Origin of the sequence: Heyndrickxia vini, from assembly GCF_016772275.1 — a bacterium.
In the GTDB taxonomy this organism is placed as follows: Bacteria; Bacillota; Bacilli; order Bacillales; family Bacillaceae_C; genus Heyndrickxia; species Heyndrickxia vini.
The window spans coordinates 461371-575963 of sequence record NZ_CP065425.1; the positions used below are offsets into that span (position 1 = coordinate 461371).

The window sequence follows — 114593 nt, forward strand, 5'->3', positions numbered from 1 at the left end:
TTAAAAAGAGATTTGCTGGGTGCGAACTTAAAAGGTGCTAACCTTCGGGGGGCAAACTTAAGGGGGGCCCTCCTAATAGCGGCAGATCTCAGAAACGCTGATATGAGAATGGCGGATCTAATTGGCGCCGATTTTAGAGATGCCGATTTAAGCGGTGCTGATTTAACAGGGAGTATTTTTCTAACCCAAGCGCAGGTGAATGCGGCCAAAGGTGATAAACAAACAAAATTACCTTCTTCTTTAACGATGCCAACACATTGGATGTAAAATGGAGCGTTTTCTGTATAAACAGGAGATGCTTTTTTTATTTCCATAAAGTGAGTGCGAAACAATTGTTCTTTCGTGAACTATTTGAATTCAATGGAGATGTTTCGTTCTTATCATATATGAGGAACATGAAACAGCGTTCATGCGAAAGAAGTACCACCAAGGCGGATTATGAGGAACAAGAAACAGGGTTTAAGCGAAAGAAGTACCGCCAAGGCAGATTATGAGGAACATGAAACAGTGTTCATGCGAGAGAAGTATCACCAAGACGGATTATGAGGAACAAGAAACAGGGTTTAAGCGAAAGAAGTACCGCCAAGGCAGATTATGAGGAACATGAATCAAAGTTAATGTGAAGGAAGTACCGCCAAGGCAGTTTATGAGGAACATGAATCAAAGTTTAAGCGAAAGAAGTACCGCCAAGGCGGATTATGAGGAACATGAATCAGGGTTTAAGCGAAAGAAGTACCGCCAAAGCCGATTATGAGGAACATGAATCAGTGTTTAAGCAAAAGAAGTACCGCCAAGGGAGATTATGAGGAACAAGAAACAGCGTTCATGCGAAAGAAGTACCTCCAGAGCCGATTATGAGAAACATGAAGCAACATTTTAGCGAAAGAAGTACCTCAAGCCAAGGAGGGTACCACTCCAAAAACACGCATAATATCTATATCTTTGGGGGAAATCAAACCTTTCGAAAAAATCACACAATTCAATTGCTATTGTAACAACAATAGTGTACGATACATAGTATAAGATAAATACTGTATGACATATAGTAAAACTAAATGAGGTGGGTGAATGAGTTCTTTATTAAATTCATTAATGACAGAGCTTAGGAGAGGAACATTGACACTAGCCGTGTTAAGTCAATTACGGACACCGCAATATGGATATTCACTTGTACAGTTATTGGAGGATTCGGGCATTGCCATTGATCAAAGTACATTATATCCATTGCTTCGCAGATTAGAAAAACAGGAGTTAGTGTCGAGCAGTTGGGATACATCTGAGAGTAGACCCCGTAAGTATTATGTTTTAAGTGACTATGGATTAGAGATCTTTATGCAATTAAAAAGAGAATGGATAAAGAATTCGAAAGAGCTCTATAGCTTATTAAAAGGGGAGGAAGACAATGAATCTGATTGACATTTATATTCATGAAGTGACTCGGAGGCTGCCTGAAAAAAATCGTGAGGATATTGCGCTTGAGCTACGATCGACAATTGAGGATATGTTGCCGGACGATTACAGTGAGAAAGATGTAAAGATGGTTCTAGAAAAGCTGGGAAATCCCGCAGTACTCGCAAGCAGATACCGTGATCAACCGATGCACCTCATTGGTCCACACTATTATGATGTATATATTACATTGTTAAAAATGATTTTGCCGATTGCCATGATGATTACATTAATCTCGAACATTGTCGATTATTTTATTCAATATAGCGGGGATGAAGCCCTCATTAATGTGTTCTTCCATATTTTCGGTGAAGGAGTATGGGGAATCATTGAAGCTGGTATTCAAGTCTTTTTCTGGTTAACACTTACTTTCGCAATTATTGAACGAACCGATAAAGGAAAAGAAGGTCAACCATTTACGAAAAGAAAGATGAAATGGAACCCGGATGATTTGAAAAACATTTCTTATATTCCGAAGAGAAAGGCAATCACGAAATGGGAAGTGTTTGGAAGTTTATTTTGGACCGCAATTTGGGGAACCGTTTATTTTTATGCAAATCAACTTGTAGGCGTATACCGAGGTGGCGAAGGCAGGCTGGATTTTATAAAACCTGCATTTAATCAAGATGTATTACTTCACTATGGCCCTCTTGTTTTCATTGTAATTGTGGCTGAAATCGCATTGGCTCTTTATAAATTAAATAAAGGACAGTGGACGAAAAAAACGGCGATATTCAATTTTGCTGTTCAATTGATTGGAACAATTGCCTTCATAGTCGTATTAGTACAGCCAAATTTATTAAACCAAGATTTCATTGTGTATATGTCTGATCTATTTACCATTTCATCTAATCAATTGGAAACGTGGATTGTTGGGGGAGGAAGTTTTATCTTTATTATATCTGCTGCAATTAATGTATATGATGGTTTTCGTAAGGCGAAAATTCGCTAAGTTTTTTTAAAATAAAATGCTTGGAGTCGTTGTGAACTGACTCCAAGCATTTTTGCATAAATTAAAACGCCGCAGTCCAGCCTGCATCTGCAGTAAGCACAGTGCCGTTAACAAAGCTTGATTCATCAGAAGCTTAGAAGAGGGCAACTTGCGCGATTTCTTCTGGTTTGCCTGTTCTCGGCATAACTGCTTGTACTGGCTTCGTACGACCAAAACCAAATTCATTGATGCTCTTCATTGAAGCAGCGATATTGGTTTCGACTCCACCCGGTGCGATGGCGTTACAACGAATGCCTTGGGTGGCATACATGTAGCCAGTATTTTTTGTAAGACCTACGACTGCATGTTTGGATGCACCGTATGTGGCACCTGCATGTGCACCGTTTAATCCGCCAGTAGAAGCAACGTTTACGATGACACCTTTTCCTTTTTCTAAAAAGATAGGGATCGCTTTGCGCATTGCACGCATAACACCTTTTGTATTCACATCAAATATTAAATCCCATCTTTCATCAGTAATGTCGCCGACAGGTTCAAATCCATCCATAATTCCGGCATTATTGACAAGAATATCTAACGTCCCATATTCATTAACGGCTGTATCAATCATGTTCTCGATATCTTGTAATTGTGCAACATTTGCTTTCACTGCTTTAGCGACACCATTATTGCTAGTAATGCCCTTTACAACTGCTTCTGCACCTTCTAAGTTAAGATCGGCAACAATGACTTTGGCACCTTCTTTTGCATACAATTCTGCAATGGCTTTTCCCATACCAGATGCGGCACCTGTCACAACGGCTACTTTTCCTTCAAGCTTCATCTCACTAGCCCCCTATATGGTTTTATCTTTTGTACACTTTAAGCTTAATGTTCTATAATGTGAGTATCAATATGCAAAAGGATCCCGAAATGTTGATAAACATACATAACATCATGGAATTGTTGAAAACGGGAAGAATAATAGACGTTTAGGTGGTGTTTTGTTATGAAAAATGATCGAAGAATTAGTAAATCAACGAAAGCGTTAAAGAATGCATTGATTACACTAATGGGAGAAAAGGATTTTAAAAAAATTTCAATCACCGACCTCGTTCAATCAGCGGATCTCAACAGAGGGACGTTCTATAAACACTACGAAACGAAAGAAGATCTATTAAATGAACTGATTGATGATGTAATGGAAGATCTCGTACATTCGTATAGAGAACCATACCTTCATACGGATACATTTACTATAGAAGAGCTTACAACGTCGACTGTGAAAATTTTTGAGCATGTCGAGTCATACTCAAAATTTTACACAATTATCATAAACTCAAATGTTTTACCAGGCTTTCATAATCGCATCTGTAATGTTTTAAAACAATTGGCACAATCTGATTTAGAAGTAGAAATAAGACCAAATGAAAGAATAAATGCCGAATTACTTGCTAGTTATAATGCTTATGCTATTTTTGGACTTATTGTTGAATGGGTAAATGGCGGGTTTAAATACACCCCTGCATATATGGCAGAACAACTAATCGAAATTTTGTCTAATCGTACAAATAAAATGACTATAAAGACTTCAATGATGGGGACGGGGCGTTTCCCATTGGATGGAATATTTGAAGGTAAGAATATGTAAGGGGTATCTTCATTGAGGAATCAAAATAAAGCATTACTTTTTACTTTACTAATGCTTTTTTCTTAAAAAAAACTCCAATCGCAAAAAACGGGCCGGTTTGTTGATTAATAACTTGTAAGAAAATGTTCCTTTTGTCGTCAAAGAGCGTGATTATGGAATAAGAAAGGACATTACATATTGTCATAGAAAATATGTAATGTCCTGTAAGTTATTTATATTTTAAATTATAATGTTAATCCACCATCTACAAGAACAATTGAACCAGTCATATAACTTGCTCTATCTGAAGCTAGGAAAGCTACCATTTCTGCGAGCTCTTTCGGATCAGCGTAACGGCCCATTCTCATATTGGAAACTTCGTCTGGCACGTAACCGCCTTTTGCAAATTGTGCTTCAACACCAGTTGTTAAAGCAGTTCTCACACCGCCGGGACAAAGGGCATTAATGCGGATTCCTTTTTTTGCATATTCCATTGCAGCGCCTTTTGTAAATCCTACTACTGCATGCTTACTCGCAGAATAAACAGCTACGCTATGTTCAGGACGAACCCCTGCAGTAGAAGCAGTATTAATAATAGAACCGCTTCCTTGTCCTTCCATTACTTTTAATACATATTTCATTCCAAGGAAGACTCCTTTTACATTAATAGCCATAATACGATCAAATTCGGACTCCTCTACTGAAGTGAATGGAGCGAATTTTTGAATAATACCTGCATTATTGAAAAATATATCAATGCGGCCATATGTTTCTACTGTCTTATTTACATAGTTTTGCACATCTTCGGTTTTTGAAACATCTGCTTGAACGAAGATTCCTTCGCCACCTAGTCAAGTCCTTAATATTGTGTAAAATCCTATACAATGTTTTCAACCTGTTATGATATTTGGGGTTAATCCTTCCCCTTTACATTTTTTTAGCGAAACTTCCATGGGTCTTTTACTCCATATCCAGTCAAGGGTGTCAAAGGTGGTTTTCCTTTGATAGCCTTGACTGGATATGGAATAATCCAAGAATGGAAGTTACCTTAAAAATGAAACATAGCTATCTCTTAATAGATTTTTGTTTTGAATATACGGTCTCTTGATAATGCATTAAAACAGCTCCAACTAACCGAAAAGCAGACTGTGTATTTGGAAAGATACGGATAACTCTTTCTCTTCGACGTACTTCTTGGTTTAAACGTTCAAGAGAATTTGTACTACGAATGTGGCATCGTATATCTTCCGGGTACTCCATGTATTGAATGGTATCTTCGAACCCTTCATCTAAAATAGAGAGTGCCTGTTTATACTTAGAATTTTCACCAAACTGATCCATCAGCTCCTCTTTACATTTCCGGGTGTCTTCGATAGTGACCGCTTCAAAAATACGCTTTATCATCATTCGAATATCGGCGGAGTCTTTTTTAGGTAGTCTTTCAATGATATTTCGTTTAAAATGTACGTTACACCTTTGCCAGCTAGTTCCAATGAATTCTCGTTGAATGGCTTTTTGTAGTCCTTGATGAGCATCTGAAATCACTAACTTTGGAGATTGAAGACCTCGTGATTTAAGTTGTTTAAAAAAATGGCTCCAACTCTCAAAACTTTCAGCGTGATCTACACTTAGACCAAGTATTTCACGCTTTTTGTGATCCGTAATAGCTGTGGCAATATAAACAGCTTTAGAGACTACACGGTTATGTTCTCTAACTTTTATATACATTGCATCCAAAAAAACAAATGGATAGTATGTTATATTTAAAAGTAGTTTTTACCTCAATCATTGACGATAGGATCAAGCTTCTGAGTAAGGGAAGAAACGAATGACTTCGAGATATTTTCGCCACAAAGTTGTTCTACTATGTGCGTAACCTTACGGGTAGAAACCCCATTGATAACCATCTCCAGCATAGAGAGAACTAAAGCCTGGTCGCACCGAGAATATTTTTCAAAAACGGAAGATGAAAACTCCCCATTTCGAGTTCTAGGCACTCTTAGTTTTATTTTACCGATACTCATGGTTAGTTCTCTTTCATAGTAGCCATTGCGGTAATCTAGACGTTCAGGAGAGCGTTCATAAGCGTCCGCATGTAAATAATCATCTCTTTCCTTTTCCATGTACTCATTTAAAACTAAAACAATCGCTGATTTAATAACTGCGTCAATATTGGAATTCAAAACAGATTCTTTTAAAAGATCCATATCTAGGTTAAACTGTAATTGGGTCATTTTATATTCCTCTTTTCATTGTTTATCGTCGTTGAAAACATTGTTTCCAAGAGGGATTAAAATGACTCTTTTCTTTTTACACAATTATATGGACTTAATCCGCCACCTTGTTCTTTTACTAAATTTAATGTTTCTTCCCCTGTTTCTTTATTGAAATCGACTAATGCAACAGTTGCACCCTCACTTGCAAGTTTTAAACTGCTCGCTCTTCCAATACCGCTTCCTGCTCCAGTGATAACAGCAATTTTATTTGATAATTCCATGTATATCTCCCCTTGTTTATTATTTAGTACATCAACTATTCTATCGCTTGTAATGTTAAATATATTGTATTATCTTACGATTAATAGTATTTATTTAATGGAATAAATTTGAAGGAGATAATGAAATAGATGGAGATAAACTTAGCAGACTTACAATATATATGTGAATTGTTTTATAAATCCCACCAAATATCCGTATATTTTATAAATCAATTTGGTGAATTTGAATATGAACTTTCGAAAAGTGATTTACGGGAAAACTCGTATTATGCGCCTATTAAGGAACAGATAAGTGTATACACGTATGAAGATGACCCAAATGATTTTCCTATTTTTTTTACCAATTCAAATTTGAACTTTTTCTTTATAAATCTAAAAAAATCCCAACTTTTTTTAGGTACAATTATTGTCGGACCGGTCCTTGAATCAAAAATATCTGATGAAGATATCAACAAAATTATGGACGCTTTTAAAGGGGGATTGAATAAAAGGAAACTTATTGAATACTATCAATCTGTGCCCATTATGGATAAGCAGCAACTGCTGGCGATTAGTTTATTAATGTATTATTTAATTTATCGAAAAAAATTAGATAAAACATTTGTCGTACAAAACAATCACGACTTGAACCCTGATTTGATAGAAGTAGCAGACCTAGATCTTGAGCTATCTAAAGGTAGAAGGAATTTTCTCTTTCATTCCAATCTTTCATATGAGAGGGTTGTGCTAGATTATGTCAAAAATGGACGCATCGATAAATTAAAAGATATTTTTGATTACTCCATTGTTGGTGAAGCAGAACTAGGCTTATTATCGAAGCGGAATCGATTAAGAAGTGAAAAAAATTTAATGATAACGGGAATTGCTCTAGTCTGCAGAGCAGCCATAGAAGGCGGATTAAATGATGAAACGGCATTTACATTAAGTGATTTCTATATTCAAAAACTAGAAGAACGAGGGAATCTAAAGGCAATATTAAAAGTGACCGAAGAAGCCATAAAAGATTTTACCAATCGAGTATATCAATTAAATGAAGCAAAATATTCTGCACCGATTATCGAATGTCAGCATTATATTTATAATCATCTTTATGGAAACATTACACTTGATAATCTTGCAGAACTGTGTTGTTTAAGCCCTAATTACTTATCCTCACTTTTTAAAAAGGAAGTAGGTATACCAATTAGCGAATATATACAACAGCAGCGAATAGAAGAAGCCAAAAAACTACTAGTTCTGACAAAACATCCGATATCTGATATCAGCACATGGCTAAATTTTAATGATCAAAGCTATTTTATAAAGGTATTTAAAAAATTCATTGGTATAACCCCAAGGCAGTTTAGAAGTGAGCATTCATCTGGACACAATTCTTCACGATGATAGCTTTAGAAAAATTCTACTAGGAAATAGTTCTGAGGTAATGTATTATTGACAGATATAAGGCAATATTGCTAAAATTAGAGCAAAGTATATACAACTTAAATATGGATTGTTACTGTTCGGCAGGCAAAACCTAAGTTTGTGAAGGGATATCTTTAATGGTATTCTTATTATCAAATTTAGGTTTTTTTGTTGAGGTAAGAAAGTACAAATTTTATTGTGTTAGCAGTAGTACAAAGTATCTGCAATGTCTAGCTCCAGCGCCTATCGACTAGCGTACTTCAGGACTCCTCCCTACGATAAGTCAACATCGATTCGCCCTTTTGGGCTCATCGTGTTTCCTTTATCTCAGTCGAAGTCCCTCCAGTCCGTACGTCGATGAGCAAGGCGCTTGTGCTTTTCTTATTGTTTTTGATTTAAAAATATTTTAATCAAGGGCGAGTGGGAAATGAAAATTAAAAAGATATTAAACAATAATGTCGTTATATCTGAAAACGAATGCAATCAGGAAATTGTCGTCATGGGCCGGGGACTGGCCTTTCAAAAAAAGGTCGGGGAAATCTTTGATTCTGCTAAAGTTGAGAAGACCTTTGTTTTGGAGACGCAAGGAATTTCAGAAAAGCTTGCAAGGTTATTGAGGGATACGTCTGAACTATATTTGAACATCGCTTCAAAAATTATGGACTACGCACAGTCTCATCTTCCTTACAAACTAGATGAATATTTATATGTTGCGTTGACTGATCACTTAAGCTTTGCGATTAGCAGATATAAACAAGGAATTCATTTAAAAAATCCATTGCAATGGGAAATTCGGAAATATTATAAGCAGGAGTATCAAATTGCACTAAAGGCGCTCGAGATTATTGAAAACGAGACAAACATAACATTAGGAGAGGACGAGGCTGCTTCAATTGCCCTTCATTTAGTTAATAGTCAGTTATCAGGCGAGAACATGGCGGCGGCTGTTCAAATTACTGAGATGGTAAATACAATTCTGAATATCGTAAAATATCATTTCAAAATGGAGTTAGACGAGAATTCAGTGAATTACGAACGGTTTTTAACCCATCTTCGCTTCTTTGCTGTTCGCTTTGTTCGCAAAGAAAAACTCGATGAGACCGTCGATCCGTTCTTTTTTGATCAAATTCAATTAAAGTATCCAAATGCTTTTGAATGTACGAAAAAAATCGCCGCTTATTTAAACAATCAATTTAATTGGGAATTAACAAAAGATGAAGAAGTTTATTTAACGGTGCACATCCATCGAGTTACAAACCGTCAAAAAATGAAGGAAGGATCCGATTAGGAAAAAGCCTAAAATACATTTTATGAAAGCGTTGACATCCATTGAAAGCGCTGTTACAATAAATTTAAATTAAATCATAAATTCTTTTAGGATTGTTACTGGTCATGCAGGCTAAACCTAAATTGCTCCGTCGCTGATTGACGTGTGCAATTTAGGTTTTTTATTTTTCAATGCTGTCCAGCGGCGAGCTTTTCTAATAAGGAGGCGGATCTTCATCCATACAAATTTAATAACTTCGTTTAGGAATGTAACCTCTTTGGGCATAACCTGAACTAATCTGAAAAGGCATATTTATGTGTATTCAGATTAGTTCAGGTTTTTTAGTTGAAAAATGATAACAGAAGGAAGGGTCATTTGATGAAATATGAACAACTAGCTAAAGACATTATTGAAAATGTTGGCGGCAAAGAAAATGTAAATAGTGTTGTCCATTGCATTACCCGTTTACGCTTTAAATTAAAAGATGAGGGGAAAGCAAATACAGAGGTTCTCAAAAATATGGAAGGCGTCGTTACGGTCATGAAAAGCGGTGGACAATATCAAGTGGTCATCGGCAATCATGTGCCTGATGTGTATAAAACAGTTGTAGAGATCGGCGGCTTTCAAAATCAATCACCAGTTGAAGAAGAGGGAGACAAGAAAAAGCAAGGCGTGTTTAATAGTTTCATCGACATCATTTCTGGTATCTTTACTCCGACATTAGGGGTATTAGCAGCAACAGGGATGATTAAAGGATTTAACTCCTTATTTGTCGCATTGGGCTGGATTAGTGATAAATCCGGAACGTATCAAATTCTAAATGCAGTTGGCGATGCCTTGTTCTACTTCTTCCCAATCTTCCTTGGCTATACTGCAATGAAAAAATTTGGGGGAAGTCATTTTATTGGAATGGCGATAGGGGCTGCGTTAGTCTATCCAACGCTATCGGGGTTAATGGCAGGTGATCCGTTATACACCTTATTTGCTGGAACGATGTTTGAATCACCAGTCCATATCACGTTTCTAGGTATTCCAGTCATATTAATGTCTTATTCTTCATCAGTAATTCCAATTATTATTTCAACCTTTGTTGCAGCGAAATTTGAAAAGTGGTTGAAAAAGGTTATTCCTGATGTTGTAAAAATGTTTTTAGTTCCATTTTTCACATTACTTATCATAGTTCCGCTTACATTCATTGTCATTGGACCAATTGCTACATGGGCAGGACAGCTTATCGGACAACTTACCCTTTGGTTAATTGGTTTAAGTCCAATTATTGCAGGGATTTTCCTTGGAGCATTCTGGCAAGTATTCGTTATCTTTGGTCTGCACTGGGGCCTTGTCCCGATTGCAATTAATAATATAATGGTCATGGGTCAAGATACAATCTTGTCATTAATTTTTGGAGCTACATTTGCACAAATTGGGGCAGTCCTTGCCATTATGCTTAAAACTAAAGATAAAAAATTAAAATCTTTAAGTATTCCAGCGTTTATTTCCGGTATTTTTGGTGTGACAGAGCCGGCGATATATGGTATTACGCTTCCAAGAAAAAGACCGTTTATCATTAGCTGTATCGCTTCTGCTATCGGCGGAGGAATTATCGGTGCCTTTAAGGTAAAGGGATATATTATGGGTGGTCTTGGCATATTTGCCTTCCCGAGCTTTATTCATCCAAAAGAAGGAATTACAATGGACCTTTGGGGGGCAGCCATCGGAGCTTTAGTAGCGTTCATTCTAGGTTATATTCTAACTGCCTTATTTGGCGGAAAAGAAAAAAAGCATGAAGAAGCTGTTGCACCGACGACGCCACAAAAACAAGCAACAGGTCATTTGAAAAATGAAATCATTTCAAGTCCATTTACTGGTGATGTTAAATCTTTATCTGAACTAAAAGACGCCGCATTTGCATCGGGCGCACTTGGAAAAGGTGTCGCGATTGAACCGTCAGAAGGTAAATTGGTTTCACCTGCTTCTGGTACGGTTTCAGCATTATTTCCAACCAACCATGCGATTGGGATTACAACCGATCAAGGTGCAGAAATTTTAATTCATATTGGAATGGATACTGTCCAGTTGGATGGGAAATATTTTTCCGCCCATACAACACAAGGTGCTCGCGTTGAAAAGGGGCAACTGCTTATTGAGTTTGATATAGACAAAATTAAAGAGGCGGGCTTCTTATTAACAACACCAGTAGTTGTGACAAACCATGAGCATTACCATTCAGTCTTAACGACTGAAAATCAGGTGAAAGCAGGCAACCGATTGATCGAGTTACAGGTTAAATAAGAAAATTAACACTTAGGGTTGTAATCTCTATAAGATTGCTTCCCCTTCTTAATACTATAAAAAGTAAAGGAGTTTTTATCATGACAAAAAATTCATTTCCTAAAGATTTTTTATGGGGGGGTGCCCTTGCTGCTAATCAAGTAGAAGGTGCCTATCTTGAAGGTGGTAAAGGATTGACAACAGTTGATCTTATGCCAACAGGAAAAAAACGATGGGATATTGCAATAGGGAATGTCGAATCCTTTGAACCTATGGAAGGTGAATTTTATCCTTCTCATGTAGCAATAGACTTTTATCACCGTTATAAAGAAGATATTGCTCTCTTTGCAGAAATGGGATTTAAAGCGTTGCGTGTGTCAATATCCTGGGCAAGAATTTTCCCAAATGGAGACGACCAAGAACCAAATGAAGCGGGATTGAAGTTCTATGATGACTTGTTTGATGAACTCTTAAAGCACGGAATTGAACCGGTAGTGACAATTGCCCATTTTGATGTACCTATTCACTTAGTTGAGGCGTATGGAAGCTGGAGAAATCGTAAATTGGTTGAGCTTTTTGAAACATATTCGAAAACAATTTTTAAGCGATATAAAAACAAAGTGAAATACTGGATGACGTTTAACGAGATTAATATGCTCCTTCACTTGCCGTTTATTGGAGCTGGACTTGTGTTTAATGAAGGGGATAACAAACTGCAAATTCAATATCAAGCAGCCCACCATCAACTCGTTGCCAGTGCTTTAGCGGTGAAAGCGTGCCATGAAATCATCCCGGATGCCAAAATTGGTTGTATGCTTGCTGCGGGAATGACCTATCCGTATACGTGTAACCCGGATGATGTTTATAAGGCGATGGAAAAAGATCGGGAGTCCTTTTTCTTCATTGATGTCCAGTCACGCGGTGAATATCCAGGGTATGCAAAGCGATTCTTTAAAGACAATGGATTGACCATTGAAATGGAACCTGGGGATGAAGAATTGTTGAAAAACGGTACCGTGGACTATATCGGTTTCAGCTATTATGGTAGCCGTGCCACAAGTACTGACCCGGAAATTTTAAAACAAATATCAAGTGGAAATGTGTTTGCCTCTGTTGAAAACCCTTATTTGGAAAAATCCGAATGGGGCTGGCCAATCGATGCGAAAGGATTTCGGATTACTGCTAATCAGTTGTATGACCGTTATCAAAAGCCATTGTTTGTGGTGGAAAACGGGCTTGGTGCAGCAGATGTAGTCACTGCTGAAGGAGAAGTTATTGATGACTATCGGATTGAGTACTTAAGGAAACACATTGCGGCAATGGGAGAGGCGATTCAGGACGGAGTAGAAATGATTGGCTACACTAGCTGGGGACCAATTGACATTGTCAGTGCTTCTACTGGAGAGATGAAAAAGCGCTACGGATATATTTATGTAGATCGTGATAATGAAGGAAACGGTAGCCTAAATCGAATGAAAAAGAAAAGCTTTGATTGGTATAAAAATGTCATTGCTACGAATGGTGAGAATCTTTAACCTTTGTCATTCATTTAAAGAAGGTTTATAATTAGTATAAATCGAATAATGAATTTTCAGGATTGTGACTGGTAAAGCAGGCAAAACCTAAGAAAGCATAGAATCTTGTTCAGGCAAGATAATTTCTTTCTTAGGTTTTTTGTTTTTATGTGGAACACTATATAAAAAAAATGAGGAGGAATAAAAATGGATACGAATGCTAAAAAATTTCCCGAATCTTTTTTATGGGGAGGAGCAACAGCGGCAAACCAATTGGAAGGTGGATTTCACGATGGAAATAAAGGAATGAATATTGCAGATGTGCTTCCGGGAGGAAAAGAACGTTTAACAATCCTACAGTCACCGGGATTTGACTTCCAAATCGATGAAAGTAAGTACAGTTATCCGAATCATGAGGCGATTGACTTTTACCATCGATACAAAGAAGATATCGCATTATTTGCTGAAATGGGCTTTAAAGCATATCGGATGTCCATTGCATGGACAAGAATTTTTCCAAATGGGGATGAATTAGAACCAAATGAAGAAGGATTGGCCTTCTATGATCGTGTTTTTGATGAGTTGCATAAATATGGTATTGAACCGGTTGTCACTATCTCCCATTATGAAATGCCCGTTAATTTAGTAAAAGAATATGGAGGCTGGAGAGATCGTAAGGTTGTTACATTCTTTGAAAGATACGTGAACGCTATTTTTACCCGTTATAAAAATAAAGTGAAATATTGGATGACGTTTAATGAAATCAATAGTGGTCTAATTATGCCGATTATGGGGTTGGGTTTTGCTATCCATAAGGAAGAGGACCGTTTCCAAGGGACATTCCAAGCTTATCATCATCAATTTGTTGCTAGCAGTATTGCAGTAAAAGCTTGTCATGAATTAATCCCAGATGCCAAAATTGGTTGTATGATTTTATTTGCACCTGTTTATTCTTATGACAGTAATCCGGAAAATGTGATGTATGCACTGCAAGAAGAGAACGTATTTAATTATTTTTGTGCAGATGTTCAAGTACGTGGTGAATATCCAACATTTATTAAACGTTATTTCAAGGAGCATAATATTAACTTAGATATTCGTGAAGGCGATCTTGAACTGATTAAAAAGCATACAGTAGACTATATCGGTTTTAGTTACTACATGTCCCGGACCGAGAAGAAAGACAAGGGGACACAAGAAAATATACAAGGTAATATTATGTCGGGAGTAAAAAATCCATTTTTAAAAGCGAGTGATTGGGGTTGGGAAATTGATCCAATCGGATTAAGAATATCATTAAATAAACTATATGGAAGATATCAAGTACCCTTATTCGTTGTTGAAAATGGGTTAGGAGCGTATGATAAAGTAGAGGAAGATGGCTCTATTAATGATGACTACCGAATTGATTATATCCGTGAACATATTCATGCAATGGGTGAAGCCGTTGAAGATGGTGTAGAGTTAATGGGATATACTAGCTGGGGATGTATTGATTTGGTAAGTGCTTCAACTGGAGAATTCGAAAAGCGCTATGGTTTCATCTATGTTGACAAGCATGATGATGGAAGCGGAACATTAGAGCGCAAGAAGAAAAAATCTTTCTATTGGTACAAAGATGTTATTGCATCAAATGGTGAAAAGTTATAAATTTGCCTAAACGGATGTTTTAAAAGGGGGGGATTTCAATGAAGTCCCCCTTCTTACTTCTAAAATCTTGTGAAAAGGAGAATCCAAATGAGTAAATCGAGCAGTTCTTTGACTGGTTATGTTGGTACGTATACAAAAGGTGATAGTGTTGGTATTTACAAATTTTCTTTAGATACTGAACAACCGGAGATTAAAGATGTACAGGTAGCTGCCAAACTGGGCAACCCTACATATTTGACCATTAGTGAGGATAATCGGTATCTCTATTCTGTTATCAAAGATGGAGAGTCAGGTGGTGTAGCCGCTTACTCTATTTCAGGTGAAACAGGTGAATTAACATACCTAAACAGTCAGCTAACTGAAGGGGCCTCTCCTTGCCATGTTAGTGTTGATAATGAAAATAATCATGTAGTTACAGCCAATTATCATAAAGGAACAGTTGAATTGTATGAAGTAAACAGTGAAAATGGCATGGTTGCTCCGGCATCATCAACCATTCAACATGAAGGATCCGGTCCTAATAAAGAAAGGCAAGAAAAACCACATGTCCATTATTCGGGTTTTACACCTGAAGGAAAGTACATTGCTGTAATTGATTTAGGAATCGACAAATTAATTACATATGCAAACAATGATGGTGTACTGGAAGAAGTGAGCTGTTTATCTCTAACTCCGGGAAGTGGACCGAGACATCTCGAGTTTCATCCAAATGGAAAACACGCCTATCTAATGACTGAGCTTAGTTCAGAAGTGATAACTTTATCTTATGATAGTGAAAATGGCACCTTTGAGGAGATTCAATCCTTATCTACGATTCCGGCTGACTTTACGGAAAACAATCAGGGCAGTGCAATCCATGTCACAACTGATGGCCGTTTTGTCTATGTTTCTAATAGAGGACATAATAGCATTGCCGTCTTTAGTGTCAACCAAGAATCAGGGGAACTGACATTTATTGAGCACACATCTACTGAAGGGGATTGGCCTAGGGATTTTGAGTTAGATCCATCTGAACGATTTGTAGTGGCTTCTAATCAGGAGTCAGGGAATTTGGTGTTATATACAAGAGATGAAACTACAGGAAAGTTAACGCTTATCCAATCCGATATTTCCGTTCCTTTTCCCGTGTGTGTGAAGTTTTTGAATGATTGATTGAAAGTATGTGTTGTGGCCAGAATAGCCTCGGCATTCGTATGTAAATTCCTACTAAATAGCTCAGAGTCAATAATGGCTCTGAGCTTATTTGGGGTTTAAGTTTGTGCAATTTCCTACATTATCGGAACTACTTTATGTCAGCTTTTTACTTTTTCGCTCGTAAAATCGATCGTAAAAAATTCCGAGTAATCCCGTAAATGATAATCGGCTACTTTACTTTGACCTTGAAAAATGCACGTTGAAATTCCTAATTCCTTTGCGGGCAATAAGTCTAATTCTCTGTCCCCAATAGCTAAATCGATTTTGTGCTTTGAATGTAAATGAATATATGCTGCCGCGTTAGGTTTACGGGGAAATCCATCGTCGATAGTAACCATTTCAACAAAGTATTTGCTCCATCCATAATATTCTAAAATGGCTAAAACGCCTTTCCTATGCTTATGTGTCATAATTACATTTTTATTTGCAAATTTTAAGATCTCCTCTACATGTTCAAAAGGTTTACTATCTTTAGGTAATAATTGTTTCCTTAAATGATTAATTTCTTCCTCTTGAGCAGGCGAAATATTGTAATATTCAAGTGCATGGGAATACGAAATTTTTAACTTTTCGTAGATTTCTTGTTTATCCACCGAATCACCTAAAACGTGAGAAAGGATCTTTGTATACCCAGGATATGTATCAAATAATGTTCCGTCAAAGTCCCACAAAATATTCAATTTAACCACCCTTTTTCTAATTATATTAGTATAAGTTCGCCAAACGATCCTAAACTCCTTCATTAGCAAATTCACTCGATAGAAGAACAGGGTTTATCTAAGTATCCATAATCTGTGAGTTTAGACCAAACAAACTTAAACAGGTATCTAAGATGTAGGCTAGCCTTTTGAAAAAAAGCACTTTCCCTATTGTAAAAAAGTAGGGGGGGAATGACCCTTTGTTGATATAAATGACTCAGCTGGATAATAGTCGATAATTTTTACAAGTTGTTTTGCCATATAGTCGGGGTGCGGTTCAAGTCCATTTTTTATCCAGTCTAATATCAAACCTAAAATACCATTGGCATAAAAAGTTGTATAAAGGTTGTTATCCAAATTAGGATCTTGTGGTGTTAATAGAGTAATGTCTTTTTTGATGAACTTTGCAATAGAGTGTAAAAAGGATTCCTCAAATCCAGGGATTGATTGAAATTTCCCCCATAGTTTATAGAAATCTTTATTTTCCATAATGTGATCAAATACGATGATATCTGATGAGGATAAAGAGTTTAAATGAATCATATTTTTCCTTTTGTAAGGATGTTTGAAGGTTTCTACGAGCGCTGTTGTTTTGTCAGTAATCATTTCTTCGGCCAATTCTTCTTTAAAGTTGTAGTGACGATAGAAGGTTGCACGGTTATAATCGGCACGGTTCACGATGTCTGTCACAGTAATTTGTTCATAGTTTTTTTCCTCCATTAATCTAATAAAAGCCTGTTTTAATTGCAATTTGGTTCTGCGCACCCGTTTATCCAAATTTTTATCCGTGTGTATCATGTGATTCCCTCCTAAACATTTAATTATTTTAAACATATTTATGATATCTGTTGTTTATCAATACAACATGAAGTAATTTACTGATTGAATGATTTTACTGAAGGAAACTATAGTTGTAGCAAGGGATTATATAGCAAATGCAATTTTTTTGAATTTTCCCTACCTTTAATTAATAGTGTATCATATTTTAAATATTTCAGTGAGGGGGCTTGGGCTAATGGATAAACAGTGGGATTCCAGCTTTGATGTTGTAGTCGTTGGTTCTGGAGCAGGTGGATTAACCGCAGCATTAACTGCAAAGCTACACGGTCTTTCAGCTATTGTTGTAGAAAAAACGGAGCTTTTTGGCGGCTCGACGTCTAAATCGGGTGGCACGGTGTGGGTACCAAATAACTTCTATTTAGAAGATGCCGGTGTAGGTGATTCGTATGAACAGGCAAGTGCATATCTGGATGCAACCGTGGGTGATCGGGTACCTCAATATTTAAAGGATGCGTACTTGGTAAGAGGTCCCGAGATGATAAAATACCTCCATGAAAATACGGAACATGTCAGATGGGAATATACCCCTGGGTATTCAGATTATTATCCGGAGTTGCCTGGCGGAAAACCTAGTGGGCGGGCAATCGAAGCCCAACTTTTCAACCTTCATAAACTGGGCAAGGATGAAAAAAGTATGCGTAAATCTGGGCTCCCAACGAAGGGAATGGTATTGAAGTCAAGCGAATTTCATAAAGTAAATATGATTACGCGGACATGGATTGGGAAAAAGACGTCATTGAAAGTAGGCATGCGTCTTATTCGTACGAAGCTAAGTTCTTATAATCCGGCTACACTTGGTGAGGCACTCGTTGCCCGGTTATATGCTTCACTTAAAGAGGCGGGTGGGAAGGTTTGGCTATCTACTCCATTTCACGATCTTGTATATGAAAATAATCGTGTTACTGGCATTATTGCCGAACAAAATGGAAGAAAAATAAATATAGAAGCCCGTCATGGTGTCATTTTTGCATCAGGTGGATTTTCGCACAATCAGAAGCTCAGAGAAAAGTATTTACCCCAACCATCCGAAACGGAGTGGACATTATCCTCTGAGGGACAAACGGGCGATGTTATTGGTGCTAGTCGTAAATTAGGAGCAAAATTGGACTTGATGGATAAGATGTGGGGAACACCAACATCAATCCCTCCAGGTTCCCCCGCATTTATGCCTGTGGCAGAACGGGCAACTCCGGGGTTAATTATTGTAAATAGTGAAGGGGAACGTTATTTAAATGAATCGGTTCCTTATCATGAGTTTGTAGATAAAATGTACGAAAATAATAAAGGTAGTGCAACAACAATCCCATCTTGGATGATTTTTGATCATACGGTGAAAAAGCGGTATCTCGTTTTTGGCATCATGCCCGGTCAAGCATTCCCAAAAACTTGGATTGAAACAGGTTATACGAAAGTGGCGGAAACGCCAGAAGATTTAGCAGAAAAAATCGGTGTACCACCAAAGAAACTAGCAGCAACTATTGCTCGATTTAATAAGCTCGCTAAGGATGGACACGACCAAGATTTCCAACGTGGTGTAAGTGCTTACGACCGCTATTATGGTGACCCAACGTTAAACAATCCTAATTTAGCCCCGCTGGAAAAAGCACCATTCTATGCGATTCCCATTTATCCTGGGGACATTGGGACAAAAGGTGGGCTAGTCACGGATAACCTTGCAAGAGTCCTTCATGAAAACGGACAGCATATCCAAGGCTTGTACGCTACTGGAAATTGTGCTGCAGCTGTGATGGGAGAAACTTATCCAGGACCTGGTGCAACAATAGGACCGGCGATGGTGTTCGGTTATATCGCAGCAAGTGAGATGGCTGCAGTAGCAGCAAGACTTAAAGAAGCATAGAAAGTTCACTGTAACATGTATTTTTTATTGAAGTATCTCTTTGAGGAGATACTTTTTTTGCTTAAGTAAATTTTAAAAATGTGGGTGTGAATTCTACCTTTCTAATTTGATTGAATCATATTTAGAATATTTTCCTATTGCACTTTAGGTGGAGAGGACTGGCTCAACTACATTATTTCAACATCCATTCATAATTTTTACAAGAGTGGTAAAATGATGTTAGTATTATATATATTCATGTTACCAAAGGAAGGTTTACCCATATGATATATTTAAAAAGTTTCAAACTTTCCCCCCATACAGTCAATAATCCAAATGCATATCCATACAACGTGTTCAAAAATATATCTGAAGAAGTGTTTGTTTTTAATAATATTACGGTTTTGTATGGGAATAACGGTTCCGGCAAGTCCACATTACTAAATATAATAGCAAACAAGCTGGATATTACGGGGGCTGAGGAATTTACAAATCGTGATTACCCGTTAGATTACATGTTGAATTGTTCATATAGCTTAGGGGAAAATCAGGGTGATGGGGAGTCAAGCCAATTACCTCCTAATAGTCTGTATATCAAAAGCGAAGATATTTTATATGAAATCAAGAAGATTCAGCAAGAGGCAGTTCTTAAGGAAGGTTATCTGTACCAACACGCTAAATTGGGGTACACTAAGGAACATTTGGAGAAGTTGAAAGAGTCCTCGCAAATGTACAAACAAATCGAAATTATGAAGTTTGCCAATGAGAAGTATTCTAACGGAGAGACATCCATGCAGATATTCGATGAGTATCTTGTCCCGAATGGATTATACCTACTCGATGAACCCGAAACATCTCTTTCACCAACAAATCAAATTCAGTTGGCGGAAGAAATCAATAAACTAGTAAGATTCTTTAACTGTCAGTTTATTATAGCGACTCATTCTCCATTTATGTTGGGGACACTAGATGCAAAGATTTATAATCTTGACGCTCCCTTTTTGCGAACGAGTAGATGGTCTGAACTTGAAAATGTAAGATTTTTTTACGACTTTTTCAAAGAACGTAAAAATGAATTTGAATAATTGGCTAAAAAGGAGGTAACTGGTTTGGGAGTTGCTATTCTTATTATTTTAATCCCCTTTTTAACTTTCGCTATCATTCTATCAAAAGGAAAAGGAGCATTTTTAATTGCAGGTTATAATACAAAGTCTGACAGTGAAAAGGCTCTATATGATGAAGTAGCTTTGTGCAAATTTATGGGGAAAACCATGTATGGTATTAGCTTTAGCATATTATTATTCGCATTGAGTGAGATGTGGGATAAACAAGTTTTATTTATTATAGGTCTTATTTTAATTTTAACTATTATTATTTTTGCATTGGTGTATACAAATACAGGAAATAGATTTAAAAAGAAGGTTTAAAGATCGGGACATTCATTTAATAGTAGAAAATATTGCATTAAATGGATTCAATAATTTTTAATCGTATTTCTTAATTAACTTTATGCAGTTTAATCCATTCCTTTACCAAGCGCTTTGGGGCAGCGCGCAGATAAGCTTCCTGAATAAGTTCTTTCAGTTCGGCCCAATTTTCATCACTTGGGCTTTGAATAGATACCCAGCCGTGACGGCCAATATAAGGTGTTTTGAGGAACTGCTCTTTCTGCAGCAACCATTCCTGCGTTTCCAGATCTGACTTAAATGATAATCCAGTTCTTTCACTTAATCTAACGAAGGATTTTCCATTGACTTGAAAAGTAGTGTGTCCGAATCCATCGATATGCTCCATGGCCTCAGGAAGGGCTAGACAGATATTGCGCGCATGTTCAAGGATTATCTCCATCTGTGATTTCATACTCTCATTCACCTCCAATTATCTTATGTAGAACCATTCCATTAAGAATATATGTTCGAGTTAAATATAGCAAATAACCGAACCTATTTTCAATGAAAATAATTAAAAGTTAAGAAAAACCTTAAAGAAACTAAAGAAGGATAACTTTCATGTTGTGTAGAAGTAGTAGTCTGATTGTTAATTGACCGGAGTTATTTTTTCAAATTCCGGAAATTCCACAAAAATAAATTTCATACAAATATAGATAACTAAACATTCTATTTCGTAGTAAAACGTTAAGATAGGGGAGGGAGACATCGATGTCAAACCAATGGAAACGACCAAAGTTAACGATTGCAAAGACAAAAAGTGAATGGGTATGGGATATTATTGGCTATTTATTTTATCTTGGATCGATTGCCCTGTTGATCATTGTTTGGAATAAGATTCCGTCTGAAGTTCCGGCACATTATAATGCGGTAGGCGATGTAGATCGCTGGGGGTCAAAAATGGAACTTCTCATTTTGCCGTTTGTTGGAGCCTTCATTTTACTTTTTATGCAAGTACTTGAGAAATTTCCTGAGGTTCATAATTATCCAAGCAGGTTGAACGAATCGAACGCAGAGCAATTTTATTTACATAGCCGAAAGCTTTTAAATCAAATCAAAAATATTTGTTTGATACTCTTTTCGCTAATCCTTGTGGAATCCATTTCAATTGCAAATGACTGGTGGGAAGGCGGTTTTGGGATATGGTTTCTGCCGATAACAATTTTAGGAACGGGGATTCCGATTGTATTAGGGATTATAAAGCAAAGGAAGATTGGAAGGTAGGGGAAGATTGGAAGTAAACCGAATACGATTAAACGGCGGATTTCATAACGATGTTAGTATGATAACATCGTTTTTTTTTTGCTTGTAAAATAGCACCCTACTAAAGTGGAAAAAGTTAAATGAAGTGTATGGGACGGATTCGAGAAGGAAAGAAGGCTATACGGCTCCTCAAGTGCACGAAAAAGCGATATTCGAGAAGGAGAGAAGCTCCAACCGCTCCTCAAGTGCACGAAAAAGTGATATTCGGGAAGGAGAGAAGCTCCAACCGCTCCTCAAGTGCACGAAAAGGTGATATTCGGGAAGGAGAGAAGCTCCAACCGCTCCTCAAGTGCACGAAAAGACGATATTCGGGAAGGAGAGAAGCCAAAATTGCCCATCAAGTGCATGAAAAACCATACGAATAAATAAATAGGAAAAATATTCTTGAAACCTATTGCATGATTAGTGTAAAATTACACTAATAAGTATCGAAAGTAACTATTCGAAGGAGGTATACAATGAATAAAGAGCAAGTCATTGAGCTAATTTCAAACAAAACGAGGCTCATTCGTGTAGAAAAAGGCTATTCGCAAGAAAAGATGGCTGAAATCATAGGGATTTCTAAAAAAACGCTCGTGCAGATTGAAAAAGGCAGAACGTTAGCTGGATGGACAAATATCGTGGCCATATGTGCATTATTCAGAGACAGTGAAGTACTGCAATCAGTACTAGGAGATGAGCCCTTGGAGGTCATTGAAACGATTGCTCATAATAATGTTGATAGACCAAAAAGTAAATCAATGGGCGGAAAAGTTTGGTGGAAGGAAATTGCTAAGAAAGGGGATTTTCGCTTGCAACAAAATATGATTAGTCAGCATTATCGTATTTTGGATAATCAACATGTTCGATGGTTTAGTACATTTGATCTTGAAGAAGCTACAAGTCGTTTAAATGAGTTAACTAATGGGGGAGGAAATAACATATGAAGCCAGTTTTGTATGTAGCCTTACCTCCGTTACTTTTCTCCATTATCGGATTCATCTTTAGTTTGCGTTTTGAACTTATGGCCAGTTGGGGTCAAGATACGATGTTGTGGTATTGGGTAGGTGCAACTGCATCTTATATTTTTTCAATATTGGCAATTGTATACACCCTGTTGGCAGGAATTAAACTAACAAAGATTGATACAATGAATTCTAAATTGTCATTTACTTATTTAATTAGCTCTTTAATTAGTATATTTATCGCGATGGTAGCAATTATTTTGACTACTTTTATTATTTGCGTTTGGCAATCGAAGATATGAGGGGCGGAAAATTGAAGAAAATAGGGATTAGTATTCTCATAATCTGTTTATATAGTTTTCCATTTACTTATTTTTCAATGTATCAAGATTTTATTAATCGTAGTTAGCTTTTTGAATTTAATTCCTCAGTTTATTGTTTTGAGGATAGCAAAAAGATATAAAAGGTAAATTTGAATAGGATAAGTGGGTGATGAAAATGGACAACAAAAACTTTGATACACTAAATGAACAATCCAAGTCTCAGTTACTAGTACTTTCCGAAATAAAAGAGATATTCACTTCATTACAAGAACCATTCTGGATGCGAGGAGGATGGGCAATAGACTTCCTGCTTGGGCGGATCACTCGCCAGCATAACGACATTGATTTAGTTGCATGGGCTTATCGTCGTAAAGAGATTGAACGGGCATTAGTAGAGGCGGGATATGAACTTAAACCCGTAAGTAAATTGCAAACGGACTTTTGTAGGAATGGGGTGGATGTTCAATTTTGCTTTCTAAATCGAAATGATGATGGGCAAATAATCGGAAATGGTATACCGGATTGGATTTGGAGAGAGGATGCATTACCCACTCAACTTTTTGAACTATATCGTCTTTCGGTATTTGTAATGAGCCCACACCAATTATTAGAAGAAAAAGAAGTGTATGAACAAATAGGTCGAACACCGCGTGTGAAGGATGTTGAAAGTAAAAAGCTACTTCGAAAGATCATAGATGATCTAGTAAAATAAGAAAACTACTTAACAAATGCTTGAGGTTAAAAAAGATGAAAACAATCAAACGCGGAGTGGACGTACTCCATCTATATATGATGAAAGTCCCCGACTTCCGTTTGACAAGTAAATATAGGGAATATTTATAGTAGTGTAAGGTATAAATAAAGGGAGGATATCCTGCTTATAATCAGGCACTTTGCTTTACAAGTTTAAAAAACATAAATAATGGATTTTTAAATACCTAAGAGTAGGATAATTCCATGTTGTCACTTATATGAAAGGAATCTTATGCACGAACTAGGATGAAAAAGGAGATGTGTAGAATGGCGGGACACCGATTTAAACCTGAGAAAGCCGAAAAATTACTTGATCCTAAACGTCAGGAGTTGATTCCACCGGAAAAAGTGATTGAACTATTAGATATTCAAAATGGAGATATTATTGCGGATTTAGGCGCTGGAAATGGTTATTTGACACTGCCATTGGCGAAACAAACAAATGAAACCATTTATGCGGTAGATATTGAACCTAAAATGCTTGATCTATTAAAAGGAAGAGCAGAACAGGAGGGTTACCAAAATATTCAGTATATCCAAAGTGATTTGGAAAACATTCAGCTTGAAGACCATAGTGTAAACAAGGCAGTTATTGCGTTTGTTATGCATGAAGTACCTGATATGAAAAAAGCGATAAGTGAGTGTAAGCGTATTTTGAAAGCGAATGGGCGCTTAACCATTCTCGAATGGGAAGCGGTAGAATCTGAGATTGGTCCACCTCTTTTTGAAAGAATTCCCTCCGGTGACTTAAAACAATTTTTGCTTGAGAATGGGTTTCATTCAACCGTCGTTTCCTTGAATCAATCGGTTTATGCAGCTTCGATAGATATGTACTAACTTCGAAGAAGGCAATTTGTTATAGCTAAGGATATTGAAAATCGTCTTATTAAATGTATAGATGGTTGTATTTAACTAAAAAATAACGTAGAGGCGCTAATCGCCTCTTTTTTTTTCGTGACTATGGCCGAAATCATGGATTTATTTTTAACTCCTTAACAGTAACTTAACAATTCAATTAGATAATACAATTAAAATCATGAGGAGGGAATAAAATGTTCGAGTTTGAGTTGAAAAATGGTGTTACCCACCTTCACACACAATTTGGTGAGCTAAGCATATCGTCTGATCGGTCAAAAGGATTTAAGCCGGTTGAATTATTGGTCTCTTCTATTGTTGGATGCAGTGTTGGGATTTTAAGTAACGTACTTGAAAAAAAACGTATGGACGTTCAATCTATTCGTGTGAATACAAATGTCGAAAGAAATTCAGAGGAAGCGAATAAAGTGACGAGAATAGATCTTCACTACATTATCGAAGGCACAAACATTTCAGAGGAACAAATAAGGAAATCATTAGATGTCACATTTAAAAATTGCGGAATGATTCAATCAGTTATTGGGTCTATCCAGATGAAGGAATCGTTTGAAGTCATAAACCTATGAATGGGTAAAAGATAGACAATATATAAAGGCTAATAGTGATGCTTTTTAGAGTCATATTTAGGGGGGGAAGTATGCTCATCCAAATAGGCCCATTTGCAATATTGCTTAAATGGATACTCCTTGGAGCAGCTATTGTTATCGGGCTAGTCTATATAAAATGGTGGATGCGCCATTCAGAAAGCAACAAGATGAATAAAAAGGTATATGACCTTCTATTCAATAGTTTAATTTTAGGATTTTTCATTTGGAAGGGGAGTTTGGTCGTCCTTGAACCATCCTTAATGATGAAAAATCCTTTCTCATTACTGTATTTTACGGGAGGCAGATCCGGGATCGTTTTGGCAATCATTGGATCAATTATCTTCTTCTTTTTTAAAGCAAAGAAATTAAACATTTCTCATTTGTTTGTTTTACAATCTGTTTTTCTTTTTAGTTGTGCCGTACTATGCGGGTATCATATTTTAGCCCTTCTTTTTATTCATTTGAACAACATTAGTCATATTTTTTTGAGCTTGTTTACGATTATTATTTTATGTATCTCATTAATAAAGCCAAAAGTATTATCCCAAAAGGGGATATTCACAAGCTTAATACTATTTTTCTTTTTGAATCTTATTCTATCAATCGCTTTTGGGAAAATAGGAGAAAAAATATTTATTTTTTCACTGGAGCAGTGGTTTTATTTTTGTTCCATCATTGTTTCCCTTCGTTATTGGGACAAAACATCCGTTTATTAACACATATTGAACGATTTCGACGGAAATGGAGGATTTTTACTTGGAGAATATATCAATTTTATTTGCACTATCCGCAGGCTTACTCTCATTTTTTTCACCTTGTGTATTTCCGTTGATTCCCGCATATGTAGCACACTTAACTGATGGTACTGTTTCATCAGGAAAAGTGAAGGCAGATAAGAAAGTTTTGTTCTTTCGTTCGATTAGCTTTATCTTAGGTTTTAGTATCGTTTTTGTTTTATTGGGAGCATCTGCCAGTATTGTTGGACAGCTGTTCCTGGAAAATAAAAAGCTAATTCAAATGCTTGGTGGGCTTTTAATCATCTTTTTTGGTTTGCAAATGCTTGGGATTTTTAATTTTAAATTTTTAATGTTTGAAAAAAGTTTTATGCACAAAATAGACTTTAAGGTAACTTCTATTCGATCATTTATCCTTGGAATTGCTTTTGGATCGGGATGGACTCCTTGTGTGGGACTTGCATTATCTTCGATTTTATTGCTTGCCAGCTCGTCTGAAACAATCTATTCAGGTATGTTTTTATTATGGATATATTCTCTTGGCTTAGGAATACCGTTCCTTGTCTTATCCATGGTTGTTACATACTCACTAAAAATGGTAAAAAGGATCAATAAACTACTACCAAAGCTATCTTTAATCAATGGTTGGATCCTTATTATTATGGGTGTTTTACTATTTACGGGTCAAATGCAAAGGATTAGTTCCTATTTATCAGCATTTACAATCTGAAGGAGGGATTAAGTGTATAAAAAAATAATTGTCATCATCGGATTGGTTGGATTGATTGGCTGGGGAATTCTCGATTATACTTCATCTCCAAAGAAGGCCGTAACGACCACTCAAGAAACGCACTCAGTTAATAATAAATCCATCGAAATTGGTGTGATGGAAGGACAGAAAGCACCAGATTTTCAATTGCAAAATATTAAAGGGAAAGAAATGAAGCTATCGGAGCTTGAAGGGAAGAAAGTAATCGTAAATTTTTGGGCGACATGGTGTCCGCCGTGTAAAGCGGAAATGCCCCATATGCAAAAATATTACCATACTGCTGAAAGAAACAATGTTGAGATCTTGGCTGTGAATTTAACAACCTCGGAAAAGAATGTGAATAATATTGGGGAGTTTGTAAAAAATTACGGTTTAACTTTTCCAATATTACTTGATCAACATGGTAAAATAGGAGAAAACTATCAAGCTTACACAATCCCTACAAGTTATATTATAGATACAAAAGGAGTGATACGTAAGAAAATAATAGGTCCAATGGATAAGGAAATGATGACTGAACTAATCAGTAGTATTGATTAAAAGTGGTGGTGAGATGAATAATAGGGGAAAATCGATTCTTATAGTTGATATTGATCAAAAGATTCGTAGTTTAATAAAAGAAGAACTTGAAAGTGCCGGATTTCAAGTGTTAGAGGCAAGAAATGGGGCGGAAGCAAAAGGTATTTTTATTACATATGACCCCTGTTTTGTCATTATGGAGATAATCTTGGATGATACCAATGGTTATGAACTATGCAGTTGGATTCGCACCAAGCAGAAAAGCGAGATACCGATTGTGATTGTATCAAAATTAACTAATGATGAGGATAAAATTAAAGGTTTAAAGATTGGTGCAGATGATTATATAACGAAGCCTTTTAATTTGAAAGAACTGAGCGTAAGGGTTGAAACGGTGTTAAGAAGAACCGCTCATCGTTGTAACAAAATAACATATAGAGGGATTACACTTAAACCATTAAAAGGTGAAGTGAAATATGAAGGTATTCAAATTCCGTTAACTCTTCACGAATTTAAACTATTATACTTCTTGATGCGGCACCCGAATCAAATTTTATCTCGTTTACAAATATTGGATGAATTATATCCAAATGATAATAAATTAGTATCAGAACGGACAATTGATGTTCATATATTAAAGCTTAGGGAGAAGTTTAAACATCACATGAAGGATCGCGAGTTAATCGAAACGGTTCGAGGGATTGGTTATCGCTTTATTGCATTCTGAATGTTTATAAGTAATGCTAAATAGTAGGCCTCTAAAAATGTGGCCTATTTTTTATTGCTAAAAACGTCTGAAAGAAACAGCAACATATCGCCTTTCGGTTCAAATAAGAAGGAGAATAGCAATATAAAGGGCAATGCGACGATTAAACCAATGATCCTTGCAACTTTAAAAATCAATTGAATCCCTCCCTGTTAAATAGAAATACGGTTTAAATTACAATTGGTTTGTTTATTTTAAAATTTATTTATAAAAATAAACTTTATGAACGGATGTGTCGTCTAAAAATAGAAGGGGGGTTAGGGTGTGGAAGAGATAGTAGTGGAAAATTTGGAGACGAGAAGTAAGGAATATGTACTTGATGAAATAATGAAACAATATGGACAGGAAATTTTACAGCTCACCTATTCCTATGTGAAAAATAGAACCGTTGCGGAGGATTTAACCCAGGAGATATTTGTAAAATGCTATCGCTCTCTTCATACATATAATCAAAGGGCCAAACTGAGAACTTGGTTATGGCGTATTGCCATTAATCATTGCAAAGATTATTTGCGAAGTTGGTATAACAAACATGTTGTTGTAACCGAGCATGAATCGGAAACCATTGGAACATCAAAAGAAACGGTAGAACAAGCTGTAATTAAAATGGATGAGGATGAAAAATTAGCCTATGAAGTGATGAATCTACCAGATAATTACCGAGAAATTATCTACCTATTTTATTTTGAGGAAATGCGACTTAAGGATATTGCGGAGGTGACTGGTGTAAATGAAAATACGCTGAAATCACGACTTAAGCGTGCCAAAGAGCTGTTAAAAGTACGATTGGAGGAGTAGAAATGGAAGAACAATTAAAAAGGCTTCGCAAATCGATGAAAAAGAATACATTTCATGAACTTAATTTTAATGCTCGGCTTCGAGAAAATATCCTCCATGAAATCAAAGAGGAAGAAGAAGCGGAGGAAGATATTTTTCTTGCCTTGATGCAATTACTTGTTGTAGAAAAGTCAGGGTATGAATTAATAAGTCTTTTACGTAGCAGAGGAATGAAAAAGTTCGAAAACAATGAAGGTTCCTTATATATGATGTTGCATCGACTGGAACATACAGGTTACCTGCAAGCGAGATGGAATAACTCGAACGTGAAGCTTTATTGCCTAAATAATAAAGGACATAGATGGCTTCGAAAGGCTGAAAAGAGCAAGCATACTGACGGTATGTTTATAAAAAAGGCACCGTTTTTAAATGTTGAATTTTAAAAGGATATAGAAAGGTGGGAAAACATGAATGATCACAAACATTCCTTTTTGCAAGAAGTGACAGAACAAATCAAATCGAAAGAGGCAAAAAAGTTTATTAAGCTGGAGTTGGATCATCATATCCAACATGCAAAAAATGACTGGATGCAAAAGGGATTAACAGAGGATGAGGCGGAAGAGAAAGCAGTAGTGCAAATGGGAAGTCCACAAATGCTTGGGCAGCAATTCAATAAGCTTCATCGACCAAAGATTGATTGGCTGCTGTTGATCCTGCTAGGTGTGACTTTGCTTTTAGGATTTATGCCGCTTTTATCGGTCGCGATTAAAGGATATGCTTCGAATGATCCACTTTTATTGAAGAAGGCCATTTTTATTGTGTTGGGAGGGGTGATTGCAATTGGAATTATGTTAGGTGATTATCGAAGGTTAAAAAATCTCGGTTTATATTTTTTTAGTTTTGGGATGGGAATTCTTTTTCTGCTTTTCTTTATAGGTGATGTGTTTAATGGAGTCTATGTTTATCATTTGGGACCAGTGTGGGTGGATAGTACGGTCGCAATGCCGTTTTTTATTATTGCTTGGGCTTCCTTTTTACAAAATGATCATTTCAATTATTGGAAGATTTGTATTCTGTTCATCTTTTCCGTAATACTTTTTCTTCCAGTTGGAGGCATCCCTTCTTTTTTTCTTTATGCCATCATGGTGTTCATTATGCTGCTTTGGAGTGGACGTGATATTAAGAAAACTCTCATCATGGCTGGTGCAGGAATCATTAGTGTTGGAATTGCTGGTATAGTTGTTTTTCCATCCATAAAGCCATATCAGCTTAGTCGACTAACTGGATTTTTACAACCGGAATCCTACCCTAATTCGGCAGGATATATCTACTTGCGAATGAGAGAACTACTAGCAGATGCTGGATGGACCGGTCACTCTGTTTCAAATCCTAAGCTGTTTGATTTTGAACCGCATACTGATCTGGTCTTTGTTAGCTTAACTTACCATTATGGATGGATTTTTGGTATTGGGTTAATGAGTGTTTTACTGTTATTTGTTGGAAGAATGCTTGGTGTTTTGAGAAAAATCAATGATTCATTCGGAAAATTGCTCGTGTTTGGAGCAATGATCCTGTTTACTATCCAGGTAGTATATAATATCGGCATGTCGCTCGGCTTACTTCCGATCACCTCCATGTCCTTGCCATTTATCAGTTACGGTTTTATGCCGGTTGTGCTAAATGCGATAATTATTGGAATTGTTTTAAGTGTTTATAGGAGAAAAGATTTGATTATATCTGTTATGTAATACGCTTCTTAGGGAGGCGTTTTTTTATATAAATTTTTTGTTAGTTGGTATTTTTTGTTAAAAAATCACTTCGAATCGTTTTAAAGAAGTTTTTATTCGTGGAATGTTCTTAAAAGAGCATGGTACGAGAAGATGAGTAGCGAAAAGCAGGTACCAAGTGCACGAATCCGTTCGATGCGGGAAGATAAAGAGCAGAAATCAATCCCAAGTGCACGAATCCACACGATGCGGGAAGATAAAGAACGGAAATCAATCCCCAAGTGCACGAATCCGCTCGATGCGAGAAGATAAAGAGTGAAAATCAATTCTCAAGTGCACGAATCCGCGCTCAATATGGCAAGATAAATTCCGCAATGCCAGCACAAAATACCCGACTCCGAAATATACAATCAAAGGGAGGAAATTCCCCCGTTAAAAAGGAATATATATACAATAATAAGCGAACGAGGAGAGAGGGATGGGCATGGGTTTCTATTGGGCCGGACTCTTATTTTGGGTATTATCTGGAGCTTACTTATTTCTGTTTATCGGTGGACTGCTGGCAAGATCGTGGAGGGCGTTGGTTGTTAGTGGACTTGTGGTGATTTTGCCATCGCTTTACTTTTTCGGTGCGGAAAATTGGTTAAGACTTGCAATTTTGCTGCCTTTTCTTTCTTTTATCTTGGCTTATTTAGTGAGAAAAAAGACGGCTGTATAAAATTGAGAAGTCATTTAAGTTTGTTATCTATTCCATGGTTGGATTACTAAGTTGAAATATAATCCTGATTTTTAGGCAAAAGAGGCGAACAAATATGAAAATAAATCGAACAAATGATTTCGAATTAATTGCTAAGTTGAATAAGCATGTACACGATTTGCACATAAAGTTATATCCTGAGCACTTTAAAGAATATAACTTTGAAGAGATGAAGGCTTTCTTTGAAAGTATTATTGATATAGAGGAATTCGTTTTTCTTTTATTGGAAGAAAATGAGCAGCCTTTAGGTTATGCGTGGATCGAATTAAGAGAGTATCCGGATAACCCCTTTAAAAAAGCGTATAAATCTGTATATGTGCATCAAATTAGTATTTCGGAAAATCAAGGTAAAAAAGGTTACGGGTCTAGATTGATGGATGAAATTTGTAATATTGCACGAAAAAATGGGATTAATAAAATTGAATTGGACTATTGGTTTAATAACGAGATAGCAAAAAGCTTTTATAAGAAAAAGGGATTTGTAAAATACCGTGAATTTGTTTACAAAGATATTTGAATTTAATGCTAGCTTTATATTTCGAATAATAAATAAAAGTGATGCAATTGTACTTAAGCACAAAGAACATAAGATTTCGTAGCACTGAATAACAATATAATTAGCAGACAAAAGCTTTCGTTTTTTTCTAAGCTTTTGTCTCTACGGTGTTTTTTTATTTAATTACAGGAAAAGTTGTACAAGTTTATTAGACGCTAAATCGTGTTTAATAAATAAGCGGAGAAATTCCTCTTAATTAAGAAATAGCACTGAAAATAACTTGAATAGACGGAGGAATTCCGACTATTAACTCGAAAAACGTGAAAATGGGTAATTTGGATTTGCTTAATCGGAAAACCTCCGCCTATTTACCCTTACCCGGGCTCTATTCTGCTGTTTAACCGGAAAATATCCGCTTATTTTGCTATCTTTAGTTGATGAAAAAACGTACCTAAATAAAAAAGTCAACATAGCAATTAGCATGTTGACAACAACAATTGTCAAAATGTTTTTAGGCTGCGATTTTATTTGCTAATTAAAGTAGTAATATCACATTACTTATGAAAAACTATGTTCAAATGGGGGAAGAAAATGAAGGATTTATCTGGGAAAATTGCAATCGTCACTGGGGCTAGCCGCCGTGATGGGATTGGTGCAGCGATTTGTTTAGAGTTTGCTCGTAGGGGAGCAGATGTATTTTTTACCCATCTTCGCCAATATGATCGGCAAATGGAGTATTACATCGAGGAAGACTTTCCAATGGAGCTTGAGAAGAAATTGCAGGAAATGGGTGTACGGGTCGGTTCGTTAGAGGTTGATCTTAGCCTACCAGATGGACCTGTGAATCTATTAAATGAAGTGGAAAACCAAATAGGTTTGCCTTCGATTCTAGTGAATAATGCGACATATAGTATTGATGTAGATTATAAAGCAATGACAACGGAGATTCTGGACCGTCATTACGCTGTGAATGTTCGTGGAACGTGTATGCTAACTGTGGAATTTGCGAGACGAATTGAAGGAAAGCACGGTGGCAGAGTGATTAATCTTGTTTCGGGTCAAGATAAGTCACCGGAACCGGGCAACTTAGCTTATGTGACGACCAAGGGGGCGATTTCAACATTTACGAAGACGATGGCCTTAGAGGTTGCGAAACACCATATTACTGTTAATGCAGTTGACCCAGGTCCTACCGATACGGGATGGATGAGTGATAAGTTAAAAGAGCATTTATTGCCAAAATTTCCGATGGGGAGAATTGGACAACCTGATGATGCTTCTCGTCTTATCGCCTTTTTGGTCAGTGATGAGGCGAAGTGGATCACGGGGCAGATTATTCATTCGGATGGGGGATTTTGGGACTAAACATGAAATAGGGACCGGGGAAATTAAAAGTGACAAGCAGGGCGCAGTCACTTTTAATTTCCCTCTTTTGAATGCTTACACTAAAGTGGATACTTCAAAGCAAGTTTGACCAAAATATAATACTGTGAAAAACCTTGTTCATTGACAATGAAATGAACAGGAGTATACTAAAAGTTGAACGGTTGTTCAAAACAATTGTTCAAAAATAATGAATGGGATGCATCTATTAAATAGAACGGATCATCCTTTTGTTGAATGGAGGAGTAATATTGAGTCAAATGCAAAAACAAATTCAACTTGCAAAACGCCCGATTGGAACGCCTTCGATGGAGGATTTTGCTTTTATTGAAGCACCAATTGGAACACCGTCAGATGGTGAAGTACTGATCCGTACCGTATATATTTCAGTTGATCCATACTTACGTGGAAGGATGCAGGACGTAAAATCGTATATTCCTCCATTCCGATTAAATGAGGTCATTACAAGTGGAATCATCGGTCAAGTAGTAGAATCAAAATCGGAACAGTTTGCTAAAGGTGATGTGATCATTGGCACCCTTGGCTGGCAGGAATACTCGATTGCGAATGAAAAGGAGATTCGCAAAATTGATGCGACGCTGGCTCCTGTAACCGCGAATCTAAGTATTATCGGAATGACAGGATTAACCGCCTACTTTGGTTTGCTTGATATTGGACAACCAAAGGAAGGAGAAACCGTCGTTGTTTCAGGAGCCGCTGGTGCAGTGGGATCGACCGTTGGACAAATTGCGAAGATAAAAGGGGCGCGTGTCGTAGGGATTGCCGGTACGGAAGAAAAATGTCGTTACCTTTTAGATGAACTTGGATTTGATGCAGTAATTAATTATAAACAGGAAGATGTTTCTAGTGCATTAGAAAAAGCATGTCCGAATGGAATCGATATCTATTTCGATAATGTGGGCGGCTCTATTTCTGATGCCGTATTCCCACTCCTTAACAAGTTTGCTCGTATTCCGGTTTGTGGGGCAATTTCTTCCTACAATAAAGTGGAGATGGATATGGGTCCTCGTGTGCAAACTGCGCTTATCAAAACAAGTGCTCTTATGAAAGGATTTACCCTAGGAGATTATTCAAGTCGATTTAAAGAAGGTGGCACCGCGCTTGCTACATGGTTAAACGAAGGAAAACTTAAATATGAAGAAACCATTACCGAAGGATTCGACCATATTATCGATGCCTTCCTTGACCTATTTAAAGGGGCAAATCTCGGAAAGCAACTCGTCAAAGTAGCGGATATTGAAGAATAATTGGTGAACCCCATTTTTAATACAATGTTGTGATAAAGGTTACTATCTACCTTTAAAACTCAATTTTTTGAGCGTTTCCCCAGGCGCAATTTCCCTTAACGTTCGCGGAAACAGAAGTGCCTGGAGGGAAAATCAACAATCAAGTTTAACGGGGCCTTTATAAAATAATGAAAGGGCTGAGTCAATTAATACAGAGCAAAAGTAATGCAAAAAATAAACTTGTACGTGATCAAATTCTAAAAGCAGCGAAGCAGCTATTTGCGAAAAAAGGCTATGAAGGGACAACTGTCAGACAGATTTGTAATGAAGCAAATGTTTCGTTGGCTCTCGTTTCGTATCATTTTGGAGGAAAGGAAAACGTCTTTTTCGAAGTGTTCGAACCGATTAGACAATTGTTTGCGAATATGAACTATGATTTATCTGATTCGTTAGGTGCCCTGAAAATATTTTGCAGGCAGTTTGTTATTTTTAGAAATGAAGAACATGAATTAATTAGTATTTTACAGCAAGAGTTAGTAATGAATAGTCCAAGATTAGAGAAGTTGACAGATGTATTTATCCCTTCCTGGGAGCAGCTTCGGTTAATTTTAAAAAAGTGCCAAGATGAAAACACGATCCAATTTCCCTCAATCGATCTAGCTGTGAATTTTGTGATGGGCACATTGATGTATTCGTTTAATATTTCATTTTTAAACCGGGCACAATCGGAATTGTCTTCTGAAGAGGTAGCAGATCTTGCTGTAACCTTTATTATTAATGGACTGACTATGGGAAAGAGGTAAGGAAAGATGAAAGCAGCAAAAATATATGGAGCAAAGGATATTCGAGTGGAGGAAGCGGAATTACCTGCACTTGAAAAAGGTATGGTGAAAGTAAAAGTTGAATTTGCGGGCATTTGTGGAAGTGATATGCACGAGTATTTAGCTGGAACTTATCCAATGCGTACTCAACCTGTTTTAGGTCATGAATTTTCGGGAGTCGTAGTGGAGGTAGGTGAAGGAGTAACCAATGCAAAGGTAGGAGATCGGGTAGCTGTTGAGCCACTTATTCCTTGTGGGAAATGTGATAATTGCCAAAGAGGTTTTGTGAATTTATGTACAGAGCGTCAAGGATATGGATATACGGTTTCAGGTGGATTTGCCCAATTTGCGGTAGTGAAGGAAGAGAATATTTTTCATTTACCTGAAAACATGAGTTTAGAGCTTGGCGCATTAGTTGAGCCAACTGCTGTTGCGGTTCATGCTGTTCGTCAAAGTCAATTAAAGCTTGGAGATACTGCAGCAATTTTTGGCGCGGGCCCAATTGGATTATTGTTGTTACAAGCTGTTAAAGCAGCGGGAGCAAGTGAGACGTTTATCGTGGAAGTATCTGATGAACGCCGTCAAAAAGCATTGGAACTTGGTGCTACACATGTGATCAATCCAATTGATACAGATGCAATTGCCTTTATCCGTGAACAAACAAATGGTGGTGTAAATGTAGCTTTTGACGCAGCAGGTGTACAAGCTACATTTACAAGTGGCGTAAGCTCCGTGCGCCCAGGCGGTGAATTTAAGATCGTCAGTGTATGGGAAAAACCAGTCAATTTTGATCCAAATATGATTGTAAGAACGGAAGCGAAAATCAGTGGTTCTTATGCATATGTTCGTTTATTCCCGGAAGTCATTCGCCTGCTTGCAAGTGGTGTCATCGATGGCAACGCCGTCATTACAAGTCAAATTGCATTAGATGATATCGTAGAAAAAGGCTTCGAAAAGTTAACAGAAGATCGTGCTCAATGTAAAATTTTAGTGAACATGAACCTTAATTAACCGTTCAATTTTCAATTTAACTAGGAATATTTAAAAATACTATCTCGTAAAACCAAAAGAAAACGACGAATTCATTTTTGAATTCGCCGTTTTTTTTTGAAAGGTAAGAAAGAAATTTTATAGGATTAATGTTCCTAATAAATATCTGCTATGTCTAGCTCCAGCGCCTATCGACTAGAAAACTTCAGGACTTTTCCCTACGATAAGTCAACATCGATTTGCCTTGCATCACCCGCGTTTCCTTTATCTCAGTCAAAGTCCCGTAAGTCTTTTACGTCGATGAGCAAGGCGCTTGCGCTTTTCTTAAAGAATAGTATTGATAGCTTCTATTAATATGCCTTGTTATAAATAATTCATTTTATTTCTAGTAGATTTTCGTAAACTAGTAAATAAATTCTAAAGCAACAAAGTTTACGAAAATCCCTAAAGTGAATTAATAACGATAAGAATTCAAAAAATCATCTTGTTTCTTTCCGTCTGAGAAGCTGTTTTACCCTAATAGTAAACAAGATACAACAAGTAGTCGCAGCGCAAAAATCCGCAATGGGCTCCGCGATAATAACAGCATTAGCTTTAGGACTAATAAAAGTAGGCAGTAAAAAGACTAACGGAATGAGCAAAATAATTTTACGTAAAACAGCGATGAAGATTGAAACTTTTGCCTGTCCGAGAGCGACAAATACTTGTTGCAATGCTAGTTGTATTCCGTAAATGCAGGTCCCTAGAAAGAATACTCGCATGAGTCTTCCTGTTAAGGCAGTAAGCTCGGAATCCTCGGTGAATAGTCTAATGGGAAGCTGCGGAAGAAAAATGGCTACACTCCACATCAGCAATCCGAGGGTGGCGCAGATTATAATACAGTATTTAATTGTAGCTTTAACCCGTTGAAAATCACGAGAGCCGTAATTATACCCAATAATCGGTTGTGCACCTTGAGCAAAGCTTGATAATGGAAGGGAAAATAATTGCATTAGGCTGCACATAATTCCAATTGCCCCAACGTACAAGTCTCCGCCATATTTAGCAAGAGAAGTATTGAATACAATTTGGATCAAGCTTTCTGTCGATTGCATGATAAATGGTGAAAGTCCTAGCGCAAGAATACCGCCAACTACTTTAAGATTGATGGTCATATATTTCCGCCGCAGACGTAAATAACTTTGGTTTGAGGTAAGAAAATATACTACCCAAACAGCAGAAAGTGTTTGTGAAATAATCGTCGCGAACGCTGCGCCTTTTACACCCATATCCAAAGTGAAAATAAAAATCGGATCAAGAATGGTGTTGCAAGCGGCACCTACACACACTGAGATCATTGCCGTTTTAGCAAACCCTTGTGCAGCAATAAATTGGTTCAATCCTAGTGAAATAAGGACACTAATTGTTCCAAGTAGGTAAATGCCTAAATAGGAATCAGCATAAGGAAGCGTTTGTGGACTTGCCCCGAATAAAACGAGCAGCTGGGATTTAAATGGTAATAATATAGCGGTTAATACGACTGATAGTATTAGTAACATGAAGAGACAGTTCCCCATAAGTTCTTCCGCTTTTTCCTTTTTTCCTTCCCCTAATTTAATGGAAGCGAGTGGAGCACCTCCAAACCCAATAAGCATGGCAAAGGCCGAGATTGCCATTGTAATCGGAAAGGAAATCCCAAGACCCGTTAAAGCAAGTGTTCCTATTTCAGGCATTCTCCCGATAAACATACGATCAACGATGTTATAAAGTGCATTTATGATTTGAGCAGCAATCGCCGGAACTGCAAGTGACAGCAGTAGTTTTGGAATACTTTCATTTGCAAATCGGTTATTTATATTTTTCATATCATCTTCCTTTACTGTTAAACAAATAATTACTTTATTTCAATATAATGTAAGTAAAAAGACACAGAATGATCCTTTTACATTTGATAAAATCGCGAAAAATACAGAGCTCTATACTTACTTATATTATATCATATTATTAATCTAATAAAAGGAGATTAATATGAATTTAAACAGCGATTTTAAGGCGTCTATATATCCTATTTTCAGGTGTAAAAATCATTTTAATGGTAGAGTGTGTTGTTTTGTTAAAACTCCATATATGTGAAAATGAGGCCATTTAGAAGGTGTCTAAAATTAATTTGAGAAGGGGATAGAAATATTCAAAATGAAGTCCAATCGAGTAAGGAAAAGGATTACTAAAAATTGATTTAGTAACACAAACTATTTACTGTAGAGTAACGTCTATTTTATGAAAAACGTATTTAATTAAAAGGAGTTTTATCATGAAATGAGGAAAAAAGATGCACATGCATTATTAGTAACATGCATCACTGAGCGCAAAGAGGACTTTTATCGTCTAGCGTTTAGTTATGTGAAGAATCAAGAAGATGCATTAGATATCGTGCAAGATTCCATACATAAAGCACTTATTCATATCGAATCAATTAAAGATGTTCATTCCATAAAAAGTTGGTTTTATAAAATTGTCGTTCGTACATCAATTGATTTTTTAAGAAAGAAAAAGAAATTAGTTTTTGTAGATAATCAAATGATGGACTATATGAACCATGGAAAAGAAGAGGTATATAAAGATATTGATCTTCATAATGCCTTAGATGAATTGCCTGTTCAATATAAAACGGTCATCATTCTGCGTTTTTTCGAAGACCTGAAAATTGAAGAAATTGCTGATATTGTTGATGAAAATATTAATACTGTAAAAACACGTTTATATAGGGGATTAAAGCTCTTACGTATGTCAATTTCCGAAGGGGACTTAGAGTGATGGACAAGAGATTAGAAACGTTAAAAAAGGAATATGAGGATATACCGATTCCTAAAGAGTTAGATGAAGTAATATCGAAAACGCTGCGACAAAAAAGAAACAAGAAACGCATATATTTATGGCCGATTAGTATCGCTGCCGCTGCTATATTATTTACAGCAACCGTTAATCTAAGTCCACATGCAGCAGAAGCAATGTCTAAAATTCCGGTTGTTAAAAAGATTATAGAAGTTATCACTTTTAATCGGTTTAAAGAAGAAAGAAATACTACTAGCATTGATGTCAAAACTCCAGCGATCTCGGGTTTGAAAAATAAACGATTAGAAAAAAACATAAACAAAAAGTACGTGAATGAAAGCAAGAAATTATATGAGGAGTTTACAAGGTCAGTACCTACGAAAAAAGGGGAAAAAGGACATCTTTCTATTTATAGCGATTATAAGGTCGTAACGGAAACCCCTATTATACTATCCGTTCGTCGTGATATTGAAAAGATACAAGCATCAGGATATATTCAAAAGCAATTCGTGACAATTGATAAACCAAACGAAGTCTTATTAACTCTCAAAGGTTTATTTAAGAATGATCAATATATAAAGGTAATTAGCGAAAACATTATAGAACAAATGAAACAACAGATGGAAGCTGATTCGAATAAAATCTACTGGATAACAAGTGAGGATATGGAGCCCTTTAAGCAAATTAAGCCGGATCAGGAGTTTTATATAAATAACCATCATCAACTTGTCATTTCTTTCGATGAATATGATGTAGCACCTGGCTATATGGGGGCGGTGGAATTTACCATTCCTACAAAACGTATTTCAAAAATCCTCGTCGGTAATAGGTATATATACTAAATAGTGAATTCGGGGAAAACTCCATGGAGTTTTCCTTTTATTTGTACTATAAATCTTTCTATAAAAAAATACTTTTTTTTTGAAACTAAATGATTGGGTGGTTGCGTCTATTAGCGGAACGAAAAAATAAACATTACTAAATCATTTCATCCTATTCCGCAGGGATATTTATAGAAGAAAGATGGTTGGAAGAACAGCAGCTTAGGAAATTGTGAATTTAGTTTGACAGACATCATGAAGAAATACGACAAAATGAGGAGGACTTTAAAGTGACACAGAAACACCGATATATTCCTGGGTTAGATGGGCTTCGAGCTTTCGCCGTATTATCCGTTATGGCCTACCATTTTAACTTTAGCTGGGCGAGTGGAGGTTTTCTTGGAGTTGATATTTTTTTTGTTTTATCCGGTTATTTAATTACATCTATTGCTTTACCTGCCCAAGGGAATCAACTAGATCTTAACTTGCGTGATTTTTGGGTTAAACGTATCCGACGATTATTGCCGGCGGCATTTACTATGATTATTACCACTTTTGTGTGGGTTGTGCTGTTTAATCGTGAGTTGCTAAACACTGTACGCGGAGATGCCATATCTTCTATCTTTTATACTAGTAATTGGTGGTTTATTTTTCACAAACTTTCCTATTTTGATAGTTTCGGGTCACCATCACCTTTAAAGAATTTATGGTCATTAGCGATTGAAGAACAATTTTATATCTTATGGCCAATCGTTTTAATCGCGGGATTTCATGTGTTTAAAAAGCGGAGCAGCTTCTCAATTCTTGTGTTTGTTGGCGTCATATCTTCGGCTATTTTAATGGGATTATTATATCAGCCGGGTGATGATCCTAGTCGTGTATATTACGGTACAGATACACGCTCTTTTGAATTATTTATCGGATGCTTGCTTGCCTTTCTTTGGCCAATGAAAAGACTTTCTACTAAAAATCTTCCAATTAAATTTCAAAACATATTAAATATGACGAGTTTCATAACATTAGGTATTCTTGTTCTTTCCGTCGTATTTTTAGATGAATATCAATCATTCCTTTATCGGGGAGGAATGCTGCTCATTTGTTTGAATACAGCTATTCTAATCGCATGTATTTGCCATCCAAGCTCATTTTTAGGGAAGCTGTTCTCTTGGAAACCACTTCATTGGATTGGCACAAGATCGTATGGAATCTATCTTTGGCATTACCCTGTTATCGTTTTGGGTACACCAGTTCAAGAAATTGGAAATCCGGTATATTGGCATGTCGGTTTACAAATTGTCATTACCCTTATCATTGCTGAGCTTTCTTATTGCTATATAGAAGTGCCGATTCGAAAACGAGGATTGCGACCTTTTCTCCAGCAGTACCTCTCTTTTAATATTTTTAAGTGGAAAAGCGCACCTAATGTAAAAAAGATATCAACGGTGCTCTCGGTGTTCCTGCTTCTTGTATTTACAGCCGGTATCACTGGAATGGCAGAGAGTAATAATGAAAAGAAAGAGCTGGATACTCCAACTGAAATTAAATTAAATAATGAAACGAAGGCAGACGAAAGCAGTCATTCCGAAATCATTTCTGAGGAAAACAAAGGGAGTTCTCGGAAGGATCAACACACATTAAAGAAAAATAACAAGGAAGAAGGAAAAGACGATATAAATGACAACCGTAATGATGAGCTAGAAGTAACACAAAAAGTAGAGGATAAAGTTGAGAAAAAAGAAGAAAAGATAAAAGTACAAAAAGCTGATAAAAACAAAGTAACATCTCTAAATGACAAGAAGGAAGAAAAAACATTAGCTACTACCAAGTCTTATAAGAAAGTATTGGCTATTGGAGACTCAGTGATGTTAGATATCGCAATAAACCTGCACAAAAAGTTTCCTGCCATCACCATTGATGGCAAAGTAGGAAGACAGATGTCACAAGCTATTCAACTTGTACCCACCTATGCGAATTTTAATCAGCCAGAAAATGCGATCATCATTGAATTAGGTACAAATGGTTTTTTCACTAATGATCAATTAGATTCATTACTTCATTCTTTTTCGAAAGCTCAAGTTTTTTTAGTGAACACTCGTGTACCACGTCAATGGGAAAGCAAAGTGAACACTGCATTAGCAAACAAAGCACAAGAGAATGATCATATTACATTGGTTGATTGGCATGCTGAAGCGATTAATCATCCGGAATATTTCACTCATGATGGAGTGCATTTAGAGCCTAAAGGGATAGAAGCATTAACATCTCTTATCGATAAGACGATAAAAGCTAGTATTCAATAGAACGTTATTGATTAATTGAAGAAATAGGTCGAGAAATTGTGCAAACACAACATTAATGAGGATGAAGAAAATCACTTATATGTCCATATGGGTGGTTTTCTTCTTTTTATATTAAGTGAGAGGAAGTAGTTACCAGTGGTTTATCGAATTTACCGTAAAGAGGATTTTGAAGAGGAAGGTCGAAAAGATATATATACTATTGTAAAGTGGTGGGGAAGTGTCGACAGTAATACCTAACAAAATTCATATTATAGGTTCAGTTGGTAGTGGCAAAACAACATTAGCCCAATCTTTATCCGAGAAATTAAATATACCATTCTACGAATTGGATAATATTGTATGGATTAGAAAGAAATCCGGTGATGTGAGAAGAGAGGAGAAGGAAAGAGATCGTTATCTTAGCGATATCGTAAGGTCTGACACTTGGATTATCGAAGGTGTTCATCATACATGGGTTTGTCCGAGCTGGGAAAGAGCAGACTTAATTATCTTTCTGGATACGGATTATTCAATAAGGACGTATAGAATCATTAAACGATATATACGACAAAAATTGGGTCGTGAGAAAGCGAATTATCAACCGACGTTTGACATATTTAAAAAGATGTTCGGTTGGAACGCTTATTTCGAAAAGAAAAGCAAACCTGAAATCATGGAGCTTTTAAGACCGTATGAGGAGAAATTGCTTATTTTAAAAGATAATAGAGAAATAGGGAAATATTTTAATTGATGGTCTAAAGGGGTGTTGAGATGGAGTTTATTATACATAATGACTGTTTTAATAAGGCGATTTCAGAGGTGCGGAAAGGAATTTCTTCGAAAACGCCTTTGTCCATTTTAATGGGTATTAAGATAGTCGTTAATAAGGAAAGTGTTATTTTAATAGGAAGCAATTCGGATATCATAATTGAAAAAAGAATCCCGCTAATGATTGATGGAGTAAACGTTGTGGAAATTGTCGAAACAGGAAGTATTGTTATTCCGGCTACCTACTTGAGTGAAATCGTTAAGAAATTACCTTCTAATATACATATAAAAACAAATGAAAAACAGTTGATAACAATTCAATCCGATGAAATTATTACACATATCAGTGGATTGAATGCGGATGATTATCCACGACTTCCAGATATTCAGCACAACATTTTTGTAAACATAGGAAGTAATGAATTAGTTGAACTGTTTAAGCAAACGATGTTTGCAGCCTCATCAAATGAAATGAAGCCTGTTTTGACAGGGGTTCATATGACGTTTTCAGACGATAAGCTTGTTGTTGTTGCGACAAATTCACATCGTTTATCAAAAAGAGAAATTTGCATGAAGATGGGTGTGAAGGCCTCAATTATTGTTCCGAGATCAAGCTTACAGGAGCTTGCTAAGTTATTTGCTGATTCAGATGAAATAAAACTATTCATTTCTAATAATTATATTGTCTTTCAGTCAAAGGATATTACCTTATATTCGAGGCTGATTGATGGAGTGTATCCGAATACGACCGGACTCATACCGAAGGAGTCAAAAACAAGGATTAGATTGAACACCAATCAATTTTTAAAAGGAATTGATCGTGCTTGTTTGTTTGCAAGCGAATGGAGAAATAATAATGTGAACTTAACGATAGTAGAGGGGGATAAGTTAAAGATTTCGTCGTTGGCCTCGGAAATAGGAAAGATTGAGGAAACCCAATTGATGCGATCAATTGAAGGTGAGAAAGAGCTAAGTATCTCCCTTGATGGAAGTTTTTTAATGGATGCTTTAAAAATAATTAATGAGGAAGAGGTAATGATTCACTTTGGTGGATCAATGAGTCCGATACTCATCCAACCGGTCGGCAATCCATCGTTCTTGCAACTTATTTCGCCGGTTCGGACATATTAAAAGGGGGAGAGTTATATGTTTCCAGTTTTAGAAACAGAGAGATTACTATTAAGGGAAATAATTAATGTTGATGCAGGTGACATATTTTCTTGTTTTTCTAATGAACAAGTCACGAGGTATTATGGTCAAGAATCATTTGTAAAGGTTGACCAAGCCGAGCAGTTGATCCAGCTTTTTGCAAAAAATTATAAGGAAAAACGAGGGCTTCGCTGGGGTATGGAGAGAAAGGGAACAAAAGGATTAATCGGGACGATTGGTTTGAATGCATGGTCACCAACACATAAGCGTGCGGAAATTGGCTATGAACTCCATCCGGACTTTTGGCGCAAAGGATATGCTAAAGAGGCAATTGCTGAGATTGTTACATATGGACTTGAAGAGCTAGGACTCATGAGAATTGGTGCCGTTGTTTTTCTGGAAAACACAGCTTCCAATGAACTTTTATTAAAAATGGGCTTTCAACATGAAGGCGTGTTGAAAAATTATATTCATCAAAATGGACAATCGTATGATACGAACGTATATGGGTTGTGCAAAGATGTGGAAAAGGGTTGATGGCGATTAAAGGTGTGAATCATTTCTTATTTTCGGTATCGGATTTAGAAGAATCAATGGAATTTTATCGAAATGTGTTTGATGCAAAGTTGCTTGTTAAGGGACGAAGCCTTGCTTATTTTGATATAAATGGGATGTGGTTTGCATTAAATGTAGAAAAGGATATTCCTCGTGAGGAAATTAATCAATCTTATACACATATTGCCTTCACCGTTGCTGACGAAGATTTCGACGCAATGGTGGAAAAGTTACGTTCGTTCCATGTGAATATTCTTCCTGGTCGAGAGCGTGACGAAAAGGATAAACGCTCTATTTATTTTACTGACCCAGATGGCCATAAATTTGAGTTTCATACAGGGACACTGCAAGATCGACTGGCATATTACCGAGAAGAAAAGAGTCATATGGAATTTTATTAAGTTTAAAAAGAGGAGCCTGTTTTGGACAAAAAGTGTTTCAAAACAGGCTCTGTTTGTTACGGGAAGATGAAGAGCAGGAAGCGAGTTCGATCTGTATTTTCCTTTTGTGAAAATTCCCAATCCCCTCGTGTATAACTAACTTTTATAACTTATTTCAAGTAGATAACAACAAGAAAGAATGTATTTGAAAAACTTGAGTACAGTTCCTCCAATTTTTCCATCCCATTGCTACGAAACAGTATAAAAATCCTTCTTTTGAACAAATTAAAAAAAACGAAAGGATCAATGATATGATAAAAAATTCCATTAGAGTTTTTTTGCTTTTAAGTTCAATCGTAGCAGCTTTTATTCTTCCGAAAAAATCGTTCACTAAATATTTACCTGTTACTTTATTTTCATCTAGTGTACTGCTTGCCGAAATGTTTTATTTAACCATTCACAAACTATGGAAAGCAAAAGGCAGTCCGGGTGTGATGATATGCAATACATTCGTTTTAGTTTTAGGCCCTTATTTTTTTGCGAATTTGTGGGTTTTTCATTTATCAAAAGGGAGATTTCTCTTATATTCTTTCATCAATATTATCGCAGATTTAATTTACGCATTTCCTATCATTTCATTGTTTAAAAAAGTGGGCTTTTTTAAACTGAAAATAAAATCATCAGTGTTCTTTTTGATCATCATTTCAAATGCCTTTTTAAATTATATATTCCAAACATTTTATGAAAAACTTAATGCTAAATTTAAAACTGATAATAGTCAGTATGAACTTCAAGAATAAAGTATTAGCAATAATAAGAAAAAACGATGCCTGTTTGAAAAGAAGTTTCTAAAAAACAGGCTTTTCATCTATTTTTTTTTGGTAAATTAAATTTCAATTAGAAGCATATCTCCATAACAATCGAAATTCCAACGCATGGTTGTCTATAAAGATATAAATATAGTGAGGTAAATCATCATGAAAATTCGCTTCGGTTATGTAGCAAACGCGTTGGGATTGTGGGATGCCAGTCCATCCAAGTCATTAACGTTTACGCGTTTTAAAGCTTTATCAGAGAATGAAAGGATGAACAAACTTTTGTCCGTAACCGCGCAAAATTTGGAACATGCGAGACGAATTCTGCATTATAATATCGCTCATGAGATTAAACTTTATCGATTTTCTAGCTCGCTCATCCCATTAGCTACACACCCGGAGGTGATGTGGGATTATCTCACCCCTTTTAAAGCGGAATGGGAAGAGATCGGGTATCTCGTGAATCATTTTCACATGCGACCAAGTTTTCATCCTAATCAATTTACCCTTTTTACAAGCCAAAAACAGGAAATAACACGAAATGCAGTGAAGGACATGGAATATCATTATTCAATGCTTCGCGCGATGAATGGACTCGACAATGGATTGATTAATATTCATATTGGTGGTGCATATGGGGATAAAAAAAAGGCATTGCAACGATTCCGTGAGAATCTTAAGTTATTGCCCTCCTATATCAAAAATTTGATGACCCTTGAAAATGATGATAAGACTTATACGGTTGAAGAAACGCTTAAAATATGTGAAAAAGAAGGCGTCCCAATGATTCTTGATTATCATCATTTCAAAGCGAATAGTGGTGAAGAGGAACTTTCTTATTTTTTGCCGAGAATTTTTTCTACTTGGGAGAAGCGGAATATTCATCCGAAGGTTCATCTATCTTCTCCTAAATCAGAAAATGAATTTCGATCTCATGCCAATTTCGTTTCTCTTGATTTTGTTTTGCCTTTTCTAAAAATGGCGAAGGAGCTAAACCGCGATTTTGATGATGATTGAGGCCAAGCAGAAAGATTTGGCGATGCTGAAATTAGTCGAGGAGATTTCTTCGATTCGAGGTGTTAAACGGGTGTCCTCCTCTGAGGTGGAGTGGTGAATTCATAATGTTGTTTGGCCGCTTTTGGCGGCCGCTCTACTTTTTTACGTAAAATACTCAATTTTCGCCTCTGGAAAGTACTGATGAATATATCCGCCTACTGTGTCTTTTATTTCTTCTTGTTCTTCATTTGTATATACATATTTCCCAATCCCATATTTCCCCCATTTATACTTTCGTTTTGATTCATCTAACTCAAGTTTAGTCATTGGATAATTTTCTTGAATGACCCGTTTGGCTGGTTTTGTAAAGCGATGCTGGATCATTTCGAAAGTTAAATCCTTTTTTGCGAAAGTAGGGAGTGATGCTTCAAGTTTTTCAAACATTTCTTTATATCCAGTCTTCCAACCTTCATGTAAATAGATCGGTGCTACGATAAAGCCTAACGGATACTCTGCTTCTGCCACTTTCACTGCCGCTTCAATTCGGTCATCAAGCCTGGACGTTCCTGGTTCAAAATATTTAATAATATAGTCATCGTTCACACTAAAGCGAAATCGTGTTTTCCCATTATGTTTCGCGTCAAGTAGGTGATCGACATGGGCAAATTTCGTCACAAATCGGAGTTTTCCATATTCCGATTTACCGAAAAATTCAATGGCTTTTTTTAATGAATGGGTTAAATGATCGATTCCAACTATATCCGAAGTACAGGAGGCTTCGAAACGTGTTGTCTCAGGTGCTCTTTCTTTCATATATTCTTCCGCGGCGTCAAAAATTTCATCGACGTTCACATATGTTCGAATATATGGCTTACTCCCCATTGTTGTTTGTAAATAGCAATAATGGCAATGACCCATACACCCTGTTGCTAGAGGAATAGCGTACTCAGCTGAAGGCTTTGATGTGTCAAATTTTAGCGTTTTTCTTAGCCCAACAACCAGAGTCGACTTGGCGATTCGATATTTTTGAAAATGATTTTCACCAGGTAAATTACGAATCTGATTATGGGAAGTGGTTTGGCGGATTTCGATTCCCATTGCTTCAAATTTGTTCACAAGTTCTCTTCCAAGTGCGTAGTCAAGTGCTTGTGGCTCGACATAAACGAGTTGAGGAATAAATGGTTTAACCAAAGAAATCACCTTCCTCAGAAATGCCGAATGCCTCTCTGTATGCTTGTTCCGCCTCGGCTTCTGATTGAAATACTGCAAATTCATCTGATAAAGGGTAATATGTTTCGTGTAAAAATAATGCTAATTGGCCGGGTTCTTCAGGATTATGGACAACTGCTGCCTGTTGGATATTTGCGACATCCTGTGCATGAGGATTGCGAATTATGACATAGATGATCTCACCAGCTTGAAATGATTGATTATTATCCACCAATTTCACCTTTTTCTTATTAAATTCTGTTTCATTATTCCTTACTGAGCTAAATTTTATTAAGAATTTTTTACATGTAAAAGGTGGATGATTGGAATATCGCCTGAAAATAGAGTGATTTCGAAAAATGGTAGAAAAAGAAGATGCTTAACGCCCAAAAATAAGTACTACTTGAAAAGTGGTAGATAAAGAGCTGGCTTAACGCCCAAAACCAAAGTAACGTTTAAAAAATGGTAGAAAAGAAGAAAGTTTATCTCCCAAAAATAAAGCAATCGAAAAAAATGGGCGTTAAAAAAGAAAGTTATCAATGTGCAATTACATCATCCACTTTGCATAAAAGGACGCGGGATATTTTTTTTATAAATGAACAATATATATGATGAGCGGGAGGTGATGCAAAGTGATGAAGAATAACAAACCGAAATCAACCAATACCCAAAAGGAATCAGGTAGTTTATATAATCAGAGTCATGCTGGACATTTACCTGATTATGGAGGTAATGATAGGGATCCAAATGCAAAAGGGTTTGCTACTAAGGATAAATAGAATTGATTATGAAACGCCTAGTTTTTGGCGTTTTTCTTATAAATGTTAGGAGGGTACATATGGTAAATAATCACGTAATCAACACATTGAATGATTTTTTAAAAGGTCAATATATGGGGATACATGCTTATGAAAACTATATTCAAAAAATATCGGATGAACAAATCAAACAAGAACTTCAAAAGATTCAGCAAGAGCTTAAAAAGGATGCTTCCAAAGTTGCAGAAAGAATTCAAAATCTTGGGGGAAAACCAGCTGATAGTGAGGGCATCGTAGGTTCTTTACAAGGTTATATCAATCATTTAACCATTCCGAATGATCCATCTGAAATGCTAGAAGATGCGATAAATGGTGAAAATAAAGGAATACAGATGGCAGAAGAAATCGTTAGAGGAGATCTCGATCCGGAAAGTCTTCGGTTAATTCAAGAACTTCTTAATAAAGATAGGGGTCATGTAAAATTATTACGAGAATTAATTCAGTAAGGAGATGATTTTCTGAGCATTTTGCTTGTACTTGCTAGTATCGTTCTTCCAATTACGATGTATATTCTGCAACACTATTGGAATATACTTCGTAAAATTTTTAATTGGATTGCGTTTCTTTCTTTTCTCATATTCGGAAATATTTCTTCCCTTTCTATCCTTGGTATTATTGAAAATAAAACCGTATTCATGACGACTATCCATGCTGTGTTTTTAAACCCATCATTTTTAATGACTGGAGGTTATATTGGGATTTACATACTTTATCAACTATTGATGATACGTAAACAAGGAGGGGTTATTTCAGGACCTTAGTACGCCTTGGATGTCGCCATGAGTGGGGAATTGCTGATTATGTGGATTCAATATGTTCCTTCGATTTTTGAACGAAATAAAAGGAAGGGTTTCTTTTCTTCTTGTCGAATAATGGATTAAGAATACTTTTAAAAGGAGCTCTTCATGAACAAATGGATCATAATTAGTGAACACTTCTGCTGGAATAGTAGAACCTTTTGTAAATGGGGTGAGGTGATTTCTTGAATTTTTATATAAGAGTGCTCGTCACCATAATTTTTGTATTGGTCGTGATTGGGGTTGCCTTTTTGTGGGGATTTATCGCTAAGAAATTTGAGAAAAGGTATAATACATTCATTCAAACGAAGAAAGGGAAAATGATTATCATCTTAGGAGCGTGCTTACTCCAATTGGCGCTAGTGATCATATTTTCTTTTCAATTTAGGTCCTTTTTTATAGATACGTTATTTGTATTTAGCTTCGTTTTATCCGGAATTGCCTGGTTATACTCCTATTTTCGAACCTATTCGGTGAATCAGCAAAAGGTTATTAATAAGCAATACGGCGGAGATTATAGTGTGGGTGAAATAAGAGTTTTTAAGCTGGCTCTTAATCCCCTTTTGATAGGAATCTATTCTTTCTCAATCATTGGGATTGCAGTAAGCTTTCTATATTATCTTCCTTACTTTTTTTAATAGTTTTATTTAATATCATCAATAAGGACCCCGTTTGGAGTCCTTATTATCACTACATTTGTTTTTCAATGCTATATTTTTTATCAATTTTTATTTCTATTTTTTCTATTGCCTTCCGATCTTTAATAATGTCTAATCTATTTTTATTTACTAGATCTTTTAATGTAATATTTTTTCTCATAACTTACACTTCCTTTCGTATAATATTATACCCCAAAATTAACGGGTTAAAATTAAAATAGTATGAATATTTGGTGAAGTATTCATTAAATAAGGTTATTTTTATATAAATTTGTCTGAAGCTAAGTGATCTCTGTCGACTGTTTCCGGGGGACGTTCCATCCAATTATTGTCTATCATGATATTCATTCCATCCTCTACAAAAAGACTAACGTCAATTAAAAAACGAGAGTACATCGTTGCTAGATCCTTTCTGCCGTTCACGGAAATTGAATTTGCATAAGATCGTACCTTCATAGAAAACATATCTATTTTATGGAATACCATCAATTTATCCGAAAATGGTGAATATGTCGTTGTGCTTACTAGATGATCCAACAAAGAAGGGGAAGGTAAATGATCTTTATGTAATTTTTTCGAGCAATTTTCTATATGTCTATTTGTTATGTTCCGACCTTTTATAAAAAAGTCTTTTACTTTCTCGCTTTTAGCTATTTGACTAAATCCAATAAGAAGCGCTTTACTTGTAACATCATTTTCAATGTTATCAAACAGATGTGCAATCTCTAAACAATGAAGATTTCTTACATCTCCCAAAAATCCGTTTAAATAATTGTGCTCCTTTATAAATTTAACTTTTTTCGGAGCAGGGATGGTTGGAGCTTTTATTAGCAACCCTTTCATATTAAGCACATTATTTACTTCAATTAAAAGGTTTTTAGTAGAGTTAAGACAGTACGAAAAGAATTCTCTAACATCCTGTCTAATGACGATTGGAACAGCAATAGAGTAAAGGCTGAGCCCTGCTTTTCCGGTATATTTCAAGTAGTAAAGATAGAATTCATCAGAAAATAGCCGTGGAGCACTTAAATTCACATCTTCTTTACCAAACCCTATTGGTATTGGAAATTCTTCTTGAAGAAATATTTTTTCAATTTCTTTAACCATTGACTCACTTAGATGTAATGCATCAGTCAACACCTTTTTTATATCACTATCATCCGTATGTAGAAGGTAGTAAGTTAAGACCTGTATAGACATGGAATTACCCATATATGTGGCCCATAATTTTCCCATTTCTGCGGCGGATAATTTTTCATTTAAAGATTTCTCTTTTCCCATAAATACACAACTCCTGCTATTTTTTTCTGTAAAATTACAAATTAAATAATGCGAAATGAAAGAGATAAAAGTTAATCTTGTTGGAACGGTTCTTTTTTATTAGTTTCCAATCAGTGATGATACATACGGTTTTTATTTAAAAAATGTATAAGGTTGGACCAATTCCTACATGCAGCCAATTTATTAAATCATGTATACTATTTAAAAAAGTAAAAGGAGAAAATATATGGAAAACCTACAAGAATACGATGATCCAATTTTATACGATAAAGAAAATGACCCATACACATCGGATATTCCATTTCTATTGAAATGGGCGAAAAAAACGGAAGGAACGATTATCGATGTAGCTTGTGGTACAGGAAGAGCGACGATTCCTTTAGCAAAGAACGGGCACAAACTTATCGGTGTCGATGTACATAACGGAATGCTAGCGGAAGCGAAAAGGAAAACGGCCGAGCATGATCTACCAATTGAATGGGTCGAACAAGATTGCACAACACTTAGCTTAAATGTAAAGAGTAATCTCATTTTTACTGTTGGAAATTCATTTCAACACTTCCTGACAAATGAAGCTCAAGATGCGTTATTAAATTCGGTAAATCAACACTTGAATATGAATGGAATCTTTATATTCGGCACAAGGTTTCCAAGCACAGAAGAATTATTGCAACCAAGTAATGAGGAGTATTGGAAAACGTATATTGACGAAGATAGCCAGCATAAAGTAGATGTGTACACAATTTGTCACTATGATTCTCTTAATCAAGTACAACATTACACGACGATACGAAAATTTCTAAATGATGCTGAGGAAATTGTGGATGAAAAGAAAACAAACATCAGCTTGCGATATGTCTTTCCGAAAGAAATGGAACGATTGCTGGAAGGGCATGGATTTGAAATTAAACATCTTTATAAAAATTGGAATGAGGAACCGATAACGAATGACAGTTATGAAATGGTGTATGTCTGTAAAAAAATTCAGGAAAAGTAGGAGGGATATTGTATGAGGAAAGGAATTATTCGCCCATTGGTGATCTGCATTTTTCATAATAAGGGCTCTATCCTTGTTGCCAAAGGAATGGATCCTAAGTCTGGGGGAATTTATTATCGTCCAATTGGAGGGGGAATTGAATACGGGGAAAGAAGTGTGGATGCGTTAGTAAGGGAAGTAAAAGAAGAAATTAGTGCGGAAATTAATCGAATTCGCTACTTAGGAACGGTAGAAAACATTTTTACATTTAATGGTGAACTCGGACATGAAATTGTTCAAGTTTATGATGTGGCATTCGTTGATCAATCATTCTATAGTATATCGAAGTTTACCGGGATCGAGGATAACGGGGTGGAGTTTGAAATAATGTGGAAGTCGATTGAGGATTTTCAGAGAGGGAAATTCAGACTAGTTCCGGAAGAACTTCTAGATCTTATCGAAAAAATATAAGATTATTCATTCAACTATTTACGAACAAACATTCGCTGTGGTAAAATGTTTTTATAAATAATACGGAGGATTTTTATATGAAAACAGGCTATGAAGTAGAATTGCAATTTTATAAGTCGGAATATTTTGATTTGATGAAAGACTATCATTTGCCGGAGGACCAAGCCCGTTTTACAGCATTACCAGCAGACGCATTGGAAGTTACACATGAAAAACAACCAGTAGTGATAATTAGTAATGGTATAGTAGTTGGATTTTTTGTGCTACATACTAGCTCTCGAGTGAAAGAATATACCGATAATCCACATGCTGTGCTGTTAACTGCATTTTCGGTCAATCATTCCCATCAAGGCAAAGGCTATGCAGGGAGGGGATTAGAGCAGTTAACTGCATTTGCGCGAAAAGAATTCCCCGAATGCAATGAGATTGTTCTATCTGTCAACAAACTAAATATTCCAGCACAAAAGGTGTATGAAAAAGTTGGTTATCGGGATACAGGACGAAGAAGGTCTGGAACAATGGGAGAGCAGTTTATTTATAGTTTCCTATTAGAATAATAAAGGGATGATTCATGTTGTTTTATGAAATGACGGTTCAAATTCGTGTACCTGATATGAAGGAAGGACAAAAATGGTATGAAACCCTTTTGAATAGAAAGCCGGATTTCATTCCTCATGAAGGTTTTGCGGAATGGGAACTGATCCCTGGGTGCTGGCTGCAAGTGGCTGAAGGTACACCTTCAAATGGAAGCGGTCCAATCCGGTTAGGGGTTGTGGATATAGAAGAAACGCGGGAAAGAGTTGTAAGGGAGTTAAAGGTTGAGCAATTTGAGCTTTGTTCAAGAGAAGACGTCCCTGTTAGATGGGGAACCTTTTCCGATCCCTGGGGAAATCGATTAGGTTTATTTGAGTATGTTAGCGAAGATGATAAAAATGAGCGGACCGAGTCGGTTCTTAAGAAATAAAGTAGAGTGAATAACCAAAAGAGGGTGCAAGTTCCTCTCTATGTTATTAGAAGTAGTCCCTGATGATTAAATCGGAGTTAACAGGTTTCAATCCTAGTTCTCTCGACCAAATTGATAATTGTCCAATATGGTGAATCTCATGTGAGATTAAATGCCTAATGATTTTTCCGTATGCAAAAGTAAGAACCACACCATCTTTTCTAGTAATCTCAAGAATCCTTTCGTCCTGTTCTTTTGACCATGAATGAATAAACTTTTGAGTAATTGGCCTAGTAAACTGAGAAAATTCTTTTACTGAATCCAGATTTGCCATGTTTGCAAAATCGTAATGAACAACTTGTCTGCCCTTCATTTGGTTAACCCATAATTGTTCGCAATCAATGACATGGAATAATGTTTTCAAAATACTGCCCATACCACCAACGCGATTTTTAATAAGATCATCTATAGATAGCTCTTCACACCACGTAAACCACTCATCTCGAACCTGCCAATTATAATAGAACATATCAATCATATTTTTCACACCTATCAAATAGAGTTTTTGTTTGTTTTATATTTAAAATTTTACCATAATTAAGAAACCATTTTTTTTATAGAAAGGAAACAAAAGATGAAAAACATTCTATTCCTTGCCTATCCGCAGTACGCTGATTTTGAAATTGCCCACACGCTTTTTTTCTTAAAAAAAGTGGGAAAGGCAAACGTAACAACGGTAACGATTGATGGGAAACCTGTTGAAAGTATAGCTGGGCTACTCACAATGCCTCAGCGAGGATTATCCGAAGTTAATGTTGGTGAGTACGATCTAGTTCTAATTTCCGGTGGGGATGGGGTCCACACAATTATTAATGAATCCGTTCTCCACACATTTTTGCAAAGTGCTTATTCGAAGGAAATTCCTATTGCGGCTATCTGCGCCTCCGCTACATTACTTGGAAAGTCAGGTTTACTTAAAGGAAAAAGGTTTACATGCAACCCAAATACATATGAAGTATTTAAGGATGTGTTCCAAGGTGCTAATTATACAGGTGAAAACATTGAGGTTGAAACCAATCTTATAACTGCGAAAGGAACTGCTTTTCCTGAATTCAATGTTGCAGTGGGGGACCTATTAAATATATGGAAAGATAGTACACAAGAAAATTGGGCGCTGCAGTTTTGTAGAGGCAATATTTGACTCTTTGGACAGACGCATTGCAAAAATGATTTTATTGATACGATCATGATTGGATTCGCTGCAATAGACCGCAGTCCAACTTCATGGAGTGACCGTGATTCTTCAGGAATTAAAATTATTATGGTATGTATTAGTCAGATAGAAAGCCATTCCGAGACTTTATCTCGAACAACTAAAAAAAATCGATGTTCTAAACTTGAAAAAATTTTTTTCATTTGCTTTCTTTTTATTTCAAACTAATTACGCTATTCTTATTAAGCACTACAATCTGAAGGAGGAATGGCAAAGTGAAAATTTCTAAACATGTTGAAATGGTGGAACTAGATATCGAAGGCTTTTTGCTAAATCCAACCCTACTATGGGATGATGAAAAAGCGATATTGGTGGATACAGGAATGCCTGGTCAACTTGAAGCAATCAAATCAGCAATGAATAAAATTGGCGTTCCTTTTGAGAATTTACAGGCAGTTATTTTAACACATCAGGATATCGATCATATTGGCAGCCTTCCAGAAATTCTTCAGGCACAAGACGAAAGAATTGAAGTATATGCACATGAACTAGATAAACCTTATATTGAAGGCACGAAACACATGATGAAAGCAGATCCGAATAAAATTAGTAAAGAAGTTTGGGATACACTACCTCAACCGATGCAAGCATTATACATGAATCCGCCAAAAGCAAAAGTGGATCATACACTTGAAGACGGTCAGGTACTCCCTTACTTCGGTGGCATCGAAGTGATTTTTACACCGGGCCATACACCAGGACATATTAGCTTGTATGTAAAAGAAAGCAAAACCCTTATTGTTGGTGACGCGATGGTAATAAGTAATGGTGCATTGCATGGACCCGTTCCTCGGAACACACCGGATATGGAAACCGCATTACAATCACTAGAAAAGTTTCTTCCATTCGATATTGAAAACGTGATTTGCTATCATGGTGGTTTTTTAAGTGGAAATATACATGAACAAATAAAACAACTTGTTCGGAATAACTAAAAATGTAAGTGGTGGCTTTACGGTCATCACTTTTTTTATAAAATAGAGAAGGATGGACACCAACTTTATAGAAATTTCTTAATGTAGTCATATTTAGAAGGGGGAATGTAACAGTGACAAATCAAACTTGGCAAAATAAGACGGTTAAAATCCTTGACGAGCTTTTGTTAGTAGGATTTCGAGTTTTATGTTCTGGGGATCAGTACACAAATGAAATCTCAAAAACCTCATTGCGATTAAATACACGGATGAGTGAAATTAAACATGTGATCAATCCATCGCAACAAGTAGGCGCATTTGTTGTTGAAAACAGTTCTGATGATGAAGATGGCTATTGGATATGTTTTGAAGTATCTAAGTACGAAGATATACCTAACGATATGGTCACATTAACGATTCCATCTCAAAAATATGCTGTTTTAAGACATAGAGGCTCAAATGTTGAGATTATGAATGCCTACCAGGATCTACATTTGTGGATGAAAGAAAACAACTACAGAAGACAAAAAGAAAAATGGCATATAGAAAGATTCTATAATTGGATTGATCCGAAAAATGTGGATGTAGAGTTATTTGATACGATTCATTAAAAATAACTCTGATCGACTAAGGGAGAAGGAGCAGAAAATGTCAGTCGAAAAGTTTCTGGAAAAGGTTTGTTCATTATTTAATCATCAATTAAGTCCAAATTTAGTCGGAGTTTACCTGCACGGTTCTTTAGCAATGGGCTGCTTTCAACCGGAGAAAAGCGATGTGGATGTATTGGTTATCGTGAAAGAGAAATTAAGAACATATCAAAAGATTAATCTTATTCAAGATATTTTAGCATTGGAAACATATAAACTAGAAATGAGTATTTTATTGGAAAGAGACCTAGCAGATTTTCAATTCCCCACCCCATTTGAACTGCATTATTCACAGATGCATCGAAAAAGATATTTGCAGGAAAAGGATTATCTATGTGCTAATGGGGTTGATTCAGACTTAGCAGCACATTTGGTTATAACCTATGAACGAGGAATATGTCTGTATGGAAAACCGGTTCGCGAAGTATTTCATCCGATTAACCGAAAACATTATATTCAATCGATTTTTAATGATGTGGAGGATGCAGTATCTGAAATTGTTCATCAACCAGATTACCTTACCCTCAATCTGTGCAGAGTTCTTTATTTTCTATCGGAAGGGATTGTTTCTTCTAAAAAGGAAGGCGGGGAATGGGGAAAGAAAAAGGTGCAAGATCAGTACAAACCTCTCGTATCACATGCCTTAACTAATTATTTGGGAGAAGGCTCCAAACAAGAGTGGGATCCAATCTTCCTTCAGCAATTTGCTGCGTATATGCTGAAGGAAATAAGCGGATACAAAGGTTAACATTGGATCATCTTGTTTTTATATGTGTTAAATAATATGGCAATAAGCTTCACCTAGACATCGGATAAAGAATTTGAAAATTTCCTTTGAATGGCTTTTAAAAATATATCGGCTGCAGCCGAAAAAACTTGATGCTTTTTCCATACAATATTTAAGCCTGATTCAAGCCTAGGCTCTAGCGGTCTGAAACAAAGGTTACTATCACTGGATGTATTCACTATTTTATCGATGGTTACAGCATAACCGATGCCTTCTTCTACCATAATAGCGGCATTATATGCAAGATTGTATGTAGTCACGACGTTTAGTTTATCAAAATCCTCCCCAAACCAATCCGCAAATTCATTTTTAGAAAATGTCTGCTTCATTGCCTGTCGTGAACAGATTAGTGGAACATTTAATAAATCTTTTGCTTGAATGGTGTCTTTGGAAGAAAGAGGACTGTCTTTCCTCATAACAACGCCCCAAACGTCCGTTGCCGGGATATTGATATAGTTGTATTTTGATAAATCAGCTGGTTGAATTAAAATACCAAAGTCAAGCAATCCCTTGTCTAACCGTTCGGTCACATCGTCTTCGTTCCCGCTGTATAGGTGATATCGTATATTTGGATAACGTAACTGTAAATCCTTTCCCACACGTGCAATCTGTTTCATGGCGTCTGTTTCCCCACCACCTATGTAAACATCCCCACTTATTGTTTCTTCCATGGAACTGAATTCCGCTTCTAATTTATCGACCAAATCAATGATTTCTTCTGCTCTTCTTCGCAGGAGCATTCCTTCATCTGTAAGAATGATACTGTGACTGCTGCGAATAAACAGCTTTTTTCCTAACTCTTGTTCAAGATCTTTTAATTGTCTTGACAACGTTGGGTGTGTGACATTCAAAAAATGAGCAGCACCTGTAATGCTTCCTTCTCTTGCAACAGTAAGAAAATACCGCAAAACTCTAAATTCCATGTAACACTCCTCCTTTATAATGCATTAGTATAAATATTTTAGAAATACCTATCAAGTATATCTTGTTAGGAGATATAAGTTCTTCTCGCATACAAAAGACAGAGTAAGAATAATTTTGAAAATGTAGATTGAAAATCGTGAAACTTGATTAAAATAAAAATCATTATGTTGAGTACTTTTTATAAAAATTAATGCGTATCCCTTATATAAAAACATTGGAGGGAAGGAATATGGAAACAAAAAATATGAGGGTCGTACGAGTATTTATTGCAAGCCCCTTTTTTAATGAGGAACAAATTGACAGGGTAAAAAGATTAGAAAATGCGTTAAGTAATAATCCGTATGTTATGGATATTTTTTCAGCTAGATTTCACCAATATAAAAATTTGCCATTTGGATCTGATCAATGGAGAAAGGTTGTTTTTCATAATGATTTAAAGCATCTTAGAAGATCAGACGTAGTAGTAGCAATTCATGATTACGAAGGATCATGTGTGGATAGTGGAACTGCTTTTGAAATTGGGTATGCCTATGCAATGCAAAAGCCGATTATTTTAATTAAAGAGAAGGAATCAATACCAAATCTAATGTTAGTTGAAAGTATACGTGCGTATTTCCCAAGAGTTGAGGATGTTGCAACATATGATTTTATTAATATGCCACGTATTCCATATAAGGGCCCATTGTTTTAGTTTTTTATTTTATGAAAATGAACATCTTCACTTAACGCGTAAAATAAAAAGAGCCCATTAGTTAAATTAATGGTATAGTTAGAAAGAAAATTTTAAAAGTGAGTAGGCGAACAACATGATTGAGATAAAAACATCTCCACTAAGTAATGGAGAATTTAATAGAGGAGTATTTGCTACACGTGATATCAAAAAAGGAGTACTTTTACATGAAGCTCCTGTTATTTCTTATCCCAATGATCAGCATCAATATATAGAGCAAACATTACTTGCAGATTATGCTTTTGAATATGGAATAAATCATTCTGCAATCCTTCTTGGCTATGGAATGCTGTTTAACCATTCTTATGAACCTAATGCCATTTATGAAATTAATTTTGACAACCATACATTTGATTTCTATGCTTTCACAGATATAAAAGCAGGGGATGAGATACTAATCAATTATAATGGTGATGTCGATGACAAAGAACGATTGTGGTTTCTTGAGGACTAAGGGAGATGGAGAAGTTTTCAAAACGGCATATTGGTTAAGGGTGTAGTTATACCTTCCTTCGGGAACATCCCGTAAAAACAAAACAAGTAATACACGCCACCGATGTAACGATGATAGCGAATAGTAATCCAATCGCTTCCATAAACGTATCTTCTCCCGGATAAGAAGGTTTTAATGTGATAAACCAGATAAGAAACACAAAGGTTAAAAGAAGATAAAAGCTGCTTCCGATTGCGCCCATCTTCAGTTGATTTCTTTTCGTCCCTTGCCATGCTTTATTTATTATAATCCATAAAAGGATACTACCGAATACAGCAAAGAACATCACAAGTATATGTACAATTGGGATGAATAAATATAGTAACGCGAAAAGTATAGCAATGGTTGCAAAAAATAGAACAGCATTCACTAAAAATAAAAATAGTCCAGATAACCAATGATTTTGATACCAATATGCCGCTTGTAACTTATGGACTATTTTATTATTTTCTCCGATCATATTAATGATTGGATTTTTGAAGAATAGAACAAGCAGTACGCCCAAAAGTCCGATGAATAAAATCAATGACACTAACGTATCCCCCTTAAAATTTTATTTATTAACCCTCAAACCGTCAAATCATTCTCCTCTTTAATGTCAAGTGCGTTCCTTAAGAGTTCTTGAAGAACTGCAGCAAAGAATGAAATTACAAGGGTCGCAAAGATGATGACTGCACCAGAAAGGGCTATTCCAGGATGTAAGGCATTTTGCGATACAAGTACAATGATTCCAATTACATACAAGATAAAGATGGTTATTGCACAAATTTTTATATGTCCTAAAGATGTTACAGCAATATCTGAAAAGGCATTTTTCTTTTCAATAAAATGTAAAAGCTTTAGTCCTTGATACAGCGCAAGATAAAATGGGATTGCTGTCAGATATAAACCGACAAGGATTGGAAATCTCAAAAAAGCATATTCTGGATTTTTCTTTGCTGCCACGTTTGCAAGTTCCGGTAACAGGAAAACACATAGGGAGAGTATAATAATCCCTAATATGAAAATTGCGAGTTTTAAAAAAATCGTTGTTCCTTGCCTCATAAAAGCACCTCACTTTTTGATCATACCCATATCATAATCATTTATTTATCGTATTTCAATAAAATTTTGTTAAATATCAATATTATTTAGTGAAAAATAACTTTCAGTTTTTGGTATAATTGGTATAAAAGCTTTTCAGAGCAGCAAAGTGGGGGAAAATGAAATGTTGCAATCAATTATTTTTGATATGGATGGGACTCTATTTCAAACAGATAAAATTTTAGAAGTATCACTTGATGATACGTTTAACCATTTGCGGTCACTAAACTTATGGGATACAAACACACCTATTGATAAATACCGTGAAATAATGGGCGTGCCATTACCTAAAGTGTGGGAAGCTCTATTACCTTACCACTCTATTGAAGTAAGAAAACAAACTGATGCGTTTTTTCTAAAAAGATTAATTGAAAATATAAGAAGTGGAAAAGGTGATTTATATCCAAATGTAAAGGAGACCTTCACTTTCTTAAAAGAAAATAATTATTCAATTTACATAGCAAGCAATGGACTGGTGGAATATTTACAAGCTATTGTGAGTTATTATCATTTAGATAATTGGGTAACTGAAACGTTTAGCATTCAACAAATCCAAACGCTTAATAAAAGTGATTTGGTGAAAAAAATTATAAAAAAATACAGTATTACAAATGCAGCAGTGGTCGGCGACCGGCTTTCTGATATAAAAGCAGCTAAAGAAAATGAATTGCTTGCGATTGGATGTAATTTTGATTTTGCACAAGAAAACGAGCTTGAACAGGCCGATTTTGTAATAGATGACTTAATTGAACTAAAAACAATATTACCAAGAGCAGGAAAGTGCACATCTTATTGATGTAATTTAGCGAATGGGTGAGGGGGGAATTTGCTGAATGAGTATAGTTTGGTTTCTTAATGTAATTGGTTTGGTCTTTTCTATGATTGGAGTAACGCATATTAAAAATAATGATTATCTCGTATTTTTATATATTGGATTAGTTATCCAGACTATTGCTGCAGTGATTTACTACGTAGTTAAATATAATAATAGAAAAGCTATAAAGTAAATTAATGTGTTCTGTGGTTTTAGAAATGAATTATATTATACTCGTTTAAAATAGTATGTATTAAAAAGGATTGGGTTTATATGACAAAATAAAAAAGGGGTTAAATCATGAAAGCATTGACCGGGACGATTGCATTATCCGTTTCTTTTGTGTTATTCATTTATTTATACGGCTTAAAAGAAGAATTTTCGGTGAAATATAATCCGGGTTTATATATATTTCCATCCATATTGCTACTTATTGCAATCATATGCTTTGGGATGTTAGTTATACAATATGAAAGTGAAAGTGAAAGGTCTAAAAAGAAGTGAGTGTTAGAATGGCAATGAAGGTGATTTGGTGATATTTGGGTAATCGTGAAATTATTTACTCGAAAGTAATGGATTCGAGCAGATAAGAAGAGGAACCGTGTTCTCATCTACCCGAATGAAGCAGATGCGAGCAGATAAGAGGAGGAACCGTGCTTTCATCTACCCGAAAGAGACGGATGCGAGCAGATAAGAGGAGGAATCGTGCCCTTATCTACCCGAATGAAGCAGATGCGAGCAGATAAGAGGAGGAACCGTGCTTTCATCTACCCGAAAGAAGCGGATTCGAGCAGATAAGAGAAGGAACCGCACCCTTATCTACCTGAAAGAAACAGATTCGATCAGATAAAAAGAAGAACCGCGCCCTCATCTTCTCGAATGGAGCTGTCCGAGAAGGAAAAGAGAGGGATCGCGGTTCCTGGATGTTCTTTTGCAAGTAACTAACTGAGTGTCATCCCAGCCGATAACTTCCACCTTCGTTAATGTAATGTTTTCCTATACCATCTTCGTATATAAATGCTTCAAATACCGCCAACGTGCAATGAAAAAGTATACGACTTGAGCTGCCCCAAAGACTACAAAAATGATAATAGATGACTTTAACACTGAAAAGTCAACAAGACGCTGCAGAGCGAAAAAGGCAACGGACCCGTGAATGATCGCCATGACAATCGGCAAGAAGAATAGGAGTACAAGTTGTCTGGTTACGATTTGGTTAAGTTCCTTTTTACTTAGGCCGATTTTGGAAATCATTCGGTACTGCTGTTCATCTCGATCTAAATCTGCATAGAGGCGGAAATAAATGAAGCTTGCGGCAAAGGTAAAGAATACGATTCCGACTAGTCCACTTAGAATGAGCAAAAGACCATTCTCTTGTTTAGACGTTAACCAATTTAACACGAGTGAATTAAAGTTATAGTTGTCTGGATTTAATTTCTTGGTAATGTTTTGAGCCACTTCTTTTGTTTCCTGCCAGTTTTTTACGACGAAGCGATAATCTCTAAAATTGGATTCGTCCCCTTCCAAAAATTTTTCGTACATTTTATCTGAAACGATAATAGTGGTACTACCTATTTCCGGAAAAACGATGTATGACAAGGATTTTTTTATTGTAACGTCAGCTTTTACTTTTTCTTGAACAATCTCTAAATGCTTCGTGTTTTGTCCTTCAATTCGCCAATCATTTTTTTGTTTAACGGTTGTTGGCGTGAGAATGGCTTGACTCGTTGAAACAGTTTCTGTTGGATAACCAAGTGCTTTAGCCATTGCATTATAGTCACTAAGTTTAATCATGGTCGTATTATTTGTCGTATATATGGGCTTATATGATCCCATCCTAAATGGAATCTTCGCTTTTGTGAGCTCTTGTTGAATGGTTTGGATAGCTTCTTTATCTGCTTTTTCACCAAACGATGAGTAACTAAATGCATATGGATTAATCATTTCAGATAATCCCGAGTTACCTAATGCTAAGCATGTTCCAATTCCAGTGAATGCCGAGGCTGAAATGACAGATACAAGGAAGAACATAACTGCATTGTCCTTCATTCGGTACATAAATTCCGAAATCGTCACCATATTCGTTTTCTTAAAAAAGAAACGGCTATTCTTCTTTAAACTTCGTATCGAATACACACTAAACTGCGTAAATAAAAAGTATGTCCCCAAAATCGTTAAGCCGACTCCAGATAACAGCAAGCCAAGTGAAATAATTTGAAGAATCGCAAAGCAAAGCACCATACCGTAACCGGCAGCAAGTAAAACAATCGCTAACAAAGATAACCATGGTGAAGCTTTTGGCTCGGGCTTTGGTTTTTCCTCCGCCTTCACAAGCTCAAGGACAGTCCCTGTTCTTACTAATCTAGAAGTAAATAAAGAAATCAAAAGGAAGAGCAGAAGAAATGCACCCGCAGTAAGTAATGCGGCCTTGATTGGAAAATAAAATGATAACCCTTTATCAATTCCTAAAATGTTTGCACTTATAATTAATAGAAACTTCGAAAGGAAAGTTCCTACAACAACGCCGCCTATAATCGCAGCACATCCAATGATCATATTTTCAACAAAAAGAAGTCGATAAAATTGCTTTCTGGACATTCCAAGAATCATAAGAATACCGAATTCCTTTTTTCTTAGTTTTAGAAAGGCGCTAACTGAATACAGCAAAAAGAAAAATGAAAAAATGAATATAATGATTTGAGCTACCTTCATTCCCATCGTTCCCAATGCACTAATCATGTCGCTAGTCGACTTAAGCTCCCCTTGTAATTCGGGATGAAATAATAGCAGCGCATAGATGAAAAAGATCATAACTGAAAAGGCACTGCTCAAAAAATGGGCTAAATACGTCCGTTTATTTCGAAGAACGTTATTAATCGCGAATTGGCGAAGGTTCATTTGCAGTCCCTCCAATTCGTGAAAGATTCTCGATGATCTTTTGATAAAAGTCGGATCGATTCGTTCCCATTCGAATTTCATTCACTAATTGACCATCTTTAATAAAAACAACACGCTGACAGTAACTAGCTGCAACTGCGTCATGGGTCACGAGCATCATCGTTGCTTGTTCTCCCTTATTTAGTTTTTCTAGCATTTCCATTACGTCTTGTGCTGCCTTTGAATCTAAATTTCCGGTAGGTTCATCGGCGAGAACAAGTTTTGGCCGATTAATAAGGGCACGGGCAACTGCTGTACGCTGGGCCTGTCCACCGGAGATTTCATAGGTCCGTTTATCTAAAATAGAAGTGATACCTAATTTTTCAGCAAAAAGGTTTACTCTTTTGTTCATCTCCTCAATGCTCACACCATCTAATGTTAATGGAAGAACAATATTTTCCTTCACCGTTAAGGTTGGAAGCAGGTTAAAAGATTGAAAGACAAATCCTAATTCGCGTCTGCGAAAAATCGCCAATTTCTGATGGGACAAGCGATAGGGATTCTCACCGCCGATACGAATCTCCCCGGAAGTTGGGCGGTCAATCGTCGAAATCATATTTAATAAAGTCGTTTTCCCGCTTCCTGATGGTCCCATAATCCCTACAAACTCGCCTTGATTGATCGTTAAATCGATATTTCGAAGGGCTTCATAATTCACATTCCCTTTATACACTTTCCCTAAATCCCGAACAGTTAATATTTCCATAAAAGGTTCCTCCTCATGTTCGTGTGTATGTATTAATTAGTTCATACACCTTGTATGTGTATTATATGGTTAATACATTTATAAAGTCAACTGCCATTTTTTATAAAAGGAAGGAAAAATGGAGGGGTTCGAGAATACTAATCTATATATAGATTGGACATTGTATACTGAAAAAGATCCGCGAAAATGAAGGAGTTTTAATTTTGAAAGCAAATCGAGTGATGTTTCATGAATTTGGAAAACCGGAAGATGTGTTAATCGTTATGAATCAGCGGATAAATCCGCTCGCTGATGGGGAAGTTCTTGTTCGCATGAAAATGTGCCCAATTAATCCGTCTGATCTGATTCCGATTAGAGGGTCTTATTCTCACCGCATTTCACTGCCTGCCATTCCAGGATATGAAGGGGTAGGAATTGTAGAGGAGGTTGGTCCTTCTGTTTCGCATGACCTAATTGGTAAACGTGTCCTTCCGTTAAGAGGGGAAGGGACATGGCAAGAAGTTGTTAGGGCGCCAGCTAAGTGGTTAATTCCTATTCCCGATGAAATGGATGATACAATCGCTGCCCAGCTCTATATTAATCCGGTTACAGCTTTTGTTATTTGCACTGAAATATTGTATTTAGGACCAGGTGATTATTTATTAATGAATGCAGCGGGATCGGCAATTGGCCGGTTGTTTGCCCAGCTTGCTAGAATCATAGGGTTTCAATTTATCGCAGTGACAAGAAATCCTGTTTATACTGAAGAGCTGCTCAAACTAGGGGCTTCCCATGTTATAGACACTTCAGTTAGGCCCTTACAAGAATCGGTGATGGAAATAACAAATGGAAAAGGTGTAAATGCAGCGATTGATTCAATTGGTGGTTTAGATGGGACACAGCTTGCATATTGTGTCCGTCCGGAAGGCAACTTTCTAACAATTGGCTTACTGTCTGGCACGCAAATTCAATGGAAGGAAGTTTCGATGCGGACGAAAGTAAATGTTAAACTATTTCACCTTCGTCACTGGAATAAACAAGTTTCGGTTCAAAAATGGCAAGAGACATTTCACAAATTAATGACATTAGTGACTGAGCAACGATTAACATTGGCTTCACCCGAATCATTTTTCAATCTAGTGAAAGTACGGGAAGCGGTAAGAGAATCCGAAGCTTCGAATAGAAGTGGACGGAAGGTTTTTATAGAAATATAGTGTATATGGAAATAAGAGATCGGAAGGTGTTTCTATTATTTGCATACATATGATGGAGGTGGCGATTAAATGACTTATCCTATTAGGGTACGGGCGTGTGCGCTCATTATCGAAAACGACTCGATTCTTTTAGTTGAGTTTCAAGATGAAAGGGGGTTGCATTATAATTTGCCAGCAGGTGGAGTGGAACCTAATGAATCTGTTATTGAAGCAGTTAGACGGGAAGCGAAAGAGGAAGCTTCGATTGAAGTAGATGTCGGTCCCTTGGCCATTGTTTATGAATATGCTCCCCATTTAAACTCGAGTAAATTTGGAGAAACGCACTCTTTACAGTTAATGTTTGAATGTAAGATAAAAGATGGATTTATTCCAAAGCAACCGAGTATCCCAGACCCGAATCAAACCGATGTTAAATGGATAAAATTATCTGAGCTGAATGAGATTGTTCTATTCCCGAATATTAAAGAACAAATCATTACATATGTAAAACGAAAAAATAGTATTGAGTTCATTGAGGAACATGCCTTAGAAGGGTAGGTATTGAATGGCTATAGGGCCGGTTTTTTTAACATTATCCATAAGTAAATAAGATATTTAGCCAAATGCCTCTCCTCGGTTGGAGAGGCTAGAATAGAAATGATTGGAAAACAGAAGGAATGGTTTGACAAATATCGGAAGTCTATTAAAATAATAATAGTATTATCTGAATTTTCCCTTTTATATTAGTTAATCCGCAAGTTATTTCCCTTTTACTTTTTCCCTAATTGAAACCACTTTTCCCCACTCGCTTTAACACTCATTAATTTTAAAAATCTTTCCGAAGTTCAAATGTGATTTTGCATTTAATGATGATGATTACAAAACTTGATAGGAGGAGGAATCTATGGGATTTGAAGAAGAATATCAGGCCTTTTTGAATTCTCACTTGCAAGTAAGAACCGGAGAGCGGCTGCGTCGCTTACAGGAAGGTCATGACCAAGCTGAAAGGTTATTTTTGAAGAAAGTATGGTGGCCATCATTTTATCATTTCCAGTATCTTCATCCGGAATATGAAGTCGATGATTTTAAGGATGGCAAAAGGTATTTAGATTTTGCATATATTCGTCCAGGCATCCGGATATGCCTGGAGATTGACGGGTATGGTCCTCACCTAAAAAACATAAGCAGATGGCAATTTTCCGACAGCCTGGAACGTCAAAACCAATTGGTGATTGACGGATGGACAGTGATCCGTTTTTCTTATGACCAAGTAAAAGAGAAGCCTCGTCGATGCCAACAGATTGTTCAACAGGTGATTGGCCGATGGCTGGGTGATGAATTGGACCAGACCTCTCTAACCTTTCTTGAAAAGGAAGTTCTTCGGCTAGCGATTCGAAAAGGAGAAACCATATCTCCTATAGAAGTCGAAAAGTATTTGAAACTAAGTGACAAGACGGTAAAAAAAGTACTTTCCCGACTAGTTGATAAAAAGATGCTGATGCCCGCATCTGGAATCAAGAGGGTCCGCTCATATCGATTGGGGGATCGGGTAAAGCACCCGATCAGATAAATAGGCGGAAAACTTCCGCTTAAATGGCTTAATAGCTTTGAAAATGACTTGAATAGACGGAGGAATTCCGCCTATTGCCTAGAAAAACGTGAAAATGGGGGATTTTGCTTTGCATAACCGGAAAAACTCCGTTTAAATACCCCAGAAACATGCCTCATCCTGTATCTAACCGGAAAAACTCCGTCTATTTTCAACTTAATTAAGGCCAAGACAACTTCTTTTTAAATGGAAGTGGTTTTAAACATTGCCAAAAGGGAATCAACTAATAATAGGAACATAAAGGAGTGATTTTAAATGAGTAAAGTGTTGTTTACATCTCATGCAACGGCAAAAAGTGGACGGAGTGGCCATGTGAGATCGGATGATGGGTTAATTGATTTAGATTTAGTAATGCCTACTGAAAAGTCGGACAAAAAGGGGTCAAATCCTGAACAGCTATTCGCGGCTGCTTACTCAGTCTGTTTCGATGGAGCGTTAAATTTGGTGGCTTCGCAAAAGAAAAAGGAGATCGATTCAACTACAACAGCCAGTGTAAGCTTTTTAAAGGATCCGGATGATGGAGGCTTTAAAATTGCCGCCACTTTAACGGTTGAAATTAAAGGTGTAAGCCAAGAGGAAGCTGAGGAGCTTGTTGAGGCAGCCCACCAAGTTTGTCCTTACTCTAAAGCTACTCGCGGAAACATTGATGTTGAGTTAAAACCGAAGGCAGTTTAATTCGATAGACGCATGAAAAAATACGAAAGGCTAAAACTAATCGTAACAGCTTTAGCCTTTTTGATACAGGACTACAGACAATTTCCTCAACAATGAGAGTGTATACGAGGTGGTGAAAAAATGAAGTATGTGATTATCGGCGGGGATGCAGCAGGGATGAGTGCGGCCATGGAAATATTTCGTAAAGTGAAGGATGCGGAGATTGTTACATTTGAGAAAGGAGGAATTTATTCATATGGGCAGTGTGGACTTCCATATGTGATAGGTGGAACCGTTTCTTCAACAGATGAGGTTATCGCTCGAAGTGTAGAGACCTTCCGACAAAAATATGGGATCGATGCACATTTATATTGTGAAGTGAAAAATATTGATTCAGACGAAAAAAAGGTGTATGGCGTTCATACAAAAACAGGTGAGGCATTCTGTCAATCGTATGATAAATTGTTGATTGCAACAGGAGCGAGTCCCAACTTGCCGGAGTGGGAAGGAATCGAACTAGAGCATGTTCATGTATTAAAGACTATTCCGGACACACATCGTATTTTAGATAGTCTAAAAGAAGAAATAAACGATGTAACAATTGTAGGTGGAGGATATATTGGGCTTGAGATGGCTGAAAACTTCCATAAGCTCGGGAAACATGTCCGAATTATCCAACGCGGGAAACAGCTTGCATCAATTTTTGACGAGGATATGGCAGTACATATTCTTAAAGAAGCCCAAGAAAAGGGAATTGAAGTCATTTTACAGGAAGATGTGAAGAGAATAGTCGGGGAAACAACGGTAGAAGCGATTGAAACAGACAAGCGGCGTTATGAGACAGATTTAGTGTTAATTTCAATAGGAGTGCATCCGAATACAACTTTTTTGAAAGGGGCGGATATCCGTTTAAGTACAAACGGAGCCATTGAAGTGAACCGTTATATGGAAACGAGCGTGAAAGATATCTATGCAGCAGGAGATTGTGCTGTTCAATACCATCGGGTTAAAGAGCAAGACGATTACATTCCTCTTGGCACAACGGCCAACAAACAGGGACGGATTGCCGGGTTAAATATGGCCGGTAATGGGGTTGCTTTTGGAGGAATTGTCGGTTCATCCATTATTAAGTTCATGGATCTAACGCTCGGAAAAACAGGATTGTCCGAAAAAGAAGCTAGAGTTCTTCAGTTTCCATTTCAAACAATTTCACTAGAAGTGAAAAACCACGCTGATTATTACCTAGGGGCAAGCCCGCTCTTTATCAAACTGATGTATCGAAAGGATAATGATCAACTCCTCGGTGGGCAAATTATCGGGAAAGACGGAGTTGACAAGCGTATTGATGTTTTGGCAACTGCACTGTTCAATAAAATGTCCGTAACAGAGCTTATAGATTTAGATCTCAGTTATGCCCCTCCATATAATAGTCCGTGGGATCCGATTCAACAAGTGGCGCGTAGACATTGAGAAATTTCATGTAAATAGAATGAACTATGAATGTTTAACCTTATTTTAAAAAGGGTATATGATAGATAACTACATAATGAAAGGATGACCGACTGATGGAAAAAGAAATGAAAGAACTTATTGACGGATTAAATGAAGATCTGAGTGGAGAATATTCGGCTGCCATTCAATACACTTATTATGCATCCGCGGTACAAGGTCTTTATTATCAAATTTTAAAACCTATGTTTGAAAAAGAAATTCCTGATGAGCAGGGCCATGCTCTTTACCTATCTGAAAAAATTATTAATCTTGGCGGTCAACCAACGACTAAACCGGCGGAAGTAAAACCGGTAACCGATGCTAAGGAAATGCTTGAAGAAGCGCGTAAAGCTGAGGAACAAACAATTGCCCGCTATAAAGTACGTCGTGAACAAGCTGACAAATTAGGATTAATCGAATTAGTCGTTAAACTGGAAGATATTATTTCTGATGAAACTAGACATATGGAAGAAATGCAACGATTACTAAATGATCCCCGTTTTTCCTAATCGGATACAGACAGAACTGTACATATAAGAATGAAAAAGCCTACTTCTAAAGCAGGCCTTTTTTGCTTTGTAGACATTGCATTGATGGTAAACCTTTCTAGCCTTAATTTACCTACAACAATTCCCCTCTATTAACCTACATATGGTCAGTCTCTAACAGTCTCTCCCTACTAACCATAAAACAATGGTTTTGAGAAAAAAGGAATAATGGAACAATCAAGCGAAGTAAGATAAAGAAAAGGGGGGATTTGTATGATTAAAAAATTCTTAGTTATCATTCTTTTCTTTTCTTTATTTTTAACGGCTTGTTCAAAAATAAAAGTGATAAATTTTGTTGGTAAGAGCAGTAATTGGGATATAAATTATGGAGTAACGGTGCTAGATGAAGATAGCGAATCTACCAATATAACAATAAAATATATTGGGAAAGACCCTATTCCTAAAAAAATTACATATAGTATTGAAACTGTCTCGGGGAAATCAAGCGGCAACGAGCCACTAACTGAGAGTGGTGTATTAAAAGGTAGTGGAGGAGGTTGTGATGGCTGTTCAGTTGTTCAAGAAAATGAAGAGATAAACGCCATCATCACGTGGAATGGAAAATCTGAAACTTTTAAGTTGAAGAATAAATAGTCTTTTAAAGAATATAAATTTTTAATATTTCAGTAAAGATACTCTTCCAGATAATAAATCAAATAGAGGTGAGAGCAATGGGTGATTTCAATAAGTTAAGCCCAATCGAAGCAGCACATCAGTTTATCCGTAAGCATTTTCCAAATTGTCAAGGAGCCTTATTAGCTGGGAGTGTGGTTCGAAGTGAAGCTACAGCAACATCTGACCTTGACATTGTTATTTTTGATCACAACGTTAGTTCATCTTATAGAGAATCCTTAACTGAATTTGATTGGTCGATAGAGGTCTTCGTACATAATTTAACCTCATATAAGCACTTTTTTAAAAATGATTATGAAAGAGCGAGACCTTCAATGCCAAGAATGATTTCAGAAGGAATGGTCTTAAAAGACGATGGAATCATTGATTCTGTCAAAAAAGAGGCTAAAGAAATCATTGAAAAAGGTCCAGCGGAATGGTCAGTAGAAACGATAAATGCAAAGCGTTATTTTATTTCGGACGCACTGGACGATTTTATAGGTTCTGCTAATAGAGCGGAAGATATATTTATAGCAAATACACTTGCAGAATTAGTAAGCGAATTTGTATTGAGAACGAACCGTAAATGGATAGGTGCATCCAAATGGGTAGTTCGTTCATTAAAACAATATGATGAAGAATTCGCAAAGCAATTTGTAGAGGCATTTGATATTTTTTACAGGACCGGTGACAAAAATCATGTAATACAATTAGTTGAGAATATTTTGCAGCCCTTTGGAGGAAAACTATTTCATGGCTTTTCGTTGGGAAAGAAGTAGGCAAAAAAGATGCTGATGCCCGCATCTGGAATCAAGAGGGTCCGCCCATATCGAGTGGGGGATCGAGGGAAGCATCCAATCCGATAAATAGGCGGAAGAATTCCGCTTAATTAGCTTAATAGCATTGAAAATGAATTGAATAGACGGAGGAATTCCGCCTATTGGCTTGAAAAACGTAAAAATGGGGGATTTTGCTTTGCATAATCGGAAAACTTCCGCTTATATGGCCCTGAAACATGCCCCATTCCGTATCTAACCGGAAAAACTCCGCTTATGTCATGTACTTTCACCGGTTACCTAATTAAGATAAAGCTTCTTAATTAAATGGAAGTTTCGATGAACCGTACTATAAGTAATTGTGGTTTGCAAAAAAGATGTCAAAGGTAATTTTGGGGTATTGGAAGGGGAGTCGTTTGCGAACAGTATGCAGAGATACGCGTAAAAATAAAATAAAAAACTGCCCATCAATAGTCATCATCTGGGCAGTTTTTTATTTAGAAAGTAGCCAGTTAGAAAAGTACCATTAAATTTTCGTTGTTCCAGAGTTTTTCCGCGTGAATAGGATACCGATTATAATGGCTAAAACCGTTAAAATAATGGTTAATAGTAATGTTTTTAAATAGTATATATTCTCAGTTTCGGCAATTAACTGAACACTGTAATCAGCTAGTTTCCATGGTGAGATGCTCCAGTATTTACCGATCAAAGATCCTATCATAGTGGCAATTGGCAGGGTTATAATTGTGAAGGTTGTTGCAAGTGCTGATTTAAACATTGCACTAAACATAATAGCAACAGATGTTGCAAATAAAATCCATACGCAATAAGACATGACCATTTGAATAAATGCCATAGTACTTACTGAACCATATAAAATTGATGTGTAATACATACTGCCTGCATAGCCTACAATAGTACTGATAATTCCTAGTAAACTAGCAACAGTCCATTTACTCATAAATAGTGCTATAAAGGAAATGGGTCTCACATATATAAGGGTTGCTGTGCCGCTTTGTCTTTCGCGATTAATCATCCCAGCAGCTGTAATGACGAACACAATAAGGCCAATTGATTGGAATTGTCCAGTGGAAGCTTTGAGAATATCTATTGGTGCAAATTCTGGTAAAGTAACAGCGACCCCATCCGGTAAATTACCGACAGCGTTTAAAATGTCTTCCATATAATAATTTATTAACGGATCTGAAATACCTAGGAAAATAAATAGTAGTGGCATCCACAAAAATTTAAAACTTCGCCAGCTTTCACGAAATTCCTTTTGAAGTAGTACGGTGAAAGTTTTCATTGTCCAACCACCTTCATAAAAATTTCTTCAAGTGTCATCGTTACTCTTTCCACTTTTAATATAGAATATGGCAAAACAACGAGCTGGGACATTAGTTGCTGCATTGTAGGAAAGTTATCTTTTATTTCGATAAAGACATAACTTTCTTCCATTGTGGTTGGTAATTGTGTTTGTTTAGCAAAGTGCAAAGCTTCATCCTTACTTGAAAATTTTATCCTATAGCGGTATGAATCGAATTTTGCACGTATGTCCTTTAAAGATCCTTGCTCAACCAATCTACCATTTTGTAAAAAGAGCAGCTGGTCTGTCATTTCTTCGGCATCATTCAAAATATGTGTTGAATACAAAATCGTTGATTGCTGCTGTAATTGTTTTAATAGATTCATCATTTCCCGTCTTCCAACAGGGTCAAGGGCGGATACAGGTTCGTCTAATAGAAGAAGCCTTGGTTTGTGGACAATGGCTTGAGCAATGCCAAGTCGTTGCTTCATCCCACCTGAAAATGTTGCGGTTTTTTTTAGCATATCGTTCTTTAATCCAACAAAATTCAACACTCGTTCTGATTGTTTTTTTGCATCCCTACTTGATACACCGTTTAGCTTTGCAGTCATTTCGGTAAATTCTAATGCAGTTAACCAAGGAAAAAAATTAGGGAATTGAGGTAAAAATCCGATTTCCTTCCTAATATCTTGTTCATTTTGCATTCTTACAGATCCATTTGTAGGTTTTAATAAACCGGTTAGCATGGATAAAGTGGTTGTTTTTCCAGCACCATTTGGACCTATTAATGCTGTGGATGTACCCTCTTCAAGTGTGAATGACAAATCTGATACTGCCTTTTTTACACCAAAAATCTTCGTCAGATGTTGTACTGTAATCATGAGGTTTTTCTCCCAAAAATAAAGTATATGATTGGTCCGATGATATTGCCTAATATAATCACAATAGTCCATACCCATTTTGGACCGTTTGTTGCATGAATGCGTACTAAATCGATTAGTGCAACAATAAGTAATATAACTTGAATAGCAATTAATGGAGCTATTAACGCCCAATTGATATCTGCCATTATAAAATCACCTCTACTTTTAAATAATCAGCCAAATTACGAACCATCGCTTTATAGCTTGATTGTTCTTTTAAAGAATCAAATGCAGGATTTTGTACAATCGTATGAACTAAATCCTTTTTTACAGATTGTTCATCCCTAGGTGCTTCGCTGCTTAGTGGTGATGTATTTTCAATCCATTGCGACAATAAATAGAAGTAGGAATTTCCCCTTAACTTAATAGGAAATTGAATATTTTTACAAAGTTTTACGTAACACTGCAACATTTCTAGTCCCCGTTCAAATTGACCCTTCATGGTATAAACAGTTGCTGCCTTATAATAAAAAATAAGTACAGCGTTAAAGTTTAGATTTTCTAAATCAAACATTCGGATGAGTTCTTGAATTTTATTAATCGTTTCATCTATATAATCTGTGTTTGCCACTTCAAGCATAATTGCTTCTGTTGCACTTATTAAGAGCTGCATTAAATTTTGGTAATAGCTAATTTGAATAATTTCTTTTGCTTTTTCTGTATTACCGAGCATTGTATGTGCTGTAGAAATAAGATGATCTGTACCAAATTGTATTTGAACATCCTTTCCTAGCAATGCTAATACCTCTTCCGGTTTTCCTAGTTGCAAATATGCGAAGGCTTCCATCATAGTTGCTTCATTTGCTAATCCGAGATCTCCACTTAAAGTTTTCACTCGTGAACAAAGCTGCAGGACACGTTCTAGAATGGATTGTTGGTCAGCTGATTTTGGAAAGTAATTTAAATATAGTTGTGCCATTTTTAGAACAAATGGAAAACAAGAATAATATTCACTTAAATACTCTTCTATTGACTTTTCCACTTGGTCAAATTCCTTTTGCGAAAATTGCTGTGCCAGTTGTGAATATATTTTTACGATTTGTTCCTTTGTCAATTGCGGTTTGTAACCTAATAATGTATCGATGGAAATGTTGAAGTACGTTGCTAATTTCGGTAATAACGTAATATCGGGATAGCTTTGCCCCTTCTCCCATTTGGAAACAGCCGCCCTCGATACGCCTACATATTCAGCAATTTGTTCTTGGGTGACCTTTAGTTCTTTTCGACGATTCGCAAACATGGTTGAAAATTGAAAGTGTTCCATCTTAGGTCATCTCCTTTTACTGTAACTATAATGTAAATAAAGCTAATTTAGTAGCGAATACAAGTTACATTTCAGTGCAATTGTCAACCATGAGTTGACTTTGGTTAAAAAGCTTAAATTGTCAGCCGAGAAATATACAGTATCTTAAGTCTTAAACATGATAGAGATCCTATTGGCAACCATTAGCCGGTTTGGTAAATACTTAGTGGCACGATGGTATTAGTTTTAAAGGTTGCAGTTATAATGAATTACTAATCTGATATAGAGGAACTAAACTTAGATGATGAAAATTTAAGAAGGAAAAAATGAAAAGAGGTAAAGAGGGGGGAGAGAAGGGAAATATTGTATTCAAGAACGGCTCGTATTTTCCGATTGTTATAGTACTCCCGCAATTGCGATTGAGGGAGTCGTTTACCAAAATGAGAATTTTTTTTGGAAAGTTTTAAAGAAACTTTTCTCTTTGGAAAATCAAAAGGCAGATTTACCCTGAAAAACATTTCTTGTTGGGGCTGAACAAGGTCCCCGCGCTTTCTCTTGCGGTTAGATCGCTGCTAGCTTTTTTAGTACACAATCAACCATTTCATTGATATCCTCATTTTCTGTGCTTTGCAAGTATTCAGGCTTAAGGACTTGGGTTTTCTTCGCCACATAATAATCAATTAGAGATTGTTTCAATGGCAATCCCTCTTCCATTAAAAATGGAGTATTAACAAATCTCTCTAGAACAATTTCATCCTGAATAATTAGGATTGAGGCATTCAACTCATTAAAAACTTCTTCTTTCATACCATTTTGATAAAAGGTGTGAATAATAGAAGTTTGTTCTTTTCTTGATTGCATCTTTTTTTCATAAAGATGGGGACAGCTTCTTTTTAAATCTTTCAGATAAATATCTGACGTATATGCAGCTGAAAAAACAGCTTGTTCAAACACTTTTCGCAAACGAAGCGAATATGACAATTCTTCGTTGGAAATGGTTTGACCAAATTCATTTATATAATTAATACAGAGGTTAGTTAGCTCCATAATGATGTCTTCTTTTGAAGAAAAATAGTTATACAAGGAAGCTCGGCTCAAATTCATTAAATCGGCGATATCTTGAATGGTAAGTGTAAGGAATCCTTGCGTACGAATGACATGGATTAACTTTTTTACATAGGCTTTTCTCAACCTTTGTCTTTCATCAGGTGCAATTTTTCTCAAAAATACCACTCCTTTTATCCTGAAATTATACCATATCGAGCAAGGTTAATTAATTTAATGGTATTCCCAATTCTTTTCAGTTTACAACGAAAGGAAAGAGGAGTATGGTATACAAAGTAAACATTTTAGACACTTTAAATGAATTTAGTATAAAGTGTATAATTGTTGGTTTTCCAAACATTTAAATAAGAATTTAAGATAATAAGGGGAGAATATAAGAATGGCTACCAAGACTATTGCACCAGTAACAAATGACTTTTATAAAATTGTGACAGAACGCCGTTCAATAAAAAAATACGATAAAACAGTAAAAATTAGCCGTGAAGAGATGGAAGAAATCCTTACATTAGCAACACGTGCTCCTTCTTCCATTAATATGCAGCCATGGCGTTTTCTTGTGATTGAAAGCCCTGAGGCAAAAGTGAAACTTGCTCCACTGGCCCGTTTCAATCAGACCCAGGTTGAAACATCATCAGCCGTTATTGCTGTTTTTGGTGATTTGAATAATTTTGAGAAATTCGAAGAAATCTACGGTGCAGCTGTAGATAGAGGATATATGCCATTAGAAGTAAAAGAACAAATTCATGCATCTTTTTCAGGCTATTATGAAACTATTTCACGCGAACAAATGAAAGATGTTGTTTTGGTTGATGGCGGTCTTGTCTCTATGGAATTAATGCTTGCTGCCCGTGCTTATGGATATGATACAAATCCAATGGGTGGATATGAAAAAGATCAAATAGCCGAAGCTTTTGGACTGGATAAAGAACGTTATATTCCAGTTATGTTGATCTCAATTGGTAAAGCGGCAGACAACGGACATACATCTGTACGCCTCCCAATTGACCAAATCGCACAGTGGAAGTAATAAAATATAAACAAGAGAGGACCTGAGGTTCAATGATTATTGTACATGCTACATTCCAAATAAACCCAGACAAGGAAAACTTATTTCTAGAGGAAATCCAGCCGCTTATTGCCGCTTCAAGAGAAGAGAACGGAAATATTTCTTACAGCCTTCAAAAAGATGTAGAAAATGAACATGTATTTTTGATGATAGAAATTTGGCAGGATATGCAGGCGGTTGCTAGTCACAATTCAAGCGATCACTTCACTAAGTTCGTAGCAAAGGCAAAAGATTTCTTGACTGCACCGTTAGAAATTAAGGCATATGAGGGGCAGCAACTAAAACTATAGAAATGCATTCATAAATATAAGGAAAAACAGATAGAGAGTATCCCGAAGTTTTTAGGGATCTCTCTTTTTTGTTGTTTATAAAATATATTCTTTTCGACTATAAGAGCAAGAATGAGGACGAATTGGAGATCGGTTACTTGTTAAAATGAATTCAACAAACATAGGAGGAAATGAAAATGAACAAGATTAAGGAATTCAATGAATTACATACTTCGAAGGGATTATTATTTCTAGGAAACGCGTGGGACTTACTTTCAGCTTTAACGCTTGAAAAAGCGGGGTTCAAAGCAATTGGGACGACCAGTTGGGGAATCGCCAATGCACATGGATTATCAGATGGAGAATTGATTGATTTTGATAAACATTTAGGTGTTATCAAAACGATAGTAGAAAATGTGAAGATCCCTGTTTCTGCTGATATAGAGGCAGGATATAGCGAAGATACGAATAAGATTATTGAGAATGTTTTAAGGACAGCGGATGTCGGGGCAGCGGGTATCAATATTGAAGATTCATTGAAAAAGTCAAATGGTTTAAGAGAGATTTCAGAACACTGTAATCTACTGGAAAAAATAAGAATTGCATTAGACCATAATGGATATAAAGATTTTTATGTTAATGCCAGAACTGATACTTATTTTCAAATGCAAAACCCTTTTACGGAAACAATAGAACGAGCAAAGGCGTATATTGAGAGTGGCGCTAGCGGGATATTTGTTCCTGGAATAAAAGAGTCTAATGAAATTAAAGAAATTTCCATGAGTGTAAATGCTCCGCTAAATATATTGTCATTACCCGGCCTAACAAATTGTAATAAGCTTGAAGAATTAGGAGTAAGACGATTTAGTTTTGGAAATGCCCTATCTGATAATATAATTGCTTATTTAGAAAGGAAGGTTGATGAATTATTAGAAAGGAAGGATACGTCCCTTTTGTATGAACCTGAGCACTAATATTGTGGATTTACTAGTGATAATGTAAGCCTGCAATTTGACAAGAAGCTCTAGTCACGGTGACCCTATCATAAATGGTGGAATGAAGCTTTTTATCGTAGAAAATGTTAAACAAGTTTTCATCAACTCATTCTCCATCTATTTTACTCTTCATTATTTAGGATATAATAGGTCTTAAAGCGAGGGTAAGGAGGAGTAAAATGGAAAGTATAAACCAAGTAGTTTGTGAGAAAAGGTCGTATTCCAGAGAGTTTCATTCTCATCAACATGAGTTTGGGCAATTCCTTTTTCCATTGCAAGGCTCCTTAGATATCCAAACGAAGTGGCAGGAGATAAAGCTTAACTCGGATTCTTGTTTTTATCTTCCTCCAAGGTTAGTTCATAACTATCGATCCGTTGATAGAAATGAATTTTTAATCCTAGATATTCCGACACACTATTTACCGAAGGATACAAGCAGCACGTATATGCAGTTGGATAAACAATGGGCTGCAATCCGTTATTTATTATTGGAAGAGACGAAGAACCGGGAGAATCTATCCTCCATAGTGGATTTGACTAGATATGTAACCAACAAACTTCAAATCTCTAATCCTCCTTCTATTGACTATATTCATAAACATTTTAAGGAGTCAATTAGATTAGAAACACTGGCAAAAATAGAGCACTACCATCCAGTTTACTACTCAGCATGGTTTAAGAATAAAACCGGGAAAAGTCCAAAAGCTTATATATCTGAACTTCGTTTAAAAGAGGCTAAACTTCTTTTACTTTCAACAGGATTCTCAATGTCGGAAATTAGTCAGGAATTAGGTTTTGGGAATTCGTCCTCATTTACTAGATGGTTTGTTAGTTATGAAGGAATATCACCACAAAAATATAGAAATCTTAATAATGGATAAATAAGATATTAAACTTGGTAAAGAAAATTTTTAAGAAATTTTCTATGATAAGCTTAATATCTTTTTTTAGGATTCATTGCGTCAATCCTATGAACACATGAAAAAATTTAAAGGGTGGTAAGAACAATGGCAACAATCGAAGACTTTTCGAAATTAGATATGCGTGTTGGTACGGTCATAAGTGCAGCACCTTTTCCTGAAGCAAGAAAACCGGCGATAAAGCTGGAAATCGACTTCGGGGAAGAGATTGGAATAAAATATTCTTCTGCTCAAATTACACGTAGATATAGTCCTGAGCAGCTTTGCGGACGCCAAGTCGTAGGTGTAGTAAATTTTCCGCCAATGCGTGTTGCGGGCTTTAAATCCGAGGTATTGGTAGTAGGCGGGATTCCTGAAGAAGGGGATGTCGTTCTGTTAAAGCCTGATGAACCCGTTAGAAATGGAACGCGTATTTCATAACGGAATAAGTGATGATTTACTAGGAGCGTTATTCCAAGATGAAGGATTAACGCTCTTTTTATTGAATTATTTATTATTAGATCGCTCATTGGGTCTTATATGAGGAACGAAAAGTAAGTATAGGGGGAACTAGCGTTGACTTTAAAAGTAGGCGATATTATCACATTTGAGCGGACATTCACTGTAGAAGATGTTGAATTGTTTACTAAGATTTCAGGGGATGAAGGCAGTCACCATACTACTCCTGATGAACAGGGGAGACTGGTTATTCAAGGGCTGTTAACAGCTACATTACCAACAAAAATTGGCGGAGATAATAATGTACTTGCCCGCACGATGAATTTTGAGTTTTTGAGACCAGTTTTTACTGGAGATACAATAACATGTGAAGTAACAATCGAAAGGTATGAAATGCAAGATAATCATCGAATAGCTATTGAGGCATCCTTTCTTTGCACAAATCAAAATGAGAAACAAGTATTAAATGGCCATTTTGCGGGAGTAATATTATAAATTTTTTATATGTTCATCATTCCTACATAGCACTGCAGCAATGTCTAGTGCATACCGACTAATAAACTTCAGTGCTTTCTCTACGATAAGTCAACATTGTTTCACCTTGAGGGCCCATCAAGTGCACGAATCGGCCAGATGCGGGAAGGAAAAGCGGAGAAACTGCCCACCAAGTGCACGAATCGGCCAGATACGGGAAGGAAAAGCGGAGAAACTGCCCACCAAGTGCACGAATCGGCCAGATGCGGGAAGGAAAAACGGAGAAACTGCCCACCAAGTGCACGAATCGGCCAGATACGGGAAGGAAAAGCGGAGAAACTGCCCACCAAGTGCACGAATCGGCCAGATGCGGGAAGGAAAAGCGGAGAAACTGCCCACCAAGTGCACGAATCGGCCAGATGCGGGAAGGAAAAGCTAAGAAACTGCCCGCCAAGTGCACGAATCGACCAGATGCGGGAAGGAAAAGCGGAGAAACTGCCCACCAAGTGCACGAATCGGCCAGATACGGGAAGGAAAAGCGGAGAAACTGCCCACCAAGTGCACGAATCGGCCAGATACGGGAAGGAAAAGCTAAGAAACCGTCCGCCAAGTGCACGAATCCGCCAGATACGGGAAGGAAAACAAGACAAAGCAAACACAAAATGCACGAACGCTCTCCATTTTAACCAAATTTTCATTTCTTAACAATAATTTTCCTTAGTAGCAATATCCTTCACAACATCTTCTAAAGTTAGACTTCTTAAAACTTTTTCCATTGCCAATTGGGCTGCTGCAAATAACGGTTCGATTGTTTGTTGGATGTTCCTTCCTACAGGACATTCAGGATTTGGATGATCATGGACAGTAAATAATTCTTTTTCTTGGACAACATTCACTGCCTTATACACATCAAACAGTGTGATATCAGATAATTCCTTTGCTAGTTCCGCTCCTGCGACACCAGGTCGAATGTTTACCAATCCTGCCTTTTTAAGCATGCCCATAATTTTTCTGATGACTGCAGGATTTGTATTTACGCTTCCTGCTAAAAATTCTGAAGTACTTACACCATTTTTATTTATCTCAATGAGAGCTAATATATGAATGCCTACAGAAAATCGACTACTAATTGACATTATTCTCACCTTTCATAAATAGACGTATCATAATAATATACCTGTAATTAATTTTATTACAAGTGTTGACAAACACTTCAGATGTAACTATTATTATTACATGTAATCAAAGTAGTTACAACTTAATTTTTGGGAGGAATATAAAATGAAAATCGCAATTATTGGAGCAAGTGGTAAAGCGGGAAATCTTATTTTAAACGAAGCAGTTAGTCGTGGTCATGAAGTGACAGCCATTGTAAGAGATAGATCAAAACTTGAAGATCAAAACATTGCTGTTATCGAGAAAAATATATTTGATCTCACATCGGATGACGTGAAGAAATTCGAAGTAGTTGTTAATGCTTTCGGTGCTCCTCTTGGTGAAGAGCAAGCCCATGTTGATGCGGGACATGCATTAATTGAGGCACTAAAAGGAACAGATACAAGAGCCATTATTGTAGGTGGAGCTGGGAGCCTTTATGCTGACGAAAACAAAACAATTACGGTAATGGAAACTTCTGATTTTCCGGATCTATTTATCCCGACTGCGAAAGGGCAAGGGCGCAACTTACAAGAATTAAGGGAAACGTCTACTATTACATGGACATTTATTAGTCCTTCTGCAGTGTTTGATGCTGAAGGAAAACGAACTGGTTCATATCAATCTGGAAAAGACACTCTTATGGTTAATTCAAAAGGTGAAAGCTATATTAGTTATGCAGACTATGCTATTGCAGTATTGGATGAGATTGAACATCCCCAACATCTAAATGAACGTTTTACAGTTGTTGGTGAATAATTGTAAAAGAAAATAAATTAAAGATGCCATTAGTGACTATGCTAATGGCATTTTTGTTTGCTTAGTTTTAAGTAACGCAATGTTTTTATTGCAAATGCAACAATTTTGAGTTAAATTTATTTTAACCATTTTTATTGCATTTGCAACAAAAAATATAAAGGAGTTAATTATGAAGGATGTTCTTCGAGAAATTGGAATGATAGCCAGGGCACTCGATTCGATAAGTAATATTGAATTTAAGGAATATAACCTAACTAAGGGTCAGTATTTGTACCTTGTACGAATTTATGAAAACCCGGGAATCATTCAGGAAAAGTTAGCTGAGATGATCAAAGTTGACCGAACAACAGCGGCACGTGCTATAAAGAAACTTGAAATGAATGGCTTTATTGAAAAACAAGAAGATGACCATAACAAAAAAATAAAAAAACTATTCCCGACAGAAAAAGGGGAAAAAATCTATCCTTTTATTAAAAGTGAAAATGATTATTCCAAAACCATCGCTTTAGAGGGATTTTCCGACAGAGAAGAAGATACCATTTTCAATCTTCTTCAAAGAGTAAGAAGGAATATTGAAAAAGACTGGGAATTTGTAAAAAAGGGAAACAAGAGAAAGTATTGAACATATAAAGGAGCGATCGATTAAATGAGTATAAAGATACAAACGTGCACCCTTGAAGATTCACGCACACTTCAAGAAATTAGTTATGAAACATTTAATGATACATTTAAGCATGAAAATTCACCCGAAAATATGAATGCTTATTTGAAAAGGGCATATAACTTAACACAATTAGAAAAAGAATTATCCAATCTTTCTTCACAATTCTTTTTTGTTTATTTTAACACTGAACTTGCTGGATATTTAAAGGTCAATACGAACGATGCACAATCGGAAGAAATGGGTGAAGATGCACTTGAAATTGAAAGGATTTATATAAAGAGGAATTTTCAAAAGCATGGGTTAGGTAAAGTTCTGTTAAATAAAGCGTTGGAAATGGCGCTGGAAAGTAATAAAAAGAAAGTTTGGCTAGGCGTATGGGAAAAAAATGAAAATGCAATTGCCTTTTATAAGAAAATGGGATTTGTTCAAACGGGAGCCCACTCTTTTTATATGGGTGATGAAGAACAAACAGACTTTATAATGACTAAAACTCTTGTATAAGGGGGATTATGATGTACATTCCAAAATATTTTATGGTCACAGATGTTGATGAAATTTGGGACTTTGTTCAAAAGAACTCTTTTGGCACGATTGTCACAACAAAACAAGGGAAACCGATTGCGACGCATTTGCCATTGCAGTTAATGAAAGAGGGAGATACTTACTATATAACTGGGCACTTAGCCTATGGGAACCCGCAATGGAGAACATTTGAAACCTGTGAAGATGTTTTGGTTATATTTCAAGGACCACAAGCTTATATCTCTTCCTCCTGGTATGAAGAGGAAAATGTCCCGACATGGAACTATCAATCTGTACATATATACGGCTCACCCACAATTATGGACGAAGAAGAGCTAAAGCGGGACCTTGCAATACTACTGGAAAAATACGAAAAGCATCGTGAAAATCCTGTTTTATGGGATAAACTTACTCCTGAAGTTTTAGAAAATCAACTGAAAGGTATTGTTGGTTTTAAGATAAAAGTGAAAGAAATTCAGGCTGCATATAAATTGAGTCAGAACCGAAATGAAACGGATTATCGTAATATCGTTGATAAATTACAAAATGAAGGAAATCCAAATTCGAAGCAAATGGCAGAACTAATGGGAAAGAGAGTAAAAAATCGCAAATAAGCCCAAAATGCTTTCGAGGAGATGAACTGGGGCATTTGTTTTTGTACTCCTCCTATCTTAATTATAGCATATAAAAAATGGAGAATATAGACTGTATCTTCTCATGTTCTACTGCTACAATCAATAGAACACTAATGGTCAGGAGAGATGCAGAATGGGTTCCTTAGTTCTTGATTTTCAGGATATAGAAAAAACACAGCTTTTGCTCGTCGGTGGAAAAGGGTTGAATTTAGGGGAATTATCAAAAATTCAAGGAATAAATGTACCCGAAGGATTTTGTGTTACAACAGTGGGATATCAAAATGCTATCGAACAAAACGAAACATACCATTCTTTGTTGGAACGATTATCGATGCTAAAAGTAGAAGATCGAGATCAAATTGCTGAAATCAGCAGGGAGATTCGAGAACTCATTATGGAAGCTGAAATTCCTACCGATGTTGTGAAAGAAGTTACTCACTATCTCGTCCAGTTTGGCGAGGAACATGCTTATGCAGTGCGCTCGAGTGCGACTGCTGAAGATTTGCCACATGCCTCTTTTGCCGGACAACAAGACACCTATTTAAATATCATCGGAAAAGAAGCCATTTTGCAGCATATCAAAAAATGCTGGGCTTCCTTATTTACGGATCGCGCGGTTATCTACCGTATGCAAAATGGATTTGATCACAGACAAGTGTATTTATCGGTTATCATTCAAAGGATGGTTTTTCCACAGGCATCGGGGATATTATTTACCGCTGACCCGATTACTTCTAATCGAAAATTGCTATCAATCGATGCCGGTTTCGGACTTGGAGAAGCATTGGTCTCTGGCTTGGTATCTGCTGATTGCTATAAGGTTAAAGAGAAGAAAATTGTCGATAAGATGATAGCAACTAAAAAATTGGCTATCTATGGACGAAAAGAAGGCGGGACTGAGACACGCGAGATCGCTTCTGATCAGCAAAAGGCGCAAACACTTACTGATCAACAGATTTTACAACTAGCACACATCGGAAGACAGATCGAAGCTTATTTTGGTTGCCCACAAGATATCGAATGGTGTTTAGTTGATGATACAGTTTATATTGTCCAGAGTCGCCCAATCACGACCCTTTTCCCCATCCCGGAAGCCGATGACCAAGAAAACCGCGTCTATATATCTGTCGGTCATCAACAAATGATGACTGACCCTATGAAACCATTGGGATTATCTTTTTGGCTGTTAACGACTCCTGCTCCCATGCGCAAAGCTGGTGGAAGGTTGTTTGTTGATGTTACACAAAATCTGGCTTCACCTGCCATTAGAGAAGTTTTTTTAAATAACATGGAAAAACACGATCAACTCTTAAAAGATGCATTACTGACCATAATAGAGCGAAAGGATTTCATAAAACCGTTACCAAATGATAAGAAAGAACAAACTCCCGGTGTAAGTAATAAAGGTATGTCGACAGTGGATTTTCAAGTACAAATCGAAAACAATCCGACAATTGTTTCTGATTTGATCAAGAGTAGCGAAACATCGATAGAAGTGTTGAAACAAACCATCCAAATGAAATCAGGATCAGATTTGATTAATTTTATTCTAGAAGATATCCAGGAACTAAGGAAGATTTTATTTAACCCACAAAGTTCAGCGATGATTAGGGCGACACAAGATGCATCAACATGGATCAATGAAAAAATGTATGAGTGGTTAGGTGAAAAAAACGCAGCGGATACACTTTCTCAATCTGTACCGAACAATATTACTTCTGAAATGGGTTTGGCACTATTGGATGTTGCAGATGTGATTCGTCCTTATCCAGAAATAATTGATTATTTACAACAGGTAAAAGATGATAAATTTTTGGATGAACTCGTTAAGTTTGATGGTGGGAAGGAAGTTAGAGATGCAATAATAGCTTATCTCAATAAATACGGAATGCGATGTGCCGGAGAAATTGATATTACTAGAACTCGATGGAGCGAAAAACCAACTACACTTGTCCCTTTGATCCTGGGTAACATCAATATTTTTGAGCCGAATGAAAGCAAACGAAAATTTGAGCATGGGTTGCGTGTTGCTTTGCAAAAAGAACAAGAGCTAGTAGATCGGTTGAAGCAATTACCAGATGGTGAACAAAAAGCGAAGGAAACCAAACGAATGATTGATCTAATCAGGAATTTCAGTGGGTATCGGGAGTATCCAAAATACGGCATGATCCATCGCTACTTCATTTATAAGCAGGCTATACTGAAAGAAGCCGAACAACTCGTGCAAGCGGGCGTTTTTCATGAAAAAGAAGATATATACTATCTCACTTTTGAGGAGCTGGGCGAAGTCGTACGCACAAATAAATTGGATTATAAGACCATCAGCGAACGGGTACACGAGTACAAATTATATGAAAAATTGACTCCCCCACGTGTAATTACCTCGGATGGTGAAATCATTGCAGGTGAGTACAAACGAGAAAACCTCCCAGCCGAGGCAATTGTAGGTTTGCCTGTTTCTTCCGGAGTGATAGAGGGGCGCGCCCGTGTTATTTTAAATATGGAAGATGCTGATTTTGAAGATGGAGATATCTTAGTCACCTCCTTTACTGACCCTAGCTGGACACCATTGTTTGTGTCCATAAAAGGTCTAATCACCGAAGTAGGCGGACTGATGACCCATGGAGCAGTTATTGCACGTGAATATGGTTTACCAGCGGTTGTCGGGGTGGAAAATGCCACTAAATTGATAAAAGACGGACAACTAATTCGCGTACATGGAACAGAAGGATATATCGAAATTTTGTAATTGCTGAATACGTTCAGATTTAAGAAGGAAATAGCCTTTGACTTGATTGATTACAGGTTATACGTGGAGGTAACGAATGTGACAAAGAGAATGAAGGAATTATCATTAGAACAACGTGAAGACTTACTTAAAGTATTGCAAGCACGTTTTGAGAAAAATATGAACCGTCATAGTGGTCTCGAATGGGCCAACGTTGAAGCAAAGTTGGAAGCTAATCCTGAAAAAATGTGGTCGCTTAATGAAATGGAAAGCACTGGCGGTGAACCGGATGTTGTTGGGCATGATAAAAGGACGGACGAATACATTTTTTATGACTGTTCACCGGAAAGTCCTAATGGCCGCAGAAGTATTTGCTACGACCTTGAAGCACTTGAGTCAAGGAAAAAACATAAACCAGAAAATAATGCGATTGATATGGCTGCAGACATGGGCATTGAGCTTTTAACGGAAGAACAGTATCGGGAATTGCAGACACTTGGAAATTTTGATACGAAAACATCAAGCTGGGTGCAAACACCTCTCAATATTCGAAAACTCGGAGGAGCTATCTTTTGTGATCGTCGCTACGACACGGTCTTTGTGTACCATAACGGGGCAGATTCCTACTATGCCGCCAGGGGTTTCCGTGGCTCGCTGCGTGTCTAGATTTTGTATTGACTGCTAAATTTGAAATATGAGTGGCGTTTATCCAATAAGGATAAACGCTTTTTTGTTAAATTGAAGTAACCATGCAAGGAGGAAATATCCTTTTTATTATGGAATTTATAGGGACAAAGACTATTTAGCTATTTTATTAAAAAGGGAGATTGTACCTCTATGAAAATTGAAACGGATATTTCTTTAGAAGGAACTTCAATTACACTTATTCCACTTGAGATGAAGTATAAGGAGCTACTTTTTGAAGCGATAAAAAGTCCTGACGTATGGCAATATACTTGGCGGAAAGTTCATACGATGGAGGATTTAGAACACATATTAATGATAGCTGTAAACAATAAAAAGGAAGGGAAACAAATACCATTTATTATTAAAGATAAACAGACAGATCAAGTAATAGGGACGACTCGAATTGGCGATATTGATCAAGTGAATCGTAATGTGGAGATAGGGTGGACGTGGCTTTCACCAAAGGTTTGGAAAACAAAGGTGAACACAGAATGTAAATATTTACTACTTAAGTATTGTTTTGAAGAATTAAAAGTACTGCGTGTTCAATTTTCTGTTAGTGGACAAAATTTTCGTTCCCAAAAAGCTGTTGAACGAATAGGCGCATTAAAAGAGGGAACTTTCCGTAAACATAGGATAAAGGCAGACGGTACCATTCACGATAATGTATTTTACAGCATTATTGACAGTGAATGGGAGTCGGTAGAAGAAAGATTGATTCAGTTATTAGAGAAAAAGTACTGATAGTTTTAATAATAACAGGGCAGTTAAACAAGGAGTAGATTGGTAACGGAGGGATGGGTTTGCCAAAAGCTATATTTATTGATAGAGATGGTACTATTGGGGGTACAGATAAAGTTGTTCTTCCAGGGGAATTTCAACTGTTTCCTAATGTTGAGGAATCATTATCCAAATTAAGGAATTTGAATACTCTTATTTTCTCTTTTACAAATCAACCTAGCATTTCTAGGGGAGAAGCAATTAGTGAAGATTTTGAGAATGAACTTATAGGGTTTGGGTTTGATAAGATGTATCTTTGTCCGCACCAACATAATGAAGGGTGTCAATGTAGAAAACCATCAACAGGAATGTTGACCCAAGCCGCAAAGGATAATAATTTGAATTTGAAAGAATGTGTCGTCATTGGAGACAGATGGACAGATATGCTCGCGGCTCAAGAAGTAGGATGCATTAAGATACTAGTAAAGACAGGTGCAGGCGAGGAAGCATTCAATAAATATAAAAATCAGGAGTATTATGGCAAGTATGCAGAGGTATTTCCTGAATTTTTTGCGGAAGATTTTCAGGAAGCAGTCGATTGGATTATTGCTGAACTATTGTTTTCATCTAATGACGAATCAAAAAGAGATTCCAATAGGGATTTGTAGGAGTCCGATTGGAAATATATAATTGGAAAGAGCATTGTTTTCTTCAATTAGTGTGTTTATTAAAGGATAAAGGTATTTAATGACTAAAACTAATTCGTTAGATAAATTAACTTAGAATAATATTGGAGTGATTTTATGAGTAAAGCTAAAGGAAAAGGCGGTACAGGGAGAGGAACGGACAAGAAAGGGTGGAATCGTTGGCAAGCCAGTGCAAACAAAAAAAAGAGTGCAAAACCATATATAAGTAAAGGTACAAAAAAAGATTTAAAAAATGAACCCGCGCGCGATATTTAAAGTCACTAATCCAACATTTAGATGAATGTGGAACATATTCAGCATACGAGCACCCTTTGAGTGGACTATCCGGCTGCCAGTATTGGTGGCTTTTTTCTTTCAATAAAAGGTGAATTGTAGGTATTTTGGTGTCATACACTTGAATAGGATGAACTTTAATTCGGGAGGGATTAGGTTGGATTTCCATGCAGTTAGATTATTAGTAAACGATTTTCAGCGGAGCCTTACATTTTACCAGGAAGTACTGGGCTTTTCGGGTTGGTATGATGAAAAACAAGAGTATGCGTATTTTGAAGAAAAGCAGATTGCTTTATTTTCAAGAACGAGGATGAATAAGGTGTTCAATCAAGACTGTAAGGATTTAGAAAATGATTCAACATATAAACACTTGATACAATTTGAAGTAGAAAATGTAGATCAAATGTTTCTTGATTTAAGAGCTAAAGGGGTAGTTTTTTTAAACGATCCTCACAATCAAACGGATTGGGGCTCACGAGTTGTACATTTTACCGATCCCGATGGAAATTTAATCGAATTGTACCAATCGATACGGGAATAGCCAATAAATAATCCGAAAAATTAAGTGTCAATTGGAGGGTTCAGATGGATAAAAGGGTTCAATTCGACTACGAGAACCACTGAAAGTCATAGCCATCTTAAGGTAATAAGTGTAGAAGTCAGCATAAATTTTGCTGCCTTTTTTGTGTAGCTGAGATAAAAAGTACTCAACACTATACAATAATTTTATTGTATGGTGTTTTTATTCGTGTTAAGATGTTTGAAAATTGTGATATAAACACAGGTTAGCATTTTAGAAGGGCGGGTGAGAATGTGTTACAAAATAACCTAAAAAAATCAGATGTTCAATCACCATGGTTACAAGAATACATTAACTCTACACAAAAGCAAAAACAATTATATAAGAGAACATTAATGGTTGTCGTCTTATCCCAAATTTTTGGTGGAGCGGGACTTGCAGCAGGAATAACAGTTGGGGCACTTCTTGCTCAGGACATGTTAGGGTCAGATAGTATAACAGGACTTCCTTCAGCGTTATTTACCTTAGGGTCAGCAGGGGCCGCATTACTTGTGGGGCGACTTTCTCAAGCGTTTGGACGTCGCTTGGGACTTGCGGCAGGATTTTTGGCTGGGGGTATTGGTGCTGTTGGTGTAGTCGTTTCCGCATTATCACATAGCATTTTTCTTTTGTTTATTTCACTGCTTATTTATGGGGCTGGATCAGCTACAAATTTACAAGCGCGGTATGCGGGAACGGACTTAGCAAGCGCAAGACAAAGGGCAAAGGCTATTAGCATGGCCATGGTTTCCACCACATTCGGGGCTGTGGCGGGTCCCAACCTTGTAGACGTAATGGGTGAGTTTGCACTATCTATAGGAATCCCAGCTTTAGCGGGTCCATTTCTATTAGCTGCTGCAGCATATATTCTTGCTGGATTGGTTCTCTTAATTTTGCTCCGCCCGGATCCTTTTATTGTGGCAAAAGCAATTTCGGATGCCAGGCAATCAACTAGTAAATCACATGTAGACGAAAAAAATCCGTTATTATCGAAAAACAAGCGAGGTATTTTGGCAGGGGCTTCAATAATGGTTATAACTCAATTTGTTATGACTGCTATTATGACGATGACACCTATCCATATGGGGCATCATGGACATGAACTGAAAGACGTGGGGCTTGTCATTGGATTTCACATAGGGGCAATGTATTTTCCTTCTTTAATAACGGGTAGTCTGGTTGATAAAATTGGCCGTGCGACAATGGCTATTGCTTCTGCCATTACGCTTCTTGCTGCAGGCATTTTAGCTGCCTTTGGATCTTCTGATTCGACGGTAGTAATCATTACGGCACTTGCTTTACTAGGACTTGGCTGGAATTTCGGTCTAATTAGTGGCACGGCCATCCTGATAGATGCAACTGCGCCATCTACTCGGGCTAAGACGCAAGGATCCGTAGATGTTTCGGTTGCCTTGTCCGGAGCATTAGCGGGAGGTTTGTCCGGAATAATTGTTGCACATTCTAGTTACACAATCCTTTCACTTGCCGGTGCTACACTTTCATTACTGCTTATTCCAATCGTTATTTGGGCTGGCATCGACAAACAGAGAAAGTTAAACAAAATAACAATCACTGAAAATCCGGGGGTTAAGGGATGAAACGACTGATACTCCCGGTGTCAAATCCTTCAAAACAAATAAAAGGATAAATATGTGTATCATAATTTGTTGGTTGCTACATATGCAACCGTATAGTTACGTATTATTGACAGCAACCCTAAAGTTGCATATAATTTTAGTATGAGTTTGAACAAAGACGCAATTTTCAAAGCACTTGCCGACTCGACTCGGCGACTTATTTTAGACGAATTATCAGAACGTAATGAAATGACATTGTATGAACTTACTGCTCGTCTCATTATGAAGCATAACCTTTCCATTTCACGACAGGCGATTGCTAAACATCTTACTACATTGGAAAATGCAGAGCTTATAAAATCAAAAAAAAAGGGGAAATATCGAGTTATTGTATTTAATAACCAACCTCTTAAAAATCTATTGAAAGGATGGATAGAGTAATTTTCCAATGGGTGGAGATGTCGGGCGAATATCGAAGAATTTTACAAAGCAAATATATTCCACTTAACAAAGGAGCAATCAACAAAATGAAAATTATCGTAACCAGTATATTTGTACAAGATCAAGAAAAGGCACTGAAGTTTTATTCAGAAAAACTAGGATTTGTAAAAAAAGAGGATGTTCCTACTGGTGAATATAGGTGGTTAACACTTGTTTCTCCTGATGAACAAGATGGCACTGAGTTATTACTCGAACCAAATGCTCATCCTGCTGCTAAAGAATATCAAAAGAAGCTATTTGCTGAAGGTATCCCTGTGACAATGTTTGGCGTAGAAGATATTCATGAAGAGTACAAGCAATTAATGGAGAAAGGCGTAAAATTTACGATGGAACCGACACGAATGGGTGAACTAACAATAGCTGTCTTGGACGATACATGCGGCAATCTTATTCAGTTAATAGAAAAATAAATTCATGATACGTTGCGGATTTTTAAATTTCAGAGCGTTAATCGAAAGAGATTAACGCTTTTTTTGCTGTAGTAGAAATTTTTTTCTTACGGGGGGTTAATATGTCATTTGAACGATGCCAGAGTATTACTTCACTGATGGCGGGATTTAATAAAACATGGTTCATTGCTGGAGGGTGTGCGATTGACCTTTTTATTGGTAAGGAAACAAGGGAACATAAAGATATAGAGTTTGCTGTTTTTCGAAAGGACCAACTATATCTAAAAGAATATCTCAAAGAATGGGAGTTCAAAAAGGTCATTAAAGGTGAATTCTATACTTGGGGAAACGAGTTTTTAGAATTACCAATTCATGAAATATACGCTTCGTTAAACGAAGAAAAAATTGAAATTCTTCTTAATGAAACGAAAGAAAATGATTGGTTATTTAGAAGGGATGTAAGGATTTCCTATCCACTTAATTCGGTTTGGAGCATTACTAAAACAGGTATTCCGTATCTAAATCCAGAAATTGTACTTTTATATAAAGCGAAATATACAAGAGAAATAGACCATCAAGATTTTATTGCCATACGGGATTATCTCGATAATGATAAGAAAAAATGGCTTCGACATGCATTAGAATTACACGAACCAGAACATATATGGCTACAATTTTTGTATTAATGTTTGTGCATTTCTGTAATGGGAAGTTATTCAACCAAAAACAATAACTGTCTTGGATTTGCTATACATGCTATCAAATGAAGGATCTATTTAATTGTATCTCAGCTCATGTTATAATAAAAAACTCAAATAATAATTGAACGGATGCCAAAAATGCCTCCGCCTAGCTGAGAAAATGGAGGTGTGGAAGAATGAATAAACGATGGACAATCGGCGAAATAAAAAAATTTGTTGAGAACAATTCAGAAAGTAAATTATTATCGACTGAATATCACGGTTTTTCTCAAAAGTTACTGTTTAAATGTTCATGTGGCAGCAATTTCGAGAGAACATTTACAAAGTTTAAGAAAAATAATCAACGTAAATGTGATGTGTGCCAACCGCCAAAAGCGTCACGTTAAGCAAAGTGCCAATTTCTTTTAAATAGAAATTGGTTTTTTAATTGACGATAAAACTAAACATAAAAATCTTTAGGGCGATTCTTTAAAGGTAGATCGCTCTATTTTTGTGTGAAAATAATAAAGGAATTGATTGGTGAAATGGAGAAAACGTAAATAAAAGTTATATGTACGTAATGTAAAATTATTCGATTCCTAATTGTTCGAGAAAAAACAAAGGGGGAGAAAAGAGTGAAAAAATATATAATATTTATATTCAGTTTTGTTTTGCTGTATATAGTATATCAATTTGTAACAGGTTGGGTTCTAACAGCTCTTTATACACCTGATATATTTTCAACTAATAAAAATTTAAGTCAAGACGTATCGTTTGGGCAGACAACTAGTATGCCGTTATTAGTGACTTTATTAATCGCAACTTTAGCGTATCTTATGTCTCAAAAATTATTTAAATCTAGTAAAAAGTAATAGATTAAACTGGTGCTGTACTTCCTTATGGAGTACAGCACTTTTCCGTTTGTGGATCATAAAAAATAATTGGTGCCGCATAGAAAACGATTTGCGAATCATAGAATGTCATTTGTGGATCATAGGGTTCTTTTCAGACGATGGATTCACGGTTTGTGGATCATGGAAAAAAGTTAGTGGCGCATAGAAAACGATTTGTGGATCATAGAATGTTATTTGTGACTCATAGGTTACTTTTCAATCGAGAGATTTACGATTTGTGGATCATAAAAAATAATTGGTGCCGCATAGAAAACGATTTGCGGATCATAGAATGTCATTTGTGGATCATAGGGTTCTTTTCAAACAAGAGATTTACGATTTGTGGATCATAAAAAATAATTGGTGCCGCATAGAAAACGATTTGTGGATCATAGAATGTCATTTGCGGCGCATAGTCTTCTTTTCAAACGATAGATTCACACGAATTTCTAAACTAAAAAAGATAATTGTTAATTAAGAACAATTGACTTTTTTACTTTCAGAAAGAAGAGGGAAATCACCTAATTATATAGAATTGTAATAATTTAGGATGAATATCAATTATTAAAGGAGAACCCGAATGGAAATTGAGGTACGATTAACCGATAAAACGGAATCCTATATTATTAAAAATTTATATCCTTTGTATCTATACGATTTGTCAGGTCATTATAGCAGACTACCAAACATCCATGGAATTTACGAAGAGACGGACGATTTTCAAACTTTAGGTGACCAGTATGAGGTTCAAAATATTTGGTGGGAAAAGCCGGGGATTTTATTTCCCTATTTAATTTTAGTAGATGGGATACCGGCGGGATTCATTTTAATAGCGACTCCTCCGCATTGTAATAAAGGAATCGACTATTTTGTCAATGAATTCTTTTTAATTCAATCGTTAAGAGGGCAAGGGATTGCTGAATATGCGGCCAATCAGGTATTTGAACAATTCAAAGGAAATTGGGAACTGTTTACGAATCCATTAGAAAAAAACATTGCTGGGCAAAAATTTTGGAGCAAGACGATTTCTAATTATACGAACGGTGTTTACGTGGAGGAATATGGTAACATGTTTGATGGGGACAAGCTTGTTTTCCGATTTTCTAATATAGAAAAATAGGAATTTGTTAGGGGTGTGGGATATGGAGTCATTAAAGCCGATACATAGGAGTCCGCTTCGAATTTATTTTGGGAAAAAGTACTATCGATTCAGGAGGTATGTGGATTGGTACTTCGGAAGCAAGAAATTTTCGTTAAAAAAAGGGGATACTCTATTACAACATGTTATTTTTACCCATCAAACTGTCCTTATGAGAGAATTAAAAGATGTGGAGATGTGGTTGCAGCATAATAAGGTGAAAAACCTTGGACTTGCCACGGCGAAACTAAATAAGGTGGTTATTAAACCTGGTGAAACTTTTTCTTATTGGCGATTGCTTGGCAACACTTCAAGAAAAAAAGGATATGTAGACGGAATGATTTTACATTATGGAAAGGTTCAAACGGGCGTAGGCGGCGGGTTATGCCAGTTATCGAATTTGATTTATTGGATGACGTTGCATTCTCCTTTAACGGTTACCGAACGATACCGCCATAGTTATGATGTCTTTCCGGATTCAAAGCGTAGCCAGCCGTTTGGGAGTGGGGCGACTTGTGCATACAACTATCTTGATCTGCAAATAAAAAATGAAACGAATCACACGTATCAATTAATAGTTTACTTGACGGATACCCATTTAGTCGGGGAATGGAGATCAAGCGCTCCATCCATTCATTCCTATGAAGTATATGAGCAAGACCATATGATTAGACAGGAATATTGGGGAGGGTATGTTCGGCATAACCGGATTCATCGGAGAAAATTTAATCTAGATAACCAGCTAATCGATGATGAGTTCGTTACGGAGAACCATGCAATCATGATGTATGAACCGTTGCTGGCGGATCCTGCATTAAACGCAATGGAGATCTAAAGGTGTTACAGGCATAATCAATATACGAAATGAGGGATTTTTCATGAATAATCTTACAAAAATGAAAATAAATAAATCTGTAAATGAAGTGTTTGAAGCGTTCGTTAATCCTGCGAAAATCGGGAAGTTTTGGTTTTCATCAAGTTCTGAAAGATGGGAACAGGGCAAAACGATTACATTGCGATATGACGAATACGGTGCAGAAGGTGATATTCATATCTTAGAACTAGTGAAAAATAAAAAAATCGTTTTTCAATGGGGAGAAGAGGGAAATATTGTAACAATTACTCTTCAAGAGGTGGATCAGGACGGTTCAATTATTGAAATAGTAGAAGAAGGTTTTGATGAAAAAGATGATCAATTAATAAATCATATGATCGATAACAAAGAAGGTTGGGTGTACGTTTTAACTTGTTTAAAAGGGTATTTAGAGTTTGGGATTGATCAATTGCGAGCGGGATTGGTGAAGGATTGAGGGAATGATTTTGCCCATCATTAGGATAGAAAATGGATGAATAAAAAAAGAATCAGTCAAAAAAACTCTGGCTGATTCTTGTATTTCTCTATGCAATTTGTTCGCTTTGCCCGGCCAAAAGTTTGTTATAAAGAGTTAAATCTCTTTGATATAAATGATGATAAGTGGCTAGTCCTTGGGCTTTAACTTGATCGAAGCTTTGCCAATCCACAATCGAAAACTTTTTGTTCATGTTTTCTGCATTTGCCCAGGCCGTCTCTTCAAAATCAATATTCATTAAATGCTCTTCAAGCAGCATGCCGAGTAGTTTGAGGTCACTATATTGTTCTTTTAGTGAATAACTTTTTTTCATCTCAAAGATCTCAATTGTTCTTTCGAGTGAATTCATTAAAGCTTTTCGATCTACTGCATGACCTAATTCATGTATAGTCAGCGCTTTTATATATGCTTCAGGTGAAATAGGTGTTTTCGTTTCCGTTAAGGCTTCCCCGACACGTTTAACATCATAACCTACATTGTTAAAAATAAAATTATAACTCATATTAATCCCGTTATGCATTTGCTTTAATTCGATATCCATTCCAACAGTATCTATCGTTGCCTGTATCCATTGATGGATTTGCTTTTCGTTAGTTCTTTCTTTCACACATTTCCCTATCTTTCTTTGTTTTTATTTCTATTATAGTTAGGATTTTTCCAAACGAGACCAGTATATATTAAAAAAGATTGTATTTCTACAAAATGCATTTTTTAATATCTAAAATTGTTTGCAAATGCATACCTTCATGAAAAATAGTTCGAATTAATGCTTGTTCAATCGTGTGCATTCCCATATCCGTTGGAGGAAATTCCTCTTCAAGTCGATCACCATAAGCTTCTTTTATCGCCGTTGGTTGCTTTTTTAGTAAATTCTTCAGCTCTTCAATTGTTGGTGTCTCGGAGCTGAAGTCAGCAGGAGAGGTTCCATAGCCAAACCAGGCTTGAAACGAGTCGGGAACATTTACTTTTTCCTTTGTTACCGCTCGAATCCATAAATATTGGTCGAGATAGATATGTCCAAGGTTCCAACGTATATTGTTGTGAAAAGCCTTTGGGATTATTTCCGCTTCTTCCTTCGAAACATTTTCCAGCACGTTAAGTATTTCATTTCGATAGCTTTCTAATTGGTTAAATAACACTTCATGACGTTTTTTCATCCACTTCATCCCCCTTTTTGTTCAAGTTTAGTATTCTTCGAAAGTCTTATTTTACCTGCAAAAAAGAGGGACAAGATATAAATGTATTTTCCGATAAATATGATTTAGAAAGATGCATTTTTAAGGAGAATAAACGAATGTCACATGATGATCTCGAAGCGATATACACGGTTTTAGAAAAAGGAATGGCGGCCAAAGAGGTGGTTTGTTCTATTACGACTGGTTTTCGATCGGTTCCCTCCATACGAACACAGCCAGGATTGAATCCTTATCATGCTTCTGTTGCAGATGTTGGTTATGGATTTGATGCGGTGCAAGGGACCATTGATCGAATGCGAAAAGGTGAAGCGATGCCCCTTGCAATGGAAATGCTTGTTTTTGATTTGGATACACTTCGAATAAGTGCACAACAATTACAGCCGAATTTTGAATTAGCAGTAAAAAACGTTTCCGCTGAAGTCTATTATTTGGTTGCATTAAGCAGGGAATTAAATAGACAAATTGAGCAAAGGATTAGGGAAGCAGTTAGCCTAGGTCAGGAGTTTTTAGGGAAGAAATGGCAAGAAATCCGTTCGCGTATTGAAAATATCCAAGCAGTTCCACGGCTGTAAGGGGGGATACCGTTGGTCATGAATGATGATGAAAGACAGCGGCTGCTGGACTGGTGGAACACGATGGAAGCGGCAAAACCAATGGTACGACGACTAATGTCCTTAATTACCGAACTTCGATTGCATCCACAATCAAGTCATGCTGATGGAATCATCCTATTTTACCGAGCTGCCTCGGAAGTTTCCTATGGATACGCCGGTATTAGGGGATGTATCAGGAGAGCATTTACGAGTGAATACCGTGAGGCTCTTAGAATGAATATGGTCAATTGCCATCGTTTTGCGGAGAGGTTTTCAGTTGATACGAAGGTTCTCTTAGAATTAGTAGCTAAACAAATAACCGGGAAAGATGCGCTGCAACTAGTCCAACGAATTAGAGAAACTTTACGAGAAAATGATGATATGCTCAAAGAAATAAATAAGAAAGCCGATGCTTTTTTTGGAAAAGATACGTTCCAATCGATGCAAAAGAAAGTGAAGGAATCTAATACATTGTCCCAATAGAAGTTTAAAGGGCACGATTCTCAAGGGAAGAGTGTTCTTTTTGCACGGAAAAATCTAATTATTCCCCAAATTCTATTTATTGGATATAGGTATTTTGCTATGATAAAGCTATGTGAAGAATAGGAGTTTGTGAATATGGTAAAAAACGAGTCAGATATTATCCGTATTATTCAAGAAGACGCATGGATGATGGACATTTTGCATGCCGCTAAAACATTGGAACTACCTGATTGGTGGGTGTGTGCCGGGTTTGTTCGATCAAAAATTTGGGACACGCTTCATGGATTTTCGGAACGAACACCGATGGCTGATGTGGACGTGATTTACTTTGATCCTTCGAATGCGGATGAACGTGTGGAAAAGGTGCTGGAAGTCAGACTTAGGGGCATCCTTCCGAATGTGCCGTGGTCAGTGAAAAACGAGGTGAGAATGCATCTCGTAAATAATATCCCACCGTATACTTCATCCGTTGATGCAATATCAAAGTTTCCAGAAACAGCCACCTCTCTAGGCGTCAAACTGAATGAGCACGATGAGGCCATTTTAACAGCCCCTAATGGAATTGAGGATGTACTTGCGATGGTCGTGAAACCAACCCCATATTTTTCCGAAAACGAGAAGAGAAAGAAAGTTTTTGAGACACGCGTCAGAAAGAAGAATTGGGGTGCGGTTTGGAATAAGGTAAATCTCAGTCAATTATGTGGGGGAAAAAAATGAAATTAATTGGGTGGATTTTGATCAGTACATTATTAGGATATGGACTTTTTGCACTTGGTCCCTTATTAGGTGGATTTATAGCTTTCGGAATTGTCCTCGGATGTATTTTTCGATGCTTGGTTTTATTAAAAGAAGTGAACCGAAAATTAACTGTTTTGGTGCCTGATAAAGATAAAGTAACCGAAGTGTATGAAAAATATATTAACGAGAAAAAGGCATAGATAGGAGAAATAGGATGCTTACTTTCCCAGTACCAACAACAAGAGAAGAAAAGCTCAACATGATGAATGAGATAAAAGATCGATTACTCTCGAAACATAGAACCAATATATTAGCTATTGGTGTATACGGTTCTATCGGACAAGAAAAGGATGGACCGTATTCAGATATTGAAATGCATGTCGTATTGGAAGACGGAACCCAAGTAGAAGGTCATGAGTTTATCTATGATAAGTTTAAAATTGAAATCGGTATGGCTCAAAAAAAGGATATTTTTAAAGAAGCTGCAGAAGTAGATGAATCTTGGCCGATTAAAGCAGGAGCTTTCGTACATATTACTCCTTTATATGATCCAACCAATCTTTTTGAAGAATTGAAAAAGATGCCCTTTCAAGCTTCTGATTCTGTTTTTAAAGAAGTGATGAGGGAATTTATGATTTGGGAACCATATGAGACAGTTGGTAAACTAAGGAACAACTATAATGTCGGGAATTTTGATTATCTCACATTAGGTGTCAAAGATTTAGTTTGGGAAACGGCGAAACTCATTGGTCTTGCGAATAGGAAGTTTTTCACAACAAGAGCGAGAACGTTTGAAGAAACTTTGTTAATGGAGTCCAGGCCTTCTGGCTATGATGAGCTAGTGCGAAAAGTGATGGCCGGAACGCTAGACGACAAGGAGCATATATATCAGATGTGTGAAAAATTGTGGACCGGTTTGAATGAATGGTTTGCGGAGTTAGGGATTGAGTACAAGCTGCAGGAATTGCCGTTTTAGATTAGAGGTTAGTTGATGTACGGGATTGTAGCACATTTTGATCAAGTGACAGAGGAATATATTAAAACAATATGGAAAGAACTTAGTGAATTATCGATTTCTACTTATGCGGAGGAGGTGCGAGATCGAAGGCCGCATTTTACGTTAGCTAGCTACAATAGGTTAGATGAGGAAGCGTTTATTCGAAAGTTTGCCAAGTTTTTTGAAAGCAAATTTGAAGTTTCGGTTGAAATGAGTTCATTAGGTACATTCATGAAAACTGGATTGCTATTTTTAGCACCAACGCCGACAATTGGATTACTGACATTTCATGAAATATATCATCAAACGTTTGCGGAATTCGCGGACCTTCCGGATTCAATGTATCATCCGAAGAAATGGGTGCCGCACTGCACATTAGCGAATCGTTTGAGTTCGGAAAATCTGAATGAAGCTTTGAACTATTGTTCACAGCGAATAGAAAAAATACAGGCAAGGATAGCAGAGGTTTCAATCATCAAAATGATCAATCATTCGACCGTTCCAATCATACACTCATGTTATTTACGCCGGCAAGTTAGTTATCCGAGTAACCGACCCGCTAAATAATGGAATAATGTTTGAAGTGCCGCTTCGTATCGAAGCGGTATTTTTTATGTCTATTGACTACCGGGGAGTCGATGGGTTACAAAAAGCATTTTATGAGTCACAAAACGATTTCCGTGTGTCACAAATTCAATTGTATGATCCACAAACTATCGGATTCGAAAAGGTGGTATGGAACGAAATCACCCTCCTAGGTTGCTGATTCTTCGAAATCACCCAACAGGTTGTACTTTTTTCTTTGCCGGGTGAATACCTATAAATTGATGCTGTCCAATTTAAAAGGTTTTTGAAAACCGGAAGAAGCGAGGCGGTCGGGTGCAAGAGTTTTTCAAAGTGTTTTTTATCAATTTAGTTTGTGATATAGATAATATGCTTATTTTGGGAGCGATCTTACGTAGGCATTCTTATTTGAATATGACGATTCCCGTTGCGATTGTTTTGACTTTCATGCGAACGGTTTACGTTATTTTAATTAATGAAGGGCTTTCGGGTATCCCGCTATTTCAATTGATTACAGGAATCATTTTGCTTTTTATCTCCTATAAAGTGGTCACTGTGTCCATTTCAGGGGAGGATTTACTTCCACGTACGCATCGTGCTCCGAATGGAAAAATGAAGGTTTTATTGCTTCTTATGGGTACAGACTTTTTGATTAGTTTAGATAGTGTATTTGTGATTTCGGGAATTTCGCAAACAATTTTCCCGGTGGCTACGGGCATTTTTGGCAGCCTTATGATTTCGTTGCTTTTTATGTCAGTCATTATTAGGCTGGCGAAGGCATTTTTTTGGATCAATATTATTGCGGGTGGTTTTATTGCTCAGAATGCAATGATTGGAATGAGTAAGGATCCGTGGTTGGCAAATTGGATTAGCCAGATTAATCAGTCCTTTCCCAACGTCAGTATAGTTAACATTGCGGCCAATGGGGCAGTCATTCTGATTGTTGTGATCGGGGTATATTCGTATATTAAGCATCATCGTATTATTATTGATAGGTAGGCAACGAATGTTGCCTACTTTATTTTGCTTTTTATCGGTATGACTTTTTCTAAACGGTAAAAATAACCTTTCCCAACTTGCCATGTGTTAGGGATCGCTTTTTTCGGTGCGTTAAGTCGCAGTCGTACGGTTGCTAATGAGGTTAGACCCCCATCGATATAGAGAAATCCTTGGTTTCGTTTCGTTATGTATTTTCGATGAAGATTTGGATCGCGAGTTCTGATGTATTCCGAAAAATAAAACAAACTTTCATTCAAAATTTTAAATCCGATAGATAATTCTTTTTTTACATTATTCAAAGATAATTTTATATCATCTGGTAGTGTGGAAGGGATGTTTAGTTCAGCTAACTGTTCTGAGCCTTCGATAAATTTATTTTTTGCAGAGGTGATCATCGTGTATAATTCTTCTTCGTTTATTTCCTCGTTAAATGTGCTCAACGGTTGTACACTAGTTGCTATGATTTCAAAGATATTTTTTTCAAATTGTAAATATCCTTGGAGTCTGGGATCTTCCTCTTTTTGGGCAAAGGAAACGGCGGGAATAGAAAGTGGGAGACATATTAATAATAGAATGGCTACGTATTTACGAGCATGATTAGGCATGGAGTAAAGTCCTTCCTACATTTTTTTATTAGTATGTTACGAAGCATTATATTTATGTATTACCGTTTTTAAATTAAATTACTTGACTAATGTAAGTATAAAAAATATAATTACTTACATAAAGTAACTTATTATCTTCAACTAGGAGGTACCAGCATGATGGGATTCCATCAACCACCCCATATATTTGTCGAACAAGTCGATTTAAAAGTTTCCGATTTGGAACGTTCATTACAATTTTATCAAGAGATTATTGGCTTTCAAATTTTAAAGCAAGCAGATAAAAAAGTGTTATTAACAGCGGATGGAAAAACACCGCTGCTATCGATTGAGCAACCGGAAGATATTATTCCGAAACAAGCGAGAACAACGGGGCTCTATCATTTTGCGCTTCTATTACCCAGTCGTTCTGATTTAGCTGCCGTTTTACAGCATTTACTCCAAACGGGCTATCCGTTACAAGGAGCATCTGACCATCTTGTCAGTGAGGCGCTTTATTTAGCGGATCCAGATGGGAACGGAATTGAAATTTATTCTGATCGGAATTCGGCAACATGGGAATGGAAAAATGGCCAGGTAACAATGACAACGGAAGCATTAAATGTCCGTGATTTGCTTGCTGAAGGAAGAGGAAAGCAGTGGGTTGGACTTCCAGAGGGAACATTGATGGGGCATATTCATTTGCATGTGTCCGAATTGCAAAGAACGGAGGAGTTCTATTGCAAAGGTCTTGGCTTTGATGTAGTCACGAGATATGGAGGGCAAGCGCTCTTTATTTCAACGGGTGGCTATCACCATCATATCGGATTAAACACGTGGGCAGGAGTTGGCGCACCTCAACCGGCAGAAAATAGTGTGGGATTAAAGTGGTTCACCCTTATGTTACCAAGTGAAGATGCAAGAAAAAAAGTAATCGAGCAGCTTCTTGGAATAGGTGCCTTAGTGGAAGAGAAAGATGGAGTTTACTTTACAGAGGACCCTTCGGGGAATCGGATAAAATTAATGGTTTAACCAAAACCTAATTTAAACATATTTGACAACAAGGGAGACGAAACTTATGACGAATAAAAATGATTTTTATGCAGCAATTGAAAATAGACGTTCGATTTATGGAATCAGCAGTGAAGCGGTTGTTTCAAATGAAAGAATTCAAGAAGTGATTAATCATGCAGTGAAACATACACCATCATCATTTAACTCACAAACAGCAAGAGTAGTTGTGTTAACTGGTGAAAACCATACAAAATTATGGAACATCACAACAGAAACACTTAGAAAAATTGTTCCAGCTGAAAACTTTGGATCAACAGAAGACAAAATGAATGCTTTCGGCAGTGGTTACGGTACGGTATTATTCTTTGAAGATAACAGCGTAGTAGAAGGATTGCAAAAACAATTTCCATTATATGCCGAAAATTTCCCAATTTGGTCATTACAATCAAGCGGAATGCTTCAACATGTTATCTGGACATCTCTAGAGTTAGAAGGTTTCGGCGCATCATTACAACATTACAATCCATTAATTGATGATGAAGTGAAAAAAGAATGGAATATTCCAAGTGAATGGAAGCTTCTTGCTCAAATGCCATTCGGAAAACCAACAGCGCCAGCAGGCGAAAAAGAATTTGCTCCATTAGAAGATCGTGTGAAGTTTTATAACTAAGTTTTTTTCAGGGGATTGCTAAAGAGTACCGTGCTAATTAAGAGACCAAATCGTATATGATTTGGTCTCTTATTTGCCTCTTTATATCAACGATTAGGAGATATTATTACTTTAATTAGCAGGTAAAATCGCAGCCTATAAAGCATCTTGAGAATGATTGTTGTCAACATGCTAACTACTTATGTTAATTGATATGCTATTTGGTAATTAAGTAGGTAATTATTGTCCTTTTTGAGCAACCAAAGATAATCAAAATAAGCGGATATTTTCCGGTTAGATAGCTGAATAAAGCCCGGTTCGGGGTATATAAGCGGAGTTTTTCCGATTAGGTTAAGCAAAATTAATTATTTTCACGTTTTCGGAGTTAATAGTCGGAGTATTTCCGCCTATTTAAGGCGTTTTGAGGTTCCATTTTCAATTTAAGGGAAATTTCTCCGCCTATTTATTAAATTAGATATAACTTCTAATGGACTTGAACAACTTCTCCATTAATTAAACAAAAAAACCTAGGAAAAATCCCAAGCTTTTATGTGCTAATTTTTATGTTAATTGTGCCGCTATTTTAGAAATCCTCCACGTTATGATAATAATGGCCATAGCCATGGTGATGGTAAGGGAATCCATCATAGCCATGATGATACCCATGGTCCCAGCCACCCATGCCAGGATACCCTCCAAAACCAAATTGTCCCATCATTTTCTATCTCCTCCTCAAAATGTAACATAATAGGGTATGTGTCTATTTTTGAAAAGGTATAGATGAGTGCCTATAATTTAGTTGTTCAGAATTGTTTATTAAAATATCTGATCATTCATGGAAAACATACGAGAAAAAAAAGACCTTTCAAATATGAAAGGTCTCCGCGGTTCTTATCGTTCGCATGCAATTAAATCTTTGTCACGATCTCTGCTTTTGTTTTTATCATAAAGCGCCTTTGAAACAAATGGTTTGTACTTTGTTTTTCCTCCTTTATTTTTCACGGATGATGAACGAGCTACTCCACCTTTGTACACTTTGTTCATTTCTTTACAATTTTTATAAGCAATGATTTTTGTTTTTGCTTCTGCCATTTCTGTTGTGCTGAGTGAAAAGGCGAGAATAAGACCGAGTGATACAATAATTGTGAATAGTTTTCTCATATACACTGTTCCTCTCTTGTTAATATTTCCATTGTAAATATAATGTATATGAGTTATTTTTATCAATATGAAAATTTATCCATTTTTTAGTTTGCTAGATTTCTAGGTGTTGAAAAGTTCACCTTGAATCGCTTGAATATATCTTTTTGCGGATTTTTGAACGGATTCATTCGCCTGTTCAACGACAATTTTATGAAACGCGTTATAGATTCGGTCAAAAGGTAAGTCTTTAACGATTTCTGCGATTTCCTTCACCTTTTTTGCAGGTAACGGAATTAAATTGGGGTAACTATACATGAAACTGACCCACTTTCGATCTGCCACCACTTGAATGATATCTCCGGTTAGGAGAATGCCTTTCTCATTATTTCCGTTTTCCCAGTGCAATACCGCTCCACCTTTATAGTGTCCACCCAGACGATAAAGGACCAACCCTTTTGTTAACTCCAATTTTTCTCCGGACCAGAAATGGATTTTCGCACTTGGTCTCATAACCCATTCTTTGTCGTCTTCATGAATATAAATAGGGATGTTCAATTTTTCCGCCCATTCGACTTGGGTCGAATAATAATGAGGGTGTGAGAGAGCCATTGCGTGTACGTTGCCAAACTTCGCTAAAGTTGCAAGTGTTGGTTCGTCTAGATAAGCAACACAATCCCAGATGAGACCAAATCCGTTTTGTTGAACGAAATAGGCAGTCTGGCCAATACCGAATTCAGGTTTAGTAGTTATGCTGTATAATCCATCTTCTTCTAATAAAATCTCATTATGGAACTGATTGCTTTCAATCATTTCATTGAGAGTTGTCCAAGATTGTCCGTTCGGGTTCACATATTGTCTTTCTTCATTACAGATAGTACATTCACTTGGGGGTACTTGCGATTGAGGATATTGCGTTGCACAAGTTGTGCAAATAAAGTTTTTCATATGAAATTGCTCCTCTCACTTATTGACTATTCTGACCATTTTGTTTAAAAAATAATAGATTCGGATCTAGGAGTCTATCGCGTTAAGAGGTCAAGGAATCTTTTTATTAAATGACGATAATTTATGGTTTATGCGGACACTGGGTGTGTTATTCATGATTATACACAAAGAAAAGACTTTTTCCACAAGTATATTGTAAAAAAAGTCTTGTAAGAGGATGATAATCGATAACGGTAAATGTGATGACTTTATCCTTTAGCTTTCACCTTTTTCACCAACCAAACAAGGATCAAAAGGAATGGAATGTAGAAAAAGTTAATTAAAAATCCTGTGTGCCCAAATACATTATTTAACATATCGATTTGTTGGCGGGTTTTAAAGAATGGGACGATGATTAATGGAATGGCACAAAGAATAACGACTCCTTTTTTTTGTGAAAAATTAAAAGTTTGTTTTAATAACCTGCTACCACACCATAAGGCAAGCGCTGTATTCGGTAATATAATTAAACACCAATTGGCAATGCCAACATATTCAAAACGCTCGACTACAGGTAAGTGAACGATTTTCCAAGTGGTTAATGTTGGCCAGACATATCTTTGTAGCATTTCTTCACTAAAGTAGCCGAATGTCAAAACAGCTGTATATAAGAACATTAATAAAGAGACCAAAAGGGCAAGATAGGCCCATTTTTTTGATTGATTTGTGTTTTTTACAAAAGGGCTATAGATAAGAAAGGCCTCATACCCCATATAAGTGAGTGACATTTGCTGTGAGGCTAGAATAATATCTTTCATGGAATGATCCAATATTGGTAATAGGTTGTGAAAATCAGCATATTGAACTGTAAAACTAAACAAAATGAGTAAGTAAGAGGGAAGGATTACACTAAAAAACATCATACCGACCACTGTTCTAAAACCACCAAAAACGATATACATACAAAGCAGTAAATAGATAAGTGTAAATATAAATACGTTTATATCCTTAAATACCCATACTTGAATAATTTCTGTATATGTGCGAAGAATGGTTGTGATGTAGAGCAAAAAGTAAAAAATAAAAAAAAGGTTAAATACTTTCCCAAGTAATTTTCCAAAAACAAATTGATGTGTTTCAGAAAGGTCCGGTTTTCCAAGTTCTAAAATTTTATAGATCATCCACATAATCATCATTGTTGTGAATCCAGCAAAAATAACCGAGATCCAAGCATCATAACCAGCAAATTTGGCAATTGTCCGCTGAAATCCCAACATACCGATACCGAACTGCATTCCATGAATGGTGAAAAAAGTGAGTGACGGTGAAATTTTTCGGTTTTCAGGAACTGTCTGCATAGTAAAACCTCCGACAATATGTGCCAAATTAGATAACTTTCTTTCGTTACTATCTGCCGCAGGTTCCTTAACAGTAACCATCGCTGCATTCACGAGTACTTCTTATATCCAATCAATCATCGAGTTTCAAGTTTGCTCACACCTTTTCATCCTTATACAAATTAGAGCCCAACCTCATAAAAATAAACAAAAATACCACCCTTTTTATTCCACTAAGTCATAATATCCCCATTTAAGGATGAAATATAATTGCTCCCCCAAAAAACTTCAAAAGTACCTGGCACCAAATTGGTAGTCCGCAAAAAGTATGCATACGACCAATAAGGTGCCTGACACCGAATTGGTTAGGTGCAAAAAGGTAGCGTACATCAAATAAGGTGCCTGACACCGAATTGGTTGTATGCAAAAAAGTAGCGCAAAACAAATAAGGTGCCTGACACTGAATTGGTTGTATGCAAAAAAGTAGCGCATAACAAATAAGGTACCTGACACCGAATTGGTTGTATGCAAAAAAGTAGCGTTCATCAAATAAGGTGCCTGACACCAGCTTGTCTTTATGCAAAAGAATTGAGCTTGTCAAAGGGGGTGCCTGACACCAAATTTGGTTCTTTTCGTGTTGGTGGGTTAATAAGATTTATATAGGGATAGTTTGTGGAGGGGGTGATGGGATGCGTTATTATTATGGGAATTCGATGCCGCTTAGGGTGTTGGATGAGTGTGAGTTTTGGAAGGAGCAGGAGGAGGAGCATACGATTGTCATTCGGGAGCTGGTGAAGGATTTAGAGGATGAATATGTGGATGCTTTGTTGGCGTGGGAGCAGGCATTTGCCAAGACGCATAGCCGGGTTGTTGCGTTTATTGAAACGACCATCCGTATGACGGGGACCTTTACGTATGAGTTATACCGTGAACTGACGACGCTCGTTTCTTTTTGCTTGGAACAAAGTAACCAATTTATTGCCTTTTGTAATCAACTCATTGAAGAAAGTGCACCAATCAAAAATAATCCAACAGCAAAAGTTGTAATGAAACATATAATAGATGAATCTGAATATTTCGTTGGCATTGCGCAAGCCGTCCTTTATAGTAAATCGATATAAATAGCAACCAAAACACGCTTGGAGCATCTTAGGAAGCTTGATCCAAGCGTGCTTATCTTTTTAGCGAATGTATCATTCCGCAAAATCCTCTAACGTAAAACGCACTTAATTGAGTATAAAAGTATTTATTAACGCGAATACAACAATCGCTAATACGAAGTACCCTCCGCTAACCCTTCTGTTTTTCCCCCGAACAACGTAACCTACAATGCTTTCAACGATTCGAATAATAATTAAGAGCAAAATAAGTAATGAAATCATCCAATACCAATGGCTTGCACCTAATTTAAGGAGGGGTGTAATTAGGCTTATTACAAGCAATCCGATAAATAAAGTAATCAGTTCAATCAAATCCTGTTTTCTACGTGTGAATAACCATTGAAATACTTTTCTGACCATAATGCTCCCCTATAGTAACGTTTGAATTTTCAAAACCTCTATACTTATTTTACCATATAATCCGCCAGCCAGCTTGTCTATTTAAAAATGAGTAAAAAAATTACTAGAACACCGAATAGTAAACAGAAAGTTGGAAAACGTAAAAAAAAAGGAGCTAACATATGGTCGGACTTGTACTAGCAATCATCATCTTTAATTCAATTGCGTTTATTTTTACGAAAAAAAGCCAAACAACCAATCAAATCATCCATATTATTGTATTTACGATTGCTTTGCAATCACTCTTTGACCTTTTTATTGAATTCAAATACCAAGGCTATTGGTATTTTTCAAAAAAAGTTGACTATTCGGGACTTGTTGCACATCTATTTGTAGTTCCGCCTGTCAATATTATGTTCCTTAAATGGTATCCCTTTCAATCACACATAAAAAAGCGAATTTTGTATATCGTCATATGGGAAGTAATCACTTTAAGCTATGAACTCATTACATTACTTCCGGAACCGTGGGGCTATTTTCATTATGGTTGGTGGAATTTAGGACATACAATCATTCTCAACCCAATCCTTTTCATTATTTTAGTCAAATATTATAAATGGATTGTACGCAAGGAAAAAGAAGCTGTAAGACAATATGAAAGAGGTCTTCAATGAAAAAAAATAGAATCCCTTATCTAGTACTCATCATCGTTCATCTTGCATTGTTTGTTGTGACGCTTATTAAAAAGAAGGACAAAAAGCCACTTCTGCTATATTTCGCAAGTATTGGAATGGCATATGTATTTGAGTATGTTGTTTTAAATATTTTTCGAGGGTATCGCTATTATCCGAAAATACTGAAACGAAAACGTCTAGACTCCGTCTTTGGAGCCATCGTATCCCAAGCATTAACCGTTCCGGTTTCGGCCATTTTCATTACATGCTTTCAATTGGGATGGGGATGGAAGATTATTTTTGCTTTACTATACACAGGGATTGAACAGCTATTTATCCATTTGAAGGTTTTTAAAAATAGATGGTGGAAAACAATGTATACACTGGTGTGTTTACCATTCTATTTTTGGATTGTTTCGAAATGGTCAGTTTACCTCGATCAAAAGCCACGAAAGTGGATTGGATATCTCACATTATTTTTCACTTTCTGGGTCAATTACTTAAATACTAATTTTGTGTTGGTCGCCATTTTTAAACGGTTCATTTTTAAAAAAGGATGGTCTATACACAAATATTATGTAAATTTTATCATCGCTCCAATTTATGGATTCATTCAATCAATCATTGGTCTCATTGTTACTTTAAAAGGAAAAAAAATTATCGGTCTTGGTTTTCTGCATTTAGTGGACCAGTTATGTTATCGTTTTAAATTAATAAAAATGAAAAAATGGTCCGTATACGGCTTTCTTCCAATTCATATCGTTATGTTACAAATAGGCGATATGTTTAAACAACAAATACCTCATTTGATGTCCAAAAGAGAGGGGGAAGAGGGATCAAGATGAAAAGAAATACGAAATACTATCTGTTATTAACGATTCCACACATTGCATTACTTATTTATAATTTAATAAAAAATAAAGAAAAAAAGCCAATTGTACTCTATTTTACCAGTGTCGGGTTTGCCTATCTGTTTGAAATCGTAATTTTAAACTATTTTAAAAGCTATCGTTATTATCCAAAAGTATTTAAAAACAATTGGGTGGACACTATTTTTGGAGCAATTACTTCGCAAGCCTTTCTTGTGCCGATGACAGCCACGACTATGGCCTCATTTCGTTTAGGGTGGAAGTGGAGATGGGGGGCTACTTTCTTATATACCATTATTGAGCGGCTTTTTATTCGTGAACACTTATTTAAAAATAACTGGTGGCGGACAGCGTATACGACAGGCTCCCTTCCTTTCTTTTTTTGGCTAATGGAAAAATGGTCTAAGATGCGTGAAGGCAGATTTCAAAAATGGGTGGGGCATACGAACATTTTCTTTTTTGTGTGGGTGAATTATACGAATCTGTATTTTCTTCTCGTTACTGTATTTAAAAAATTTCTGTTTGGCAGAAATAAGATTTGGAAAAAGTATGTTATGCATTTTTACTTGTATCCACCATTTTCAATCATTCAATCTTTTGTCATTTATATCTCCATTGTAAAGGGTAAGTTTGTTATGGGAGTAGTGGGCGCACATATCTTGGATCAGCTGCTGTATCGCTTAAAATGGATTCAAACAAGATCATGGTCCGTTTACTGCTTCCTTCCAATTCATATTGGGATGTACTGGCTTGGAAAACTCTTTAAAAAATACATGATTTCAGGCACGAATGGATCCTGAAACCATGTTACTCGTCACCATCGGACGTTGAGATTTCGGCACAAATAAGTCCGAAATAGGTCGGTACTTCATAGGAGTATAGATGAATCTTCCTGGATTCTTTTGGAATTGCCCCGGCTAAAATCAATGTTTGCCATATGCCATCGGGTTTAGCCGCTTCGATATATTCCGCGTCGAACTCTGCCATTTTCTCCAACTCATTGGACCGAATGAAACCAACTACCTCTTCGTCCAGCATTTCAGCAGCGGGATCAAAGCCATATGGTCCCTTTTCATCATGGGCATGTGCCCAATCACAGCTTGCAATTAAGGCTACACGCTTTCCACTGTTGTGGACTACTTGGCTAATCACTTCACCGAGTTTCATATGCATGTCGAACGAAAGCTCACGTGATGGATTGATGACAACGATAGGAACATCCGGCATAAATGATAGCGGAACGATGGAACCCCAATCGAGTGGAAGACAGGATATCGGACCCGCTGCCGTCCCGAAATTAATCGAGGCGATCGGAATACTTTGTTCTGCCGCCACTTCAGTAATGGAAACGGCCAAATTTCGATCAACATACCGTTCGAGCTCATAATAGCCATCATTTTCTTCAACAAATCCATACATTCTTTCACTATTTGTAACAGAGAAATACCCATCAATTCGTGTTCCGTGTGGAGTTAACACAATAATCGTTTCCGGCTTTGCATCTTGCATTTTTTTACCAAGCCTTACCATACTGTTTCGTGTCAATTTCATTCGATCCGGCAATGCTCCACATAATTCAGGGATTATTTCTCCACCGTGGGGGGCAATGCAGGCAAACACAAATGGATTCATCATCATCACTCTTTCACGAATATATTTACCATCTATATTCGTCAAAGAATTGCAAAACCCTCTAATATAAGTCAGAAAGTTGAGAAATTAATAGTACTAAATTTTTTCACATTCAAAGTTATCGTTTCAGGCACTCATTTCAGATAATTTCCCATCTTCAATATAAACGATGCGATCGCACAGATCCAACATGCGTTTATCATGGGTTACCATGACAGCTGCTTTTTGACTGCGTTTTACCTCATCTGCGAGCATTTCGACAACGGCACGGCCACGTTCGGAATCAAGACTTGCAGTTGGTTCATCTGCTAAAATAATCTCAGGATTATTCATCCAAGCACGAGCAATGGCAACACGTTGACGTTCACCACCAGACAAATTTTCTGGATAGTTATTCTTTCGGTGACTCAATCCAAGGCGTTCTAGTAGCTCATCTGCTTTTCTTTCCGCCTCTTTCTTTTTCTTTCCTGTTAATTCAGCAATTAATAATAATTGATCACGCACCGTTAAATAAGGAATCAAATTCGATGATTGGAACATAAAGCCGATTTTTTCTAGTCGAATCCGATTTAAGTGTTTCGGAGATAATTGACCGAGATCTTTCCCGCCAATCAGAATCCGACCGCTCGTAGGAGTCAGCAGTGCACCTGCAATGGATAGAAAGGTGCTTTTACCTGACCCGGAAGGACCGACAACGGCGACAAATTCTCCCGCTTTCACCTGTAAGGAAACTTGGTCGAGCACTTTTACTTGTGTATCGCCATCACCGAACATCTTGCTAATGTTTTCAAGAACTAGTTTGTTTTTTTCCATTATGCAGCCCTCCCAATGGCTTCAAGTGCATCAATTTTTGCAACTTGATAGAGTGATAGTAATGATCCAATAACGGATACGGCTAAAAATAATCCAGAACAAGTGGCGACTAATTGTGGACTCAAGTCAAAAGGCATGCTGCTTGGTAACACCAAGGAAATGCCATATGATAACCCAATACTAATAACAAGACTTACGATAGAAAGGGCTAATACTTGGGACATAATATTGCGGGCCAAATAGCTCGATTTCGCACCAATTGCTTTCAAAACACCAAATTGATTCATTTTTTGAATCGTGATGACGTAAAAGAACACAGCCAATACAAAGGCGGCAATGACAAACAAAAAGGCGATCATCATCATTAAGGAGCCTTGTTCCTCTTGGTAGCCTGGAATACCTTTTAATGCTTCGGTTTTACTTATGACATTTACCCCGGATAGCTCTTTTTTTGCAATCGGATCAGGTGATTGTAAGGCAATCGCATTTAATGGTTTATTCGTTGCTTCCCATTCTTTTAGATTCATATAAATGACAGGGGAGTGGCTGAACGATTGGCCACTTGTAAAACCACTAATTTTATATGTCTTACCTGTGATTTGATCTTCTATGTGATCCCCTAATGTTAACCCATTTTCTTTTAATGACTGATCGGCAATGATTGCATTGGAAGTGGAAGAATCAATCATTTTTCCTTCAACAATAGGCGGTGCGAGCATTCCTTTTACATCGATGGCAAACATCGTGACATCGATTTTCGTTGAGGAACCGTTTTTTGTAATGTTGGTCATTTGAATGCCGAATGGCGTTGATGGGTGATCTTTCGTCAATTTCTCTATATTATTCACCTGTTCTTCGGAAAGAACAGAACGATTTAATCGATTTTGCGAGTCCTTCTGAAGAACGAAATAATCAGCGTTCATCTTTTGAATCGAGGAAGCATTGTCGGATGAAAGTCCCTTTGCTAAACCTGAAACAAAGAGGACGAGC

General features: G+C 36.6%; 137 protein-coding genes and 5 pseudogenes (2 of these 142 only partly in view). 106 read left to right on the forward strand and 36 right to left on the reverse strand.

The genetic code is table 11. From position 1 onward, the window contains the following. From I5776_RS02430 to I5776_RS02440, 3 genes are all read left to right on the forward strand, one after another. Positions 1-267, forward strand: partial view of a pentapeptide repeat-containing protein gene (locus I5776_RS02430; RefSeq protein ID WP_202778807.1) — the end only. Its footprint begins 561 nt before the window's first position; 267 of the gene's 828 nt are visible here — the last part of the coding sequence; its start codon lies off the left edge, out of view; the stop codon is at positions 265-267. A gap of 801 nt (positions 268-1068) precedes the next feature. Next, on the forward strand, positions 1069-1416 hold the full coding sequence (locus tag I5776_RS02435) for a PadR family transcriptional regulator (protein WP_202778808.1): 348 nt from the start codon (positions 1069-1071) through the stop codon (positions 1414-1416). Continuing rightward, positions 1403-2401: an HAAS signaling domain-containing protein gene (locus tag I5776_RS02440; protein WP_202778809.1), complete on the forward strand. Its 999-nt coding sequence runs from the start codon at positions 1403-1405 to the stop codon at positions 2399-2401. The genes I5776_RS02435 and I5776_RS02440 overlap by 14 nt, the downstream gene beginning before the upstream one ends. Before the next feature lie 61 nt (positions 2402-2462). Here the strand turns inward: I5776_RS02440 and I5776_RS02445 are convergent. Next, positions 2463-3224, reverse strand: a pseudogene (locus tag I5776_RS02445) (SDR family oxidoreductase). Between the two features lie 165 nt (positions 3225-3389). Here I5776_RS02445 and I5776_RS02450 point away from each other — a divergent pair. Further along, positions 3390-4031, forward strand: a complete 642-nt coding sequence (locus tag I5776_RS02450; protein ID WP_202778810.1) for a TetR/AcrR family transcriptional regulator — start codon at positions 3390-3392, stop codon at positions 4029-4031. A 224-nt stretch (positions 4032-4255) separates the two neighbouring features. On the opposite strand, the pseudogene I5776_RS02455 reads toward I5776_RS02450, so the two are convergent. From I5776_RS02455 to I5776_RS02465, 3 pseudogenes are all read right to left on the reverse strand, one after another. Continuing rightward, positions 4256-4858: pseudogene (locus I5776_RS02455) on the reverse strand (SDR family NAD(P)-dependent oxidoreductase); the annotation flags it as partial. A gap of 217 nt (positions 4859-5075) precedes the next feature. Next, a pseudogene (locus I5776_RS02460) lies at positions 5076-6244 on the reverse strand (IS256 family transposase). 101 nt (positions 6245-6345) lie between these two features. Continuing rightward, a pseudogene (locus I5776_RS02465) lies at positions 6346-6507 on the reverse strand (SDR family NAD(P)-dependent oxidoreductase); the annotation flags it as partial. A gap of 129 nt (positions 6508-6636) precedes the next feature. Between I5776_RS02465 and I5776_RS02470 the strand changes: the two are divergent. From I5776_RS02470 to I5776_RS02495, 6 genes are all read left to right on the forward strand, one after another. Continuing rightward, a complete protein-coding gene (locus tag I5776_RS02470; protein ID WP_202778811.1) occupies positions 6637-7890 on the forward strand; it encodes a helix-turn-helix domain-containing protein in 1254 nt (417 codons plus the stop codon). 448 nt (positions 7891-8338) lie between these two features. After that, complete coding sequence (licT, locus tag I5776_RS02475; protein ID WP_202778812.1) at positions 8339-9199, forward strand: BglG family transcription antiterminator LicT; 861 nt, start codon at positions 8339-8341, stop codon at positions 9197-9199. Between the two features lie 357 nt (positions 9200-9556). Beyond that, a complete protein-coding gene (locus tag I5776_RS02480) occupies positions 9557-11470 on the forward strand; it encodes a beta-glucoside-specific PTS transporter subunit IIABC (protein ID WP_202778813.1) in 1914 nt (637 codons plus the stop codon). 80 nt (positions 11471-11550) lie between these two features. After that, positions 11551-12984 (forward strand): 6-phospho-beta-glucosidase, encoded by a 1434-nt coding sequence (locus I5776_RS02485; RefSeq protein WP_202778814.1) that lies wholly within the window; start codon positions 11551-11553, stop codon positions 12982-12984. Between the two features lie 186 nt (positions 12985-13170). Then, the gene (locus I5776_RS02490; RefSeq protein WP_202778815.1) at positions 13171-14613 is read left to right on the forward strand and encodes a glycoside hydrolase family 1 protein; all 1443 of its coding nucleotides are present in this window, start codon (positions 13171-13173) and stop codon (positions 14611-14613) included. 87 nt (positions 14614-14700) lie between these two features. Beyond that, positions 14701-15765, forward strand: coding sequence for a lactonase family protein (locus I5776_RS02495; protein WP_202778816.1), 1065 nt, complete (start codon positions 14701-14703; stop codon positions 15763-15765). Between the two features lie 140 nt (positions 15766-15905). On the opposite strand, the gene I5776_RS02500 is transcribed toward I5776_RS02495, so the two are convergent. Then, entirely contained in the window at positions 15906-16487 is a 582-nt protein-coding gene (locus I5776_RS02500; protein ID WP_202778817.1) for an HAD hydrolase-like protein, read from the reverse strand. 186 nt (positions 16488-16673) lie between these two features. Further along, positions 16674-17303: a TetR/AcrR family transcriptional regulator gene (locus I5776_RS02505; RefSeq protein ID WP_202778818.1), complete on the reverse strand. Its 630-nt coding sequence runs from the start codon at positions 17301-17303 to the stop codon at positions 16674-16676. A 217-nt stretch (positions 17304-17520) separates the two neighbouring features. Here I5776_RS02505 and I5776_RS02510 point away from each other — a divergent pair, with 217 nt between their 5' ends. From I5776_RS02510 to I5776_RS02520, 3 genes are all read left to right on the forward strand, one after another. Beyond that, positions 17521-19203 carry an FAD-dependent oxidoreductase gene (locus I5776_RS02510; RefSeq protein WP_202778819.1) on the forward strand — a complete coding sequence of 561 codons (1683 nt, stop codon included), beginning with the start codon at positions 17521-17523 and terminating at the stop codon, positions 19201-19203. A gap of 263 nt (positions 19204-19466) precedes the next feature. Then, positions 19467-20267 (forward strand): AAA family ATPase, encoded by an 801-nt coding sequence (locus tag I5776_RS02515; RefSeq protein ID WP_066234943.1) that lies wholly within the window; start codon positions 19467-19469, stop codon positions 20265-20267. Positions 20268-20291: 24 nt separating this feature from the next. After that, the gene (locus I5776_RS02520) at positions 20292-20609 is read left to right on the forward strand and encodes a DUF3784 domain-containing protein (RefSeq protein WP_202778820.1); all 318 of its coding nucleotides are present in this window, start codon (positions 20292-20294) and stop codon (positions 20607-20609) included. A 70-nt stretch (positions 20610-20679) separates the two neighbouring features. Here I5776_RS02520 and I5776_RS02525 read toward each other — a convergent pair whose 3' ends face one another. Then, the gene (locus I5776_RS02525; protein WP_202778821.1) at positions 20680-21042 is read right to left on the reverse strand and encodes an MmcQ/YjbR family DNA-binding protein; all 363 of its coding nucleotides are present in this window, start codon (positions 21040-21042) and stop codon (positions 20680-20682) included. A gap of 299 nt (positions 21043-21341) precedes the next feature. On the opposite strand from I5776_RS02525, the gene I5776_RS02530 reads away from it, so the two are divergent. The 10 genes from I5776_RS02530 to I5776_RS02575 all read left to right on the forward strand — a co-directional run bounded on the left by I5776_RS02530 (position 21342) and on the right by I5776_RS02575 (position 28125). Next, a complete protein-coding gene (locus I5776_RS02530; protein WP_202778822.1) occupies positions 21342-21854 on the forward strand; it encodes a DUF1648 domain-containing protein in 513 nt (170 codons plus the stop codon). A gap of 497 nt (positions 21855-22351) precedes the next feature. After that, positions 22352-22819 carry a helix-turn-helix transcriptional regulator gene (locus I5776_RS02535; protein WP_202778823.1) on the forward strand — a complete coding sequence of 156 codons (468 nt, stop codon included), beginning with the start codon at positions 22352-22354 and terminating at the stop codon, positions 22817-22819. After that, entirely contained in the window at positions 22816-23139 is a 324-nt protein-coding gene (locus tag I5776_RS02540; RefSeq protein WP_202778824.1) for a hypothetical protein, read from the forward strand. Before I5776_RS02535 ends, I5776_RS02540 begins: the two co-directional genes overlap by 4 nt. 196 nt (positions 23140-23335) lie before the next feature. Beyond that, entirely contained in the window at positions 23336-23872 is a 537-nt protein-coding gene (locus tag I5776_RS02545) for a nucleotidyltransferase domain-containing protein (protein ID WP_202778825.1), read from the forward strand. 308 nt (positions 23873-24180) lie between these two features. Continuing rightward, positions 24181-24750, forward strand: coding sequence for a class I SAM-dependent methyltransferase (locus I5776_RS02550; RefSeq protein WP_202778826.1), 570 nt, complete (start codon positions 24181-24183; stop codon positions 24748-24750). A 215-nt stretch (positions 24751-24965) separates the two neighbouring features. Continuing rightward, positions 24966-25355 carry an OsmC family protein gene (locus tag I5776_RS02555; RefSeq protein ID WP_202778827.1) on the forward strand — a complete coding sequence of 130 codons (390 nt, stop codon included), beginning with the start codon at positions 24966-24968 and terminating at the stop codon, positions 25353-25355. Positions 25356-25426: 71 nt separating this feature from the next. Further along, on the forward strand, positions 25427-26092 hold the full coding sequence (locus I5776_RS02560; RefSeq protein WP_202778828.1) for a hypothetical protein: 666 nt from the start codon (positions 25427-25429) through the stop codon (positions 26090-26092). Positions 26093-26132: 40 nt separating this feature from the next. Further along, a complete protein-coding gene (locus I5776_RS02565; RefSeq protein ID WP_202778829.1) occupies positions 26133-26840 on the forward strand; it encodes a cytochrome c biogenesis CcdA family protein in 708 nt (235 codons plus the stop codon). Between the two features lie 12 nt (positions 26841-26852). Next, complete coding sequence (locus I5776_RS02570; protein WP_202778830.1) at positions 26853-27419, forward strand: peroxiredoxin family protein; 567 nt, start codon at positions 26853-26855, stop codon at positions 27417-27419. Between the two features lie 13 nt (positions 27420-27432). Further along, on the forward strand, positions 27433-28125 hold the full coding sequence (locus I5776_RS02575) for a response regulator transcription factor (protein ID WP_202778831.1): 693 nt from the start codon (positions 27433-27435) through the stop codon (positions 28123-28125). Positions 28126-28169: 44 nt separating this feature from the next. Here the strand turns inward: I5776_RS02575 and I5776_RS21555 are convergent, their stop codons facing one another. After that, entirely contained in the window at positions 28170-28301 is a 132-nt protein-coding gene (locus I5776_RS21555) for a hypothetical protein (RefSeq protein WP_281397285.1), read from the reverse strand. Between the two features lie 127 nt (positions 28302-28428). Between I5776_RS21555 and I5776_RS02580 the strand changes: the two genes are divergently transcribed. The 10 genes from I5776_RS02580 (at position 28429) to I5776_RS02625 (ending at position 36383) form a co-directional block, all read left to right on the forward strand. Next, positions 28429-28962, forward strand: a complete 534-nt coding sequence (locus tag I5776_RS02580; RefSeq protein ID WP_202778832.1) for a sigma-70 family RNA polymerase sigma factor — start codon at positions 28429-28431, stop codon at positions 28960-28962. Between the two features lie 2 nt (positions 28963-28964). Continuing rightward, positions 28965-29384 (forward strand): PadR family transcriptional regulator, encoded by a 420-nt coding sequence (locus tag I5776_RS02585; protein WP_202778833.1) that lies wholly within the window; start codon positions 28965-28967, stop codon positions 29382-29384. Positions 29385-29408: 24 nt separating this feature from the next. Then, the gene (locus I5776_RS02590; protein WP_202778834.1) at positions 29409-30689 is read left to right on the forward strand and encodes an FtsW/RodA/SpoVE family cell cycle protein; all 1281 of its coding nucleotides are present in this window, start codon (positions 29409-29411) and stop codon (positions 30687-30689) included. Between the two features lie 132 nt (positions 30690-30821). Further along, positions 30822-30980 (forward strand): hypothetical protein, encoded by a 159-nt coding sequence (locus I5776_RS02595; RefSeq protein ID WP_202778835.1) that lies wholly within the window; start codon positions 30822-30824, stop codon positions 30978-30980. A gap of 166 nt (positions 30981-31146) precedes the next feature. Beyond that, entirely contained in the window at positions 31147-31386 is a 240-nt protein-coding gene (locus I5776_RS02600; protein ID WP_246483886.1) for a hypothetical protein, read from the forward strand. A gap of 94 nt (positions 31387-31480) precedes the next feature. Continuing rightward, on the forward strand, positions 31481-31942 hold the full coding sequence (locus I5776_RS02605) for a GNAT family N-acetyltransferase (protein WP_202778836.1): 462 nt from the start codon (positions 31481-31483) through the stop codon (positions 31940-31942). A gap of 570 nt (positions 31943-32512) precedes the next feature. Beyond that, positions 32513-33286 (forward strand): SDR family oxidoreductase, encoded by a 774-nt coding sequence (locus I5776_RS02610; RefSeq protein WP_202778837.1) that lies wholly within the window; start codon positions 32513-32515, stop codon positions 33284-33286. A 278-nt stretch (positions 33287-33564) separates the two neighbouring features. Beyond that, positions 33565-34572, forward strand: a complete 1008-nt coding sequence (locus tag I5776_RS02615) for an NADP-dependent oxidoreductase (RefSeq protein ID WP_202780640.1) — start codon at positions 33565-33567, stop codon at positions 34570-34572. Between the two features lie 167 nt (positions 34573-34739). Then, positions 34740-35354, forward strand: a complete 615-nt coding sequence (locus I5776_RS02620) for a TetR/AcrR family transcriptional regulator (protein WP_202778838.1) — start codon at positions 34740-34742, stop codon at positions 35352-35354. 6 nt (positions 35355-35360) lie between these two features. Continuing rightward, positions 35361-36383, forward strand: a complete 1023-nt coding sequence (locus I5776_RS02625; protein ID WP_202778839.1) for a 2,3-butanediol dehydrogenase — start codon at positions 35361-35363, stop codon at positions 36381-36383. Positions 36384-36841: 458 nt separating this feature from the next. Here the strand turns inward: I5776_RS02625 and I5776_RS02630 are convergent, their stop codons facing one another. Beyond that, positions 36842-38206 carry an MATE family efflux transporter gene (locus I5776_RS02630; protein WP_202778840.1) on the reverse strand — a complete coding sequence of 455 codons (1365 nt, stop codon included), beginning with the start codon at positions 38204-38206 and terminating at the stop codon, positions 36842-36844. A 451-nt stretch (positions 38207-38657) separates the two neighbouring features. Here I5776_RS02630 and sigV point away from each other — a divergent pair, with 451 nt between their 5' ends. The 9 genes and pseudogenes from sigV to uvsE all read left to right on the forward strand — a co-directional run bounded on the left by sigV (position 38658) and on the right by uvsE (position 47054). Then, a complete protein-coding gene (sigV, locus tag I5776_RS02635) occupies positions 38658-39155 on the forward strand; it encodes an RNA polymerase sigma factor SigV (protein ID WP_202778841.1) in 498 nt (165 codons plus the stop codon). Next, positions 39155-40015 carry an anti-sigma-V factor RsiV gene (rsiV, locus tag I5776_RS02640; RefSeq protein WP_202778842.1) on the forward strand — a complete coding sequence of 287 codons (861 nt, stop codon included), beginning with the start codon at positions 39155-39157 and terminating at the stop codon, positions 40013-40015. Before sigV ends, rsiV begins: the two co-directional genes overlap by 1 nt. 269 nt (positions 40016-40284) lie before the next feature. Next, complete coding sequence (locus I5776_RS02645; protein ID WP_246483887.1) at positions 40285-42294, forward strand: acyltransferase family protein; 2010 nt, start codon at positions 40285-40287, stop codon at positions 42292-42294. 217 nt (positions 42295-42511) lie between these two features. Continuing rightward, positions 42512-43024: an AAA family ATPase gene (locus I5776_RS02650; RefSeq protein WP_202778843.1), complete on the forward strand. Its 513-nt coding sequence runs from the start codon at positions 42512-42514 to the stop codon at positions 43022-43024. 20 nt (positions 43025-43044) lie between these two features. Continuing rightward, positions 43045-44172, forward strand: coding sequence for a DNA polymerase III subunit beta (gene dnaN, locus I5776_RS02655; RefSeq protein ID WP_202778844.1), 1128 nt, complete (start codon positions 43045-43047; stop codon positions 44170-44172). Positions 44173-44187: 15 nt separating this feature from the next. After that, entirely contained in the window at positions 44188-44727 is a 540-nt protein-coding gene (locus I5776_RS02660) for a GNAT family N-acetyltransferase (protein WP_202778845.1), read from the forward strand. Then, on the forward strand, positions 44727-45146 hold the full coding sequence (gene fosM, locus I5776_RS02665) for a FosM family fosfomycin resistance protein (RefSeq protein WP_202778846.1): 420 nt from the start codon (positions 44727-44729) through the stop codon (positions 45144-45146). The genes I5776_RS02660 and fosM overlap by 1 nt, the downstream gene beginning before the upstream one ends. Positions 45147-45436: 290 nt before the next feature. Beyond that, positions 45437-45925 (forward strand): hypothetical protein, encoded by a 489-nt coding sequence (locus tag I5776_RS02670; protein WP_202778847.1) that lies wholly within the window; start codon positions 45437-45439, stop codon positions 45923-45925. 177 nt (positions 45926-46102) lie between these two features. Continuing rightward, positions 46103-47054: pseudogene (uvsE, locus tag I5776_RS02675) on the forward strand (UV DNA damage repair endonuclease UvsE). A gap of 44 nt (positions 47055-47098) precedes the next feature. Here the strand turns inward: uvsE and splB are convergent. Further along, on the reverse strand, positions 47099-48127 hold the full coding sequence (gene splB, locus I5776_RS02680; RefSeq protein WP_202778848.1) for a spore photoproduct lyase: 1029 nt from the start codon (positions 48125-48127) through the stop codon (positions 47099-47101). Then, the gene (locus tag I5776_RS02685; protein WP_246483888.1) at positions 48120-48377 is read right to left on the reverse strand and encodes a transcriptional regulator SplA domain-containing protein; all 258 of its coding nucleotides are present in this window, start codon (positions 48375-48377) and stop codon (positions 48120-48122) included. The genes splB and I5776_RS02685 overlap by 8 nt, the downstream gene beginning before the upstream one ends. 400 nt (positions 48378-48777) lie before the next feature. Between I5776_RS02685 and I5776_RS02690 the strand changes: the two genes are divergently transcribed. From I5776_RS02690 to I5776_RS02705, 4 genes are all read left to right on the forward strand, one after another. After that, complete coding sequence (locus I5776_RS02690; RefSeq protein WP_202778850.1) at positions 48778-48924, forward strand: hypothetical protein; 147 nt, start codon at positions 48778-48780, stop codon at positions 48922-48924. 59 nt (positions 48925-48983) lie between these two features. Further along, complete coding sequence (locus I5776_RS02695) at positions 48984-49409, forward strand: DUF2383 domain-containing protein (RefSeq protein ID WP_202778851.1); 426 nt, start codon at positions 48984-48986, stop codon at positions 49407-49409. 21 nt (positions 49410-49430) lie between these two features. Continuing rightward, positions 49431-49724, forward strand: a complete 294-nt coding sequence (locus I5776_RS02700) for a transposase (protein WP_246483889.1) — start codon at positions 49431-49433, stop codon at positions 49722-49724. 239 nt (positions 49725-49963) lie between these two features. Continuing rightward, positions 49964-50398: a hypothetical protein gene (locus I5776_RS02705; RefSeq protein ID WP_202778852.1), complete on the forward strand. Its 435-nt coding sequence runs from the start codon at positions 49964-49966 to the stop codon at positions 50396-50398. A 52-nt stretch (positions 50399-50450) separates the two neighbouring features. Here I5776_RS02705 and I5776_RS02710 read toward each other — a convergent pair whose 3' ends face one another. Both I5776_RS02710 and I5776_RS02715 read right to left on the reverse strand, forming a co-directional pair. Continuing rightward, complete coding sequence (locus tag I5776_RS02710; protein ID WP_202778853.1) at positions 50451-50579, reverse strand: FbpB family small basic protein; 129 nt, start codon at positions 50577-50579, stop codon at positions 50451-50453. A 101-nt stretch (positions 50580-50680) separates the two neighbouring features. After that, positions 50681-51700 carry a DUF3231 family protein gene (locus I5776_RS02715; RefSeq protein WP_202778854.1) on the reverse strand — a complete coding sequence of 340 codons (1020 nt, stop codon included), beginning with the start codon at positions 51698-51700 and terminating at the stop codon, positions 50681-50683. A gap of 226 nt (positions 51701-51926) precedes the next feature. Here I5776_RS02715 and I5776_RS02720 point away from each other — a divergent pair, with 226 nt between their 5' ends. The 4 genes from I5776_RS02720 to I5776_RS02735 all read left to right on the forward strand — a co-directional run bounded on the left by I5776_RS02720 (position 51927) and on the right by I5776_RS02735 (position 54111). Then, positions 51927-52697: a class I SAM-dependent methyltransferase gene (locus I5776_RS02720; protein ID WP_202778855.1), complete on the forward strand. Its 771-nt coding sequence runs from the start codon at positions 51927-51929 to the stop codon at positions 52695-52697. A gap of 12 nt (positions 52698-52709) precedes the next feature. Further along, complete coding sequence (locus tag I5776_RS02725; protein ID WP_202778856.1) at positions 52710-53147, forward strand: NUDIX hydrolase; 438 nt, start codon at positions 52710-52712, stop codon at positions 53145-53147. 77 nt (positions 53148-53224) lie between these two features. After that, positions 53225-53704 (forward strand): GNAT family N-acetyltransferase, encoded by a 480-nt coding sequence (locus tag I5776_RS02730; protein ID WP_202778857.1) that lies wholly within the window; start codon positions 53225-53227, stop codon positions 53702-53704. A gap of 17 nt (positions 53705-53721) precedes the next feature. Further along, positions 53722-54111, forward strand: coding sequence for a VOC family protein (locus tag I5776_RS02735; protein ID WP_202780643.1), 390 nt, complete (start codon positions 53722-53724; stop codon positions 54109-54111). Between the two features lie 46 nt (positions 54112-54157). Here the strand turns inward: I5776_RS02735 and I5776_RS02740 are convergent, their stop codons facing one another. Further along, positions 54158-54628, reverse strand: coding sequence for a DinB family protein (locus I5776_RS02740; RefSeq protein ID WP_202778858.1), 471 nt, complete (start codon positions 54626-54628; stop codon positions 54158-54160). 96 nt (positions 54629-54724) lie between these two features. Here I5776_RS02740 and I5776_RS02745 point away from each other — a divergent pair, with 96 nt between their 5' ends. From I5776_RS02745 to I5776_RS02760, 4 genes are all read left to right on the forward strand, one after another. Beyond that, a complete protein-coding gene (locus I5776_RS02745; protein WP_202778859.1) occupies positions 54725-55291 on the forward strand; it encodes a DJ-1/PfpI family protein in 567 nt (188 codons plus the stop codon). A 287-nt stretch (positions 55292-55578) separates the two neighbouring features. Next, a complete protein-coding gene (locus tag I5776_RS02750; protein WP_202778860.1) occupies positions 55579-56298 on the forward strand; it encodes an MBL fold metallo-hydrolase in 720 nt (239 codons plus the stop codon). 113 nt (positions 56299-56411) lie between these two features. Further along, complete coding sequence (locus I5776_RS02755) at positions 56412-56888, forward strand: GyrI-like domain-containing protein (protein ID WP_202778861.1); 477 nt, start codon at positions 56412-56414, stop codon at positions 56886-56888. Positions 56889-56925: 37 nt separating this feature from the next. Further along, entirely contained in the window at positions 56926-57672 is a 747-nt protein-coding gene (locus I5776_RS02760; RefSeq protein ID WP_202778862.1) for an aminoglycoside adenylyltransferase domain-containing protein, read from the forward strand. A gap of 53 nt (positions 57673-57725) precedes the next feature. On the opposite strand, the gene I5776_RS02765 is transcribed toward I5776_RS02760, so the two are convergent. Next, positions 57726-58634, reverse strand: a complete 909-nt coding sequence (locus tag I5776_RS02765) for a LysR family transcriptional regulator (RefSeq protein WP_202778863.1) — start codon at positions 58632-58634, stop codon at positions 57726-57728. A gap of 230 nt (positions 58635-58864) precedes the next feature. Here I5776_RS02765 and I5776_RS02770 point away from each other — a divergent pair, with 230 nt between their 5' ends. Both I5776_RS02770 and I5776_RS02775 read left to right on the forward strand, forming a co-directional pair. Further along, a complete protein-coding gene (locus tag I5776_RS02770; RefSeq protein WP_202778864.1) occupies positions 58865-59326 on the forward strand; it encodes a nucleoside 2-deoxyribosyltransferase in 462 nt (153 codons plus the stop codon). A 115-nt stretch (positions 59327-59441) separates the two neighbouring features. Next, positions 59442-59819 (forward strand): SET domain-containing protein, encoded by a 378-nt coding sequence (locus I5776_RS02775; protein ID WP_202778865.1) that lies wholly within the window; start codon positions 59442-59444, stop codon positions 59817-59819. Positions 59820-59865: 46 nt separating this feature from the next. On the opposite strand, the gene I5776_RS02780 is transcribed toward I5776_RS02775, so the two are convergent. Both I5776_RS02780 and I5776_RS02785 read right to left on the reverse strand, forming a co-directional pair. Next, complete coding sequence (locus I5776_RS02780) at positions 59866-60390, reverse strand: hypothetical protein (RefSeq protein WP_202778866.1); 525 nt, start codon at positions 60388-60390, stop codon at positions 59866-59868. Between the two features lie 35 nt (positions 60391-60425). Next, positions 60426-60902 carry a DUF2975 domain-containing protein gene (locus tag I5776_RS02785; protein ID WP_202778867.1) on the reverse strand — a complete coding sequence of 159 codons (477 nt, stop codon included), beginning with the start codon at positions 60900-60902 and terminating at the stop codon, positions 60426-60428. 163 nt (positions 60903-61065) lie between these two features. On the opposite strand from I5776_RS02785, the gene I5776_RS02790 reads away from it, so the two are divergent. From I5776_RS02790 to I5776_RS02800, 3 genes are all read left to right on the forward strand, one after another. Further along, positions 61066-61737, forward strand: coding sequence for an HAD family hydrolase (locus I5776_RS02790; protein ID WP_202778868.1), 672 nt, complete (start codon positions 61066-61068; stop codon positions 61735-61737). A 37-nt stretch (positions 61738-61774) separates the two neighbouring features. Continuing rightward, complete coding sequence (locus tag I5776_RS02795) at positions 61775-61948, forward strand: hypothetical protein (RefSeq protein ID WP_202778869.1); 174 nt, start codon at positions 61775-61777, stop codon at positions 61946-61948. Positions 61949-62055: 107 nt separating this feature from the next. Next, entirely contained in the window at positions 62056-62259 is a 204-nt protein-coding gene (locus I5776_RS02800; RefSeq protein WP_202778870.1) for a hypothetical protein, read from the forward strand. A 492-nt stretch (positions 62260-62751) separates the two neighbouring features. On the opposite strand, the gene I5776_RS02805 is transcribed toward I5776_RS02800, so the two are convergent. Further along, complete coding sequence (locus I5776_RS02805; protein WP_202778871.1) at positions 62752-64653, reverse strand: FtsX-like permease family protein; 1902 nt, start codon at positions 64651-64653, stop codon at positions 62752-62754. Beyond that, positions 64628-65398: an ABC transporter ATP-binding protein gene (locus I5776_RS02810; protein WP_202778872.1), complete on the reverse strand. Its 771-nt coding sequence runs from the start codon at positions 65396-65398 to the stop codon at positions 64628-64630. The genes I5776_RS02805 and I5776_RS02810 overlap by 26 nt, the downstream gene beginning before the upstream one ends. A gap of 203 nt (positions 65399-65601) precedes the next feature. Here I5776_RS02810 and I5776_RS02815 point away from each other — a divergent pair, with 203 nt between their 5' ends. From I5776_RS02815 to I5776_RS02850, 8 genes are all read left to right on the forward strand, one after another. Beyond that, positions 65602-66591 (forward strand): zinc-dependent alcohol dehydrogenase family protein, encoded by a 990-nt coding sequence (locus tag I5776_RS02815; protein ID WP_202778873.1) that lies wholly within the window; start codon positions 65602-65604, stop codon positions 66589-66591. A gap of 69 nt (positions 66592-66660) precedes the next feature. Then, positions 66661-67128, forward strand: coding sequence for an NUDIX domain-containing protein (locus I5776_RS02820; protein ID WP_202778874.1), 468 nt, complete (start codon positions 66661-66663; stop codon positions 67126-67128). A gap of 346 nt (positions 67129-67474) precedes the next feature. Further along, complete coding sequence (locus I5776_RS02825) at positions 67475-68140, forward strand: DNA-binding response regulator (protein WP_202778875.1); 666 nt, start codon at positions 67475-67477, stop codon at positions 68138-68140. Positions 68141-68434: 294 nt separating this feature from the next. Continuing rightward, on the forward strand, positions 68435-68854 hold the full coding sequence (locus I5776_RS02830) for an organic hydroperoxide resistance protein (RefSeq protein ID WP_202778876.1): 420 nt from the start codon (positions 68435-68437) through the stop codon (positions 68852-68854). A gap of 120 nt (positions 68855-68974) precedes the next feature. Next, positions 68975-70303, forward strand: a complete 1329-nt coding sequence (locus I5776_RS02835; RefSeq protein WP_202778877.1) for a CoA-disulfide reductase — start codon at positions 68975-68977, stop codon at positions 70301-70303. A 95-nt stretch (positions 70304-70398) separates the two neighbouring features. Then, positions 70399-70833 (forward strand): ferritin-like domain-containing protein, encoded by a 435-nt coding sequence (locus I5776_RS02840; RefSeq protein ID WP_107920932.1) that lies wholly within the window; start codon positions 70399-70401, stop codon positions 70831-70833. A 252-nt stretch (positions 70834-71085) separates the two neighbouring features. Continuing rightward, positions 71086-71466, forward strand: coding sequence for a hypothetical protein (locus I5776_RS02845; protein ID WP_202778878.1), 381 nt, complete (start codon positions 71086-71088; stop codon positions 71464-71466). A 77-nt stretch (positions 71467-71543) separates the two neighbouring features. Continuing rightward, on the forward strand, positions 71544-72263 hold the full coding sequence (locus tag I5776_RS02850; RefSeq protein WP_202778879.1) for a nucleotidyltransferase domain-containing protein: 720 nt from the start codon (positions 71544-71546) through the stop codon (positions 72261-72263). A 523-nt stretch (positions 72264-72786) separates the two neighbouring features. On the opposite strand, the gene I5776_RS02855 is transcribed toward I5776_RS02850, so the two are convergent. The 5 genes from I5776_RS02855 to I5776_RS02875 all read right to left on the reverse strand — a co-directional run bounded on the left by I5776_RS02855 (position 72787) and on the right by I5776_RS02875 (position 76956). Then, a complete protein-coding gene (locus I5776_RS02855; RefSeq protein WP_202778880.1) occupies positions 72787-73566 on the reverse strand; it encodes an ABC transporter permease in 780 nt (259 codons plus the stop codon). After that, positions 73563-74447: an ABC transporter ATP-binding protein gene (locus I5776_RS02860; protein WP_202778881.1), complete on the reverse strand. Its 885-nt coding sequence runs from the start codon at positions 74445-74447 to the stop codon at positions 73563-73565. Before I5776_RS02860 ends, I5776_RS02855 begins: the two co-directional genes overlap by 4 nt. Beyond that, the gene (locus I5776_RS02865; protein WP_202778882.1) at positions 74444-74635 is read right to left on the reverse strand and encodes a PLD nuclease N-terminal domain-containing protein; all 192 of its coding nucleotides are present in this window, start codon (positions 74633-74635) and stop codon (positions 74444-74446) included. The genes I5776_RS02860 and I5776_RS02865 overlap by 4 nt, the downstream gene beginning before the upstream one ends. After that, positions 74635-75753 (reverse strand): helix-turn-helix domain-containing protein, encoded by a 1119-nt coding sequence (locus I5776_RS02870; RefSeq protein ID WP_202778883.1) that lies wholly within the window; start codon positions 75751-75753, stop codon positions 74635-74637. Before I5776_RS02870 ends, I5776_RS02865 begins: the two co-directional genes overlap by 1 nt. 540 nt (positions 75754-76293) lie before the next feature. After that, a complete protein-coding gene (locus I5776_RS02875) occupies positions 76294-76956 on the reverse strand; it encodes a TetR/AcrR family transcriptional regulator (protein ID WP_202778884.1) in 663 nt (220 codons plus the stop codon). A 220-nt stretch (positions 76957-77176) separates the two neighbouring features. Between I5776_RS02875 and I5776_RS02880 the strand changes: the two genes are divergently transcribed. From I5776_RS02880 to I5776_RS02910, 7 genes are all read left to right on the forward strand, one after another. Beyond that, a complete protein-coding gene (locus I5776_RS02880; protein ID WP_202778885.1) occupies positions 77177-77824 on the forward strand; it encodes a nitroreductase family protein in 648 nt (215 codons plus the stop codon). A gap of 32 nt (positions 77825-77856) precedes the next feature. Continuing rightward, entirely contained in the window at positions 77857-78153 is a 297-nt protein-coding gene (locus I5776_RS02885) for a putative quinol monooxygenase (protein WP_202778886.1), read from the forward strand. Between the two features lie 176 nt (positions 78154-78329). After that, positions 78330-79106 (forward strand): isocitrate lyase/PEP mutase family protein, encoded by a 777-nt coding sequence (locus I5776_RS02890; protein WP_202778887.1) that lies wholly within the window; start codon positions 78330-78332, stop codon positions 79104-79106. Between the two features lie 200 nt (positions 79107-79306). Next, the gene (locus I5776_RS02895) at positions 79307-80008 is read left to right on the forward strand and encodes an AraC family transcriptional regulator (protein ID WP_202778888.1); all 702 of its coding nucleotides are present in this window, start codon (positions 79307-79309) and stop codon (positions 80006-80008) included. 126 nt (positions 80009-80134) lie between these two features. Beyond that, positions 80135-80467 (forward strand): chaperone CsaA, encoded by a 333-nt coding sequence (csaA, locus tag I5776_RS02900; RefSeq protein ID WP_202778889.1) that lies wholly within the window; start codon positions 80135-80137, stop codon positions 80465-80467. A gap of 135 nt (positions 80468-80602) precedes the next feature. Further along, positions 80603-80980 carry a hotdog domain-containing protein gene (locus tag I5776_RS02905; protein ID WP_202778890.1) on the forward strand — a complete coding sequence of 126 codons (378 nt, stop codon included), beginning with the start codon at positions 80603-80605 and terminating at the stop codon, positions 80978-80980. Positions 80981-81076: 96 nt separating this feature from the next. After that, the gene (locus I5776_RS02910; RefSeq protein ID WP_202778891.1) at positions 81077-81664 is read left to right on the forward strand and encodes a hypothetical protein; all 588 of its coding nucleotides are present in this window, start codon (positions 81077-81079) and stop codon (positions 81662-81664) included. Here I5776_RS02910 and I5776_RS02915 read toward each other — a convergent pair. Beyond that, positions 81661-82095 (reverse strand): Rrf2 family transcriptional regulator, encoded by a 435-nt coding sequence (locus I5776_RS02915; protein WP_202778892.1) that lies wholly within the window; start codon positions 82093-82095, stop codon positions 81661-81663. The genes I5776_RS02910 and I5776_RS02915 overlap by 4 nt on opposite strands. Positions 82096-82240: 145 nt before the next feature. Between I5776_RS02915 and I5776_RS02920 the strand changes: the two genes are divergently transcribed. The 19 genes from I5776_RS02920 (at position 82241) to I5776_RS03010 (ending at position 96856) form a co-directional block, all read left to right on the forward strand. Continuing rightward, the gene (locus I5776_RS02920) at positions 82241-82873 is read left to right on the forward strand and encodes an NAD(P)-dependent oxidoreductase (protein WP_202778893.1); all 633 of its coding nucleotides are present in this window, start codon (positions 82241-82243) and stop codon (positions 82871-82873) included. A gap of 169 nt (positions 82874-83042) precedes the next feature. Continuing rightward, positions 83043-83495, forward strand: a complete 453-nt coding sequence (locus I5776_RS02925) for a MarR family winged helix-turn-helix transcriptional regulator (RefSeq protein ID WP_202778894.1) — start codon at positions 83043-83045, stop codon at positions 83493-83495. A 24-nt stretch (positions 83496-83519) separates the two neighbouring features. Next, positions 83520-84038 carry a spermidine/spermine N(1)-acetyltransferase gene (gene paiA, locus I5776_RS02930; RefSeq protein WP_202778895.1) on the forward strand — a complete coding sequence of 173 codons (519 nt, stop codon included), beginning with the start codon at positions 83520-83522 and terminating at the stop codon, positions 84036-84038. A gap of 11 nt (positions 84039-84049) precedes the next feature. Further along, complete coding sequence (locus I5776_RS02935) at positions 84050-84673, forward strand: FMN-binding negative transcriptional regulator (protein WP_202778896.1); 624 nt, start codon at positions 84050-84052, stop codon at positions 84671-84673. A gap of 154 nt (positions 84674-84827) precedes the next feature. Then, the gene (ppsA, locus tag I5776_RS02940; RefSeq protein WP_202778897.1) at positions 84828-87443 is read left to right on the forward strand and encodes a phosphoenolpyruvate synthase; all 2616 of its coding nucleotides are present in this window, start codon (positions 84828-84830) and stop codon (positions 87441-87443) included. A 90-nt stretch (positions 87444-87533) separates the two neighbouring features. Then, positions 87534-88088, forward strand: a complete 555-nt coding sequence (locus tag I5776_RS02945; RefSeq protein ID WP_202780644.1) for a DUF4256 domain-containing protein — start codon at positions 87534-87536, stop codon at positions 88086-88088. A gap of 171 nt (positions 88089-88259) precedes the next feature. Further along, positions 88260-88853 (forward strand): GNAT family N-acetyltransferase, encoded by a 594-nt coding sequence (locus I5776_RS02950; protein WP_202778898.1) that lies wholly within the window; start codon positions 88260-88262, stop codon positions 88851-88853. Positions 88854-88912: 59 nt separating this feature from the next. Continuing rightward, a complete protein-coding gene (locus I5776_RS02955; protein ID WP_425490325.1) occupies positions 88913-89497 on the forward strand; it encodes an HAD-IIIA family hydrolase in 585 nt (194 codons plus the stop codon). A 135-nt stretch (positions 89498-89632) separates the two neighbouring features. Further along, positions 89633-89791: a DUF3934 domain-containing protein gene (locus I5776_RS02960; protein WP_202778900.1), complete on the forward strand. Its 159-nt coding sequence runs from the start codon at positions 89633-89635 to the stop codon at positions 89789-89791. Between the two features lie 175 nt (positions 89792-89966). Continuing rightward, the gene (locus I5776_RS02965) at positions 89967-90350 is read left to right on the forward strand and encodes a VOC family protein (RefSeq protein WP_202778901.1); all 384 of its coding nucleotides are present in this window, start codon (positions 89967-89969) and stop codon (positions 90348-90350) included. A 272-nt stretch (positions 90351-90622) separates the two neighbouring features. Next, a complete protein-coding gene (locus I5776_RS02970; RefSeq protein ID WP_246483890.1) occupies positions 90623-91966 on the forward strand; it encodes an MFS transporter in 1344 nt (447 codons plus the stop codon). A gap of 141 nt (positions 91967-92107) precedes the next feature. Then, positions 92108-92386: an ArsR/SmtB family transcription factor gene (locus I5776_RS02975; RefSeq protein WP_202778902.1), complete on the forward strand. Its 279-nt coding sequence runs from the start codon at positions 92108-92110 to the stop codon at positions 92384-92386. Between the two features lie 86 nt (positions 92387-92472). Next, a complete protein-coding gene (locus tag I5776_RS02980; RefSeq protein ID WP_202778903.1) occupies positions 92473-92856 on the forward strand; it encodes a VOC family protein in 384 nt (127 codons plus the stop codon). Between the two features lie 101 nt (positions 92857-92957). Continuing rightward, positions 92958-93521, forward strand: coding sequence for a nucleotidyltransferase domain-containing protein (locus tag I5776_RS02985; protein WP_202778904.1), 564 nt, complete (start codon positions 92958-92960; stop codon positions 93519-93521). Positions 93522-93712: 191 nt separating this feature from the next. After that, positions 93713-93922 (forward strand): hypothetical protein, encoded by a 210-nt coding sequence (locus I5776_RS02990; protein WP_202778905.1) that lies wholly within the window; start codon positions 93713-93715, stop codon positions 93920-93922. A 228-nt stretch (positions 93923-94150) separates the two neighbouring features. Next, positions 94151-94387 (forward strand): hypothetical protein, encoded by a 237-nt coding sequence (locus tag I5776_RS02995; protein WP_202778906.1) that lies wholly within the window; start codon positions 94151-94153, stop codon positions 94385-94387. Between the two features lie 601 nt (positions 94388-94988). Continuing rightward, positions 94989-95528 (forward strand): GNAT family N-acetyltransferase, encoded by a 540-nt coding sequence (locus tag I5776_RS03000; RefSeq protein WP_202778907.1) that lies wholly within the window; start codon positions 94989-94991, stop codon positions 95526-95528. Positions 95529-95550: 22 nt separating this feature from the next. Continuing rightward, positions 95551-96381, forward strand: a complete 831-nt coding sequence (locus I5776_RS03005; RefSeq protein ID WP_202778908.1) for a VanW family protein — start codon at positions 95551-95553, stop codon at positions 96379-96381. Between the two features lie 43 nt (positions 96382-96424). Further along, the gene (locus tag I5776_RS03010; RefSeq protein ID WP_202778909.1) at positions 96425-96856 is read left to right on the forward strand and encodes an SRPBCC family protein; all 432 of its coding nucleotides are present in this window, start codon (positions 96425-96427) and stop codon (positions 96854-96856) included. A gap of 88 nt (positions 96857-96944) precedes the next feature. Here the strand turns inward: I5776_RS03010 and I5776_RS03015 are convergent, their stop codons facing one another. Continuing rightward, on the reverse strand, positions 96945-97502 hold the full coding sequence (locus I5776_RS03015) for an integrase (protein WP_202778910.1): 558 nt from the start codon (positions 97500-97502) through the stop codon (positions 96945-96947). 88 nt (positions 97503-97590) lie between these two features. Beyond that, positions 97591-98052 carry a DinB family protein gene (locus I5776_RS03020; protein ID WP_202778911.1) on the reverse strand — a complete coding sequence of 154 codons (462 nt, stop codon included), beginning with the start codon at positions 98050-98052 and terminating at the stop codon, positions 97591-97593. A gap of 137 nt (positions 98053-98189) precedes the next feature. Here I5776_RS03020 and I5776_RS03025 point away from each other — a divergent pair, with 137 nt between their 5' ends. From I5776_RS03025 to I5776_RS03055, 7 genes are all read left to right on the forward strand, one after another. Continuing rightward, positions 98190-98663 carry a hypothetical protein gene (locus tag I5776_RS03025; RefSeq protein WP_202778912.1) on the forward strand — a complete coding sequence of 158 codons (474 nt, stop codon included), beginning with the start codon at positions 98190-98192 and terminating at the stop codon, positions 98661-98663. 18 nt (positions 98664-98681) lie between these two features. After that, positions 98682-99167 (forward strand): hypothetical protein, encoded by a 486-nt coding sequence (locus I5776_RS03030; protein WP_202780646.1) that lies wholly within the window; start codon positions 98682-98684, stop codon positions 99165-99167. 135 nt (positions 99168-99302) lie between these two features. Further along, positions 99303-99884 (forward strand): nucleotidyltransferase family protein, encoded by a 582-nt coding sequence (locus I5776_RS03035; protein ID WP_202778913.1) that lies wholly within the window; start codon positions 99303-99305, stop codon positions 99882-99884. Further along, the gene (locus I5776_RS03040) at positions 99881-100105 is read left to right on the forward strand and encodes a hypothetical protein (RefSeq protein ID WP_202778914.1); all 225 of its coding nucleotides are present in this window, start codon (positions 99881-99883) and stop codon (positions 100103-100105) included. Before I5776_RS03035 ends, I5776_RS03040 begins: the two co-directional genes overlap by 4 nt. Before the next feature lie 14 nt (positions 100106-100119). After that, complete coding sequence (locus I5776_RS03045; RefSeq protein ID WP_202778915.1) at positions 100120-100881, forward strand: kanamycin nucleotidyltransferase C-terminal domain-containing protein; 762 nt, start codon at positions 100120-100122, stop codon at positions 100879-100881. Positions 100882-100896: 15 nt separating this feature from the next. After that, positions 100897-101469 (forward strand): 2'-5' RNA ligase family protein, encoded by a 573-nt coding sequence (locus I5776_RS03050; protein WP_202778916.1) that lies wholly within the window; start codon positions 100897-100899, stop codon positions 101467-101469. A 330-nt stretch (positions 101470-101799) separates the two neighbouring features. After that, positions 101800-102465, forward strand: a complete 666-nt coding sequence (locus tag I5776_RS03055; protein ID WP_202778917.1) for a TerC family protein — start codon at positions 101800-101802, stop codon at positions 102463-102465. Positions 102466-102479: 14 nt separating this feature from the next. On the opposite strand, the gene I5776_RS03060 is transcribed toward I5776_RS03055, so the two are convergent. After that, complete coding sequence (locus tag I5776_RS03060) at positions 102480-103070, reverse strand: hypothetical protein (RefSeq protein ID WP_202778918.1); 591 nt, start codon at positions 103068-103070, stop codon at positions 102480-102482. Positions 103071-103229: 159 nt separating this feature from the next. On the opposite strand from I5776_RS03060, the gene I5776_RS03065 reads away from it, so the two are divergent. After that, positions 103230-104081, forward strand: coding sequence for a VOC family protein (locus I5776_RS03065; RefSeq protein ID WP_202780647.1), 852 nt, complete (start codon positions 103230-103232; stop codon positions 104079-104081). Positions 104082-104127: 46 nt separating this feature from the next. Next, positions 104128-104733 (forward strand): nitroreductase family protein, encoded by a 606-nt coding sequence (locus tag I5776_RS03070; protein WP_202778919.1) that lies wholly within the window; start codon positions 104128-104130, stop codon positions 104731-104733. A gap of 562 nt (positions 104734-105295) precedes the next feature. Here the strand turns inward: I5776_RS03070 and I5776_RS21560 are convergent. From I5776_RS21560 to I5776_RS03085, 4 genes are all read right to left on the reverse strand, one after another. Beyond that, on the reverse strand, positions 105296-105430 hold the full coding sequence (locus I5776_RS21560; protein ID WP_281397286.1) for a hypothetical protein: 135 nt from the start codon (positions 105428-105430) through the stop codon (positions 105296-105298). 173 nt (positions 105431-105603) lie between these two features. Continuing rightward, positions 105604-105873, reverse strand: coding sequence for an excalibur calcium-binding domain-containing protein (locus tag I5776_RS03075; protein WP_202778920.1), 270 nt, complete (start codon positions 105871-105873; stop codon positions 105604-105606). A 102-nt stretch (positions 105874-105975) separates the two neighbouring features. Then, a complete protein-coding gene (locus I5776_RS03080) occupies positions 105976-106800 on the reverse strand; it encodes an MBL fold metallo-hydrolase (RefSeq protein ID WP_202778921.1) in 825 nt (274 codons plus the stop codon). Between the two features lie 248 nt (positions 106801-107048). After that, complete coding sequence (locus I5776_RS03085) at positions 107049-108230, reverse strand: GerAB/ArcD/ProY family transporter (protein ID WP_246483891.1); 1182 nt, start codon at positions 108228-108230, stop codon at positions 107049-107051. Positions 108231-108805: 575 nt separating this feature from the next. Here I5776_RS03085 and I5776_RS03090 point away from each other — a divergent pair. After that, entirely contained in the window at positions 108806-109237 is a 432-nt protein-coding gene (locus I5776_RS03090) for a DUF2935 domain-containing protein (protein ID WP_202778922.1), read from the forward strand. A gap of 105 nt (positions 109238-109342) precedes the next feature. Here I5776_RS03090 and I5776_RS03095 read toward each other — a convergent pair whose 3' ends face one another. Beyond that, positions 109343-109636, reverse strand: coding sequence for a hypothetical protein (locus I5776_RS03095; RefSeq protein ID WP_202778923.1), 294 nt, complete (start codon positions 109634-109636; stop codon positions 109343-109345). 161 nt (positions 109637-109797) lie between these two features. Here I5776_RS03095 and I5776_RS03100 point away from each other — a divergent pair, with 161 nt between their 5' ends. The 3 genes from I5776_RS03100 to I5776_RS03110 are packed head-to-tail and all read left to right on the forward strand — an operon-like array spanning position 109798 to position 111958. Further along, entirely contained in the window at positions 109798-110289 is a 492-nt protein-coding gene (locus I5776_RS03100) for a hypothetical protein (protein WP_202778924.1), read from the forward strand. Continuing rightward, positions 110286-111134: a hypothetical protein gene (locus I5776_RS03105; protein WP_202778925.1), complete on the forward strand. Its 849-nt coding sequence runs from the start codon at positions 110286-110288 to the stop codon at positions 111132-111134. Before I5776_RS03100 ends, I5776_RS03105 begins: the two co-directional genes overlap by 4 nt. Next, positions 111131-111958 carry a hypothetical protein gene (locus I5776_RS03110; RefSeq protein WP_202778926.1) on the forward strand — a complete coding sequence of 276 codons (828 nt, stop codon included), beginning with the start codon at positions 111131-111133 and terminating at the stop codon, positions 111956-111958. The genes I5776_RS03105 and I5776_RS03110 overlap by 4 nt, the downstream gene beginning before the upstream one ends. A gap of 7 nt (positions 111959-111965) precedes the next feature. Here I5776_RS03110 and I5776_RS03115 read toward each other — a convergent pair whose 3' ends face one another. The 3 genes from I5776_RS03115 to I5776_RS03125 form a co-directional block, all read right to left on the reverse strand. Next, positions 111966-112835 (reverse strand): DODA-type extradiol aromatic ring-opening family dioxygenase, encoded by an 870-nt coding sequence (locus I5776_RS03115; RefSeq protein ID WP_246483892.1) that lies wholly within the window; start codon positions 112833-112835, stop codon positions 111966-111968. Positions 112836-112916: 81 nt separating this feature from the next. Continuing rightward, a complete protein-coding gene (locus I5776_RS03120; protein WP_202778927.1) occupies positions 112917-113603 on the reverse strand; it encodes an ABC transporter ATP-binding protein in 687 nt (228 codons plus the stop codon). Continuing rightward, positions 113603-114593 carry the 3' portion of an ABC transporter permease gene (locus I5776_RS03125; RefSeq protein WP_202778928.1) on the reverse strand. 80 nt of this gene lie beyond the right edge of the window, so 991 of the gene's 1071 nt are visible here — the last part of the coding sequence; its start codon lies off the right edge, out of view — the gene reads right to left on this strand; the stop codon is at positions 113603-113605. The genes I5776_RS03120 and I5776_RS03125 overlap by 1 nt, the downstream gene beginning before the upstream one ends.

Bases quoted from the DNA above. Each gene is read 5' to 3' on its own strand.
- I5776_RS02985 (WP_202778904.1), top strand. From the start codon at position 92,958: ATGTCATTTGAACGATGCCAGAGTATTACTTCACTGATGGCGGGATTT.
- I5776_RS03110 (WP_202778926.1), top strand. From the start codon at position 111,131: ATGAAAAGAAATACGAAATACTATCTGTTATTAACGATTCCACACATT.
- I5776_RS03075 (WP_202778920.1), bottom strand. From the start codon at position 105,873: ATGAGAAAACTATTCACAATTATTGTATCACTCGGTCTTATTCTCGCC.
- I5776_RS02545 (WP_202778825.1), top strand. From the start codon at position 23,336: ATGGACAACAAAAACTTTGATACACTAAATGAACAATCCAAGTCTCAG.
- I5776_RS02980 (WP_202778903.1), top strand. From the start codon at position 92,473: ATGAAAATTATCGTAACCAGTATATTTGTACAAGATCAAGAAAAGGCA.
- I5776_RS03060 (WP_202778918.1), bottom strand. From the start codon at position 103,070: ATGCCTAATCATGCTCGTAAATACGTAGCCATTCTATTATTAATATGT.
- I5776_RS02610 (WP_202778837.1), top strand. From the start codon at position 32,513: ATGAAGGATTTATCTGGGAAAATTGCAATCGTCACTGGGGCTAGCCGC.
- I5776_RS02915 (WP_202778892.1), bottom strand. From the start codon at position 82,095: ATGTCAATTAGTAGTCGATTTTCTGTAGGCATTCATATATTAGCTCTC.
- paiA (WP_202778895.1), top strand. From the start codon at position 83,520: ATGAGTATAAAGATACAAACGTGCACCCTTGAAGATTCACGCACACTT.
- sigV (WP_202778841.1), top strand. From the start codon at position 38,658: ATGAGGAAAAAAGATGCACATGCATTATTAGTAACATGCATCACTGAG.
- licT (WP_202778812.1), top strand. From the start codon at position 8,339: ATGAAAATTAAAAAGATATTAAACAATAATGTCGTTATATCTGAAAAC.
- I5776_RS03105 (WP_202778925.1), top strand. From the start codon at position 110,286: ATGAAAAAAAATAGAATCCCTTATCTAGTACTCATCATCGTTCATCTT.
- I5776_RS02975 (WP_202778902.1), top strand. From the start codon at position 92,108: ATGAGTTTGAACAAAGACGCAATTTTCAAAGCACTTGCCGACTCGACT.
- I5776_RS02785 (WP_202778867.1), bottom strand. From the start codon at position 60,902: ATGAGGCAAGGAACAACGATTTTTTTAAAACTCGCAATTTTCATATTA.
- I5776_RS02695 (WP_202778851.1), top strand. From the start codon at position 48,984: ATGGTAAATAATCACGTAATCAACACATTGAATGATTTTTTAAAAGGT.
- I5776_RS02620 (WP_202778838.1), top strand. From the start codon at position 34,740: ATGAAAGGGCTGAGTCAATTAATACAGAGCAAAAGTAATGCAAAAAAT.
- I5776_RS02600 (WP_246483886.1), top strand. From the start codon at position 31,147: ATGGGCATGGGTTTCTATTGGGCCGGACTCTTATTTTGGGTATTATCT.
- I5776_RS02725 (WP_202778856.1), top strand. From the start codon at position 52,710: ATGAGGAAAGGAATTATTCGCCCATTGGTGATCTGCATTTTTCATAAT.
- I5776_RS03095 (WP_202778923.1), bottom strand. From the start codon at position 109,636: ATGGTCAGAAAAGTATTTCAATGGTTATTCACACGTAGAAAACAGGAT.
- I5776_RS02550 (WP_202778826.1), top strand. From the start codon at position 24,181: ATGGCGGGACACCGATTTAAACCTGAGAAAGCCGAAAAATTACTTGAT.
- I5776_RS02795 (WP_202778869.1), top strand. From the start codon at position 61,775: ATGAGTATAGTTTGGTTTCTTAATGTAATTGGTTTGGTCTTTTCTATG.
- I5776_RS02950 (WP_202778898.1), top strand. From the start codon at position 88,260: ATGAAAATTGAAACGGATATTTCTTTAGAAGGAACTTCAATTACACTT.
- I5776_RS02845 (WP_202778878.1), top strand. From the start codon at position 71,086: ATGATTAAAAAATTCTTAGTTATCATTCTTTTCTTTTCTTTATTTTTA.
- I5776_RS02895 (WP_202778888.1), top strand. From the start codon at position 79,307: ATGGAAAGTATAAACCAAGTAGTTTGTGAGAAAAGGTCGTATTCCAGA.
- I5776_RS02515 (WP_066234943.1), top strand. From the start codon at position 19,467: ATGATATATTTAAAAAGTTTCAAACTTTCCCCCCATACAGTCAATAAT.
- fosM (WP_202778846.1), top strand. From the start codon at position 44,727: ATGGCGATTAAAGGTGTGAATCATTTCTTATTTTCGGTATCGGATTTA.
- I5776_RS02625 (WP_202778839.1), top strand. From the start codon at position 35,361: ATGAAAGCAGCAAAAATATATGGAGCAAAGGATATTCGAGTGGAGGAA.
- I5776_RS02555 (WP_202778827.1), top strand. From the start codon at position 24,966: ATGTTCGAGTTTGAGTTGAAAAATGGTGTTACCCACCTTCACACACAA.
- I5776_RS02890 (WP_202778887.1), top strand. From the start codon at position 78,330: ATGAACAAGATTAAGGAATTCAATGAATTACATACTTCGAAGGGATTA.
- I5776_RS02855 (WP_202778880.1), bottom strand. From the start codon at position 73,566: ATGAAAACTTTCACCGTACTACTTCAAAAGGAATTTCGTGAAAGCTGG.
- I5776_RS03040 (WP_202778914.1), top strand. From the start codon at position 99,881: ATGAAATTAATTGGGTGGATTTTGATCAGTACATTATTAGGATATGGA.
- I5776_RS02810 (WP_202778872.1), bottom strand. From the start codon at position 65,398: ATGGAAATATTAACTGTTCGGGATTTAGGGAAAGTGTATAAAGGGAAT.
- I5776_RS02670 (WP_202778847.1), top strand. From the start codon at position 45,437: ATGATAAAAAATTCCATTAGAGTTTTTTTGCTTTTAAGTTCAATCGTA.
- I5776_RS02935 (WP_202778896.1), top strand. From the start codon at position 84,050: ATGTACATTCCAAAATATTTTATGGTCACAGATGTTGATGAAATTTGG.
- I5776_RS02800 (WP_202778870.1), top strand. From the start codon at position 62,056: ATGAAAGCATTGACCGGGACGATTGCATTATCCGTTTCTTTTGTGTTA.
- I5776_RS02510 (WP_202778819.1), top strand. From the start codon at position 17,521: ATGGATAAACAGTGGGATTCCAGCTTTGATGTTGTAGTCGTTGGTTCT.
- I5776_RS02585 (WP_202778833.1), top strand. From the start codon at position 28,965: ATGGAAGAACAATTAAAAAGGCTTCGCAAATCGATGAAAAAGAATACA.
- I5776_RS02830 (WP_202778876.1), top strand. From the start codon at position 68,435: ATGAGTAAAGTGTTGTTTACATCTCATGCAACGGCAAAAAGTGGACGG.
- I5776_RS02615 (WP_202780640.1), top strand. From the start codon at position 33,565: ATGCAAAAACAAATTCAACTTGCAAAACGCCCGATTGGAACGCCTTCG.
- I5776_RS02825 (WP_202778875.1), top strand. From the start codon at position 67,475: ATGGGATTTGAAGAAGAATATCAGGCCTTTTTGAATTCTCACTTGCAA.
- I5776_RS02715 (WP_202778854.1), bottom strand. From the start codon at position 51,700: ATGGGAAAAGAGAAATCTTTAAATGAAAAATTATCCGCCGCAGAAATG.
- I5776_RS02530 (WP_202778822.1), top strand. From the start codon at position 21,342: ATGTCAAACCAATGGAAACGACCAAAGTTAACGATTGCAAAGACAAAA.
- I5776_RS02745 (WP_202778859.1), top strand. From the start codon at position 54,725: ATGAAAAACATTCTATTCCTTGCCTATCCGCAGTACGCTGATTTTGAA.
- dnaN (WP_202778844.1), top strand. From the start codon at position 43,045: ATGGAGTTTATTATACATAATGACTGTTTTAATAAGGCGATTTCAGAG.
- I5776_RS02885 (WP_202778886.1), top strand. From the start codon at position 77,857: ATGATTATTGTACATGCTACATTCCAAATAAACCCAGACAAGGAAAAC.
- I5776_RS02730 (WP_202778857.1), top strand. From the start codon at position 53,225: ATGAAAACAGGCTATGAAGTAGAATTGCAATTTTATAAGTCGGAATAT.
- I5776_RS03090 (WP_202778922.1), top strand. From the start codon at position 108,806: ATGCGTTATTATTATGGGAATTCGATGCCGCTTAGGGTGTTGGATGAG.
- I5776_RS02945 (WP_202780644.1), top strand. From the start codon at position 87,534: ATGAAGGAATTATCATTAGAACAACGTGAAGACTTACTTAAAGTATTG.
- I5776_RS02805 (WP_202778871.1), bottom strand. From the start codon at position 64,653: ATGAACCTTCGCCAATTCGCGATTAATAACGTTCTTCGAAATAAACGG.
- I5776_RS02865 (WP_202778882.1), bottom strand. From the start codon at position 74,635: ATGGCAGATATCAATTGGGCGTTAATAGCTCCATTAATTGCTATTCAA.
- ppsA (WP_202778897.1), top strand. From the start codon at position 84,828: ATGGGTTCCTTAGTTCTTGATTTTCAGGATATAGAAAAAACACAGCTT.
- I5776_RS02990 (WP_202778905.1), top strand. From the start codon at position 93,713: ATGAATAAACGATGGACAATCGGCGAAATAAAAAAATTTGTTGAGAAC.
- I5776_RS02710 (WP_202778853.1), bottom strand. From the start codon at position 50,579: ATGAGAAAAAATATTACATTAAAAGATCTAGTAAATAAAAATAGATTA.
- I5776_RS02960 (WP_202778900.1), top strand. From the start codon at position 89,633: ATGAGTAAAGCTAAAGGAAAAGGCGGTACAGGGAGAGGAACGGACAAG.
- I5776_RS02820 (WP_202778874.1), top strand. From the start codon at position 66,661: ATGACTTATCCTATTAGGGTACGGGCGTGTGCGCTCATTATCGAAAAC.
- I5776_RS03100 (WP_202778924.1), top strand. From the start codon at position 109,798: ATGGTCGGACTTGTACTAGCAATCATCATCTTTAATTCAATTGCGTTT.
- I5776_RS03010 (WP_202778909.1), top strand. From the start codon at position 96,425: ATGAATAATCTTACAAAAATGAAAATAAATAAATCTGTAAATGAAGTG.
- I5776_RS02540 (WP_202778824.1), top strand. From the start codon at position 22,816: ATGAAGCCAGTTTTGTATGTAGCCTTACCTCCGTTACTTTTCTCCATT.
- I5776_RS03005 (WP_202778908.1), top strand. From the start codon at position 95,551: ATGGAGTCATTAAAGCCGATACATAGGAGTCCGCTTCGAATTTATTTT.
- I5776_RS02860 (WP_202778881.1), bottom strand. From the start codon at position 74,447: ATGATTACAGTACAACATCTGACGAAGATTTTTGGTGTAAAAAAGGCA.
- I5776_RS02790 (WP_202778868.1), top strand. From the start codon at position 61,066: ATGTTGCAATCAATTATTTTTGATATGGATGGGACTCTATTTCAAACA.
- I5776_RS02470 (WP_202778811.1), top strand. From the start codon at position 6,637: ATGGAGATAAACTTAGCAGACTTACAATATATATGTGAATTGTTTTAT.
- I5776_RS02840 (WP_107920932.1), top strand. From the start codon at position 70,399: ATGGAAAAAGAAATGAAAGAACTTATTGACGGATTAAATGAAGATCTG.
- I5776_RS02835 (WP_202778877.1), top strand. From the start codon at position 68,975: ATGAAGTATGTGATTATCGGCGGGGATGCAGCAGGGATGAGTGCGGCC.
- I5776_RS02880 (WP_202778885.1), top strand. From the start codon at position 77,177: ATGGCTACCAAGACTATTGCACCAGTAACAAATGACTTTTATAAAATT.
- I5776_RS03070 (WP_202778919.1), top strand. From the start codon at position 104,128: ATGACGAATAAAAATGATTTTTATGCAGCAATTGAAAATAGACGTTCG.
- I5776_RS02575 (WP_202778831.1), top strand. From the start codon at position 27,433: ATGAATAATAGGGGAAAATCGATTCTTATAGTTGATATTGATCAAAAG.
- I5776_RS03000 (WP_202778907.1), top strand. From the start codon at position 94,989: ATGGAAATTGAGGTACGATTAACCGATAAAACGGAATCCTATATTATT.
- csaA (WP_202778889.1), top strand. From the start codon at position 80,135: ATGGCAACAATCGAAGACTTTTCGAAATTAGATATGCGTGTTGGTACG.
- I5776_RS02490 (WP_202778815.1), top strand. From the start codon at position 13,171: ATGGATACGAATGCTAAAAAATTTCCCGAATCTTTTTTATGGGGAGGA.
- I5776_RS03025 (WP_202778912.1), top strand. From the start codon at position 98,190: ATGTCACATGATGATCTCGAAGCGATATACACGGTTTTAGAAAAAGGA.
- I5776_RS02535 (WP_202778823.1), top strand. From the start codon at position 22,352: ATGAATAAAGAGCAAGTCATTGAGCTAATTTCAAACAAAACGAGGCTC.
- I5776_RS02590 (WP_202778834.1), top strand. From the start codon at position 29,409: ATGAATGATCACAAACATTCCTTTTTGCAAGAAGTGACAGAACAAATC.
- I5776_RS02760 (WP_202778862.1), top strand. From the start codon at position 56,926: ATGTCAGTCGAAAAGTTTCTGGAAAAGGTTTGTTCATTATTTAATCAT.
- I5776_RS03045 (WP_202778915.1), top strand. From the start codon at position 100,120: ATGCTTACTTTCCCAGTACCAACAACAAGAGAAGAAAAGCTCAACATG.
- I5776_RS02870 (WP_202778883.1), bottom strand. From the start codon at position 75,753: ATGGAACACTTTCAATTTTCAACCATGTTTGCGAATCGTCGAAAAGAA.
- I5776_RS02595 (WP_202778835.1), top strand. From the start codon at position 30,822: ATGAGTAGCGAAAAGCAGGTACCAAGTGCACGAATCCGTTCGATGCGG.
- I5776_RS03080 (WP_202778921.1), bottom strand. From the start codon at position 106,800: ATGAAAAACTTTATTTGCACAACTTGTGCAACGCAATATCCTCAATCG.
- I5776_RS02505 (WP_202778818.1), bottom strand. From the start codon at position 17,303: ATGATACACACGGATAAAAATTTGGATAAACGGGTGCGCAGAACCAAA.
- I5776_RS21560 (WP_281397286.1), bottom strand. From the start codon at position 105,430: ATGATGGGACAATTTGGTTTTGGAGGGTATCCTGGCATGGGTGGCTGG.
- I5776_RS03020 (WP_202778911.1), bottom strand. From the start codon at position 98,052: ATGAAAAAACGTCATGAAGTGTTATTTAACCAATTAGAAAGCTATCGA.
- I5776_RS02560 (WP_202778828.1), top strand. From the start codon at position 25,427: ATGCTCATCCAAATAGGCCCATTTGCAATATTGCTTAAATGGATACTC.
- I5776_RS02660 (WP_202778845.1), top strand. From the start codon at position 44,188: ATGTTTCCAGTTTTAGAAACAGAGAGATTACTATTAAGGGAAATAATT.
- I5776_RS03035 (WP_202778913.1), top strand. From the start codon at position 99,303: ATGGTAAAAAACGAGTCAGATATTATCCGTATTATTCAAGAAGACGCA.
- I5776_RS02920 (WP_202778893.1), top strand. From the start codon at position 82,241: ATGAAAATCGCAATTATTGGAGCAAGTGGTAAAGCGGGAAATCTTATT.
- I5776_RS02850 (WP_202778879.1), top strand. From the start codon at position 71,544: ATGGGTGATTTCAATAAGTTAAGCCCAATCGAAGCAGCACATCAGTTT.
- rsiV (WP_202778842.1), top strand. From the start codon at position 39,155: ATGGACAAGAGATTAGAAACGTTAAAAAAGGAATATGAGGATATACCG.
- I5776_RS02770 (WP_202778864.1), top strand. From the start codon at position 58,865: ATGGAAACAAAAAATATGAGGGTCGTACGAGTATTTATTGCAAGCCCC.
- I5776_RS02740 (WP_202778858.1), bottom strand. From the start codon at position 54,628: ATGATTGATATGTTCTATTATAATTGGCAGGTTCGAGATGAGTGGTTT.
- I5776_RS02450 (WP_202778810.1), top strand. From the start codon at position 3,390: ATGAAAAATGATCGAAGAATTAGTAAATCAACGAAAGCGTTAAAGAAT.
- I5776_RS02925 (WP_202778894.1), top strand. From the start codon at position 83,043: ATGAAGGATGTTCTTCGAGAAATTGGAATGATAGCCAGGGCACTCGAT.
- I5776_RS03065 (WP_202780647.1), top strand. From the start codon at position 103,230: ATGGGATTCCATCAACCACCCCATATATTTGTCGAACAAGTCGATTTA.
- I5776_RS03030 (WP_202780646.1), top strand. From the start codon at position 98,682: ATGAATGATGATGAAAGACAGCGGCTGCTGGACTGGTGGAACACGATG.
- I5776_RS02775 (WP_202778865.1), top strand. From the start codon at position 59,442: ATGATTGAGATAAAAACATCTCCACTAAGTAATGGAGAATTTAATAGA.
- I5776_RS02440 (WP_202778809.1), top strand. From the start codon at position 1,403: ATGAATCTGATTGACATTTATATTCATGAAGTGACTCGGAGGCTGCCT.
- I5776_RS02495 (WP_202778816.1), top strand. From the start codon at position 14,701: ATGAGTAAATCGAGCAGTTCTTTGACTGGTTATGTTGGTACGTATACA.
- I5776_RS02435 (WP_202778808.1), top strand. From the start codon at position 1,069: ATGAGTTCTTTATTAAATTCATTAATGACAGAGCTTAGGAGAGGAACA.
- I5776_RS02480 (WP_202778813.1), top strand. From the start codon at position 9,557: ATGAAATATGAACAACTAGCTAAAGACATTATTGAAAATGTTGGCGGC.
- I5776_RS02720 (WP_202778855.1), top strand. From the start codon at position 51,927: ATGGAAAACCTACAAGAATACGATGATCCAATTTTATACGATAAAGAA.
- I5776_RS02765 (WP_202778863.1), bottom strand. From the start codon at position 58,634: ATGGAATTTAGAGTTTTGCGGTATTTTCTTACTGTTGCAAGAGAAGGA.
- I5776_RS02605 (WP_202778836.1), top strand. From the start codon at position 31,481: ATGAAAATAAATCGAACAAATGATTTCGAATTAATTGCTAAGTTGAAT.
- I5776_RS02630 (WP_202778840.1), bottom strand. From the start codon at position 38,206: ATGAAAAATATAAATAACCGATTTGCAAATGAAAGTATTCCAAAACTA.
- I5776_RS03120 (WP_202778927.1), bottom strand. From the start codon at position 113,603: ATGGAAAAAAACAAACTAGTTCTTGAAAACATTAGCAAGATGTTCGGT.
- I5776_RS03050 (WP_202778916.1), top strand. From the start codon at position 100,897: ATGTACGGGATTGTAGCACATTTTGATCAAGTGACAGAGGAATATATT.
- I5776_RS02485 (WP_202778814.1), top strand. From the start codon at position 11,551: ATGACAAAAAATTCATTTCCTAAAGATTTTTTATGGGGGGGTGCCCTT.
- I5776_RS02525 (WP_202778821.1), bottom strand. From the start codon at position 21,042: ATGAAATCACAGATGGAGATAATCCTTGAACATGCGCGCAATATCTGT.